This window comes from Afipia sp. OHSU_II-C1, from assembly GCF_000497575.1.
Taxonomy (GTDB): domain Bacteria; phylum Pseudomonadota; class Alphaproteobacteria; order Rhizobiales; family Xanthobacteraceae; genus Afipia.
In genome coordinates, this window is record NZ_APJI01000006.1 from 1 (window position 1) to 113,628 (window position 113,628).

A 113,628-nucleotide genomic window follows, 5' to 3' on the forward strand; every position below is an offset into this window, starting at 1 on the left:
TGGAGCGCCGCAAGGCGATGCGCTTTCGGAATCCCATCGCCTCGCAAGCGATGCCGGAAGCGAAACGAACACAAGGTGCGCCTCGCGGCGCTCCATGCCCCTCAAAGTTTGGGGCGCGAACGAGGCAGGCCTCGCGCGCGCTGTGAGGGGCAAAACTAAAAGCTCACCTCGCGCGATGCGCGAGAACGAATTCGCGTGGCTGTTTGAAAATTGAATCGGAATACAATGTGACAAACGCTGTCACATCACACTCAATCGCCGTCCACCCTCACTCAAAATCCTTGCGCGGATTCATCGGATGCTGGTCGCGCCATTTCTCCATCAGCGCTTCGAGTTCCGCATCGTTGGCGTCAGGCAACACGATGCGGGTTGTGACGTACAGATCGCCGAACCCGTCGGCACCCGATGCACCCTTGATCGGCATCCCCTTGCCCTTGAGGCGAAACGTCCGGCCCGATGAGGTATTCTTCGGAATCGAAAGCTGCACCGCGCCGTCGAGCGTCGGCACGCGCACCTTCGCGCCGAGGACGGCTTCGTACAGCGTGACCGGCAGATCGAGACGCAGATCGTTGCCGTCAATCTTGAAGTAAGGATGCGGCGCGATGTTCACCGTGATCAGCACATCGCCGGGACGATGACCGGGCGCGGTTTCGCCCTGCCCCTTAAGGCGGATCTGCTGACCGGCGGCGACACCTGCCGGAATCTTGACATTGAGTTCCTTGCCGGTCGGCAGACGGACACGCCGCGTCGCGCCGTTGATGGCCTCTTCAAGAGCGACCGTCATCGTAACGGCGACATCGAGATCGGTGGCGAACGGCGTGTCGTACTCGAACGTGCTCGCGCCGCCGCGCGGTCCGCCGCCCATTCCGGCAGCGCCGGCCTGGCCGCCGAACATGCTCTTGAGGATGTCCTCAAACGCGCCGCCGCTGGCGAAACCGCCTGCGCCGGGTCCACCCGGATGTCCGCCAGTGCGGAAGGAATATTCGAAGCCGCCCGGCCCCGCGCGGCGTCCGCCGCCGCCCCCGGGGAAGCCGCCCTCGAAACCCTGAAACTTCGGTTTGCCCTCGGCATCGATCTCGCCGCGATCGAACTGCTTGCGTTTGTCCTCGTCGCCGAGGATTTCGTTCGCCATGTTGAGTTCGGAAAAGCGTTCAGCCGCTTTGGGGTCGCCCTTGTTGGCATCGGGGTGGTGCTTCTTGGCGAGCTTGCGATAGGCGCTCTTGATCGCCGCAGCAGTGGCACCCCGCTGCACCCCCAGGACCTCATAGGGGTCGCGCATTCGTTCGGTCTCCTTACAGGAATTCAGGTTCGGGCCGACCGGCCCTTTGCCCTGATGTGGTGTTTTCGTGACAATCCCGCAACGGGTTTCATCCGGAACGGTGTCGAAACTACAAACGTTGCGGCGGTTCTGGCCGGACGTTCAGGCGGCCTAGCTGCGCTTCCAGGGCTTCATGTTGCGGATTTCCCAGGGGCCCTTGCCCTGCTGGCAGGCCTCGCCTTGCAGCCAGCCTTCATTGGCACCGCGCACATAGCTGGCAAGGAAGTCCCGGCAAGTGCGCCCCTCGGACGTATATGTCGAGGCCAGCGGCGTGACCGACCCCCGCGCGCCGGTTTCGGGATTTTCCCAGGGCTGGCTGACGTCCTTCTGGCCGCGGGTCAGCACATCGGACGCGGCGTTGCGCGCCAGCGCGAGGTCGGCATCGGTGAGGTTGGTGTCGTCGTGAGAGCGGATCATCGGGCCGATCGAGCCGGTGACGTCCGAAACATCGTCCTTTTTGGCGTCCTTGCCGAAGGGGCCCATGCTGCATCCCCCGGCCGAGCAGCCGAGAGCCACCAGCACAGCAGCGGTGACAAGCCCGATCGGCGATAGGCCGCGGCTCTCGCGTACCCTATATAGGGAACGCTCGATAACACGCTTGGCACGAAGAGGCGCCAGGGTACGCAACCGGATACTCCAGACATGAACGGTCCGAACACCATCAAAACCCCAGGTGAGTTAATTTCCGGTGATTTCACCGCGGCCGACGAGCCTTTTGGGCTGTTTGCGGTGTGGTTTGCCGAGGCGGTGAAGTCCGAACCGAACGATCCCAATGCCATGGCGCTGGCCACCGTGGACGGCGACGGGCTCCCGGACGTCCGGATGGTCCTGCTGAAGGGCTTTGATACCGCCGGTTTCGTGTTTTACAGCCATATCGACAGCGCCAAGGGCCGGGAGCTTGCCACTACCCCCAAGGCCGCGCTGCTGTTCCACTGGAAATCGCTGCGGCGGCAGGTCCGCATCCGCGGCGCCGTCAGCCGGGTCACCGACGCCGAGGCCGATGCCTATTTCGCGACCCGGCCGAAGCAGGCGCAGATCGGCGCCTGGGCCAGCAAACAGTCGCAGCCGCTGGAAAGCCGGATGGCGTTCGAGAAAGCCATCGCGATCAATACCGCGAAGTACGCCATTGGCGAGGTCCCCCGCCCCCCCGGCTGGAGCGGATGGCGCATCACGCCGCAAGCGATCGAATTCTGGCACGACCGCCCCTTCCGCCTGCACGACCGCATCGAATTCCGCCGCGCGGCACCCGATGCCGAATGGAGCAAGACGCGGCTCTATCCGTAACTGATGTCCTGAACGCTAACGCCCGAAGGCGAGACCCTCATTCATGCCGACTTCAACTCCCGCCGACTCCAACGCGCCCAAGCGCACCTTGCTGCTGACCGGCGCCAGCCGCGGCATCGGCCACGCCACCGTGATCCGCTTTTCCAGCGCAGGCTGGCGCGTCATCACCTGTTCGCGTCATCCGTTTCCCGAGCAATGCCCCTGGGACGCCGGCCCCGAAGATCATATCCAGGTCGACCTTTCCGATCACAAGGACACGGCACGCGCCATCGATGAAATCCGCGAGCGGCTCGAGGGCGGCGTACTGCATGCGCTGGTCAACAACGCAGCAATCTCGCCCAAGGGTGACGGCGGCGCGCGCATGGGATCGATCGACACCGATGTCGATGTCTGGAGCCATGTGTTCCGCGTCAACTTCTTCGCGCCGGTGATGCTGGCACGCGGTCTGATTGAAGAGCTGAAAGCCGCGAAAGGATCGGTGGTCAACGTGACATCGATCGCGGGCTCGCGCGTACATCCGTTCGCGGGCGCAGCCTATGCGACATCGAAAGCGGCGCTCGCTGCGCTGACGCGGGAGATGGCGTCGGACTTCGGCCGCGTCGGGGTGCGCGTCAACGCGATCGCACCGGGCGAGATCGACACGTCGATCCTGTCACCGGGCACCGACAAGATCGTTCACGAACAGATCCCGATGCACCGGCTCGGCACACCGGATGAAGTCGCGAAGATCATCTACGTGCTGTGCACCGAAACCAGTTCGTACGTGAACGGCGCCGAGATTCACATCAACGGCGGACAGCACGTGTAGGCATCGACAAAAAGAAAGAGCGGAGCCGACGCCCCGCTCTTTTGTTTGTCTCGCCGCAAAATCAGACGACGTTGATCTTCACGTCGAGATTGTTGCGGGTTGCGTTGGAGTACGGGCAGACCTGATGCGCGGTGGCAACCAGCTTCTCCGCGTCGGCACGAGCAACGCCCGGCAGCGCCACGGTCAGCGCGACATCGAGGCCGAAGCCGCCTTCCGAACGCGGGCCGATGCCCACATCAGCCGTAACCGTCGTATCCGCCGGCACTTTGACGCCGACCGTTCCCGAAACCGCCTTCATCGCGCCGATGAAACAGGCCGAATAGCCGGCCGCGAAAAGCTGCTCGGGATTGTTGCCCGGTCCGCCGCCGCCACCGAGTTCCTTCGGGGTCGCAAGATTGACCTGAAACGTGCCGTCCGTGGTCGAGGCTTTGCCATCGCGGCCGCCGGTTGCTGTGGCCTGGGTGCGATAAAGAACTTTGGTAGGCATTGGATTTTCTCCTGGGATTTCACTCGAAAAGCGGACCAACAACTCTGCGCTGCCTCCCGCCGGGGAACTGAACAAGGTCATTTATATCGTGCACGATATAATCGCGCAACCTATATTTTGAATGGCAGCCTTGCAAAAATGCGTTGCGCGATTCAATCGCGCGCGCCTTAAATAGATGTGATCCCTTGCTGAAACACTTTTGAGGACAGGCCATGGCCGCCCGACCAACTGCGGACGATCTGCTGAAGATCGATAATTTCGTCTGCTTCGCCCTTTACTCGGCGGGGCACGCTTTCACACGGCTATACAAGGCCCTGCTCGACCCGCTGGGGCTGACCTATCCGCAGTATCTGGTGATGGCTGTGCTCTGGGAGAAAGACGGCAGAACGGTCGGCGAGATCGGCGAGAAGCTCTTGCTGGAATCGAGCACGCTCACTCCCCTGCTCAAACGGCTTGAAACCGCGGGCATGGTCCGCCGGACACGCGATCAGGACGACGAACGGGTTGTAAGAATTCAACTCACGCCTAAGGGCGCAGAGCTGAAGCAGAAGGCAATCGAGATTCCGCAAGCGATCGGCTGCTCTACCAACCTCACGATTCCCGAAGTGATGAAGCTGACCGCCGATATCAAGGCGCTGCGCGAAAAGCTGCTCGCCGCGCAGGCGGCGTAGCTTAACCGGCCTTCCTCTGTCGCGCAGTCGAGCGGCCTGCCTTCTTCGCGGCGGGACGTGGCTCGGCTCGCGACGCGCGTACCGGACGCTGCGCGGGCGTCTTGCCCTTCAGACTCTGCTTCAGGGCATCCATCAGGCTGATCACGTTGTCGGCCTTCGCCGGCTTCTCGACAGACTTGATGGTCTTGCCGGCTGCCTTCTGCTTGACCAGTGCTTTCAGCGCGTTTTCGTACTCGTCCTCGAATTTTGAGGCGTCGAAGTTCGCGGCCTTGCTGTCGAGAATATGCGCGGCGAGCTCGACCATGTCCTTCGAGATTTTCGGCGTCTTGATATCGGCGAAGTAGTCTTCCTCGCTGCGAACTTCATAGGCATAACGCAGCGTCGTTGCGAGCAAGCCCTTGCCGAGCGGCTCGATCGCCACGATACGTTCGCGATTTGATAAAACGACGCGGGCGAGCGCCACGCGATCCTGATCCTTCATCGCATCGCGGATCACCGCAAAGGCATCGAGGCCGGCATTGCCGTCCGGAACCATGTAATAGGGACTGTCCAGATATCTGCGGTCGATCTCGTCGCGCGGGACGAAGTTGTCGATGTCGATGGTGTGGTTGCTCTCGAGCTGAACAGCTTCCAACTCTTCCTTCTCGATCTGGACGTACTCGCCCTTGCTGACTTCGTAGCCGCGGCCCTTCTGTTCTTTCTCGACCACTTCGCCGGTCTCGGAATCCACCATCTGCTGCTTCAGCCGGTTTCCTGTCTCGGTGTTGATCATGTGAAAGCGGGTTCGTTCGACCGTGGTCGAGGCGGGATAGAGCGCCACCGGGCAAGTGACCAGCGACAGCTTCAGCGAACCCTTCCAGTACGCACGCGGCAACATCGGCGACCTCCAACTCAAACGCATACCCGGGACGGAACCCCAACAGGAGCCGCAGGTTTTGGTTCCTGAACTCCCGCCTGGTGGCGCATGATACAATTGTTCCGCGTTTATTGCATCGTTGGGAATGCCTCGCCGTGGCCCAAAAAAAACTTAAGGTTTACCGAACAAAACGTGATTTCACCAAGACGGCCGAGCCGAGCGGCCGTACCCCTGTGGCGCCGGCCAAGGCGCGACGTTTTGTCATTCAGAAGCACGATGCGACGCGGCTGCACTACGACCTGCGGCTGGAGTTCGGCGGCGTGTTCAAGTCATGGGCGGTCACGCGTGGCCCGTCCCTCGACCCGAAAGACAAGCGCCTGGCCGTCGAAGTGGAAGATCATCCGCTCGACTACGGCGATTTTGAAGGCACCATTCCCAAGGGCCAGTATGGCGGCGGCACCGTGATGATCTGGGATCGCGGCTACTGGCTGTCGGACGATCCCGACCGCGGCTTCAAGAAAGGCGATCTCAAATTTGCGCTGGAAGGCGGCAAGCTCCACGGCGAATGGGTGCTGGTGCGGATGAAGCACGACCGCAACGGCGGCAAGCGGACCAACTGGCTGCTGATCAAGCACCGCGACGAATACGCCCGCGAAGGCAAGGCAAACAACATTCTCGACGACGACACGTCCGTCGCATCAAGCCGCACCATGGCCGAGATCGCGGCCGGCAAGGGCCGAGGTCCTACACCGTTCATGACACGGAAATCCAGGCGAGCGGATGCTGTGTGGGATTCGAACAAAGGTCTCGCGGCTGGCGAACGCAGCAAGAAGAACCCAACCAGGACGCCCGCTACAAAGGAGAAGCCTGCAGCCAAGAACGCAAAGGCAAATGCCGTTGCAAAGCTCCCTGATTTTATTGAACCGCAATTGTGCGCTTCGGTCGACAATCCTCCCTCCGGCGGCAACTGGGTGCACGAGATCAAGTTTGACGGCTACCGGGTCCAGATGCGGATCGAGAACGGCGAAGTGACGCTGAGGACGCGCAAAGGTCTCGACTGGACCGGAAAATTCTCGGCGATCGCCAAACAGGCAGCGAAGCTTCCCGACGCCATCATCGACGGCGAGATCGTTGCGCTGGATCACGAAGGCCGTCCGAGTTTTGCCTCGTTACAGGCGGCGCTGTCCGACGAGAAGACGGATAATCTGATTTTCTTTGCGTTCGACCTCCTGTTCGCGGAAGGTGAAGATTTGCGGCCGCTTTCACTGTCGGAGCGCAAGAAACAACTGCGGCTCCTGCTCGATGGCAAGCGCAAGCGCGATGAAGGAACCATCCGCTACGTGGAGCATTTCGAATCCAACGGCAACGCCATCATGGAATCCGCGCGCGCGCTGTCGCTCGAGGGCATCGTGTCGAAGAAAGTCACAGCACCCTATCGCTCAGGACGCTCCGATAGCTGGACCAAGGCGAAGGTCCGCGCCGGACATGAGGTTGTGATCGGCGGGTGGAAAAGCAACGGCGGTAAATTCCGCTCGCTGATGGTTGGCGTGCCGCGCAACGGTCACCTCGCCTATGTCGGCGTCGTCGGCACAGGCTACGGACAGGCCACGGTCAAGCGGATCATGCCCGACCTGAAGGCCAACGCAGCGGCAAAAAGCCCCTTCGGCGGCGAAGGCGCGCCTAAAAAGACATCTGACATGCACTGGCTGAAACCGGAGCTCGTGGCCGAGATCGAGTTCGCCGGCTGGACCGGGGACAACATGGTCCGGCAGGCTGCGTTCAAGGGATTACGCAAGGACAAATCGGCAAGCGAGGTAACCGCAGACAAGCCCGCCAGGACGCATGTCGCGACGTTGTCCGCGAAGACGAACGGCAAGACTCCTGCCGCACGCGGCGCCGCCTCGCGCGGTGGCGACAACACCGTCATGGGCGTCACGATCTCCAATCCCGACAAGGCGATGTGGCCTGATGGCGGCGACGGCGAGCCTGTCACCAAGCTCGACCTCGCTCGCTACATGGAAGAGGTCGGCGACAAGCTGATCGCGCATATCAAGGGCCGGCCCTGCTCGATCATTCGCGCGCCCGATGGAATCGGCGGCGAGACCTTCTTTCAACGCCATGCCATGGCCGGCATGTCGAAATTGCTCGATCTGGTGAAGGTCTCCGGCGATAAAAAGCCGTATGTGCAGATCGATCGCGTCGAGGGTCTTGTCGCGGTGGCACAGATCGGCGGACTCGAACTGCATCCCTGGAACTGTGCACCGGATGAGCCCGATGTGCCTGGACGGTTGGTGTTCGATCTCGATCCATCGCCCGATGTCGCATTCTCCGCTGTGGTCGACGCGGCACGCGAGATGCGCGAACGATTGACGGATCTCGGGCTGGAAAGCTTCTGCAAGACCACCGGCGGCAAAGGGCTGCATGTCGTCACCCCGCTGAAGGACGCGAAGAAGGACAGGATCGACTGGAAGACTGCCAAGGCGTTCGCCCAGGCGGTGTGTCAGCAGATGGCCGCGGATAGCCCCGAGCACTATCTGCTGAACATGTCGAAGAAGCAGCGCGAGGGCAAAATCTTCCTCGATTATCTGCGCAACGACCGCACGTCGACGGCAGTGGCGCCGCTGTCGCCGCGCGCACGCATCGGGGCGCCGGTGTCGATGCCAATGACATGGGCGCAGGTGCGCAGCGATCTCGATCCGATGAAATACACGCTGCGCACGGTGCCAGCACTGCTCGCGAAGACCAAGGCATGGGCCGACTACGACAGCGCCTCGCGGCCGATCAAGGCGGCGATTGCGAAGCTTGCGAAATAGCTACGTGGCCAGAATTACAGCCACCGCTTCCACTTGAAGAACAGATACGGCCCGATCGCCGCGACAAGCATTGCGATGAGCGCGGATGGATAACCCCAAGGCTGCTCCAGTTCCGGCATCATCTTGAAGTTCATGCCGTAGATCGACGCGATCAGCGTCGGCGGCATCAGCACCACCGCCATCACCGAGAACAGCTTGATGATGTTGTTCTGCTCGAGATTGACAACGCCGAGCATGGCATCGAGCACAAAGGTGATCTTGTTCGACAGGTAAGAGGCGTGGTCCGTCAGCGATGACACGTCGCGCTGGAGCGTCTTAAACTGCGCCTTCTGTTCCTTGCTCCAGCGCCCGGCATCGGTCTCGACCGTGACGAAGGAAATCAGCCGCCCGATCGAAACAAGGCTTTCACGGACCTTCGAGGTGAGATCGCCCTTCTTGCCGATGGTCAGCAGAATTTGAGAATAGGTGCGCGCATGGCCGCGCTCGGCGGAAGGCTCGAAAATCTGCGACGAAACCGCATCTACATCAGCGCCGGCGCGCTCGAGAATATCAGCACAGCGATCAATCACGCCGTCGAGCAGTTCAAGCAGGACACCGTCGCCAGTAATGTTCGGCGAGCAGCTTCGCGCGAGTTTCGCCGCGATCAGCGAGAAGGGTTTCGGCTCGTCATACCGCACGGTGACAAGGCGATGATCGGTCAGGATGAACGTCACCGGCGTGGTGCGCGGGTTGCCTGAATCGGTTGCGCACATCAGGGTCGCCGTCATGTAGCGCGCGTTGTTTTCGATGTAGAGGCGGCTGGAAATCTCGATTTCCTGCATGTCTTCACGGGTTGGAATTTCGATTCCGACCAGCTTCTCGACCGCCTTGTCCTCGCCGGGCGAAGGCGTCTTGAGATCGATCCAGATCGCATCCGGCGGCAGCGCTTCGGCCTCGACCTTGTCGAACTTCTTCAGGGAAGTTGAGGTAGGAACGAAGACCGACAACATAGGCGACTCCCGGAATCTCTTTCGCAACCACGTGTCGTCTATCTGCTCTCAAAGCGCAATCTCTCCGATTCCTGTGCGTCCGGCGACAAGACATACAACTGTCATACGGGACCAGAGCAACTTGCCCCGGCAATTCTCCCGGTGGCATGGCGCGAACGGCCGTGGCTGTTTATCGATCTCACAGACCGCATAACGAGGATGTGATCGATTTCCTAACGGGCAACCGCCTCATGGAAGCATCGATTCGCCGGACACCTAGGAAATGCCATTCCCCAAAAGGCCATTCGGGACGGGTCGGGAGGCCGGGAATCCACACCTTGCCAAGCCTTTGGGCAGCTCGCGGCCTAATCGCCCCTTCGCCTGAGGCGCAAATGCCACAGGTAGCGTGCTGCATGGCAAAACCGGCATGGAACGGCTGGAAAAACGACACGTTTCAGCGCAAATAAGGGGTAACGAAATCGGAAGCATCTTCCGGCTAGATTTGGTGTGAAGACACACCCCCGCGCCCATTTTGGAACTTCGGAATGTCCTCGCTCGGCTCAAAAATTATCGTTCTCCTCGCGGGTCTTTCGCTCGCCGGTTGCATGCAGGCGACATCGGCCACTTACGAGAAGTCTCCGGAGGCGAGCCTGAAGCCTCGCGACAAGGAGCTTCTGGCCAAGGCGCGATATGAGAAGGTGCCGGTTGCGGAGCCGTTCCGGCGTGCGATCGTCAACTATCATCGCAAGGAATCGCCGGGCTCCATCGTCGTGGATTCCGACAATCATTACCTCTATTACGTCCTCGATGGCGGCAAGGCGATCCGCTACGGCATCACCGTTGGCGAAGAAGCGCTCGCGTTCTCCGGCATCGCCCGCGTCGGCAACATGCAGGAGTGGCCGAAGTGGACCCCGACCGCGGACATCCACAAGCGCATCGAGGGCTTGCCGCAGTCGGTGCCCGGCGGCCCGGACAATCCGCTCGGCGCCCGTGCGCTCTATCTCTATCAGGGTAACCGCGACACGCTGTTCCGCATTCACGGCACCAACCAGCCGGAATATATCGGCGCATCGATTTCGTCGGGCTGCATCCGCATGACCAACGAGGACGTGATCGACCTCTATAGCCGCGCCAAGCAGGGCACGGTGGTGGTGGTGCTCGATCCGAAGCAGGGTGACTCGCCCTACAATTCAAAGATGGCGCTGCAAGGCGCCGGCGGCGGAGCGGGTTCGTTCTAAGCTTCGCTGAATTAACCAGATCAAAAGCGCCGGTCAGTCCGGCGCTTTTTTATTGAGCGCCGCTCCGCCGGGACAACTTGCCACGCGGCTTCGCAGGCGCCGCCGGCTTGCCGTCATCGTCCTCTGAAGCGGCCTCCGGTGCGGCCTCGGATGGCTTTCCGGATGCTGCCTTCTCTTCCGCAGTCGGACGCGGCGGAGCTTCCTCGGGCCGCTCAGCCGGCATCAATGGCGCGATGGCCGGCAGCGGATCATAGACGCCCCACTGGCACAGTTTGTAGTTGCCGCGCCGTTGGGCCAGATCGAGATGGATGTGGTCCTCGTGATACCAGTCCGAACCCGGCCCAAGCACTGTGGTAAAACGTGTGCAGACCGAGGCCAGCACCTTCTCGCGAATGTCGCGTGACTCGGTGCGATCGGTCAGCGACAGCTTCCCGCCGTTTGCGAATGTCACGCCTCTGATGTCCAGCGCGTTGGCGAGTCCATGCTCCGAGAGCTTCGCGCCCCGGACACGGTTGCGGCCACGGCATTCGAAGGAATCGAAGTTGTCCAGCTCGCTGATGGTCGTACCCAGCTTCGCCGCCAACGGCACCATGTCGGTGCGAATCCAGTCCGCAACCGCGGCAGCCATCGTACAGCGCAGGATTGCCGCAGGCTTCAGCGCCACCCGCTGGGTCGGAGACACCACAATCGCCTCAAGGCGCACAAGATCTTCACCGCCGCATCCGCCGGGGCCTTTGATGGCCGGAATCGAAGGCGCAATCGCGATATCTTCGGTCAGCGCCTTCCTGCAAGCCGACGGTTCAGGCGCCTTGGCCCCCGCGGGCTCTTGCGATGGCATCGCCTGACCGGCCGCGCCTCCCTCCGGCTCAACCGCGGAGGGCGCATCGGCAGGCCGCGGCCGCGGCAACGGCACATTGGCTCTTGCCTCCAGCGAAGCTGCGCAGGTAAGGACCACCGCCGACGCCAAAATAACGAGCACCGGCAGTAACCCGCCGGTGGCATGCCAGTCAGAAGGCCATTTGCGGGCCGCATGGTCCGCGCTAATGTTCATTCCAATCCCTTCGGGGAGCACAGATCACCGACAAAAAGAACGTCTTGAGGAGGGAATACCGAATGCTTGGATTGATGCAAAATTGGCCCCTGTTGTGTCATCGGATTATCGACCACGCAGCGGCGATTCACGGCAAGCAGGAAGTCGTGACGCGATCGGTCGAAGGGCCCATTCATCGCACCAATTATGCTGAAATTCGCGCGCGCGCCCTGAAAGTCGGCCAGCAGCTCGACAAGCACGGCATCAAGATCGGCGACCGCGTCGCCACCATCGCATGGAACACCTGGCGTCATCTCGAAGCATGGTACGGCATCATGGGCATCGGCGCCATTTGCCATACCGTCAATCCGCGGCTGTTCCCGGATCAGATCGTCTGGATCGTCAATCATGCGCAGGACCGCATCATGATGACCGATCTCACGTTCGTGCCGCTGCTGGAAAAAATCGCCGACCAGATGCCGTCCGTTGAACGCTACATCGTGTTCACCGACAAGGCTCACATGCCGCAGACCACGCTGAAGAACGTGATCTCCTATGAAGAGTGGATCGCCGAGGTCGATGGCAATTTCCAGTGGAAGGAGTTCGACGAGAACACCGCCGCCGCGATGTGCTACACCTCCGGCACCACCGGCGATCCGAAGGGCGTGCTGTACTCGCATCGCTCGAATGTCCTCCACGCGCTGATGGCCAACAACACCGACGCACTCGGCACCCGCGCCAGCGACACCATGCTGCCGGTGGTGCCGCTGTTCCACGCCAACAGCTGGGGCATCGCGTTCTCCGCACCCACCATGGGCACCAAGCTGGTGATGCCGGGCGCCAAGCTCGACGGCGCGTCGGTCTATGAGCTGTTGTCCACCGAGAAGGTCACCTATACCGCCGGCGTGCCGACGGTGTGGCTGATGTTGCTGCAATACATGGCGGCCGAGAAGAAGACCCTGCCCGACCTCAAGGTCGTGATCTGCGGCGGATCGGCGATGCCGCGCTCCATGATCAAGGCATTCGTCGACATGGGATGCGAAGTCCGGCACGCCTGGGGTATGACCGAAATGAGCCCGATCGGTACGGTTGGCGCACTCAAGCCGCCGTTCGCGAATCTCACCGGCGAAGCAAGGCTCGATATCCTGCAGACACAGGGCTATCCGCCGTTCGCCGTGCAGATGAAGATCACCGACGATGCCGGCAAGGAACTGCCGTGGGACGGCAAGACTTTCGGCCGTCTCAAGGTGAGCGGACCGGCCGTCTCGAAGGCGTACTACCGCGTTGAGACGAATATTCTCGACGACAAGGGCTTCTTCGACACCGGCGACGTCGCGACCATCGACGCCGATGGCTATATGCGGATCACCGACCGCTCCAAGGATGTCATCAAGTCCGGCGGTGAGTGGATCTCATCGATCGACCTCGAAAACCTCGCGGTCGGCCATCCGAAGGTGCTGGAGGCCGCGGTGATCGGCGTCCATCATCCGAAGTGGGACGAGCGTCCGCTCTTGATCGTGCAGCTCAAGCCGGATCAGAAGGCGAACCGCGAAGAGATCCTGCAATACATGGACGGCAAGATCGCCAAGTGGTGGATGCCGGATGACGTGCAGTTCGTGGACGCCATTCCGCATACCGCCACCGGCAAGATCCTGAAAACCGCGCTGCGCGACCAGTTCAAGGACTACTCGTTCCCGACCGCAGCGGCTTAAGGTCGTCGGTCCGGCCCAACAGAATGCCCGGCCTTGTGCCGGGCATTTTCGTGACCGGTTCCCAAACGCGCTTCCCACTACCCCTGAAAATGCGTTAGTTGACCGGCGCGCCCGTTCAGTCCGGCGCCAGAATGGACAATCAAGGCATGGCCCGCCGAATTGCTGCCGCATACCAGATGGAGCCAATCTCCGCCCTTGCGTCGTGGTCGCGACGCCTCGCGGTGTTTTCGCTGATCGCCTCCATCGTTGCGGTCGTCATCGTCAGGTTCGGCGTGCTCGACTTCAAGCCGGCGCTGACAACGCTCTTCGGTGCGCTCGCCTTCGCCGGTCTTTCGATTCTGGTTGGCCTCGCCGCCTTCGCAGCCATCTGGCAGAACGGTTCACGCGGCATGAGCCGCATCCTGCTGGCCTTCCTGATCGATGCGGCAATCCTCGCCTACCCCGCCTATCTCGCTTTCCAGTATCGCGCGCTGCCGGCAATTCACGACATCACCACCGACCCGATCGACCCGCCCCGGTTCGAGGCATTGGCCCGGCTGCGCGCAGGCGACGGGGCGAACCCCGCCGTCTACGCGGGTCTCTATTCAGCCGAACAGCAGCGCACCGCATATCCCGACGTCGAGCCGATCAACATCGATGTGCCGGCGCAGAAGGCCTATGAGATGGCCCTGCGTCTGGTGAACCGGCACAAGTGGCTCGTGATCGACGAACGTCCACCCTTGCCGCCCCAGCGGATCGGCCGCATCGAGGCGGTCGCGCGCACGCCGGTCATGGGTTTCCGCGAGGATGTTGCGATCCGCATCACGCCGGACGGCGACAGCGCCCGCGTCGATATGCGCTCATCGTCGCGCTATTTCGAGCACGACCTCGGCTCCAACGCGGCCCGCATCACCAAGTTCGCAGAGGAACTCAATGATGCGGTGGATAATGCTCAGCCGGTCAAGAAGCTGATCACTCCGGCCAAGCCTCAGGCCAAGGGCGCGACCAAGCGATAGGTGCCATCGATGGTGGGATCGCCGTCGGTCGCCACCACATTGCGCGCGACCAGATCTTCAAGGTGCGCCAGCACTGAATAGCCCGCCGCACCCATCAGCCGTGGATCGATACCTATATAGCTCGCGCGCACGATGGTCGGAATATCCGCCTCACCCTTGGCCAGCCGATACAAAATCGACTCTTCGCGCGCCTTGCGGTGGCGGATGAGGAATTTCACAAACCGCACGGCGTCGGGAATTTCCGGACCGTGCCCGGAAAAGTAAAGCTGCTCGTCGCGACGGGTCAGTCGTTCGAGCGAGGCCATATAATCAACCATCGATCCGTCCGGCGGCGCGACGATGGACGTCGACCAGCCCATGACATGATCACCCACGAACATCAGCTTGCGCTCGGTCCATGCGAAAGCCATGTGGTTGGCGGTGTGTCCCGGCGTCGCAACGGCCTCAAGCTGCCAGCCCTCCCCGGTGACGATCTCACCGTCCTTCAGGATCACGTCCGGACGGAAGCCGTAGTCCGCGCCGGATTCCGTCGGCGCAAGCTCGCTGCCGTGACGCGGACGCGAGGCGCGATGCGGCCCCTCGGCATAAACCGTCGCACCAGTCGCGGCCTTGAGACGCGGCGTGCCCGGCGAATGGTCCTTGTGGGTGTGGGTGAGAAAAATATGGGTCACGGTCTCGCCGCGCACCGCATCAAGCAGCGCCTGTATGTGGGCTTCGTCAGCGGGACCCGGATCGATGATGGCGACGTTGCCCCTGCCGACGATGTAGCTCACCGTTCCAGTGAACGTGAACGGGCTGGGATTGTTGCACAACACCCGCCGCACACCGGGAACGACTTCGTCCACGACGCCGGGCGCGAGAGGAAAATCCCGGTTGAACGGAATATCTTCGTTATCGCTCAAGTTCAGCCCTCATCCGGCACGGCGTTACGAGAACGCCTGAATGCCGGTGATGGCGCGTCCGAGGATGAGGGCGTGAATGTCGTGGGTGCCCTCGTAGGTGTTGACGGTCTCCAGGTTCTGCGCGTGGCGCATCACGTGATATTCGCTCGAAATGCCGTTGCCGCCGTGCATGTCGCGGGCCACGCGGGCGATGTCGAGCGCCTTGCCGCAGTTGTTGCGCTTCATGATCGAAATCATCTCGGGCGCCATCTTGCCCTCGTCCATCAGGCGGCCGACCCGCAGCGAACCCTGAAGGCCAAGCGCGATCTCGGTTTCCATGTCGGCGAGCTTCTTCTGCACGAGCTGCGTCGCCGCCAGCGGCCGGCCGAACTGCTTGCGGTCGAGCGTGTACTGCCGCGCGCGCTGGAAGCAGTCTTCGGCGGCGCCCATCGCGCCCCACGAAATGCCGTAACGGGCGCGGTTGAGACAGCCGAACGGGCCTGCGAGGCCTGAGACATTCGGCAGCAGCGCGCTTTCCGGAACCACGACGCCGTCCATCACGATCTCACCGGTGATCGAGGCGCGCAGCGACAGCTTGCCGCCGACCTTCGGCGCGGACAGGCCCTTCATGCCCTTCTCGAGGATGAAGCCGCGGACCTTGTTGTCATGGGCGGCGGACTTCGCCCAGACCACGAATACGTCGGCGATCGGCGCGTTCGAAATCCACATCTTGGAGCCGGTGAGGCGATAGCCGTCCGCGACCTTCTCGGCCCGGGTCTTCATGCCGTCGGGATCGGAACCGGCATCGGGTTCGGTCAAACCGAAGCAGCCGACCCACTCGCCGGTGGCAAGCTTGGGCAGGTATTTCTTGCGCTGGGTTTCGTCGCCGTAAGCGTAGATCGGATACATCACCAGCGACGATTGCACGCTGTTCATCGACCGATAGCCGGAATCGACGCGCTCGATCTCGCGCGCGACCAGGCCGTAAGCCACGTAGCTGGCGTTGGCGCAGCCATACTCTTCCGGCAGCGTCACGCCGATCAGGCCGAGTTCACCCATCTCGTTGAAGATCGCGCGATCGGTTTTCTCTTCGACATACGCCTGCGTCACACGCGGCAGCAGCTTGTCCTGAGCGTAGGCGCGCGCCGTGTCGCGGATCATCCGCTCGTCCTCGGTCAGCTGCTCGTCCAGAAGGAACGGATCGTCCCACTGGAATGTCGCCTTGGCTGGCTTGTCCTTGGTCTGCGGGCGGGCACTCATGACAAAATCCTTTCAGCTTCAGTCTGCTGCTGTGAAATCACGATAAATCGTCGGCGTCAGGTTGCAAGCTCAAAACCTGTTCCCAGGCAGACGCGCATCTAGCCTTCAAACGGCTCATTGGCGATAATTTCGATGCCGAAGCCGGAGAGGCCTTTGTAATCGTGAGCCGATGACGTGAGATGCCGGATCGATGTCACGCCGAGATCGCGCAAAATCTGCGCGCCGACACCGACCTCACGCCATTGCCGATGACGGTCTGCTTCCGCCGAACTGTCTTCGGCAATCGGAGCAACGGGCACACCCGCAGCGCCATCGCGCAGATAGACCAGCACGCCGCTGCCGTTCTTCTTGAAGTGCTCGAGCGCGGCGTGAATCCGGCCCGATCCAAAGAATATATCCTTGGTGATGTTCGGCTTGTGAAAGCGCGTCAGCACATTCTGACCGTTGCCAACGCCCTTGTAGACGAAGGCGACATGATGGATCGGATCGAACGGCGAACGATAGGCATAGCCGTCCAACTGCCCGATCGGGCTGTCGACGGTGAAGGTCGAGACCCGCTCGATCAGCTTCTCACGCGCCTGCCGGTACGAGATCATGTCAGCGATGGTGACATGCTTGAGGTTGTGCTTTGCCGCGAACTGCACGACCTGCTCGCCCTTCATCACCGTGCCGTCGTCGTTCATCAGCTCGCTGATGACACCGACCGGCGGCAGATCGCACAGCTTGCAAAGATCGACCGCCGCTTCGGTATGACCGGAGCGCAGCAGGACACCGCCATCGCGCGCGATCAGCGGGAAGATGTGGCCGGGGCGCGCGAAGTCGCTGGCGCCCGCATTGGGATTGGCGAGGGCCCGGCAGCACACCGTGCGTTCTTCGGCCGAAATACCGGTGGTCATGCCGGGCTTGTAGTCGATCGAGACCGTGAAGGCGGTCGTGTGATTGGAGTCGTTATGCGCGACCATCGGATCGAGGCGAAGGCGACGCGCATTGTCAGCGGTGATCGGGGCGCAGACGATGCCCGAGGTGTGGCGGATGATGAAGGCCATCTTCTCCGCCGTGCAAAGCGTGGCGGCGACGATCAGGTCGCCCTCGCCTTCACGGTCATCGTCGTCGGTCACCACGACGATTTCACCGGCGGAGAACGCCTTCAAAACTTCCGGAATAGGATGGGCCATAACGCGCTCTTGCTCTCGAAAAAGGGTGCAGATCGTATGGCGCAGGGCGCGGGCCCGCGCAACAGTCCCGTCCACATAGCCGTCATCCACCGGCCCTTGGCTGCCTGAAACGACAGATATGTCCCTGCCAACTCCGGGCAAGGGCCCCATTTCTCACACAGGGAGCGAATTTCGCAGTTTTAAACGAGGAAAGCTTCCGCATGGCGGAATGCGTCCGTCGAACGGCGCCTCAGGGCAGAACTTCGCGCCGCTCGCTTAAAAGGCCGTCCATCTCGGCGCGCTTCTCTTCGAGGAGGCCCTGATCGGCGGCGTCGATCACCTTGTAGAGTTCCGCGGCATCGGTGATACGGGTCACGGTCACATAGTCCGCACCGGCGGCATAAATATCCGGCACATCGGCCAGCAGGTCGGCGGTCGAGATGATCTTTGCGTCCGGATTCATCGACCGCACATGGCGGACCAGCTTCTCGTTGTTGGCGCCCTTCAGCAGGGAATCCGGTACGCTAAGAATAATGATCTCGGCCTTGCCGACCCCGGCATGCAGCAGGGTGTCGATGTTGCTGATGTCGCCATAAATGACGTGAATGCCGCGTGCGGTCAGCGTGCGAAACACATTCGGATTGAAGTCCACCACACTGATCTGGTCGAGCAGAGACTTGTTCTGGCGCTCGATCTCGCTGACCAGCGCGCTCGCCGCACGAAAGAAGCCAAGAATGACAATGCGCCGCGCCGCGCCATGGCCTCCTGCGTGTTCGCCGTCGGCGTTCTGGGTCTGATCGAGATCGCGAAATCCGATGCGCTTGAGCGCACCGATGGCCCATCGGGTGATCGGGTCGCTGCGCATGATCACAAAGGTTGAGAGAACCGCAAGGATCACGAATGCGAACGACGCCGCGCTGGATGTCTCTGCTGTGATATGCCCCGCCACGATTCCGGTCTGAATCACCACGAGCGAGAATTCGCTGATCTGCGCAAGGTTGAGCGCGGGCAGCAAGCTGGCGCGCAGTCCCTGCTTCATGAAGTAAAGCGGCAGGAACGTCGTGACGATACGACTCACCACCGTGAATACCGCGATGATCAGCGCCAGCGAGATGGTCGATGAATTCGGAATGGGAATCGTCATCCCGAGCGCCACAAAGAACAGCGTGATGAAGAAGTCCCGCAGCGTGGTAACTTTCGCCGTGACGTCGAGCGCATAGGGAAATGTCGAGAGCGACACGCCCGCCACGAGCGATCCCATTTCGCGCGACAGATGCAGGCGTTCGGCGACTTCGCCGATCAGAAAGCACCATGCCAGCGCACCGAGCATGACCAGTTCGGGACTGCGCGCAATCTGGTGAAATATCTTCGGCAGGACAAACCGGCTGAGGATCATCGCGGTCGCAACCAGCAGCCCAACGCGGCCGATCGACAACAAAACGATACTGATCTGCAAATCGGCGAGGCTGGGCTGCACTGCGAGAAACAGAATCGCAAAAATGTCCTGGAGGACCAGGACGCCGAGCGTGATCCGCCCCGGCAGCGTATCGAGTTCGCGTTTTTCGTAGAGCACCTTGACGATGATGACGGTGCTCGACAGCGCACAGGCCACCGTCAGATAAAGCGCGTCGAACTTGCCGCCCCCCAACGACATGCCGATGGCGACGAAGAATGCCGCCCCAAGCAGACAGGCGCCGATCAGCTGTCCGCCGGCAGCGAACAGGATGACGCGGCCGGCCCGGATGATCTTCTTCAGGTCGATTTCCAGCCCGATCATGAACAGCATGAAGATCAGGCCGAGTTCGGAGATCGTGCTGATCGATTCCTGCGATTTGACCCAGCCCACGCCGTAGGGACCGATCACGAAACCGGCGACCAGATAGGCAAGAATCAGGGGCTGGCGGAAAAAATGCGCGCCAAGCCCCAGCACCCAGGCAAACAGGATCGAAAAGGTAATATCGCGAATAAGTTCGTGCATGCCCTCGGCCGGCTGGCAGCAATCAATAAAGGCTGAATCACCTTGTGTATAAGGGCCTGAATAACGTCATGAAAGCAATATCCGAGGCGCGATTTACGCAGCCCCGGACGCATCAATGACGACAGTTCGCCGCAGCCGTCTCATGCCATGCCGCCGCGGAGCGATCACGCGCAAGCAGAAACATAGCGTCGCCTCTGTCGGAATCACACGGATGGTGTCCGTGATGTGACAATCGCTAAAAACACGCAGACCAGACCGGTCCCTCGGCTTGAATAACGGATCGGCCTGTATAGGTTCGTTCGGGCGCCGGGGGCTTCGGAGCAGTACAGGTTGGTCATGAATTCGAAATTGAATTTGATTTTGGCGCTGGTCTTTTTATTGAGCGGCTGGAACGCAGCGCAGGCAAACGACGAAGGATCGCCCACCGGCACCTGGCTGACCGAGAAGGGTGACGCCCGAATTCAGGTCTCCCAATGTGGAAGCTCCCTCTGTGGAAAGGTCGTCTGGCTGCGCGAGGCAATTGATCCCGCCACAGGCCGGCCGCAGACCGACTCGAAAAACCCGAACGCCTCCCTCGCCACCCGGCCGATGATCGGTGTCCAGTTGTTTATCGGAATGAATCCTTCCGGCCCCGGCCGCTGGGCTGGCCGCATCTACAACGCCGACGACGGCGGGGTGTATGACAGCAAGATCGCCTGGATGGGCCCCAACACGCTCCGTGTCGAAGGCTGCCTCGGCGCGATTTGCGGCGGCGAAAATTGGACCAAGGTCGGCGGACGCTGATAGCAGCGTCAGTCGCCGCCCGAGAATTTGGCGACCCAAAAACGGAAAATATGTTTTATTTTCAGGGAGTTATGGTCGGAGTGGCAGGATTTGAACCTGCGACCCCTGCGTCCCGAACGCAGTGCTCTACCGGGCTGAGCCACACTCCGACATGGGCGCCGGTATAGCGTCGGCTCTCGCGAACCGCAAGAAGCTGTATAAGGATCAAATCCCTCAAAAAACGCCACGATGGCGCGGCTCTTGTGATGAAACTTGGTTTGAACACGGCAATTGTCCCCGCCGCCCGTGCAGCGGATACCGCTGCACGCTGCCTCGAAGGCGGCGGACTTGTCGCGTTTCCGACCGAGACGGTCTATGGGCTAGGCGTGGACGCCACCAATGCCCGCGCTGTGGCCCGGCTTTACGAGGCGAAGGGACGCCCGTCGTTCAATCCGCTCATCGCCCATGTCAACGATCTGCAAGCCGCAAAGCGGATCGCGCGTTTCGATGACAGGAGTCTACGCCTTGCAGAGGCGTTCTGGCCGGGACCGCTGACGCTGGTGCTGCCGAAAGCTCCGGGATGCCCGGTGTCAGATCTTGCCACCGCCGGACTCGAGACGGTTGCCGTTCGCGTTCCCGCACATCCGGTGGCGCATGAAATTTTACAGGCTTTCGGCAAGCCTATTGTCGCGCCGTCAGCCAATATCTCGGGACATGTCTCGCCGACTACGGCAGAACACGTCTTCGGCGATCTTTCCGGCCGTATCGATCTCATTATCGACGGTGGACCGGTGTTGGTCGGCGTCGAATCCACCATTGTCGGCTGTTTTGAGACGCCGCTGCTGCTTCGGCCGGGCGGGCTTCCCCGCGAGGACATCGAGCGCGTGCTGGGCGGGAAACTTGCCCGGATGCCGGAGGACAACGGAGTTGCCGAAGCCCTTCCGCTGGCGCCGGGCATGCTGGCCTCGCACTATGCCCCTCGGACCCCGGTCCGGCTCAATGCGCACCGGTTGGAAGCCGGCGAAGCGTTACTTGCGTTCGGGCCCAGCGCAATCCCCGGCTCTGAGCGGGCCAGCGTCATGAATTTGTCGGAAGCCGGCGATCTGGTGGAAGCTGCCGCGAATCTTTTCAGTTATCTTCGCGAACTCGACGCGCGCGGCTCCCGCGCCATCGCGGTGATGGCGATTCCGAATGAGGGTCTCGGCGAAGCCATCAACGATCGCCTGCAGCGCGCGGCCGTTCCGCGAAGCTGATTGGGAAGAACAACAAAGAAGAACAAAGATGAATATCGTGCAGCCACCGCCCACCGTTCTGTCGCCCGAATTGCTGGCGCGCTTTGCCGCGATCGTTGGCGAGAAGTATGCGGTGACCGATCCGCACGACGCCGCCCCCTACCTCACCGAAGAGCGTGGGCTGTTTCAAGGCCACTCACCGCTGGTCCTTCGTCCGGGCTCGACCGCGGAAGTCTCCGCGATCTGCAAGCTCGCCACCGAGACGAGAACCGCGCTGGTGCCGCAGGGCGGTAACACGGGCCTCGTCGGCGGCCAGACGCCGCACAATGGCGAAGTGGTGATCTCGACACGGCGTCTCGACAATATCCGCGCCGTCGATACGCAGTCCAACGCGATGACCGTCGAGGCTGGCGTGATCCTCGCGAATGCACAGCAGCGCGCGACCGATGCCGACCGGCTGTTTCCGCTCTCGCTCGGCGCGGAAGGAAGCTGCACCATCGGCGGCAACCTTTCCACCAACGCCGGTGGCATCGCCGCGCTGGCTTACGGCGTCGCCCGCGATCTCGTGCTCGGGCTCGAAGTCGTTCTCGCGGACGGGCGCATCATGCATGGCCTGTCGAGCCTGAAGAAAGACAACACGGGCTACGACCTGCGTGATCTCTTCATTGGCGCAGAGGGCACGCTCGGCATTATCACCGCTGCGACGCTGAAGATGTTTCCGAAGCCGCGTTCCGTCGAGACCGCGTTCGCTGCCATTGTCTCGCCGGAAGATGCGCTCACGCTGCTCGACATATCCCGCAGCATCGCCGCCGGAAGCCTGACCAGCTTCGAACTGATCCCGCAGATCGCCATCGACTTCGTGGTCAAGCACGGCCCTTCGATCCGCGCGCCGCTGGAGGGCCGGCATCCGTGGTACGTGCTGATGGAAATTTCATCACCGCGCGACGATGCCCGCGACACCATCGAAGCGATCCTCGGCAAGGGCATGGAGGACGGTATCGTGAACGACGCAGTGATCGCCGCGAACTTGGATCAGCGCAACGCGTTCTGGAAACTGCGCGAGGTCATTTCGCCGGCGCAGAAGCCCGAAGGCGGCTCGATCAAGCACGACATCTCCGTCCCCGTCGCCGCCGTTCCGGAATTTCTGCGCGAAGCCGACGCCGCTGTGACCCAACTCATCCCCGGCGCCCGCCCGTTTGCGTTCGGTCATCTTGGCGACGGCAATATCCATTACAATGTGAGCCAGCCGATCGGAGCCGACATGGCGGAATATCTCGCGCGCTGGCACGACATGAACGATGCGGTGCATGCGGTCGTTGCAAAGCACGGCGGATCGATTTCCGCCGAGCATGGCATCGGTGTGCTGAAGCGCGATGAGCTGCCGCATGTCAAAGATCCCGTTGCGCTCGACATCATGCGGTCGATCAAACATCTACTCGATCCATTGAATATCATGAACCCCGGCAAGGTGCTGTGACGGAATCATCGGCCGCGCCAAAGAGCAGCTTCGCGGTCACCACCGCCGAGGACGCAGATATCCCTGCGATTGTCGCGTTGTGGGAGCGGTGCGAACTGACGCGGCCGTGGAACGAACCCCAAGCCGATCTCGACCGCGCGCGCAAGAAACCCAATTCGGACGTTCTTGTCGCCCGCGACGGAAACACTATCGCCGCCACTGTGATGGTCGGGCACGACGGGCATCGCGGCTGGGTTTATTATGTCGCTGTGGACCCTGATCAACGCGAAAAAGGATACGGCCGCGCGATCATGACGGCAGCCGAGGACTGGCTCCGCGATCGCGGCGTCGAGAAACTCCAGTTGCTGGTCCGTGCAGACAACACACGCGTCCAGGCGTTCTACGAAACGCTCGACTATGAAGAGCAGGAGCGTGTCATCTACGCAAAGTGGCTTGATGGCCGCCCGATGACGCCGTGATCACGACTTTCGACAAGAATTAAGGGCAACTGTATGAGCGTGAGCGACCGCATTCGCATCAAGGACATCCGCCTGCTCTCCGACAACAAGTACAAGCTGCGATCAACGACCTTCGACTGGCGGCGCTCCAGCGGCGAATGGCAGACACAGCACCGGGAAACCTTCGATCGCGGCGATGGAGTGACGATCCTTCCCTACAATCTGGCGCAGCAAACCGTGATCCTGATCCGTCAGTTCCGCTATCCCACCTATGCCAATGGATATGACGGCCTGCTGGTCGAAGCACCGGCCGGTTCGCTCGACAATGCCGAGCCTGAAGCGCGCATCCGGTCCGAAGCGGAGGAGGAAATCGGCTATCGTCTTGGCCCGATCCGGAAGATCTTCGAGGCCTTCACAAGTCCGGGCGCGGTCACCGAAAAACTTCACTTCTTCATCGCCGAGTATCGGTCCGACATGAAGGTCGGAAACGGCGGCGGCCTTGCCCACGAAGGCGAAGACATCGAGACGCTGGAATTGCCGATCGCCGAGGCACTCGCCATGATCGCGGATGGCCGCATCGTCGACGCCAAGACGATCATGCTGCTGCAATACGCGGCGCTGAACATTTTTCGCGACGTGACCGGCGCGAAGCACCTCTAGAACAGCGAGCCTCTAAAACAAAGAGCCCTGCCCGTTGTCCTCTTCGGGTGCGGAGATCTTGAGCTTTCTTTGCGATTCCTTGGGTTGCTTGCGGGCCGCGGCCTCGGCGATGGCAATGTCCTCGTCGCTGCACGGCAGGATCAGGTCCGGGCTGTCATTGGCGACGCGGTTCACCGCGGTTGAGACCTCGTGCCAGACGAACGTCCCGGCCCGCGGCGCGACCAGCAACTCCAGCGCGGGCTCGAGATCGAGTTCATCGCCTCCAAGCCAGCGATCGAAATCCCGCGGATCAATCGACACCGGGACGCGATCGTGCAGCACCGCCATCTCCGGGGCCGCCGCCGCCGTGACGATGGCCACGGTGTCGACTTCCTCGCCGTTCGGTCCCATCCAGGTTTCCGCAACTCCGGCAAAACCGATCGGTTCGCCGTCGCGCCGGCGGATAAGATGCGGCTGCTTGCGCGTAGGCGACGTTTTCCACTCGTAGTATCCATCCGCCGGAAGTATGCACCGCCGCCGCCGGATGGCGTTGCGAAACGAGGGCTTCTCGAGAACGGTTTCGGCGCGCGCATTGATGACGAGGGCGAACGTGCGCGGGTCCTTGGCCCATGACGGCAGAAAGCCCCACCGCATCAGGCGGAACTGGCGGACGCCGTTTTCGAGGATCACCACCGGCACCGGCTGGGTCGGAGCAACGTTATACCGGGGTGGAAAATTCGGCTGTTCGCGGTAGCCGAACAGCCTGCGCAGCGCCTCGGGAGATGATGTAATCAGGTATCGCCCGCACATAAAAAGACTCGGAAATGAAGCCGTGGCGGTGGAAAATGACATATAAGCGAAACTTGTTCAGCCACCTTTAACCTGCGGTGCCCAAACATCCAGCACGATGTCGCATTCCGCCCTCCACGCCATGTCCCCCGCTGACGACGAGTGCGGCCCTTCAGACGCCCAGTTGGCCGATGACATGGCCGCCCGCGCCCAGCTGCTGAGCGACGCCAACATCAATCCCCGCACAGGCCTTGCCACCGATTACCTGAATCATTTCAACGAAGCGATCATGCTGCTGGAAATGATCCCCGACATTCCCGAGTGCTTCGAGGACTTCCTCGGCTGGCAGCCGATGAGCTATCGCGAGCATTTCGCGGCCTCCAACTTCAAGGGCCGCGACCTTGCTATCAGTGCCTACGATTCGAGCGATCCCGCGGTCCGTGCCGAATTCGACAACATCACCTCCACCATGACCTCGATCCTGACCACGGTTGGAGACGCCATGCGCCAGGTGCGACATACCGAAACCCGCACCATCCTGGCCGAACAGGCCGCGGGCTGGGTCAAGCCGCTCGTCACCCTGGCAGGCTCCATGATCAACGGCAGCAGCAGCGATGCCGGTGACATCGACCAGATCATGAACCGCTGACCATGACCGGCTTTTCCCATACCGGCCCCCGGCTCGCGGTCAGCGCCGGCATTTTCCGCGACGGCAAGATCCTGCTGGTCCGCCGCGCCCGCGAACCGGCCAAGGGCGTCTACACCTTTCCCGGCGGCCGGGTCGAATTCGGTGAAAGCCTGCATGAGGCGCTGGCCCGGGAGGTCCGGGAGGAAACCGGCCTCGAGATCGAGATCGTGGGCCTTGTCGGCTACCGCGAGGCGCTGCCGCCCCGCACCGGCGGCCATGGCCATTTCGTCATCCTGCCGTTCGCCGCCCGCTGGGTCGCCAATGACGTCGCGCTCAACGACGAACTGGACGACGCCCGCTGGCTCTCGCCCCAGACTGCCGTGGACGGCCTGCCGGTCACCCATGGGCTGAACGACACGATCCGGGCGGCGGCGGCCATGATGGGGCTTTAGCTCCGCCTTGCTTCCGGCCCGTTGAACGGGCATATGCGGCCCTCATGCTTAAGCGGATTTTCGCAGTTTTCCTGATGGCGGCACTGGCCGGGCCGGTTCCGGTCCGGGCCCAGGACGCGGCTGCGCCGTTCGACGGCGATCTCCAGCGGCTGGCCGAAATCCTCGGCACCCTGCATTACCTGCGGGGAATCTGCGGCACCAATGAAGGCCAGAAATGGCGCGCCGAAATGCAGGCGCTGGTCGATGCCGAGACACCTTCAGGCGACCGCCGCAGCCGGATGATCGCAAGCTTCAACCGCGGCTATAACGGGTTCCAGCAGACCTACCGTTCCTGCACCCCCGCCGCGAATGTCGCCATCCGCCGCTACCTCGAAGAAGGCTCGAAAATCTCGCGGGACCTGACGGCGCGTTACGCCAACTAAATTTCCGGTGGACAGTCTGCCGCAGCCCGACGGGGAATGCCTGAAATAACGCGATAACTTGAATTCGCGCCGTTAACCTTTCCTAAAGAACCGGCTCGCGGGCTCCGTCCTGCATGCTAATGCTCTGTGCAGTTTCAACGTGCAGTCCGCCCGGACGCGTTCCACAGGCAAATTGATTTCATGTCGCATCCTTACCCATGGACGCCCGCTCACGGATTTTCGCCGGATCAGGATCAGAAGCGGGCGGCACTGAATTACCTCAACGAGGCATGGGCGGAAGCGCGTCACGACGGTGTCGACGGCGATTGCCTGGCGCAGGCCAGCCTGTTCGCCGCATTCGCCGAACTGGTCAGCACCTATGGCGAGGACGCCGTGGCGAAGTTCGTCGAAGGTCTCGCTGGCCGCATCCGCAGCGGCGAATTCTCGGTGGTCGAGTTCAAGCAGTAAGACGCGGCTTTCGCCATCGTCGCTCCTGATTCAATTTTCAAACAACCCGCATAAACCACGCGCGCCATCGCCCCTGTTGTTATGACGGCGCGGGGGCGCCCGAAGCTCTTTTTCGTTCCTCCCTCAAAATGAGGGCGCGCGGAACGCCGGATGCGCGAGCGCATCCGCAGCCCCGTGTGCAAAAGTGAAAAGCACACGAGCGTAGTCGCCACGGTCACGCCGTTTGCATCCGGCGTTCCGCACGCGGTGGTGCTCCGGCTTGTTTCGTGCTCTCCCCGGCAACGCCCTCGGGCTGACGCCGTCGTCTCCGCGGTACTTTTCTCCTCCGGTCGGAGGTGAAAAGAGCAGACCGGATTTCGCAGGACCACACGACTTGGGCCGGCGCGGACGCGCGGACGTATAACGTGTCGCCACGTTAAACTCCCGCGCACAGCGTGGTTCGTCAGCGCTGGCTCGGATGACTCACACGCCCTCTGTACGAGGAACGCGCCCTGTCACCATTGCTCGCGCCTGACGCTGCCGCGCCACCGCATCCCGCCCCGCGTATCGTGACGATCGCGAAACGCCCCTCATCAACGGGGCGGGACACGCCGAACATAAGAGAGGTCTGGAGGGCGGGGACACGTATCCCCATCACGAAATGTTTCGAGAGTCCGCCGTCATTTGGGGGCGCGCGTCTTCGTGCGAGCCCGGAATCCACGGCCACTCAGGTGATTTTCGCGGTCATGGATTCCGGGCCTGCGCCAAGGGGCGCATCCCGGCATGACGGTGGGAAATTGCCATGCTCCATCCGGGCTACGCTGGCTTTGTGGTTCGCCTCCACAGCCAGCCGCTCACTACGACGGCGGCAAGCATGCCGACAAGCTGAGCGGCGATGAAGGCCAGCACGCCTGCCGGTGCGATTCCGGCGAATGTATCCGACAGCGAACGCGCAACTGTCACCGCTGGATTGGCAAACGACGTCGAAGCCGTGAACCAGTAGGCCGAGGTGATGTAGAGCCCGACTGCGTAAGGCACCGCCGACGGCGCACGCGCCACGCATCCCAGAATCGTCAGCAGCAGTCCGAACGTGGCGATACCCTCGGCGAACAATTGCCCGCCGCCCGAACGCACCGTGGCCGAAAACTGCCAGAGCGGCAGTTCAAACATCAGATGCGCCGCCCACACGCCTGCGATCCCGCCAATCACCTGCATCGCGATGTAAAGCGCGGCGGTCTTCCACGGCAGTTCGCCGCGCATGGCGAAGGCGATCGACACGGCGGGATTGAAATGTGCGCCCGAAATCGGGCCGAAGATCAGGATCAGAACGACGAGAATCGCACCGGTGGGCAAGGTGTTGCACAGGAGCGCGACGGCGGCGTTTCCACCCGCGAGCTTCTCCGCCATGATTCCAGAGCCCACGACCGCCGCCAGCAGAAACGCCGTGCCGAGCCATTCCACAAAGGCACGTTGTGCGAGTGAAGGCATCAGGACCGTTCGGGCGCTTTCGTGGCGCCGTCCATCTCGCCGATGTCCTTCAGTTTGTTGCGGAGAGCGAGTTCGTCGAGAGAGCGAATTGGAAGAGCAACGAAAATTGCGATGCGCTGATTGAGCAGCCGGTAGGCCTCCTTGAAGGCCATCGCGATCTCGGCGGGCGTGCCCGTCGCTTCCGCCGGATCGGGAATGCCCCAATGCGCCGTCATCGGCTGCCCCGGCCAGATCGGGCACGACTCCGCCGCTGCGCTATCGCAGACGGTGAATACGAAATCGAACAAGGGCGCGCTGGGACGGGCAAACTCAGCCCATGACTTCGACCGAAAGCCGGACGTATCGTAACCGAGATTTTCCAGCAGCTTGATGGTCTCCGGATGAACCTGACCCTTGGGCTGGCTTCCGGCGCTGTAGGCGCGGAACTTGCCCGCGCCGATCCTGTTGAGGATCGCCTCGCCGATCACCGAGCGCGCGGAATTGCCGGTGCAAAGGAATAGGACGTTGTAGATATGGTCAGACATGGCCGCCTCTAGCAACAGGCCGAAGCCGCAGCAGGCTTCATCTCCGGCGCACAACACGCCGATTTCTTCTCATGCGCGATACGCGCCTCGTTCTCGCCAGTTCCGTCGCCGTAATTGGTGCTTTCACCCTTGGTGAGGAAAGTTTCCCAGGAGATTCCGGCCGGATCACCGATCCACGATTTTTCCGACTTCGCGTAACAGCAGGCAGTGTCGCCCTGCTCGATAATCTCGCCACCGGCAACGCGAAGCCGTGCGTAAACCTCCTGCAGCTCCTCCGTGTCCTCCACCTGAATGCCGAGATGATCGAGCCCGGCTTCCCTGCCCCGCGCCGAAATCGCGAAGTTGACGCGCGGATCGTCCAGCATCCACTTCGCATAATCGGATTTTACGATCGAAGGCTGCGCGGCGAACAATGCCGAATAGAACCCGATCGATTGATTGAGGTCGTTGACGGCGACGTGAACATGCAGACGTTTCATGGGATCGCTCCTTCTTTTAAGCAGATACCCTGGTGCGCTTGCGCACGGGCTTGCAGGCGACAGCGGGAGCGCATTCGACCGCCCCGCCGCAGCAGTTTTCGGTGAGATATCCGATCAGACCGTTCATGGTGTCGAACTGGGCCGCGTAGATCATCGAACGGCCGTCGCGGCGAACCGTGACAAGGCCTGCTTCGCGCAACCGGTCGAGATGAAACGTGAGGGCATTGGGAGACAGGCCGAGATCCGCGGCAATCTCGCCCGCGGGCATCCCGTCGGGCCCCGCCTGCACCAGCAGGCGATAGGCATCCAGCCTGTTCTCTTGCGAAAGGGCGGCCAGCGCCGCGAGGATATCGGGCTTGTTCATATTTCAACGATTATTGAAATATTTTCGCCGGCGCAAGAGATATTTCAATGATTGTTGAAATAAGATGAAAAAGGCAATCAGACGGACCTTCGACGTCGATAAACTTCGTTGACTCAGCGTGACGATCAATCCGCCGGTGACAACGTCACTTCTGCCTTATTCACGCGAACTGGCGCGATTTGCGGGCAATAAATCGATAGCTATCCGCGCTGGAAAGGCGCACAGTCAACTCATGCCAAACCATCAGGTTGCCGCAGAGCGCTTCTCATGATCACGAGAACGCGGCGGGAGACGGTCACCTTCAAACATCCGGCGCGCATCAAGGGCATTGAACGCCTGCTTCCGGCTGGCGCTTATGAAATCGTGACCGACGAAGAAATGATCGAAGGCCTGTCCTTTCCGAGCTTTCGGCGCGTCGCCACCATGATCATGGTGCCGGGCGCACCGCCGCATCATCACTCGATGGAAATGATCGCCATCGGTTCGGTCGATCTTGCCGACGCGCAGCATCGGGACGCGGTGGCGCCAAATGTCTGACGATCCCGTTGATCTCGATTCCCGGCGCGGTATGGCAGCGCAGAAAGCGACGGGACTGCGGCGCATTCTCGCCGACGCCGAGAGCCACGCAGCCGTCCTGCGCGAGCGGCAGCTTCAGATCGAGACGGAGTTGCTCGACACGGATGCAACATCGTGGCCCGAAGCGGCGGCGAAGGCGCGTTACATTCTGAATCTCTATTACGCAACGCTGGGTGTCCACGATACGCACCACCGCGATCTGGTCGCCTCGGTCCTCAAGGATTTCGCGCGGCTCGACAGCGAAAGCTGACTACTCTTTCCACCTCGATTGTTTTCCGCGAACGATTGATCCTGAAACTTCATTGAGACGTTCGGCGGGAACGGGAGGACTATGCATGCTTGATATGACAACGAAAGAGCTCTCGTCGCGGCACGTCAAACCGGAAGAGGCGCTTCGGCTTGGCGTCGTTTCGGGATGGTACACCACCAAGATGAGCGGGACGTTCGTCACCGGTCCCCATGCCACCCATGCCGACGCCCTGCTCAAGATCGCGGAACTGAATCCGCCCCCGCCGCTTGTCGCAAAGCGCAAATCGTAAGGCGCGGCCGAAACACCGGATAATTCATGAGCACTGAGCGGCATCTCGCCCCGCTGCGCGACGTCGAGGACGAAAACGACCAGCTTCGGCAACTGCTCATTCAGGCAGGTGTCGAAGCTCATGCCCATGTTGTCGCCGCGAAACTTCAGACCGTCCTGATCGGCGAGCTTCATCACCGGGTGAAGAACATGCTGGCGATTGCCTCGGCGATCGCCTCGCAAAGCCTGCGCGAAGCCACCGGCGTCGAGGCGGCGGCAAAGACCATCGCCAGCCGTCTGGCCGCGCTCGGCGTGTCCCACGATCTTCTCATTCGCGAGAGCTGGACCGGCGCGGGCTGCCGCTCGCTGATCGAAAACGCAATCCTCGCGTTCCAGACCGAGGGGCTGGCGCAGTTCACGATCACCGGCGAGAACGTGGCCGTGTCATCGGGACCTGCGGTCGGATTGTCGATGGTCATCCACGAGCTCTGCACCAACGCGCTAAAATACGGCGCGCTGTCGGTGCCGGGCGGCCGCGTCTCGATCAGATGGTCGGTCGATGCCGAGGCGGAACGCTTCACCCTCGAATGGAAGGAAAGCGGCGGGCCGGCGGTGACCGAACCGAAGCAGAAGAATTTCGGCAGCCGGTTCATCGAGCAGGCGCTGCCCGGCCAGCTTCAGGGCGAGGCGCGGCTGATTTTCGATCCGGCCGGTCTCGTTTGCCACGTCAATATTCCGGTGACGTCGTTGCAGGAGCCGGTGATCGCACTGGTTTAACACGTCAAACAACAGGCCCGGCATCGATGCCGGGATGACCTTCACACACATGATTGGAAACACGTGACTGGAATCAAGATTCGCGTCGGCTACGAGATGATCTACGATTTTCCGCAGGCCACGCCGATGATTATGGTGCTGGGCACGCACTTCACGCGCGCGTCGGATGTCATCACCCCCGATTTTCTCACCACGACCCCGCCGGTGCCGATCACGCCCTATCGCGACATTTTCGGCAACTGGTGCAGCCGCATGGTCGCGCCGCCGGGACGGATTCGCCTTTTCGCCGATGGACTGGTCCGCGACAGCGGCGTGCCGGATGTCGCCGTCACATCGGCGATCCAGCACGCGGTGGAGGATCTGCCGCCGGACACGCTGGTCTATCTGCTGGGCAGCCGGTACTGCGAAACGGATCGCCTGTCGGACATCGCGTGGAAGCAGTTTGAAAACACCGCGCCGGGCTGGGCGCGCGTTCAGGCGATCTGCGATTTCGTTCATCGCCGCATCAAATTCGGCTACGAGCATGCGCGCGCGACCATGACGGCGTTCGAGGTTTACAACGAAGGCAAGGGCGTCTGCCGCGACTACGCGCATCTCGCCATCGCGCTCTGCCGCTGCATGAATATTCCGGCGCGCTACTGCACCGGCTACCTCAGCGACATCGGCACGCCGAAACCGTGGGTGGGAGATTTCGCCGGCTGGTTCGAAGCCTATATCGGCGGCCACTGGCACATGTTCGATCCCCGCAACAATGTGCCGCGGATCGGCCGCGTGCTGATCGCGCAGGGCCGCGACGCGTCCGACGTTCCGATCACACAGACATTCGGACCGAATGAGCTGATCAGCTTCAAGGTCTGGACCGATGAAGTTGAGTGAGGCGGCTTGCGATCCTGATTGATGGATTTCGCGAAAACAAAAACCCCGGCATCGCTGCCGGGGCGTTGTTCGGTAGCTCTTCAGATCACGCCTTCAGCGTCTCCAGAAACCGCACCGTCTCGCCGGTCGACGGGGTTGCGACCTCGCCCTGCCACATCACGCGCTTGCCGCGCACGAAGGTGCCGACCGGCCAGCCCTTCACCTTCACACCGTCATACGGCGTCCAGCCCGCGCGCGAGGCGATCCACTTGTCGGTGATGGTTTCCTCGCGCTTCATGTCCACGACGGTGAAGTCGGCGTCGTAACCGGCGGCGATGCGGCCCTTGCACGCGATGTTGAACAGCCGCGCCGGGCCGGCGCTGGTGAGATCGACAAAGCGCGCAAGCGACAGCCGTCCGGCGTTGACGTGATCGAGCATGATCGGCACCAGCGTCTGCACGCCGGTCATGCCGGACGGCGAAGCCGGATAGACCTTGTCCTTTTCTTCCAGCGTATGCGGCGCGTGATCGGAGCCGAGCACATCGACAATGCCCTGCTCGATGCCGCGCCAGATGCCGTCGCGGTGACTTGCATCGCGCACCGGCGGATTCATCTGCGCCTTGGTGCCGAGCCGTTCATACGCTTCGGGCCCTGCGAGGGTGAGATGATGTGGCGTCGCCTCGCAGGTAGCGACATCCTTGTGGTCGCGCAGGTATTCGATTTCCTGCTTGGTCGAGATGTGCAGCACATGGATGCGCTTGCCGGTCTCGCGCGCGAGATTGACGAGGCGTTGCGTCGCGATCAGCGCGGCATCCTCGTCGCGCCACACCGGATGCGAGCGCGGATCGCCCTCGATGCGCAGATGCTTGCGATCGTTGAGGCGGTACTCGTCCTCGGCGTGAAATGCGGCGCGGCGGCGGATCACCTTGAAGATGCGGCGCAGGCTGTCGTCGTCCTCCACCAGCAGCGAGCCGGTCGATGAGCCGATAAACACTTTCACGCCCGCGCAGCCCGGCGCGCGCTCGAGATCCGGCAGGTGATTGACGTTCTCGCGGGTGCCGCCGATGAAGAATGCGAAGTCGCAGTGCATCCGGTGATGCCCGGCCTTCACCTTCGCGGTGAAGGCTTCCTCGGTCACGGTCAGCGGATTGGTGTTCGGCATCTCGAACACGGCGGTGACGCCGCCGAGCACCGCGCTGCGCGAGCCGGTTTCGAGGTCTTCCTTGTGGGTGAGGCCCGGCTCGCGGAAATGCACCTGGGTGTCCATCACGCCGGGCAGGATGTGCAGGCCCTTGCAGTCGATCACCTCGCCCGCGCTCGCCCCAGCGAGCGACCCGATCGCCGCGATCCGCCCGTCGGAGATGCCGATATCCCGCACCCCCTCGCCGTCCTGATTGACCACGCTGCCGGATTTTAGAATCACATCAAATGTCTGGGCCAATGCTCGAAACTCGTCTGGTGGCGGGGCTGGATGGAGGCCATGCAGGCCTTGTTGTCGGCAGTTTAGCGCCTTAGGTTGCGGTGTAACAACCAAGCGGGGCGCATATCCCCACAGAACGCCGGGAATATCCGAGAAAACCTTATGAAAGCAGCGTTTCTGCCCGACCGCGGCGTCGTCAAAGTGAGCGGCGAAGATGCGAGGGCATTCCTCGACGGACTGATCACCACCAATGTGGAACTGGTGCGGCCCGGTGTGGCCCGGTTCGGCGCGCTTCTGACGCCGCAGGGCAAGATCATCGTGGATTTTCTTGTCACCGAAGCGCCGGAATCCCATGGCGGCGGCTTCGTGTTCGATTGCCCGCTGGCGCTCGCGCAAACCTTCGCCACCAAACTCGGATTCTACAAGCTGCGGAAGAAAGTCACCGTCGACAACCTGTCGTCGCAGCTCGGCGTGATGGCGGTGTGGGACGGCGCCCCGGCGACGAAGCCCGACCTTGCGTTTGAAGACCCGCGCGACCCGCAGCTTGGCTGGCGCGTTTTCGTGCCCGACGATCTCGTCGACGAAACAGCGGCCGCCATCGGCGCGGACGTGACCGAGAGCGACGCCTTTGAGGCGCACCGCATCGCCTGCGGCATTCCGCGCGGCGGAGTCGACTTCATCTACAGCGACGCCTTCCCGCACGAGACCAACATGGACCGCCTGCACGGCGTCGATTTCGACAAGGGCTGCTATATCGGCCAGGAGGTCGTCTCCCGCATGCAGCATCGCGGCACCGCCCGGACGCGGACGGTCCGCGTCCGGCTCGGCAGTTCGGTGCCGGAAATCGGTCTGCCGGTGACGGCGGGCGACAAGGCCGTCGGCACCATGGGTTCGTCGGCGAACGGCGTGGGCCTCGCGCTGCTGCGCACCGACCGCGTTGCCGATGCACTCGAGGCCGGATTGCCGCTGACCGCAGGCGGGCTCCCGATCAGCCTCGTCTCGGCTGATGACGTGAAGGCCGCGCCGAAGCAGGCCTCCGCATGAAAAGCGCGCGCCTGCATGACGATGGGCTGGTGCGCTGCCCATGGCCGGGCGAAGACCCGCTCTACATGGCCTATCACGACACCGAATGGGGCGTGCCGGACTACGACGACCGCGCGCTGTTCGAGAAACTGATCCTCGACGGATTTCAGGCCGGGCTGTCGTGGATCACCATCCTGCGCAAGCGCGACAACTTCCGAAAGGCGTTCGACGATTTCGAGCCGTCGAAGATCGTGCGCTACAGCGACAAGAAGATCGCCGCGCTGATGAATGACGCCGGGATCGTGCGCAACCGCGCCAAGATCGAAGGCACCGTCAACAGCGCCAAGGCCTATCTGAAGATCATGGAGGAAGGTCCGGGTTTTTCCGCCTTCCTGTGGGACTTCGTCGACGGCAAGCCGAAGATCAACAATTTCAAGACCACGGCCTCGGTGCCTGCATCGACGCCTGTTTCCATCAAGATGTCGAAAGAGCTGGTCGCGCGCGGGTTCAAGTTCGTCGGACCGACCATCGTTTACGCCTTCATGCAGGCCACCGGCATGGTCAACGACCATCTCGTCGCGTGCCATTGCCACGAGACGTGCAGCAAGCTGAAGAAGCCGGTGCGCGTAAAGTCCAAATGACCACGAAGAAACCATCCCCGTCCAAGGCGGGACGCGCCTGGCAGCGGATGCTGTCGGGCCGCCGTCTCGATCTGCTCGATCCCTCGCCGCTGGACATCGAGATCGAGGACATCGCGCACGGCCTTGCACGGGTTGCGCGCTGGAACGGACAGACCCACGGTGCGCACATCTTCTCGGTGGCGCAGCACACGCTGCTGGTCGAGGCCGTGTTGCGTCAGCATACCCCGCGCGTCGATCATCGTGTGCGGCTGGCGGCGATGCTGCACGACGCGCCGGAATACGTGATCGGCGACATGATCTCACCGTTCAAGGCGGTGATCGGAGGATCATACAAGGTCGTCGAGAAGCGGCTGCTGTCGGCGATCCACATCCGCTTCGGCCTGCCCGCGACCCTGCCGGCCGAGATCGAGCAGCAGATCAAGGCCGCCGACATGGGCGCGGCCTATCTCGAAGCGACGCATCTTGCCGGCTTCGCGCAGGCCGAAGCCAAACGCCTGTTCGGCCGCGATCCCAAGCTGCCTGCGGCGACCGAAAAAGACTATGTGACGCCATGGTCGGCCGGGCGCGCCGAAAAGCAGTTTCTCGCGCGATTCAAGGCGCTGCTAGGCTGACCGCTTGCATTCATGTTCACCGTCATGGCCGGGTTTATCCCCGGCCATCCACGTCTTGATCGCAGTGCAACGAAAGACGTGGATGCCCGGAACAAGGCCGGGCATGACGAACGAGAGATCAGCGGTTTCAATTCCAATCCTGTAATGGCGGTTTGGCGACAGCAGGCATATACTCGTGCGGAACATAAGGACCGCCATGATTCACGTCTGCTCGCTTGCCGCCCTGCCCGCCACCGTCGAAGCCACCGGCGCGCAACACATCCTCACCGTGATGGCCAATGTCGCCCAGGTGGTGCGCCCGCCGTCGGTGCTGGAAGCCAATCATCTGCGCATCCAGATGGACGACATCAACGAGCCTGCACAGGGTTTCGTCGCGCCGTCGCATGAACATGTCGAACAGGCGCTGACTTTCATCCGCAGGTGGGATCGCGCCGCGCCGATGGTCATTCACTGCTATGCCGGAATCAGCCGCTCCACCGCGAGCGCATTCATGGCGGCCTGCGCGCTCAATCCGCACCGGGATGAAACCTCCATCGCGCGGCAGATCCGCTCGGCATCGCCGAGCGCCTATCCGAACCGGCTGATCGTCACGCTGGCGGACGAGGTGCTCGGGCGCGACGGACGCATGGTCCGCGCGCTCGATGCCATGGGTCCGGGCAACATGACCATCGAGGGCCGGCCGTTCCGTGTGGACCTCGAATGAGATCCCTCATTGCGAGCGAAGCGAAGCAATCCATAGCAACGGAAAGACTGGATTGCTTCGTCGCTGCGCTCCTCGCAATGACGGGGCTTTTGCATCATGAACGATAAAGTCCTCACACCGATCGAGATCGGCCTGACGGCGGCCATCGTGTCGATCGACGGCAACGAACCGTCGATTCTGACCGCCTCCGGCGGCGACGGCGACGAGCTCGAAGGCTTGCCGTTCGGCCCGTTCGACGCGGTCGCTCATCGCACGCTGGAAATCGGCCTGCGCTCATGGGTGGAGGAGCAGACCGGCCTGCGCCTTGGCTATGTCGAACAGCTTTACACATTCGGCGACCGCGGCCGCCATGCCCAGCGCAGCGACACCGACGCCCATGTCGCCTCGGTCGGCTATCTCGCGCTGACCCGCGCCGCAGACAGCACCTCGAAGCCGCAGGTGGCGGGCGCGACCTTCAAGCCATGGTACCGCTACTTTCCGTGGGAAGACTGGCGCGACGAGCGCCCGGCGATGATCGAGAAGGAGATCCTTCCCGCGCTTGAGGACTGGGCGGCGCAGTCCGAAAAGCCGGATACCGCCCGCGCGCTGGCACGCGGCGACCGCGTCCGGCTTTACTTCGGCACCCATGATTTTCATAGCGTTGGGGCGCAGTGGGATGAAGAGCGTGTGCTCGACCGCTATGAACTGCTCTACGAGGCCGGGCTGATCGAGGAATCCCGCCGCGACGGGCGTCCCGCCGCACTGGCGCGCAAGACACTGCCGGCGCTCGGCTCGCCGATGCGGTTCGACCACCGCCGGATTCTCGCCACCGCCATCGCGCGGCTGCGCGCCAAGCTGAAATATCGCCCGGTGGTGTTTGAACTTCTGCCGCCGGAGTTCACACTAACCGAATTGCAGCGGACCGTGGAGGCCATCTCGGGGCGTCACTTGCACAAGCAGAATTTCCGCCGTCTGGTGGAGGCCGGTGCGCTGGTCGAACCGACCGGCGAAATGTCGACCCAGACCGGCGGACGCCCGGCGGCGCTGTTTCGTTTTCGTCGCGAAGTATTGCAGGAACGGCCCGCGCCCGGATTGCGGGTAAGGGGACGACGCTAGAATGAGGTGAGAATGGGGAGCCAGAGCGCGGCATCGGTACAGCCTCACCTCTCCCGTGGGGAGAGGTCGACGCGCGAAGCGCGGCGGGTGAGGGCGTACGCTCTCACGACAGATTCTACGCCCTCACCCCAACCCTCTCCCCACGGGAGAGGGAGCCCCGCCACACCAGTATCGACACAGGCATTCCAATTCAAACGGATCAGTCCCCAGAAGTTGATAGGCCACTAAGCGGCAAAGAATTTTTCGCGCGATCCGAAAGCCCTCGCTGAGGCGGATCGCGCAAGGAGGATCGATGGAATTTATTGCGCTCGTTCTTGCCATCATCGCGATCGGCATTGCCCGCAACGTGACCATGCGCTCGAAAGAAATGGAGGCGCGGCTGTCCCTGCTCGAAGCCTCGCTCGCGGGCGGCGCGCGTCCATCGACAATCAGAACGGATGCGCCGATCGCTCCGCCGATCGTGCCCGAAACGGCAACGCCTGAATCAGCCGAACGGGCCGCGTCGACTCCGCCGCCGCTGCCGCCAGCCGGATCGCGCTATCGGGAGACGGTGGACGGCGACATTCCTGAAACACCCGCTGAACCTGCCGCACAGGCTGGCCCCGGCTTCGAGGAGCGCATCGGCACCCGCTGGGTGGTCTGGGTCGGCGGACTGACGCTCGCGCTCGGCGGCGTCTTCCTGGTCAAGTATTCCATCGAAGCCGGACTGCTCGGCCCCGAGGTGCGTGTGCTGCTCGGCGGCCTGTTCGCGCTCGGCCTGCTCGCCGTCGGTGAGTTCGCACGGCGCAAGGAGAGCCTGTCGTCGATCGCACCGCTGCCGATTGCCAACATCCCGGCGATCCTGACCGCAGCCGGAACGGCGGTCGCATTCGCCACCGTTTATGCATCCTACGCGCTCTACGGTTTTCTCGCACCTCCTGTCGCCTTCGTCCTGCTCGGCGCGGTCGCGCTCGGCACCCTCGCCGCCGCGCTCTTGCACGGCCCGGCGCTTGCTGGCCTCGGCGTTGTCGGCGCGTTCGTGACGCCGGTGCTGGTGGCGTCGGACAAGACGGACTACTGGGCGCTCTATATCTATATCTCCATCGTCACTGCAGCCGCCTTCGGCCTTGCACGCATTCGCCTGTGGCGCTGGCTGGCCGTCACCACGATTGTTTTCGGCGCGCTCTGGATGCTGTTCGACATCGCACGTGCCAATACGCTTGGCCCGCATGCGTTCGATATGATTGTGAGCTTCGCACTGGCCGCGGTGCTGGTGGTCGCAGGATTCATGTTCGGCCCGTCGGCGGATCAAGGCCAGGTCGAGCCTGTATCGTCGATATCGCTCGCGGTGTTCCTGTTCGGCGCCACGGCGCTGGTGCTCGGCCACAATCACGCCGATGCGGCGATGATCGTGTTCGCGCTGCTGGTCGCGGCGACTTTCGCGATTGCATGGCGGGCGGAGAGCGCGACCGGCACGATCGGCGCCGCCGCGCTGTTCGTCTTCGCGGTGTTTGCCGAATGGGCGATCCGCGCCAATCCAGAACTCACCGTAATGCCCGGCGGCGCAATGCCCGGCATCGGCACGCGCGCCGACGAAGGCTCGATCAGCATGCATCTCATCGCGGCGGCGGGTTTCGGCGCAGCGTTTGGCGCAGCGGGTTTCCTGGCGCAGGGCCGCTCCGTCAGCGCGATCATTCCGGTGATCTGGGCGGCGGCCGGCGTGTTCACACCGCTGGCACTGCTGGTCGCTCTTTACGCGCGCATCGCGCATCTGGATCGGTCGATCCCGTTCGCGATCATCGCCATTGCAGTCGCCGGCGCATTCGCCGCGGCGACCGAACTCCTGACCAAGCGCGATACGCGTCCCGGCCAGATGATTGCAACCGCCCTGTTCGCCACCGGCACGCTGGCAGCGCTGGCGCTGGCGTTTACGTTCGCGCTGGAAAAAGGCTGGCTCACCATCGCGCTCGCGCTGATGTCGCTCGGCACCGCATGGATCTCCATGAAGCGGCCGATTCCGTTCCTGCGCTCGCTTGCCGCGATCCTCGCCGGCATCGTGGTGCTGCGGACCGGCCACGATCCACGCATCGTGGGCAATGACCTCGGCACCACGCCGATCTTCAACTGGCTGCTGCTTGGCTATGGCATTCCGGCGGCCTCATTCTGGCTCGGCTCTTACTTCCTGCGCCGCCGCGGCGACGATGGCCCGCTGCGCAGCCTAGAAGCCGCCGCGATCCTGTTCACGGTGCTGCTCGCCTTCACCGAAATCCGCCACTATATCAACAACGGCAACATCTACAGCCGGTCGTCGGATCTGATCGAGATCGGCCTGCAGGTCTGCGTCGCACTGGCGATGGCGATCGGACTGGAGCGGCTGCGCATCCGCACTGGCAGCGTCATCCACAACGCGGGCGCGCTGCTGCTGACATGGTTCGCGGGCCTCGCAATTCTGTTCGGATTGTTCTTCATCGCGAACCCGGCGATCTGGAAGATCGAGATCGCAGGCACGTTCATCAATCCGCTGATCCTCGGCTACGCGCTTCCGGCGATCCTCGCGCTGCTGCTGTCCTATGCCGTGGCCGGACGCCGCGCGGCGGCCTATACCAACACCATCGCGGCCGGTTCGCTCGTTCTTGCCCTGGCCTGGATCACGCTGGAGATCCGCCGCCTCTATCACGGGCCGTTCCTGGACAGCTTCCGCACCTTCGACGCCGAGCAGTACACCTATTCGGTGGCGTGGCTGGTGTTCGGCGTGGTGCTGCTGGGCATTGGCCTGCTGCTGCCGTCGCAGCGCGCGCGCCTTGCGTCGGCTGTCATGATCGGCGTCACCGTGCTCAAGGTGTTCCTGATCGACATGTCGAACCTGACCGGCGCCTACCGCGCGTTCTCGTTCATCGGTCTCGGCCTTGTTCTGGTCGCGATCGGGTGGCTGTACCAGCGTATCCTGTTCAGGCAGACGCGGCCGCCTGCGCAGGAGCCGGCTGCCGGTGCCTGACCATGCTCTTTGCGGTTTAGAGAGCCAAGGCTTAGATAGAAGGTATGGCAAGACCCCGTACCTTCGATCCCGATGACGTTCTGGATATCGCGCGCGACATTTTCTGGCGCAAAGGTTTCCGCGGCACATCGCTTGAAGACATCACCGCCGAGAGCGGACTGACCAAGCCCAGTCTCTACGCGGCTTTCGGGGACAAGAACGGACTGTTCCTGAAAGTGCTCGACCGCTATCACGACAGGCTGATCGTGCGGGCCGAAAAGGCGCTGGCGCAGGGACCATCCGCGCGCGAGGCGATCTCGAAATGGCTGGACAGCTTCGTGCCATCCTGTTCGGGCAGCAAGGGCACGCGGGGCTGCCTTTCGATCAATACAGCGTCGGAAGGTCTGACCGATCACACCGACGTGGTTGCGAGCATCGGCCGTTTCAACGGGCGGCTCGAACACCTGATCCAGCAGCGCCTCGAGGCCGGCCGCGCTGAATTTTCCAGAGATTTCAATCCGAAGACCGCGACATACTTCGTGATGACCGTTTATCACGGGCTGATGGCGATGGCCCGTCAGGCGCCGAGCGCGGCCAATGTCAGAGCAGCCATCCAGACTGCGATGTCGTCGCTCGCTTGACTCGCCGACTTCATTATATACTTTGAAGTACATAATGAAGTTGACAGATCGAGGAGACCATCCGTGAAAGCCATTCAGCTCCAGGCATTCGGCAACCCCGCCGAAGCCGTGAAACTCGCCGACATTCCCGATGTGGGAGATCCCGCTTCAAATGAAGTGATCGCGGCCGTCGAAGCCTCCCCGATCAACGCCACCGATCTTTTGATCATGGCGGGACGCTACGGATATCTGCCGCCGCTGCCGGCCGTCATGGGCGTCGAAGGTGTCGCGCGCGTGATTGCCGTCGGCTCGAACGTCAAGCACCTCAAGGAAGGCGACCGGACTCTCATTCCGTGGCTGCAGCCGACATGGACCGAGCGGGTCAAGCTGTCGGCGTCATGGCTGCGTCCGTTGCCGAAGGCCGATATCCAGCAGTTGTCGATGCTCGGCATCAATCCTGCGACGGCCTATTTGCTGCTGACCGATATCGTCAAGGTACCGCGCGGCGGCTGGGTGATTCAGAACGGCGCGAATTCGTCCACGGCGCGCGCGCTGATTCCGATCGCGAAATCTCTCGGCATCAAGACGGTGAACGTGGTCCGGCGGCCTGAGGTCGTCGACGAGATCAAGGCGCTCGGCGGCGACGTCGTGCTGGTCGATGGGCCGGATCTGGCAAAGCGTGTGGCAGCCGAGACCGGCAAGGCGCCGATTCCGCTGGCCATCGACATGGTCGCCGATACCTCGACCGCCAATCTCATGAACTGCCTTGCGCCGGACGGCGTGCTGGTTTTCTACAGCGCGATGAGTGGCAAGCCGTTTGTCGGCCCCGCCCAGCCGATGATCTTCAAGAACATTTCGCTGCGCGGATTCTGGCTCGGCCACTGGTTCAAGACCGCAACCGACGACAAGCTGGTGCCCATGTACGAGCATCTGGCGGGCATGATCGCTTCTGGCGCCATCACGGCACCCGTCGCCGCCACCTACAGCTTCGACAAGTTTCCGGAAGCCATCGCGAAAGCCGCGAAGTTCAGCGGCAAGATCATCCTCACACCGAACTGAAGACCATGATGCCGCGCTCAGCGCGGCATCGCTTACTCGCTGGCGGAGCGGCGCAGCTCAAGCGCCGGTTCGCTGCGAACCGAAGCCGGACGCACCTCGGCACGCGGGGTTGCATCCGCCGACTGGGTCACACCGGGCGCACGCAGCGAGCGCGGACGCGAGATCGAGCGCGCGAGGAACACGCGCGCATTGCCGTGCTTGCGGAAATCGCAATAGGCGAAGCCCATGCCCGACACGGAGCCGCGGAAGCTGACATTGTCGGTCTTGTTCAGGTTGAAGCACGGCTCGAAGGGAATGCCCTTGATCGATGCGCAGATCTGCTGGCCGCGCACCTGAAGCGTGTTGGACGGCAGCCGCATGTGACGGGTCTCGCCGGCACCGCTGAACTGCACCGCGCCTGCCGCCGCGCCGTCATTGGTGATCTTGCCGACGCCCTTGGTGCCGTCGAAGCAGGTGAAGGCGAACATCTTGTTCGCCACGAACTTGCGCGCTTCGTCCGCGTTCAGGGTTTCAGCGAACACCGGCGCTGCAACCGAACCGGCAAGCAGGGCTCCAAGAACGATGCGCACGAGCATGCGGACTACTCCAACTGACTGAACTGCGGATCATGAAAACCCACCGGGCCGAGCGCCCGGCGGTTTACCCCTTAACCCGCTGATTACCATACCAACCATGGCAACATTGGAGCACCATGGTTTGTAAAGTCTGAACATCCTCAGGAAATTCTCACCACCGTTCGGCCGCGAAGCTGGCCGGCGAGAATTTTCGGGCCAGCGTCGAAGACATCGGCAAGACCGATTTCCTTAGTCATTTCAGCAAGTTTGGCATGATCGAGGTCCTTCGCCAGGCGCTCCCAGGCAGCCTTGCGCGGGCCAATCGGACACATCACGGAATCGATGCCCAAAAGGCACACCCCGCGCAAAATGAATGGAGCGACCGACGACGGCAGATCCATACCGCCGGCAAGACCGCATGCGGCGATGGCGCCGCCGTACTTCGTCATCGAGAGCAGATTCGCCAGCGTGGTCGATCCGACGCTGTCGATGCCGCCGGCCCAGCGCTCCTTGCCGAGCGGCTTGCCCGGTGCCGACAACTCGTTGCGGTCGATGATCTCGGTTGCGCCAAGGCCGCGCAGGTAGTCATGCTCGGCAGCGCGTCCGGTCGATGCGATGACCTGGAAGCCGAGCTTGGAGAGCAGCGCCACCGCGACCGATCCGACGCCACCGGCTGCGCCGGTGACGATCACCGGGCCGTCCTTCGGTGTGAGGCCGTGCTTCTCCAGCGCCAGCACCGACAGCATCGCGGTGAAGCCCGCGGTGCCGATCGCCATCGCTTCGCGCGTGGTCATGCCGTCCGGCAAACGCACCAGCCAGTCACCCTTGACCCGCGCCTTCTCGGCGTAGGCGCCGAGATGAGTTTCACCGAGACCCCAGCCCGTCGAGACGACCTTGTCGCCGGCCTTCCAGCCCGCATGCGATGACGCCAGAACCGTGCCCGCGAAATCGACACCGGCGATCATCGGAAAGCGGCGCACCACCGGCGACTTGCCGGTGATCGCGAGTCCGTCCTTGTAGTTCACGGTGGACCATTCGACCGCGACGGTGACGTCGCCGTCCATCAGTTCCGCCTCGTCGAACTGCGTCAGCGCCGCCGTGGTGCCCTTTTCAGCCTTGTCGATTCTGACTGCCTTGAACGTTGCCAACTTTTCTCTCCGTCTTTTCTTGTGCGGTTGAAATCCGGCCCCCTGATTGGCGGCTCCGGTCCGCTTTGCCAAGCCCCTTCCGGCGTGATCCGCGAGAAGCGGGAAGCGGTTTTCGGCGAAGATCGTGCCCGCAGCGAAAATAAGTCCGCAGCCACCGTCACATCGCTGAGCGGCCCGCGGACGCATTCCCGCCATGCGGGAATTTTTCGGCATGCCTCTGGCGAGGCTCCGGATGACCTGCTATATTAGTTTTGCTCGATATGAGAATAAGTAACGATCTCGCGAGCGAAGGAACGCCGGCAGATTCAGTCCGTCGTCCTTCAAAGGAGCCCGAGTTTGGAACGCCGGCCCAAAAGGCCGGATTTCTCAAGGCCCTAATATGCTCAAAATGAGTATATTAGGCGATACAAGGAGGCTGCAATGCCGATCTCAGGAATTTACGGTCCCGACGATTTCGGGAATCCGGTCCACCACCAGCCGGTCGGTGTCACCCGTCCGCTCCTCACCGACGCGGACCGCGCGCGCGCATTGCCGATGCCGTCGCTGGAATGGACGCCCGAGGTCGAGCGCGCCACCGCGCATCTCTACGCCAAGGTGAAGAACGTCATTCCCGAGATCGAGTGGCCGTTCATGGCGCCTTACGTCAAGGCGATCAACGATCTGAAGAAGCAGCGCAACGCGGTGATCCTGGCGCACAACTACCAGACCGCGGAAATCTTCCACTGCGTGGCCGACATCGGCGGCGACTCGCTGCAGCTCGCGCGCGAGGCGACGAAGGTGAAGGAGAAAGTCATCGTCCAGTGCGGCGTGCACTTCATGGCCGAGACCTCCAAGATCCTGAACCCCGACAAGACCGTGCTAATTCCGGATTCGCGCGCCGGCTGCTCGCTGGCCTCAAGCATCACGAGCGCGGACGTGCGCCTGTTGCGTGAGCGCTTCCCCGGCGTGCCGGTGGTGGCCTATGTCAACACGTCCGCCGACGTGAAGGCGGAGGTCGACATCTGCTGCACGTCGTCCAACGCCGTGCAGGTGGTGGAGAGCCTCAACGCCGACACCGTGATCTTCCTGCCGGACCAGTATCTGGCGAAGTACGTCGCCTCGAAGACAACGGTGAAGATCATCGCGTGGAAGGGCGCGTGCGAAGTGCACGAGCGCTTCACCGGCGACGAACTGCGCACCTATCGCGAGGCCGACCCGTCCGTGCAGATCATCGCACACCCCGAATGCCCGCCCGATGTGATCGCCGAAGCGGACTTCACCGGTTCGACCGCGCACATGATCGACTGGGTGCGCAAGCATCAGCCGAAGCGCATCGTCATGGTCACCGAATGCTCGATGGCGGACAACGTGCAGGCCGAACTGCCGAACGTCGAGTTCGTCAAGCCGTGCAACCTGTGCCCGCACATGAAGCGCATCACGCTGCCGAAGATTCTCGACAGCCTTGTCTACATGCGTGAGGAAGTGACCATCGATCCCGCGATCATCGGCAAGGCCCGGCGCTCGGTGGAGCGCATGATCAATCTGAAGAACTGAGAGGCGTGGCTTTTGCAAACTGTTCTGCGTTCACCTCTTCCCGTTGGGGAGAGGTCGGCGCGTAGCGCCGGGTGAGGGGGTTCGGTGCTCATGACTATTTATCGAGCCCCCTCACCCCAACCCTCTCCCCCAAGGGGAGAGGGAGCACATAGTGCCGGTAGGTAGGGCAAACATGACAACATCCCCTTCTCACAATCTCTCGCAGTCTTCCGACATCATCATCGTCGGCGGCGGACTCGCGGGCCTGTTCTGCGCGCTGAAACTCGCGCCCCGCCCCGTCACCGTAATTTCCGCCGCGCCGCTCGGCGAAGGCGCGTCCAGCGCATGGGCACAGGGCGGCATCGCGGCGGCCGTTGCCGAAGGCGACAGCGCCGAAGCTCATGCCGCAGATACGATTGCGGTGGGCGGCGGCATCGTCGACGAAGACGTCGCGCTCGGACTCGCCCGCGAAGCCGGTGCGCGCATCCACGATCTTCTGCAATACGGGGTGCCATTCGACCGCGACCTCGAGGGCAGGCTCGCGGTCGGCCGCGAAGCCGCGCACTCGGCACGCCGCATCGTTCACGTCCAGGGCGATCGCGCCGGCAAGGCCATCATCGCGGCGCTGATCGACGCCGTGCGCAAGACGCCGTCGATCCGCGTGATCGAGGGTTACACTGCCGAAGCGCTGCTGACCGGGGGCGATGCGGTCACCGGATTGCAGATGCGCAAGGCGGGCGATACGGCAGCCGCGCCGGTGATGGTGCCCTTACGCGCCATCGTGCTGGCCACCGGCGGCATCGGACATCTGTATGCGGTGACAACGAATCCGGCCGAAGCCTGCGGATCGGGTCTGGCAATTGCCGCGCGCGCCGGCGCAATCATTGCCGATCCGGAATTCGTGCAGTTTCATCCCACGGCGCTCAATGTCGGCCGCGATCCCGCGCCGCTGGCGACCGAAGCGCTGCGCGGCGAAGGCGCTACACTGGTCAACGGCAAGGGCGAGCGCTTCATGCTGGCGCGCGATCCGCTGGCAGAACTTGCACCGCGCGACATTGTCGCGCGCGGGGTGTTCGCGGAAATCGCGGCCGGACGCGGCGCATTTCTGGATGCAACAAAAGCGCTCGGCGCGAGCTTCGCGACAAAATTCCCGACGGTGTATGCAAGCTGCATCGCGGCAGGCATCGATCCGGCGAAGCAACCCATCCCGATTGCGCCCGCTGCGCACTATCACATGGGCGGCATCGCGGTCGATCATCACGGCCGCACCTCGCTGAAAGGGCTCTGGGCCGGCGGCGAAGTCTCATCCACCGGCGCGCATGGCGCCAACCGCCTCGCCTCCAATTCGCTGCTGGAAGCCGTGGTCTATGCTGCGCGCATTGCCGACGACATCAACGGCAATCCCCTCGCCGCGGCAGGGAGTCCGCGCGACGGGATGATCTCGCGCAACAGTGCGATGCCGCCGCTCCGCGAGGCCAATCTGCGGGAAATGATGAGCTCGCATGTCGGCGTGGTCCGCGACGGCGACCGGATGATGGACGCAATCCAGACATTCGCAGTGATCGAGCAGACCACCGGCAACATCGCGCTGCGCAACATGGCGACCACCGCGCTGATCGTGGCGGCCTCCGCCTGGTCACGGCGAGAAAGCCGCGGCGCGCATTTCCGGTCCGATTGTCCGGCGGAAGATCCGGCGCAGCGGCATCGCACGATGACGACACTCGATGAGGCGCGTAATATCGCGGCATCGATGACCGAGGCCGCGCCTCGCAAACGCACTTCGACTGGAGCCTGACCCTTGAGTATCAGCGACGTCCTCAATCCCGCCGCCCTGATGCATCCGGACGCATTCCTGTCGCCGCTGACCATCGACGATGCGATCGCGCGCGCGCTTGCCGAGGATCTCGGCCGCGCCGGCGATGTCACATCGGTTGCGACCATCCCGCCCGCGGTTCATGCCCATGCGGTTCTTGTCGCGCGGCAGGCTGGTGTGATCGCGGGGCTGCCGCTGGCCGTGGCGGTGTTTCAGCGCCTGTCGCCCAACATCAACATTCAGGCTCATGTGCGGGACGGCAACGCCGTCGCCAAGGGCGTCAACGTGCTGACGATCTCGGGCCCGGCGCGCGCCGTGCTCGCAGGAGAGCGCACCGCGCTGAATTTTGTCGGGCGCCTGTCCGGTGTCGCGACACTTACATCGGATTACATCCGCCATGCCGGCGTGACCAAAATGCGGGTCTGCGACACCCGCAAGACCACGCCGGGACTGCGTGCGCTGGAAAAATATGCCGTGCGCTGCGGCGGCGGTTTCAACCACCGCTTCGGTCTCGACGACGCCGTTCTGATCAAGGACAACCACATCGCGGTGGCGGGCGGCGTCAAAGCCGTGCTGGAGCGCGCACGCGCGCATGTCGGTCATCTGGTCAAGATCGAGATTGAGGTCGATACGCTCGATCAGTTGCGCGAGGTGCTGGCGACCGGCCTTGCAGACGTGGTGATGCTCGACAACATGGACATCCCGACCCTGCGCGAGGCGGTCGCGATCACCGATAGACGCGTGGTGCTGGAAGTGTCCGGCGGCGTGACGCTGGCGTCGATCGGCGAGATCGCCAAGACCGGCGTGGATTATGTGTCAGCCGGCGCGCTGACGCATTCGGCGCCGAACTTCGATGTCGCGCTGGATATTGATGCGTAGGATTCTTCTTATCCCTCCCCCTTGTGGGGAGGGTGGCGCGTTGGGAGCGAAGCGAACAATGCGTCGGGTGGGGAAAGCTCCCACCGCGTGCGATGACCCCCCACCCCGGCCTCCGCTTCGCTCGGCCGACCCTCCCCGCAAGGGGGAGGGAAAAATGCAGACGTCGATGTGTTGACTACTACTTCCCGCTCGACATCTCAGCCGAACTCTTGGCCGCTTCGGCCAGCTTGGCGGAGATCGCCGCGGTCTCCGCAGCGGTGCCCCAGGTCGGCGCATCCTTGCCGTCGCCCCAGGCGCGCGGACGATAGAAGGTATGTACGCCGTACTTGTACATCTTCTTCATCTCGTTGACCCATGACGGGCGCACCCAGTAGGCGTGATAGTGCGTGGACTTGCCGACTTCCGGCAGCCACAGCCGCCCGTCGAGGCTTTCGCGAGCGATTTTCTTCGCGCGCTCCCACATATCCGGCTCCTTCACCACATCGCGGATGCCGTCGCAGGCGAAGGTGAACTGGCAGGACAGATGGCGGTGCGAATTCTGGTACACGACGCCGCACACCGTGCTCGGATAGTAGCCGGAGAACGCGCGGTTCAGCACCACCTGCGCCACCGCGATCTGCCCGCGCACCGCTTCGCCGCGCGCTTCGAAGTAGATCGCATCGGTCAGGCACTTTTCGGACTTCGCGCGCGACTTGGCGTCGAGGCCGAGGCGTTCCGCCGGTGTCCGCGGCCGCTGGTTCTCGCCGGTGACTTCGCCCTTGCTGGCGACGCTTTCGCCGCCGGTTGACGGAGCTGAAGACTGGTTCGGCGCCGCCGCCGGCATTTTCATGTCCGGATCGATTCCCGGAATCACGATCACCGGTTCTTCGCCGGGCTGCCAGCGTTCAAGCGATCCGCTGGTCACGCCGAGCGAGGAATTGCCGAAGAACAGGGTCGCGGTCTGGAACGAGAAGCCGTCGCGGTTGAGTTCCGGCTCGGCCGCAGCGCTCTCTTCGCTGCCCGATGAAGGAGCACCGGCGTTCAATGGATGATCGGCCGGGATGTTTTGCAGCGAGACGGATGATTCATACTGCGGCAGGCGCGGCGCATTCAGCGCGGCTTCAAGCTCGGCATCGAGCGGCGCCGATGCATTCACCGCCGGAGTATCGGCCTCTGCGGTTTTCGCGCCGCGCACCGACGCATTCGAATTCGGCTGATCCTGCTCGGGCTGCGGCGCGGCAACAGGTGCGGCCACTTCAGGAACGTAAAGCGGAAGCCGGTCGCCCTTCGACGAGCGCACGACTTTCGGGAAATCCGACTTTTGCAGCGGACGCAGCACCGGCCCAAGCGGATCGCGGCTGACGGAGCCGGTGAAATCCACGCCCGTGCTGTCGAGGCTGGCCAGACGATAGGTGGCTGTTTCGCGGGTATTGGTGCCGATCGGGCGGGGCAGATTGAACGAGGCGACCTGCAACATGCGGCGCGACGATGCGAAGATGTATTCCTGCCAGCGCTCGGCGACGCCGGGCTGGCGCGCCAGCAGTGACGCGAGATCCTGATAGCCGATTTCGGTCGGGCTCACTGTCAGGAGACAGAGAACAAAGCCGAAGGGCGCGAACCGCGCGCCCTTCGACCCGTTACGCAACACAGACATCGATACGCTCACGCAACTAACGCTTATACACACGCAACCGAACCGCACGTTCAGTGCAATTCGATCAATTTCGTTGGTATCGAATTAAAGTTGCCGGGGGGTTAATCGCCGCGTCCCGCGCGCCACACGCAAGCGCGTGCCTGAAAACGCGCGATCACATCGAAAGCCTTGGTAAACAGCGTCTCCAGCAAGGTGGTAAAGATCGCGTCAACAAAATGAGTGAACGCAAATTGACGCGGCTCCGCGGGACAGCCAAGACTCGCATCGATGGCGCCGCACCCACAATGTCGTCCCCGCGAAAGCGGGGACCCATAACCACCAAAGGTCGTGGTCATCAAAGAAAGAGCGACACGAACATCACACGTGGGGTCGAAGACTCAGGGAGTATCGGTTCCCGCTTTCGCGGGGACGACACTCGTTATGGAGTCACTCAATCCGTGATCGCCAGCGAACTCACGCCTGGCTGGCGACGGCTTTGCCGAGAGCAGCCTGTGCCGCGGCGAGACGCGCAATCGGCACGCGATACGGCGAACACGACACGTAATCGAGGCCGGTCTCGTGACAGAATGCGACCGATGCGGGATCGCCGCCGTGCTCGCCGCAGATGCCCATCTTGAGTCCGGGCCGCGTCTTGCGGCCGCGCTGCACGCCGATCTTCACCAGTTCGCCGACGCCGTCGCGATCGACCGAGATGAACGGATCGATCTCGAGGATGCCGCGCGCGACATAGGTGCCGAGGAAGCTCGCGGCGTCGTCGCGGCTGATGCCGTAGGTGGTCTGCGTGAGATCGTTGGTGCCGAACGAGAAGAATTCGGCGGTCTTCGCGATCTCGCCCGCGAGCAGGCAAGCGCGCGGCAGTTCGATCATGGTGCCGGTCTGATAGCTGAGCTTCACGCCGGTTTCTTTCGTCACCGCCTGCGCGGTGGCGTCGATGCGCGCCTTGGTGATGTCGAACTCGGCACGGGTCGCGATCAGCGGCACCATCACCTCAAGACCGACCGGCTTGCCGGTGCGCTTGCCGGCCTCAACCGCGGCCTCGAAAATGGCGCGCGCCTGCATCTCGGCGATTTCCGGATAGGCGATCGCCAGACGGCAGCCGCGGAAACCAAGCATCGGGTTGAACTCGGCCAGTTCACGCGCGCGGTCCGCGATCTTGCGGGCGTCGGTGTTCATGGCGCGGGCGACTTCCTCGATCTCGCTCTGCGAATGCGGCAGGAACTCGTGCAGCGGCGGATCGAGCAGGCGGATGGTGACCGGTAGGCCCTTCATGATCTCGAACAGATCGACGAAGTCGGCGCGCTGCATCGGCAGCAGCTTCGCCAGCGCCGCGCGGCGCGAGCCTTCGTCCTCCGCGAGGATCATCTCGCGCACCGTGCGGATGCGCGTCTCCTCGAAGAACATGTGCTCGGTGCGGCAAAGCCCGATGCCTTCGGTACCGAACTTCAGCGCGGTGCGCGCGTCGGCCGGCGTGTCGGCATTGGTGCGGACCTTGAGCTTGCGGACCTGATCCGCCCAGCCCATCAGCGTGGTGAAGTCGCCGGACAGTTCCGGCTCGATCATCGGCATGCGGCCGGCCAGCACCTGGCCCATCGAACCATCGATGGTGATGACATCGCCTGCCTTGAAGGTGCGGTTGCCGACGGTCATCAGCCCGCGGCCGTAATCGACGCGCACGGTGCCGCAGCCCGACACGCAGGGCTTGCCCATGCCGCGCGCGACCACCGCCGCGTGGGAGGTCATGCCGCCGCGCGTGGTGAGGATGCCCTCGGCCGCGTGCATGCCGTGAATGTCTTCCGGCGAGGTTTCGACACGAACCAGAATGACCTTGCGGCCATCGGCCTGAAGCTTGGCGGCCTCATCGGACGAGAACACGATTTCGCCTGCGGCGGCGCCGGGTGACGCCGGCAAACCGGTGGCGATGACGTCGCGCTTGGCGACCGGATCGATGGTCGGATGCAGCAACTGATCCAGCGAGGCCGGATCGATCCGGGTGATCGCGTCCTTCTTGGTGATCAGGCCTTCTGTGGCGAGATCGACCGCGATGCGCAGCGCGGCCTTCGCGGTGCGCTTGCCGTTGCGGGTCTGGAGCATCCACAGCTTGCCCTGCTCCACCGTGAATTCCATGTCCTGCATGTCGCGGTAGTGCTTCTCGAGCAGCGTGTAGATCCGCGTCAGCTCCTTGAACGCGTCCGGCATCGCGACTTCCATCGACGCCTTGTCGGAGCCGGATTCCTTGCGCGCGTATTCGGTGATGTCCTGCGGCGTGCGGATGCCCGCCACCACGTCTTCACCCTGCGCGTTGATGAGGAATTCGCCATACAGCCGCTTCTCGCCGGTGGACGGATTGCGCGTGAACGCCACGCCGGTCGCCGAGGTGTCGCCCATGTTGCCGAACACCATCGATTGGATGTTGACGGCGGTGCCCCATGACTCAGGAATGTCGTGCAGGCGGCGATAGGTCACAGCGCGCGCGTTCATCCATGACGAGAACACCGCGCCGATCGCGCCCCACAACTGCGCGTGCGGGTCCTGCGGGAAGTCCTCGCCGGTTTCACGGGCCACCGCTTCCTTGTAGCGGCCGACCAGATCGACCCAGTCGTCCGCCGTCAGTTCGGTGTCGAGCGAATAGCCCTTGCTGTCCTTGTAGGTGTCGAGAATGTCTTCGAAGTGATGATGCTCGAAGCCCAGCACAACATCCGAATACATCGTGATGAAGCGGCGATAGCTGTCGTAGGCGAAACGGCGATCGCCCGAGAGGTCAGCCAGCGCTTCGACGGTAATGTCGTTCATGCCGAGATTGAGCACGGTGTCCATCATGCCCGGCATCGAGGCGCGGCCGCCGGAGCGCACCGAGACCAGCAGCGGGTTCTTCGAGTCGCCGAACGTCTTGCCGGCAATCTTGCCGACCGTGACCAGCGCCTTCTCGACCTGCGACTTCAGATCCTTCGGGTAGGTTTTGCCGTTGGCATAGAAATACGTGCAGACCGAAGTCGGGATCGTGAAGCCGGGAGGCACCGGCAATCCGAGATTGGCCATCTCCGCGAGATTGGCGCCCTTGCCGCCGAGCAGATCGCGCATTCCGGCCTTGCCCTCGGCGCGACCGTCACCGAACGTATAGACCCACTTGCCGGCCTGAACGGTTTGCTTCGCTGCAGGCTTTGCAATCTTCTTCGCTGCGGGCGCGGGCGTCTTCGCGGCGGCTTTCACCGCGACCTTGCTCGCGGGTTTCGCGGCAGCCGGCTTCGCTTTCGCGGCCGGCTTCGACTTGGACACTGATTTCGGAGAGGACTTCGCGGCAGATTTCTTCGATGAGGCTTTGGCCATGGCTTCCAGACGCTGCATGAGTGAAACGGCAGCGGCGTTACACCACGGTTGCCCGGCGGGGCGCAAGCGGCTCCCGGCGGATATCCGCGTTTTCGATCACGGACGGTTACAGATTGTTACAGGAACGGGCAAATGGTTAGGTTTTGCGTCCACCCTGTAACAATCTGAAATATTCCGTTACTTAATGATACCCAATCCGATGATCCCGACCAGGATCAGATAGATCGCAACGATGAAATTCAGCAGCCGCGGCATGACGAGAATCAGCACACCCGCGATGAGAGCGACGATGGGCTGAATGTTGGCGACGCTGATGGACATATGAATCTCCCGGCATGGATGGAAAGGACAAACGGCAGGACGAACACGAATCGAAAAAGGAATTTATCCTTGTCTCGCGCATCGCAACAGCCAACGGCTGCGACAAGCGGTGAGTTCCATAACGATTCAAACTTCCATTGCGCACAGCCGCGTCACCTCCACGAAAATGCCTTGGTGAAATCACAGTCCCGCGGGAACGATGATCGGCAAAGGCGATTGTCACCGCTGGTTGATCGGCCTGTGCCGGTTTCCGAGCGTGATTGACGTGAGCGAGCCGCTCTGCGCGATCAGGCTCCTTGTCAATTGAGGAGAAAGCCATGCGTAATCCCCTTCTGGCAGCAGCGCTGCTGGCCACCGCCACGGCGATGCCGCTCGCGGCCGAGGCCCAGCAGCGCATCATTGTCGAGGAAGGCGTGACAACCGGCCTCGCACCCGGCGTCGGCATCATCACCGAGGATGAACGTCCGCGTTTCCGTCAGTATATCGTTGAGGAGCGTGTGCCGTCATATGCGATCGAGTCGCCGGTGCGCGTCGGCACTATTCTGCCGGAAAGCGGCGTGACCTACTACGACGTGCCGCAGCAATACGGCGCGACCAGCTATCGCTACACGGTGGTGAACGATCGCCCGATCCTGGTCGAGCCGCGGACGCGGCGCGTGATGCAGGTGATCGATTAAAACCGGCTTCAGCCTCGTTTGAGCCGGAAGGGTCGTCCCCGCCGCTCCCGCTCAAACAAAACAGCCCCGCTTCGGCTTTTCGCCGGGCGGGGCTTCTTTCGTGACGCCGTTACGATCCCTGCAGGATCGACAGAATGCTGTTGGTGGATTTGTAACTCTGCAGGACGTTGTCGCGGAATGACGGGCTCCAGCCCGATGCCTGCCGCTCTTCATCGCTCATTGCGGAATAACTCTGCAGAATGCCGAGGCTCAATTGCGTGGGATCGCCGGTCTGCTGGCTCTGCTTGAGTGAGGCGAGGATGTTCGCACGGGTGCGCGAATCCAGTTCCTTCTTCGCCGCGTAGATTTCCTGGTTCGAGAACTTCTGGTCCTGATTGAGCGTGATCGCCGACAGGGATCGATTGTCGAACGACGAGAAATCCACGAGCTGACCAAACTTGCGTTTCGGGTCGTAGATCAGTTCCGTCTTGTTTTCGGCAGCCAGTTTGGCCTGCGCATCGAGCGCCGCGCGGGCATCGGTCGCGACCGTGGTGAATGTCTTGGTCGTTCCCGCCGGGGCGCCGTCAGGATATTTCGCCAGATAAGCGCCGACCGGATCGCCCGACACGCTCGGCGCGATATCCGGCTTCTGCTTCGCGGCCTCATAACCTTTCAGCACGGCGGCGCGCTGCGTCGCCCAGGTGGTTGTCGCCTTTTCCTCGGCGCTTGCCCCGTCGAGATAATCCAGCGCGGCCTTGTAGACCACGGTGTAATTTCTGGTCATCGACGTCGCCGCGGCGGCGGGCGCAAGCGCGGCATTAAAGCGGCCGGTCAGCTCCTGCGACGCGACGCTCTGCTCGTCGGCCGTGAACTTGCCGGCGCTGTTGGTGGCGATGGCGAACAGCGAGCGGCGATCCAGCGACGACAGATCGATCGTGGTTTTTCCGTCCGTGGTCAGCGGACCACTGACCTTCGCCGCCGCATAGAGCCTGTCGAGCGCCGTGCGGGCGTCGTTCGTGACCGTCGTAAAATCAGGCGTCGCCGCTTCGCTGGCCAGCTTGGCCTTGGCGGCGTCGGACAGCGTCAGATTGGTGGCCGCGTTGGGATCAAGCGGGGTGCTGTTGCCTGCATCCGCTGCATTGAGCGCATCGGCAAGCGACGGCTGCGTGGCGGCGGCGCGCGCATAGGCGGAGCCGTACTGGGCGTAAGGGTTGTAGCCGTTGATCGATGTCATGCGGGTCCCGGCCTTCGCTAACGGCTGTTAACGGAAGTTACCGGAACCTTACAGAACATGGTTAACGGGGGGTAAACGGCGAAGGCGAGAGGGGCAGCGTTTACCCACCGGGTCGTCCCCGCGAAAGCGGGGACCCATAACCACTGACCGCTCAGTTGGGCAGGTCGGTTGGACGTACTCGTTTAATGTCGCTTCGACAGGGAATATGGGTCCCGGCCTTCGCCGGGACGACCAGATCGGCGTCATTGCGAGCGAAGCGAAGACGCGCGTAAACGCGCTAATGGCTCCTCGCAATGACGATCAGAATCCCGCTCAGTCCTGGATCTTCGAGAAATCCGCCACCGCGCGCGTCGCTTCGCGAATCTCGTTCAGCAGCTTCAGACGATTCTCGCGCACCTTCGCGTCGTCGTCGTTCACCTTCACCTTGTCGAAGAAGGCATCGACCGCCGGACGCAGCTTGGCCATCGCCGTCATCGCGGACGCGAAGTCTTCCTTGGCGACGGCAGCGCCTGCCTCGGTCTTCACCTGCGCGATGGCGGCGGCGAGCGCCTTCTCCTCATCGAGCTTGTAGAGCGACGCATCCGGCGCACCGTCAAACTTGCGCTTGTCCTTCTTCTCCTCGATGGCAAGGATATTGGACGCGCGCTTGGTGCCGGCGAGCAGGTTCTTGCCGTCGTCACTGTCGAGGAATTTGCCCAGCGCCTCAACACGGCGCACGACCATCAGAAGATCATCCTGACCTTCAAGCGCGAACACCGCGTCCACCAGATCATGCCGCGCGCCCTGATCGCGAAGCTGAACTTTCAGGCGGTCGGCGAAGAAGGCGAGGAGATCAGGCACCAACTTAGGCTCGATGGCCTTCGGACGAGGATTCACCAAGTCAATATTTCCGTCCGCATCCTTCACAGAATCAAAAACAGTCGTCATTTCATAAATCTGCTCATGAATGACTTGCTGATGAGAGCTTGCAACAACGGCCAGCGGCAGCCGTATTCCATTTTCCAATAGTAAACGGATGACGCCCAAAGCCGCACGGCGCAATGCAAACGGGTCTTTCGATCCCGTCGGCTTTTCATCGATCGACCAGAAGCCCGTCAGAATGTCGAGCTTGTCCGCCAGCGCAACGGCGATGGCGACCGGATCGGTCGGCACGCGGTCGGCAGGTCCCTGCGGCTTGTAGTGATCCTCAATTGCCGCCGCGACGGACGCATCTTCGCCCTGCGCCAGCGCGTAGTATTTGCCCATCAGGCCCTGCACTTCGGGGAATTCGCCGACGACTTCAGTCAGCAAATCCGCCTTCGCAAGCTGCGCGGCGCGCTTGGTCTTCGACACATCAGCGCCGACCAATGGCGCGATCTCGGCGGCGAGCCGCTCGATGCGCGCGATGCGCTCCGCCTGCGTGCCGAGCTTTTCATGGAACACGATCTGCGAAAACTTCGGCAGCCGGTCTTCGAGTTTGGTCTTCAGGTCCGTCTCGTAGAAGAACTTCGCGTCCGACAGGCGCGCGCGGATGACGCGCTCGTTGCCCGCGACGATGGCCTTGCCGCCGTCGGAGGCCTCGATGTTCGAGACGAGGATGAATTTCGGCGCAAGTCTGCTCCCCTCCCCCTTCCGGGGAGGGGTCAGGGGTGGGGGTCCGTCGCGCACCGGATCTTGTTGCTCACCCCCCTCCCCAACCCTCCCCCGCAGGGGGGGAGGGAGTGAGGGATCGCGAACAACGAAGCACTTCTGGTTATTGCGAATGGTGGCGCGGATCACTTCGCCGGGGATCGACAAAAATTCTTCGTCAAACGAGCCCATCAGCACCACCGGCCATTCGACCAGACCCGCGACTTCATCGAGCAGCACCTGATCCTCGACCAGTTCAAAGCCCTGCGCGAACGCCAGTTCCTTGGCGTCCTCGAGGATGATGTTCTTGCGGCGCTCGGGATCGAGCACGACCTTCGCGGCTTCCAGCTTCGACACATAGTCGTCGAAGCGGCGCACGGTGATTTCACCGGGCGCCATGAAACGATGTCCGCGCGTGGTTTGCCCGGCCTCGATGCCGGCGACGTCGAACTTCACGACGTCCGGCTCTTCGGTTTCCGGACCGAAGGTCGCGATGATCGAATGCAGCGGGCGCACCCAGGTCAGCGCGCCGTTTCGCGCGGAGCGTTCGCCCCAGCGCATCTGCTTGGGCCACGGGAAAGTGCGGATGATCAGCGGAATGATTTCCGCGATCACGTCGATGGCGGGACGGCCCTCTTTTTCCAGAAGCGCGATATAGAAATCGCCCTTTGGATCTCGCTGGATCTTCGCTTCATCGAGCGACTTGAGACCGGCGGCTTTCAGGAAGCCCTGCACGGCAGCGTCAGGCGCGCCAACCTTCGGGCCCTTGCGCTCCTGCTTGAGGTCCGGCTGGCGCTGCGGAATGCCGTGCACGGTGAGCGCGAGACGTCGCGGCGTCACGAATGCCTTTGCGCCTTCATAGACGAGGCCTTCGGCGACCAGCTTGTCGGTCACCATCTTGCGCAGGTCATCCGCCGCCTTCGCCTGCATGCGCGCGGGAATTTCTTCGGAGAACAGTTCGAGGAGAAGATCGGGCATCGGCTTTCTGTTCTCTACGCCCCTCCCCCCGCTTGCGGCGGGGAGGGCTCGGGGTTTGCCAATAACTCCCCTCCCCCTTGCGGGGAGGGGTCGGGGGTGGGGGTCAGCGCATTCTGAATAACAGCAAGCACGCCTTCGATGTTGCTCAACACGTCATGGTTCCAGAAACGCAAGACTCGATATCCTCTCTCTTCGATCTGCCGCGTCCGGTGCATATCAGCCGCGTTCTCCGCGTGCTGACCGCCATCCAGTTCGATGACAATCTTTGCGCGCCGGCTGGCAAAATCCGCGATGAACGGACCAATCAAAGCCTGACGCCGGAAATGCGAGCCGCTCAGCGCAATGTCATGCCGAAGCCGATGCCATAGCACCCGCTCGGCTTCGGTCGGCTGTGCGCGCATGCGATGCGCGAACTGTCGCTGACGATCATCCATAGTCCGCGATTGAAGCACATAGGCCAATGCCTGTGGACCCCCACCCCCGACCCCTCCCCGCAAGGGGGAGGGGAGCATAGGCATCGCGCCTCTCACGCCGCCCTTCCCGCTTCGGTGTGCACCCAAGCTTCGCCGCATGCCTTGGCGAGTTCGCGCACGCGCAGGATGTAGCTCTGCCGCTCGGTAACCGAGATCACGCCGCGCGCATCGAGAAGATTGAACACATGGCTGGCCTTGATGCACTGGTCGTAAGCCGGCAGCGCCATCAGATGCGCCTCGCGCTTGCCATCCTTCCATCCTGCATCGAGATATTTCCTGCAGGCGCTTTCCGCCATCTTGAACTGCTCGAACAGCATCGCAGTGTCGGAGTGCTCGAAATTGTGCCGCGAATATTCCTGCTCGGCCTGCAGGAACACATCGCCGTACGTGACCTTCTCGTCACCCTCGCGACCGTTGAAATTGAGGTCGTAAACGCGGTCGACGCCCTGCACATACATCGCAAGACGCTCAAGGCCGTAGGTGAGTTCGCCAGCGACCGGCGCGCATTCGACGCCCGCAACCTGCTGGAAGTAGGTGAACTGCGAGACTTCCATGCCGTCGCACCAGCATTCCCAGCCGAGGCCCCATGCGCCGAGTGTCGGGCTTTCCCAGTCGTCCTCAACGAAGCGCACATCGTGCAGATGCAGATCGACGCCGATGGCCTCGAGCGACTTGAGATACAGATCCTGAAGGTCCGGCGGCGACGGCTTCAGGATCACCTGAAACTGGTAGTAGTGCTGCAAGCGGTTCGGGTTCTCGCCGTAGCGGCCATCCTTCGGACGGCGCGACGGCTGCACATAGGCGGCGTTCCAGCGCTTCGGGCCGAGCGCGCGCAATGTCGTCGCCGGATGGAACGTGCCCGCGCCGACTTCCATGTCGTAGGGCTGCAGGATGACGCAGCCATGGTCGGCCCAATAGCGCTGCAATGTCAGGATCAGGCCCTGAAACGAGCGCTCGGGCCGCATGTGCGGAGGCAGGGAATCCATCGGAAATCTTCAAGCGTTGGAAAGGGGTGATTTGCGCGCGGACCGTATCGGCGCAGGCTAACGGAATCAAGGCGATAGCCCACCCTGATGCGGATTCCTACCTGAATTGGTGCGATTTTAGCGATCCTCCGAACGCCGGTTTAACCGCCCCGGCAAGCCGCCTTCCCGCGTCCGCACTTCGTTAGCAACTGCCCCCTAGCAATGGCTCCATTGCAACCAACGGCCGGGGAAAACCGGCGGTGCTGTTCGACAGGGACGACAATGATTGCCTTTCAGGTTCTGGCCGCCGCGGCCATCATGGCCGCACTTTGCATCATGACCATCAACGACGTGCGCAGGCACGGCTGATTTCAGGACAGACTAACCCGGCCTGTAGGTCCCGGTGTCGGGATCGCGGCGCAGCTTGGGCATGCTTTCCTGCTCGGCAGGCTTCGCCTTGCGCGCGTCATCGAGCTCACGGTTGATGCGCTTGCCTTCGCGCACCGCAAGGCGCACCAACGCTGCGCCACCCAGAATTCCGGCAGCGATCAAAATCAGCGGCGGCATGATCGGTCTCCCGTCCTACAATCCGTAACGCGCCCAGATCGCGCGCTCTTCCAGCGCCGAGATCAGGTCCTCTGAAAATCCCGGAAAACCCGGCAGCGCCGCTCCTGCACCGGGCTTGCGGCCCGCGAGCCCGGAGAGAAGCCCCGCCGCCGGCGCAATCACCGGCGTCTGCACCTTCTCGCCATAGCGCGCGCGCAGCACCGTGCGCAGGTCGCCGAGCGCATCCGCAAGACCGAGTTTCACCGCGCGCTCGCCGGCCCAGTATTCGCCGGTGAACAGATAGTCGCCCTCGCCTTTCAAGCGCGCGCCGCGGCTGTCCTTCACCAGCGTGATGAAGGTGTCGTGAATCTCGCGCTGGATCGCCTTCAGCCGCGCGACGTCGTCGGGATTTTCAGGAAGAAACGGATCGAGCTGCGACTTGTTCTCGCCGGACGTATAGACCCTGCGTTCGATGCCGACCTTCTTGATAAGATCGACGAAGCCGAACGTGCCGCCGACCACGCCGATCGAACCGACGATGGAGGATGGATCGCAGAAAATCTCGTCGCCCGCGCAGGCGATCATGTAACCACCCGATGCCGCGACATCCTCGACGAACACCAGCACCCGCAGCTTCTTCTCGGCGGCGAGCTGGCGGATGCGCTGATAGATCTGCCGCGACTGCACCGGCGAGCCGCCCGGCGAATTGATCACCAGCGCGACGGCTTTCGCGCCCTTGGTCGAGAACGCCCGCTCCAGCGTCCGGGATACACCCGCCAGCGACATGCCCGGCCGCAGCGGCGTCACCGCGCCGATCACGCCGGACAGGCGCACAACCGGCACCACCGCTTCGCCGCGCCAGCGCGCCGGCAGCAAGTTTTTCAACCTCTCGGCAAAGTGACCGCCGCCGTCATTCTCAGCCATGAAACGTCCTTCATCTTCACGGTTTATTATTCGGTAACTGGCATCAGGAGCCAACAGCACATTGAGCAAACGTTAAGCACGTCTTTTGTGCCGAAAATGCGTGCTAAGGGTCTGATCTGACGCGCTTTCCTTGAGCTTTCGCCATTGTCGGCGGAGCGCGCCCAAGAAACTGGAACGCACTTTGCTTTGCAACAGATACGCAGGCTGCAACGCCGCAGCCACTAAGGTGCAGAAATGAAGATTTACCTCCTGATCCTTTTGATTGGCGCCCTTTTCGCCGCCATCCACTTCACCCAGACACCCGAAACCGAGCCAAAGCGGGTAACCCAATAAGCAGGCAGCCTGCCTGCTGAGCGTTCAGCGGGTTACCTTCGCCAGCGGCAGAGCGGCTTTCCCGCCGAGGACAGCCTGAGCCTCGCGACCCGCCTTCCCATCCATATCGAGCAAGACCAGGCCGGGATGCAGCGCCATCGGCGCCCGCCCGCCCTTGATCGCGTTTACCAGCACGCGGATGGCCGGTGTCCCCGGACCCGGATGGACCGGCAGGATTTCGATGCTGCCGAACCCCCGCCCCAGCGCCGCCAGCACCTCGGCCAGTCCATCCGCCCGCCAGATCAGCGTCAGCACGCCGCCGGATTTGAGCATCCGCCGCGCCGCATGAGTCCAGGTCGCGAGCGTATCGGCCGCGGCCACATGCGCGGATTGCCGCGCCGGGTCCGGCGACGCCCGATGTCGGGCGGCATCGTTGAACGGCGGATTCATCAGGACACCATCGGCCGTATCGGGACCGAGGCCGGACACGGCGAAGACATCCGCGCTCGCGGTCACGTCGAATGTCAGCACCTGCGCGGCGATCTTGTTCGCCTCGGCATTGATCCGCGCCAGCGCCGCAAGCGTTTCGTCGATCTCCGTGAGCACCAGATCGAGCCCGGCGACGCGATGGGCCACGCAAAGTCCCGCCGTCCCGACACCCGCGCCGAACTCCACCACGCGATCGCCCGGTTGCGCCGGTGTCGCCGCGGCGAGCAGGACCGCATCATGACCCGCGCGGTGTCCGCGCCTTGGCTGGCGCAGCCGCAACTGGCCATCGAGAAACATGTCCTCGGTCACATCCGGAATGTCAGTCGGGGCGGGGTCAGTCATCGTCCCGCAGTTCATGAGCCAGACCCGCGTCGGTGAGCAGGCGGCGCGCGGCAACAGCATCGTCCTCATGGACCAGGATGCGCCGCGGCAGCACGCCCAGTGATCCGTCCATGATGCTCATGTTAGTGTCGAGCACGAGGTGGTGGATATTGGCGCCATCCAGCAACGCGCCTACCGCGGACACCAGCACCGCATCGTTGGTCCGCACCAATTCCTTCAAAACAGCCGCCTCCAGCGGTTGGAACGGGTTAGGTGGTCCGTTCGTTGCTCTTGCCGCATCGCACGGCAGTTTCTATTGTGGCCTTACATTCATCCGGAGACCGGACGTGGCGGTTATTGTACCCTTTGAGAGCCACTCGACGCCATCGATAGATCGGTTGGTTGAGCTTGTTGCGCCCGATATGGAGCGCGTCAACAGCACGATTCTGTCGCGCACCGGCTCGGAAGTGACGATGATCCCCGAGGTCGCCAACCACCTGATTTCGTCGGGCGGCAAGCGGCTGCGCCCGATGCTGACGCTCGCGATGGCCAACCTCACCGGCTACACCGGCGAGGGCCATATCAAGCTCGCCGCCGCCGTGGAATTCATGCACACCGCGACGCTGCTCCATGACGACGTGGTGGACGAAAGCGAATTGCGGCGAGGCAAGCTGTCGGCGCGAATGCTGTGGGGTAACGAGGCCAGCGTGCTGGTCGGCGACTTCCTGCTCGGCCAGGCCTTCCGCATGATGGTCGAGGTCGGCTCGCTGCGCGCGCTCGACATTCTCTCCTCCGCCGCCGCCACCATCGCCGAAGGCGAAGTGATGCAGCTCGCGGCGGCAAAGAACACCGCGACCACCGAAGACGAATACCTCGCCGTCATTCGCGGCAAGACCGCCGAACTGTTCGCTGCCGCCTCCGAGGTTGGCCCGGTGATCGCGAACCGCCCCAAGGCGGAACAGACGGCGTCCCGTTCCTTCGGCATGAATCTCGGCATCGCTTTCCAGCTGATCGACGACGTGCTGGACTACGGCGGCAAGGCCGCCAAGCTCGGCAAGAACGTCGGCGACGATTTCCGCGAAGGCAAGATCACGCTTCCGGTTGTGCTTGCCTTCCGGCGCGGCAACGACGCCGAGCGCGAATTCTGGATCAGAACGCTTGAAAAGGGCGAGATTGGCGACGGCGATCTCGATCACGCCATCGGTCTGATGACCAAGCATCGCACTCTGGAAGACACGATGAGCCGCGCGCAGCATTACGGCGCGATGGCGGTCGATGCGCTGGCGCTGTTCCCGCCGTCACCGATGAAGACTGCGCTCGAGCAGGTCGTCGCGTTCTGTCTGGCAAGATCGCACTGAAGCCACTCTTTCGTCATTGCACGCGAAGCAATCCAGCAGGAATGCGCCGCATCCAAGAAGCTGGATTGCTTCGTCGCTAACGCTCCTCGCAATGACAGAAAATTATGTCAGCTCAGCACGCCGGCGTGAACCCACCATGCCGGATATGCGCGCGCGATCAGTTGCGCAGCGGCACGCGCATCGGCTTCACTTGCAAATATCGCAAAGCATGTCGCGCCCGATCCTGACATGCGGGCAAGCCGAACGCCGTCCGTTTCGCGCAGCGCCTGGAGCACATCGCCGATAATCGGCTCGACCTTCAATGCAGGCTTTTCGAGATCGTTGGTGCCATGTCCAATCGCCTCGATCCACGCATCGAATGACGCGCCGTCCTCCGGCCAGCCCCGCGACAGCATCACATCACCGATACCGGCAAGAAGTTCGCCCTTGCCGAGACCGAGCGCTGTGAACACATCCTTGGTGGCAACGCCGACGCGCGGATTGACCATCACGCACGGCATCGCGGGAATATCCAGCATCGACAGATTCTCGCCGACACCGGTCATGGTGCAGGCACGCGAGGCGAGACAAACGGGAATGTCCGCGCCGGTTTCGCGCGCGACGCTGACAATGCGGGGGTCGTCGATCGCAAGGTTGTTCGCCCGCGCCAGCAGCCGCAACGCCGCCGCCGCATCCGCGGAGCCGCCGCCGATCCCGGCCGCGACCGGCAGATGCTTGTCCAGCGTGAAACGGCCCAGCGTCAGCCCCGGAATGCGTTCGCCCAGCAGCAACGCGACACGCACCACCAGATTGTCAGACATCTCACCGCAGTCCTTCGCACCGGGACCGCCGGTCGCAAGAAGAAGGTCGGGGCCCGGCGTCAGCGTCAGCGTGTCCGCACAGTCGGCGAACACCACGAGACTCTCGATGTCATGATAGCCGTCGGCGCGGCGGCCAAGAACACGCAAGGTGAGATTGACCTTGGCGCGCGCGGTTTCAGTCAGCAGTGTCATCGGGATCAGCCATTCCGGGCGAAAACAGATCGCGCGGGCTCGCCTGCGCCTCAGCGGTTATTGAGGACAATGGATTGCCGGGTCAAGCCCGGCAATGGCATCGCGAGGCGCAGCCGACGGCGGAAACGGCGATCAGCCGCCCCGGCCGTCTTCCTTCTTCTTCTCGGCGGCCGCCGCGTTGGACGTGTCCTCCGGCAGGCCGTCGCGCAGCTTGGCCTCGATCTTCGGAAGTTCCTCCGCCTCAGGCTTGAGGTCGCGGGCATGGGCCCACTGGAATTTGGCTTCCAGCGTCCGTCCGACGCGCCAGTAGGCATCGCCCAGGTGATCGTTGATGGTGGGGTCTTCCGGCTTGAGGTCGATCGCGCGTTCGAGATGCTTCACGGCATTGTCGTAATCGGCGATGCGATAGTAGGCCCAGCCCAGCGAGTCCACGATGTAACCGTCGTCCGGGCGCTGATCGACAGCGCGGCGGATCATCTTCATGGCGTCGTCGAGATTGATGCCCTGATCGATCCAGGAGTAGCCGAGATAGTTCAGCACGTGCGGCTGCTCGGGCTGCATCTCGAGCGCCTTCTTCAGATCGACCTCCGCCTTCGCCCACTGCTTCGAGCGCTCGAAGCAGATGCCGCGGAAGTAGTAGAGCACCCAGTTCTGCTTCTCGGCGCCGGCCTGCGCCTCGATGCCCTTGCCGTAGGTCTCGCCGCAATCGGCGAACTTCTTGCGGGCGCGCTGGATATTGCCCAGCGCCATGATCGCCTCAAGGTCCTTCGAATCCTCGGCGATCACGGTGTTGAGAATCTTGATGCCCTCGTCGGTGCGATCCACCGCGTCCAGATCGGTGGCGAGCTGGATCTGCGCATTGCGCTTGAGCGGCGAATTCGCGGGCACGCGCTCATAGACCTTGATCGCCATCTGCGGCTTCTTCACCGACTCATAGAGATCGGCGAGCGACAGCAGTGCGAGCGAATGGTTCGGGTTGAGATAGAGCGCGAGCTGGAGATAGACCAGCGCGAGATCCTCGCCGCCCCGGCGCGTCAGCGATGCGCCGATGCCGTACAGCGCCTCGGCCGCACCCTGCTGTGGATTTTCAGCCAGCGGGGCGAGCTTCTTGCCCGCCTTGGTCTCGCGAATGCCTTCCACCACCAGCGGATGACGCGCGAGCTTCTTGTCGAAGCCTTCATAGATGGCGGCGGCCGCAGCCGGGTCCTTGTTGCGCGACAGCCAGCGCGCATAGGCGTCCGACACGCGCAGCGCCGAGTCGTCGAGCTTGTAGGCACGCTCGAAGCGGACGCCGGCTTCCTTCTGCTTGTTGGCCAGTTCCAGGATCATGCCGGAATGCAGGTCCTTGAAGATCGGGTACCACTCCGGCCCCGCGAGCTTGTCGATGGCGCTGATCGCGGTCTGGGTGTTGCCCGCGCCGTAGCTCGCCCAGCCCGACAGCAGCGTCGCGACCAGATCGGTGATCGGCCCGCGGACCGACTGATTGATGTTCTGCTGCGCGGCGCCGTATTGCTTCTGCTTCAGCGAGCGCACGCCCGCCACCAGCCGCGCGACGCGATTGTTCTTGTCGATGGTGAGAATGCGGTCGGCTAGCTTCACGGCTTCGTCGATATCGCCATCGGCAAGCGAGGCGATAAACGCGCGGTCGAGCAGTTCATTGTTCTTCGGGTCCGAGCGCAGCGCGGCGCGATAGAACGCCGCGGCAGCAGTCGCATCGCGATCGACGCTGGCATGGCGCGCGGCGAGGTAGCTGCCGGAGACCGTGAGACCGATCAGATCGCGCGCACTTGGATACGGCGCCTGCTTGGCGTCTTCGCTGGCGCTTGTGCGGGTCTGGGCCGCAAGCGGACCGGCGGACGCAAGAACCGATGCGAACGCGAGAGTGGCGACGGCCACGCGGCTGAAACGACGTTGGAGGATCACGCTCGCCGGCTCCATGGATTGAAAGGGGTGCGACCGGTCAGGCCAGCAGCACCGGGACAATGGCTTGTTTAGCCCGCATCCGCAAGGATTCGAGCGGCCGGTCGAGGAGCCCAGCTACTGTGGCGCAATCGTGGCCGGTCCGCGAATCTCGCGCAATCGTGCTCACATTGACTGATAATTAGGCCCGCCGCCGCCTTCCGGCGGAACCCAGGTGATGTTGCCGTTGGGGTCCTTCACATCGCAGGTTTTGCAGTGGACGCAGTTCTGCGCATTGATCTGGAACCGCAAATCCGCGCCCTCGCCAACCCACTCATAAACGCCCGCCGGGCAATAGCGGTTCGAGGGACCCGCGAACACATCGTGCTCGGAGGTCTTCTGCAGGTTCATGTCCGCGACCTTGAGATGGATCGGCTGATCCTCCTCGTGGTTGGTGTTGGACAGGAATACCGACGACAGCCGGTCGAAGGTCAGCTTGCCGTCAGGCTTCGGTCCGGGAATCGGCTTGTGCTGTTTGGCGGGATCAAGCGTCTTGCGATCGGGCTTGGCATGCGACTGGGTGCCGAAGAATGAGAAACCGAACAGCGTGTTGGTCCACATGTCGAGACCGCCGAGCGCGACGCCGATCACGGTGCCGAACTTCGACCACAGCGGCTTGACGTTGCGGACCTTGAACAGGTCCTTGCCGACGGCGGACTCGCGCCAGCTGTTTTCGTACGCGACCAGTTCGTCATTGGCGCGGCCCGCGGCGAGCGCCGCAGCGACGTGCTCGGCGGCCTGCATGCCGGTGCCCATCGCGTTGTGCACGCCCTTGATGCGCGGCACGTTGACGAAGCCCGCGGCGCAGCCGATCAGCGCTCCGCCCTTGAAGGTCAGGCGCGGCACCGACTGATAGCCGCCCTCGGTGATCGCGCGCGCGCCGTAGGCGATGCGCTTGGCGCCTTCAAAGACCGGGCTGATCTTGGGATGGGTCTTGAAGCGCTGGAATTCCTCGAACGGCGACAGATACGGATCGTCGTAGTTCAGATGCACCACGAAACCGACGGCGACGAGATTTTCGTTGTAGTGATAGAGGAACGATCCGCCGCCGGTGGACATGTTCAGCGGCCAGCCGAAGGAATGCTGGATCAGCCCTTTCTTGTGCTTGGCCGGATCGATCTGCCAGACCTCCTTGAGGCCGATGCCGAACTTCGAGGGCTCTCGGCCCTTGTCGAGTTCAAACTTCGCAATCAGCTGCTTGGTGAGCGAGCCGCGCGCGCCTTCGGCGAACAGTGTGTACTTGCCGAGCAGCTCCATGCCGCGCGTAAAGCTGTCCTTCGGCTTGCCGTCGCGGCCGACGCCCATGTCGCCGGTGGCGATGCCGCGCACCTCGCCGTTCTCGCCGTACAGCACCTCAACGGCAGCGAAGCCTGGATAGATTTCAACGCCGAGCGCTTCGGCGCGCGGGCCAAGCCAGCGGCAGACGTCGCCGAGCGAGCCGATGTAGCAGTGATGGTTGTCCATCAGCGGCGGCATCATGAAGTTCGGCAGCTTGATGGCCGCGCTTCCCGTCATCCAGAAGAACTGATCGTCCTTCACCTGGGTCTTGAGCGGGCAGTCGGCGTCCTCGCGCCAGTCCGGGACCAGCTTGTCGAGCGACACCGGATCGATCACCGCGCCGGACAAAATGTGCGCGCCGACCTCGGAGCCCTTTTCAACCACGACCACGCTGAGATCCGGATTGATCTGCTTCAGACGGATGGCTGCGCTGAGGCCCGAGGGGCCTGCTCCGACGATCACAACGTCGAATTCCATGGAATCGCGTGGCGGCAGCTCTTCGGTGCTCATGATCTCATCTCAAAATGGGGTGGTTCAGAATGCTTCTAATCATCGTTCTTCCCGATTTTTGACGCAAGAACAACCCCGTTTCGCTGCAACGCAATCCGATCTACATTGGGTCTCGTGACCGCCCCCGAACAAATGCCCACCGCGCGCCAACTTCTCGCTTTCTATCTGGAAGCAGGGGTGGATTGTGCGTTGTCGGAGACCCCGGTCAATCGTTTGTCCGAAGACGCGGCAACCGAGGAACGGCCGGCGGCCAAACCCGCGTTGTTCCGCACTGCGAACCCTGCGCCCGCGCCGGTGCGTGCGGAGCCCGTGCCCGCACCCGACGCCGCAATCACATCAGCGCGCGAGATCGCGCCGAGGGCCGCGTCATTGCAGGAACTGCGCGACCTGCTCGAACGATTCGACGGCTGCGCGCTGAAGTCGACCGCGACGCGGCTGGTGTTCGCCGACGGCAATCCACAAGCGAAGATCATGTTCGTCGGCGAAGCGCCGGGACGCGACGAGGATCTCGAAGGACTGCCGTTCGTCGGACGCTCCGGCAAGCTGCTCGATTTGATGATGGCGTCGATCGGCCTCGACCGCACCACGGCCTACATCGCCAATATCATTCCGTGGCGGCCGCCCGGCAATCGCGATCCGTCGCCGCAGGAAACGCAGATCTGCCTCCCCTTCATCCGGCGGCAGATCGAACTGGTCGATCCCGACGTGCTGGTCTGCCTCGGCAAGCCGTCGTCACAGGCAGTGCTCGACCTCAAGGACGGCATCATGAAGACGCGCGGCAAGTGGTTCGACTACGACACCGGCACACGCAAGATCAAAGCGATGGCGACCTTCCATCCGGCCTATCTGCTGCGGCAGCCGATCTACAAGCGGATGACCTGGCAGGACCTGCGCGCGATCCAGAAGGTTCTGCAGGCCGGCAAGACAAACTGAGCCAGCCTCTTTCCACCTGCATCGCAAGCCTCGCATGGCGGCCATATCAGGATTGGCCGTAGAATAATCTCCTATTTACATCCATAAACGCGGAAAGAAATAACCGCGAAGCATTGACGATGAATATGACGGTCAACACGGCAGAAGCCATTGACGACACGCGCGCGCGGGCGAATGTCCGCCGTCTTGCGGTCGCACAGGCCCTGACCGGCGCGAATGCCGCCGTGGTGTTTGCGACCGGCTCGATCGTCGGCGCGACGCTCGCGCCCAGCATGTCGCTCGCGACCCTGCCGCTGTCGATCTACATGCTCGGCCTCGCGGCCGGCACGCTGCCCACCGGCATGATCTCGCAGGCTTACGGCCGCCCCGCGGCCTTCATCGCAGGCACCGCGTGCGGAGCGCTGTGCGGCCTCCTCGCCGCGATCGCCATCCTGCAAAGCTCGTTCGCCCTGTTTTGCTTCGCGACGTTCCTCGGCGGCGTCTACGGCGCGGTCTCGCAATCCTATCGCTTCGCCGCGACCGACAGCGCCAGCGCCGCGTACCGGCCGAAGGCGATCTCGTGGGTGATGGCGGGCGGCGTGTTCGCAGGCGTGCTCGGCCCACAGCTCGTGCAGTGGACCATGGATCTGTGGCCGCCTTATCTGTTTGCGGTGAGCTTTCTGGTTCAGGCCGTCGTTGCGCTGATCGCGATGGCGGTGCTTGCCGGCGTCAATGCGCCCAAGCCTGTCGCCGCGCAAATAACCGGAGGACGGCCGCTCACCGAGATCATCAAACAACCACGGTTCATCGCCGCCGTGATCTGCGGCGCGGTCTCGTACACCGGCATGAACTTCCTGATGACGTCCGCCCCGCTGGCGATGAAGTTCTGTGGACTGTCGCTGAGCGATTCCAACTTCGGCATCCAGTGGCACATCGTCGCGATGTTCGGGCCGAGCTTCTTCACCGGACATCTGATCGCGCGCTTCGGCGCGGCGAAGGTCGCCGCGGTCGGCCTGATCCTGGAAGCCATCGCCGCCGTGATCGGACTCTCGGGCATCACCGCGATGCATTTCTGGGCGGGACTGTTCGTGGTCGGCGTCGGCTGGAATTTCTCGTTCGTCGGCGCTTCCGCACTGATCGTGGAGACGCATGGCCCGCAGGAAGGCAAGAAGGTTCAGGCCTTCAACGATTTCATCGTGTTCGGCCTCGTAGCGATCGGTTCGTTCTCTTCGGGCCAGCTGCTCGCCAGCCATGGCTGGTCGATGGTCAACATCGTCGTGTTCCCGGCGGTGGCACTCGCGCTGACAAGCCTCGTGCTCGCCGCGCTGACGCAGCGGCGCGTGGCGGCCTGATCAGCCGATTGCAAATTTCACCACGAAGACAATTGCGAGCAGCATCACGGCGGGCTTTGCATCCGAGAAGCGGCCCGCGAGAATTTTGATCACCGCATAGGTGATGAAGCCAAGCCCGATGCCGGTCGCGATCGAATAGGTCAGCGGCATCGCAATGGCGGTGACAACCGCCGGCGCGTACTCGGTCACGTCGTCCCACGCCATGTCCGCAAGACCGCGTGTCATCACGCAGGCAACGTAGAGCAGCGCGGCAGCGGACGCATAGGCCGGCACCATCCCGGCCAGCGGCGCGAAGAACAGCGCCAGCAGAAAGAACAGCGCGACAAACACCGCGGTCAGTCCGGTGCGCCCGCCGGCGGCGACGCCGGAGGCGCTTTCGATGTAACTCGTGGTGGTCGAGGTGCCGATCAGCGCGCCGAACATCGCGGCGAAGCTGTCCGCCATCAGCGCCTGCTTCATGCGCGGCAGATTGCCGTCCTTGTCGAGAAAACCTGCCCGGTGCGTGACGCCGATCAGCGTTCCGGCATTGTCGAATACGTCAATGAACAGAAAACTGAACACCACGACCAGGAATGTCAGTTCGGTGGCGCGCGAGAAATCGAGCTGGAACAGGGTCGGCGACAGCGACGGCGGCAGCGACACAACGCCGGTGAAGCTGGTAAGCCCCATCGGCAGCCCGAGCAGCGAGACCGCGAGAATGCCGATCAATGTGCCGCTGGCAATGTTGCGCGCATTCATGGCCACGATCAGCGCGAACCCCAGCAGACACAGCACGGGGGCCGGATTCGCGACACCGATCGGCCCCGCAGTGACCAGTGTCGCGGGGCTGGCGACAATGATCCTGGCCTGCTCGAGCGCGATGATCGCGAGAAACAGCCCGACACCCGCGGAGATCGCGAACTTCAGGTTTCGCGGAATGGCGTCGATGACATATTCCCGCAGCCGGAAAAACGTCAGCGCGAAGAAGATCACGCCTGAACAGAACACCGCGGCCAGCGCCTGCTGCCATGTGTACTTGTAGCCGAGCACCACGGTGAACGCGAAGAACGCGTTGAGCCCCATGCCGGGCGCAAGCGCGATCGGGTAATTCGCCAGAAACGCCATCGCCAGCGACGAGACCGCCGCCGCAAGGCATGTGGCGACGAACACCGCGCCCTTGTCCATGCCCGCATTGGCAAGGATCGTGGGATTAACGAACACGATGTAGACCATGGTCAGGAACGTCGTGAACCCCGCGACGAATTCGGTGCGGACGTTCGTGCCGTTTTGGGTGAGGCCGAACCGGCGATCGACGATGGATTCCAGGGACGTCTGCGACGGTTCGCTCATCTCGCCTCGCTGCTATCTCGGCCTCGGCCGCACAATGGCCCAGCCGATCCGCAACAGCGGCTGGCGGCCCCTGACCGTGCGCTCGAACGCGCGCGGCACTTCCGGCACAAGACCGGGAAAGCGTTTCTGAATATCTTCGGGAGGGGTGCCTGCGGTATCCGCAGCGCGCCACACCACCACGCCGCCACTCTCGTTGAAGCGCGCCGACGTCATCCACGGCGTCTGCTGCGGTGTCGCATCGAACATCACATGCGGGCGCGACGCCGCGGCGAAGCCGATCAGCGTCGCGATCTGCGGATCGCCCGCGACCGCCGCGAGCGGACGGCCGGTGCGCCGCTCAAAGCTCTCGCCGAAGAAGCGCCCGATCTCGCTCGCCGGAAGCGATGTCTTCACCTCGGCGCTTCCGATCCACGGCTGGATGAAGGTGATGCCGAGAATGACGGCCACCGGCGCCGCCATGATCACAAGCCACACCGAGCGCAAAAGCTGTTGCCGCCGCAGTGCGATGAGATCGCCCGCGGCGACGATGATGGCGAGCCCGGACAGCAGCAGCGCAACGCCGTCGCCGCCGATGATCTGATCCCTGTCAAACAGCGCCGCAATGAAACTCAGAACAACGGGCGGGACCAGCGCGAACACGTAAACATAGAGGCGCGCATACGGATCGAGCGGCGGACGGAAGATCAGCGGCGGATCGTCCGCCTTGCGGTCGAGGTAACGCGAGTTGACGATCAGCAGCAGCACCACGCCCGAGAGCGCGAACAGCAGCCCGGCCAGAAGTTCGCCCCATCCGAGCAGCCGGTCCTGCAACTGCGTCACCGCCGGCAATGACGGCAGCATCGCCGCATCCGCCCGCAGCAGCCACACCAGATAGGGCAGCACCACCACGAACACCACGACGGCCGCATAAAGCGGATCGGTCGAGAGCAGCGCGCGCCTGCCCTTATGGGTCGCCAGCACAAAGAACGCGAGCATGACCAGCAGCGGCAGCGCCGCCGACGTAGTCAGGATCAGGAGACCGATCTCGACCGGCAGCATGAACCACGCGCTGCGCCGCCCCTGCCCGATGATCTGCCAGGTATGAAGCAGCGTCAGCGCCCAGAGTGGCCGCGCGAGCATCAGCGGACCGAACTCGGCGCCGGGAAAGGCGAAGGCGGTGATGGTCGCGGTCAGTCCCACCGCAAGAACCGCCTGCTGCCCGCCGACGATGGCGCGGCCGAGCGCGAACAGCGCCCAGAACGTCACGATGAAGCAGAGCTGCGACAGCAGGTAGACGCCGAAGATGTGATTGCCGGACAGGCGGAAAGCGACATCGGCGAGCCAGAACGCCGCGGGCGGACCGAGATGGGTGCCGACCTGATATTCCCGGCCGAACGCCAGCACCGTGGCGACTTCGCCCGGCGGGCTTCCATACAGCAGCCAGGGCAGGAACAGCCACAGCGCCGCCTGCGCCAGCACCACGAGCCAGAAGATCAGGCGGGGCCGGGCGCGGACCAGTTCAACGATCAGGGAGGTGAAACGCATGAAACGCCTGAGCCGAGAGGTTCGTCACTGATAAAGTGCACAAGGCGATCAGGCAACCGAACCGCTCAGATCGCCGCGACGGCCTCTTCGGGCGACATGACCATCTCGATCTGGGCAGCCTTCGGAGTGTCGTCGTCCCCAAAATGCTTGCGGCGCGACGCCGCGACAGGCGCGAAAAAGCGGCGGTGATGGACCGTCGGGCCGAGCCGGTCGAGCGCTTCGAGATGCGCCGGAACACCGTACCCCATGTGCTGCTCGAAGCCGTAGCCGGGGTAATCCTGTGCCAACCGGCACATCAGCCGGTCGCGCGAGACCTTGGCGACGATCGAGGCAGCCGCGATCGACACAACAATACCGTCGCCGCCAATCACCGCCTCGCAGTCGCAGGACACGGCCAGCCGGTCGCGGCCGTCGACAAACACATGCTTCGGCGTCTCGGGCAGCGCACGCACCGCGCGCGCCAGCGCCCACAGCGATGCACGCAGGATATTGTCGCGATCGATCCGCGACGGCGGCGCCGTGACGACAGACACCAGTGCGGTGGCGCAGATTTCCTCGAACAGTTCCTCGCGGCGCTCCCGCGTCAGGCGCTTGGAGTCATCGAGTCCCTTGGGAATTCGTTTCGGATCGAGAATGACAGCGGCGGCCACCACCGGACCGGCGAGCGGTCCCCGTCCCGCCTCGTCGCAACCCGCGACCGGCCAGACACCGCGCTTGATCAGCGCGCGCTCGCGGCGAAAGCTCGGCGGCGTAACGGCAATGACACCGGTTGGCTTTGCTTTCTTTGCAGCAACGGGAACTGCGGAGGGCTTTGTTCGACTCATGCGGCTATGCTTGCGTTCTTAAAGTAGAACGCGCAACCGCTAATCCCCACTATTATTCCGGCAGATGAACACGCCTGTCATCCCCGACCTCAATGCCGGGGGCAATGACAACTTCCCAGGGATGGCCGTCGGGATCGGTGAAATATCCCGAATACCCGCCATAATCGGTGCGATGCGCGCCCTTTTGCAGCCGCGCGCCTTGAGCGACGGCGAACGCCAGCACGTCATCGACTTCGCTCTCGCTTCGGCAGTTCCACGCCATGGTGATTCCCCGAAAGCCTGCGGGCTGCGGCTGCACCGGAATAGCGGCATCCAGCGCCAGCTTGTCCCATGAATACAGCGCCAGAACCGTCGCACCGGTGTCGAAAAACGCGACTTCCTCGCCTGTCACTTGGAGCTTTCGCTCAAAGCCCAGAGACTCGTAAAACGCGATGCTCCGGCGCATGTCGCTGACACCGAGGGTCACGACGGTGAATCGCGCAACCGGTTTGGGGAGACTCATCACACAGCGCCCTTTGCAGTCAGAACAGATCCAGTTGCTCGTTTGCGGGCTTGGGCCGCGCAAAGTGCGCGGTCGTCAGCCTGGAACGCCGCTTGTTGAGGCCGAGCTTCTCGCACGCGATCTCGAACCGCCGCCCGATCATCCATGCCATCGGCCCGGTGCCCTTCATGCGGGTGCCCCACTGCGAGTCGTAGTCGCGGCCGTCGCGCATGTCGCGGATCAGCGTGAAGACGTGGCGATAGCGGTCCGGATAATTCGCCATCAGCCACTCGCGGAACAGATCGCGCACTTCAAGCGGCAGCCGCAGCAACACATAGCTCGCTTCCTTGACCCCGGCATGCGCGGCGGCATCCAGAATGCGCTCGATCTCGGAATCGTTCAGCGCCGGGATCACGGGTGCGACCATCACCGTGGTCGGAATTCCGGCCTCCGCCAGCAGTCGCAGCGCCTCCAGCCGCTTCGGCGGGGTCGCGGCGCGCGGCTCCATGGTGCGGGCGAGTTTGGGGTCCAGCGTTGTCACCGAGATCGCGACCTTGGCGAGATTGCGTTTCGCCATCCGCGCCAGAATGTCGATGTCACGCGTCACCAGCGCGGATTTCGTGACAATGCCGACGGGATGCCCGGTGCGCTCCAACACTTCGAGAATGCCGCGCATGATTTTGTGCTCGCGCTCGATGGGCTGATACGGATCGGTATTGGTTCCGATCGCGATCATGCGCGGCTCGTAGCCCGGCGCAGACAGTTCCTTTTGGAGCAGTTCCGGCGCGTCGGGTTTGGCGAACAGTTTGGACTCGAAATCGAGCCCCGGCGACAATCCGAGATAGGCGTGGGTCGGACGCGCGAAGCAATAGACGCAGCCGTGCTCGCATCCCCGGTACGGATTGATCGAACGGTCGAAGCCGATATCGGGCGAGTCGTTGCGGGTGATAACCTTGCGGGCGGTATCGACGGCGACAGTGGTCTTGAAGGGAGGCAGGTCTTCGAGACTCTGCCAGCCGTCGTCGAAAGTGACGCGCGCCTCGGCCTCATAACGTCCGCTGACATTGGACTGCGCGCCGCGGCCCCTGCGCCGCTGGCGGTCGATCGCCACTTCAATCTCGGCAAAGGGAGAAGGACCACCCGCCGGATCAGAGGGCGGCGTCACCGGCGGGTGTTTGAGGGCATGGGATGCATGACTCATGGAAAGAACATAACATCGCATGAGAACAAAACAAGAACTTCAGCAACCCCTCCCACAGATTCTTTTGAAGCCCGTTCGCCCCGGCGGGGTTGTTCCGAGGGTGACCGGCCCCGGATCACGGCCGTTAATGAATGCCGCAAAAAGCTGCACCTGACGGGCTGTCCTGAGTGTGACAAGATGATAACGATGCCGCATCTGTCGTCCGGCTATCACATATTTCACCAAGTCATGATCAGCGTTGTCATTCCCACCGAAGGCGTCGAGCAACCCGTTGTTGCCACCCTCGCGGCCCTCGTGCCGGGTGCCGCCGCCGGCATCATCCGGGACGTGGTGCTGGTCGATCGCTCGCAGACCGACACCATCGAGCGGGTGGCGGATGTCGCCGGATGCAATTTTCTGAAGTTCGACGGCTCGCGCGCTGCGGCGCTCGCGGCGGGCGCCGAGCAAAGCCGGTCTCCCTGGCTGCTGTTCCTGCTTCCGGGCGCGGTGCTGGATTCGGGCTGGATCGACGAAACCTCACAATTCATCCAGAACGTCTCCCTGAGCGGCCGCCAGCGGGCCGGCATCTTCCGCTATGCGCGCGCTCCTTATGAAGACGCCACGGTGCGCGACGGGGTGAAATCGCTCGCGCGCTTCATCTCCGGCCCCTCTCCCGACCAGGGCTTGCTGATTTCCCGCGATCATTATGAGCGGGTCGGCGGCTATGCCCCCGCTGCGCGACGGGCGGAGGCCAAACTGATCTCGAAGATCGGCCGCGCCGGCCGTGCGGTGCTGCGAACCCGGATTTTCGTGGCCGCCTGATAATACTTGACCGCGTCAACTTATTAGTTGACCCCGTCAACAATCATGCCAAAATGCCCGTCACATCAGGACGAGGCATTGCTGGCCGATGGACACCCTTCATGACAGCGGAAACGGCGGCCGGATCGCCGCGATCCGGCGGTTCAACCGCTTCTACACCCGCAAGATCGGCGTGCTCGAACAGCATCTGCTGGAAAGTCCGTTTACGCTGACAGAAGCCCGCGTGTTGTTCGAACTGGCGCATCGCGATGGCGCCCTCGCCAAGGAGATCGGCGCCGGGCTTGGCCTCGATCCGGGGTACCTCAGCCGCATCGTCCAGGCTTTTACCGATCAGGGACTGATCACGCGCAAGCCGGTCCCCGCCGACCGCAGGCAATTCGAACTGGCGCTCACCGCCAAGGGCAAGCAGGCCTTCACCCGTCTCGAGCGCGCATCCCATGATGAAGTCGGCAAGATGATCGCGGCATTGCCGGCGGGCGGCGAAGAACGCCTTGTCGCCGCGATGACGACCATCGAACGGCTGCTTGGCGACGAAGCCCCGCGTCCCGAAGTGACCTTGCGTACCCACAAGCCCGGTGACATGGGCTGGGTCGTGCAGCAGCATGGCATGCTCTATGCGCGCGAGTACAGCTGGGACATCTCGTTCGAAGCCCTGTGCGCGGAGATCGCGGCGCAGTTCCTGAACAATTTCGATCCCGTACGCGAACGATGCTGGATTGCCGAGATGGACGGCCAGCGCGTCGGCTCGGTGTTTCTGGTGAAGCACACCGATGACGTGGCGAAGATTCGTTTGCTGCTGATCGATCCGGCGGGACGCGGTTTCGGGATCGGCAAGCGGCTGGTCGACGAGTGCATCGCTTTCGCGCGCGATTGCGGCTACCGCAAGATCACGCTGTGGACCCAGAGTATGCTGCTTGCCGCGCGCGGCATTTACCAGAAAGCAGGGTTCGTGCATGTCGCGACCGAACCGCACCACAGTTTCGGTCACGACCTGATCGGCGAGACGTGGGAGCTTGACCTGTGATGTCCTCGCGTCGCGAACCAGCGCGGCGCATCACGCCGGACCTCATCGCGTTTCACAAGATCGACGCGAAGCGCCTTCGTCTTGAAGCACGTCGCCACGCCTTGCGGAGGGTCTTTGCGTGGCTGGTAAAAACTCTCAGCCAACGATAGTTGCCGGTCCTACTTCGCCTTGCCGCGCTTCAGATGCTCGTCCAGCCGCGGCATGATCTCGACGAAGTTGCACGGCTTGGTGCGGTAATCGAGTTGAGCCGCCAGAATGCCGTCCCATCCGTCACGGCATGCCCCCGGCGAACCCGGCAGGCAGAAAATATAGGTCGCACCGGCAACGCCGGCCGTGGCGCGGCTCTGAATGGTCGATGTGCCGATCTTGGCGTGGCTCATCATGTGAAACGCGATCGAGAAACCGTCCATCCGCTTCTCGAACAGCGGCTCGACGGCTTCAGGCGTCACATCGCGGCCGGTGAAGCCGGTGCCGCCGGTGGTGATGACCACATCGACGCCGGGATCGGCGATCCACGCTCTCAGTTTCGCGCGAATCGCCTCGACATCGTCGGTGACGATGTCGCGGGCGGCGAGACGATGGCCTGCCGCCGTCAACCGGTCCACTAGCGTCGTGCCGGATTTATCGTCGGCGAGCGCGCGCGTATCGGACACGGTCAGCACCGCGATGTTGAGCGGGATAAAAGGACGGGCATCGCTGGCTACAGACATGACGGCTAAAGCTGCACGCCGGGCGCGAACGTGTTGCAGGCCTGCACGCTGCCCTGCTGATAGCCGGTCATGAACCAGCGCTTGCGCTGCGCGGCCGATCCGTGCGTGAACGAGTCGGGCACGACGCGGCCCTGGGCCTGCCGTTGCAGCGTATCGTCGCCGATCGCGGACGCGGTCTGCAACGCCGCATCGATGTCGCCTGCTTCGAGGAAGCCGGGCCGCTTCTTCTCCTCGCGATTGACCCACACGCCGGAGAGGCAGTCCGCCTGCAGTTCGACGCGGACCTGGATCGCATTCGCCTCGGCCTTGCTGCCGGCCCGTTCCTGCATCTGGCGCGCCTTGTCCAGGATGCCGAGCAGGTTCTGGATGTGGTGACCTGCCTCATGCGCGATGATGTAGGCCGCGGTGAACTTGCACGCATTGCCGGAGCAGCCGCGGAACCGGGTCTCGACCTCTCGGAAGAATCCGGTGTCGAGGAAAATCTGTTTGTCCGGCGGACAATAGAATGGGCCCATGGCCGACTGCGCCATACCGCAGCGGCCGCCGTTGGTGGCATTGCGGAACAGCACGATACGCGGGCCGCGGTAGGTCTGACCGCTGGCCGAGAAGATTTCGCTCCAGCGGTCGTCGATTTCGCCGAGCACGCCGGCGATCATGCTGCCCATTTCGTCCGTCGGTGCGCCGGCCTTCGGCGGGCTGCTGGTCCTGCGGTCGGTTTGATAGGTGGGCGCCTGCTGGCCGCCGGTGAGAATTTCCGCGCCGCCGATCAGAATGCGCGGGTCGATTCCGACCGCCCAGCCGATCAGGCCGAGCACAATGACGGTGCCGATGCCGAGACCGCCGCCTCCGCCCATCGGAAATCCGAAACCGCCGCCTCCGCCGCCGAAACCTCCGCTGTCGTCGCGGCGGTCGTCGATGTTGTCGCTGCGGCGAAAGTCATCGTAACGCATCGGAAATCTCCTCAACCGGCAAGCGCGTCATGGCGACACGCAACGGAGCCGCAAAGTAACTGTTAACGATTCATACCGCGCCCGGCAAAAATTGCCTAGTGCGGCATTTCGATGTGTTTCCACTCCGTGACATGAATGCGGGCTGAATTCCGCAGTGAAACACGCGCTGCACCGGCAATTCCAGCCGTTGACTGCATGGCAGCGGCGCATGTGCGTCTTGCAATTCGCGATGCGCACGACGTTTCGGAATCAATTTCGAATTCGTCACAAACCTTTTTGCGATTAAGCCGATTTTTACCTTGGGCATTCATGGTGATGACAGTCGGATTTGTTGGTCCCGCGTCGCCGACTGCGTCGCCTGAGTCAGGTTTTGAGTCATGGTAGTGTCGCGTCGCGGGGCGTCTGCAAAGGCGCCCCGCACTCAATTTGAAATGCCCAGTTCGCATATCGTCGTCGGCGATTGCGTCGCCGAGATGTCAAAGATGCAGGCCGGCTCGGTCGACCTGGTCTTCGCAGATCCTCCGTACAATCTGCAATTGAAGGGCGATCTCAAGCGTCCCGACGAATCGCATGTCGATGCGGTCAACAACGACTGGGACAAGTTCTCCTCCTTCGCCGCCTACGACGACTTCACGCGTGCTTGGCTGCTTGCCGCCCGCCGCATCATGAAACCGTCGGCGACGATCTGGGTGATCGGCTCCTATCACAACATTTTCCGCGTCGGCGCGATCATGCAGGACCTCGGCTTCTGGGTTCTCAATGACATCGTGTGGCGCAAGACCAACCCGATGCCGAATTTCCGCGGCCGCCGCTTCACCAACGCCCATGAGACGATGATCTGGGCGGCGCGCGACGAGAACGCCAAGGGCTATACCTTCAATTACGAAGCGCTGAAGGCGGCCAACGAGGACGTGCAGGCGCGTTCCGACTGGTTGATCCCGCTTTGCACCGGCGACGAACGCCTCAAGGGCGGCGACGGCAAGAAAGTTCATCCGACGCAGAAGCCGGAAGGTTTGCTGGCGCGCGTGCTGCTCTCGTCATCGAAGCCCGGCGACCTCGTGGTCGACCCTTTCAACGGCACCGGCACCACAGGCGCTGTCGCCAAGCGCCTCGGCCGCCGCTATGTCGGCTTCGAGCGCGATCAGACCTATGCAACGGCCGCCGAAGCGCGCATCGCCGCCATCGAGCCGCTGCCGGAAGCAACACTCGCTCCGTTCATGACCGCCCGCGGTGCACCGCGTGTCGCGTTCTCCGAACTGGTCGAGCGCGGGATGATCGTGCCCGGCACCAAGCTGGTCGATTCGAAGAAGAAGCACGCCGCCCTGGTGCGCGCCGACGGCGCCATCATGCTCGGCGACAAGGTCGGCTCGATCCATCGCATGGGCGCGCTCGCCCAGGGCGCCGAAGCCTGCAACGGCTGGTCGTTCTGGCACGTCGAGACCATGAAGGGTCTCAAGCTGATCGACGAACTGCGCGCCGAAATCCGCAGCGAGATGGCGGCGGGCTGACCCGCCGTCCATCGTTACGCCTGCCAAAACGGCTTTTCGATCTCGAACGCGATCTCCGCCCAGCTCATTCCCATATCATTGAGCTGGCGCTCGCTCATCGCCGCGAGTTCGCGGCGATCGCGGATACGCTTGCGCCATGTCCTGACGATGCTCAGAACATCGCGAACGCCGTCGCGTATGGTGGCCGGCAGCACACGACCGAGCCGCGGCCTCGCATCCGGACAAACGCGATCCAACGTTTCAGCTCACCGCCCGTAGTTGCGATTTCGGAAACGGACCGAGCACTCGCTCCACCAGCGCCGTGTCACAGTATTCCTTGATATGCGTGATCCTGCCGTTCTCGACGCGCCAGACCATGCAGTACTCATTGTCGTAACGCTCGCCGGACTTGGTGACGTTGTCACCCTTCGCCTCGACCACGACGGTGTCGCCCTCGGCGATGAAGTTGAACGCCAGCGTACGCGGGCGATCCGCCAGCAAGGCTCGCAAATGCACGAACAGGCCGTTCGTGATGGCATCCTTGCCCTTGAAGCTGCCCGACCATGAGCACTGGCCGGTCTGCACCCACACCGCATCGTCCGCGAGATGATCGATGAAGGTCGCCCCGCTGCGGCTCGCGCTATCGGTGAAAATCTGCTGGATCAGTTTCTTGTTGGCTTCGGCACTCATCGGTTCCATCCTGTGCTTGAGTTGATGGAGGGATGATGGGCCTGGCATCGGTATTCTTCCAATCGATGCTTCGTATAATATATATTCTCCGGATGAATTTAGCCTCGCTCGATCTCAACCTGCTGGTCGCTCTCGACGCGCTGCTGCTCGAGGCCAATGTCGGCCGCGCGGCGATGCGGATCGGCCTGTCGCAGCCTGCGGCCAGTCACGCGCTGCGGCGGCTGCGCGATGTGCTCGGCGATCCGCTGCTGGTGCGCACCGGTGCACGGATGGAACTGACGCCGCGCGCGCAGGCGCTGCGTGCGCCGCTGGCGCAGGCGCTGGATCAGGTGCGCGGCCTGTTCATGCCGGACGAGTTCGATGCCGCGCGCAGCGAACGGCGCTTTCGGCTGATGATGCCGGACCTCGCCGTCGAACTGTTGATGCCGCCGCTGATGAAGAAGCTGGATGCTGTAGCGCCCGGTGTGCGGATCGACGTGGCGCCGTGGCGCGGGCCCGCGATCTTCACCGCCGAGTTCGCGCGCACCATCGACATGGTGATCAGCATCGGCGATGCCTTCAAGGGATTTCACCGGCAACTGCTTTACACCGACTCCGATGCGCTGGCCGTGCGGCGCGGACATCCTGCGGGCGCGCGATTGAAGAACAAGGAGACGTTCTTCAAGGCGCGGCATGTCGCAGTCATCATTCGCGGGCAGAGCGAGGACCTGATCGACACCTGGCTGCGCAGCAAAGGCCAGGAGCGGCGGATCGCGCTTGTGGTCCCGAGCTATATCGAAGCGCTGCATGTCGCCGCGCGCACCGACCTCGTCGCCTTCGTGCCGCGGCGTCTGATCGCCGCGCTGTCGAAGCAACTGTCGCTGACGACGGTCGCGCCGCCGCTCGATCCGGGGATCGACGAACAATTCATGTTCTATCCGACCCGCGCGCAGATGGACCCCGGCTCGATCTGGCTGCGAACCGTCGTGCTCGGAATAGGAAAAAGTTTGGGGCGGATTGATGGAAAGGCCCCGCGTTAGTCCCATACTTTTTTTCGCAGTTGCACCCTCATCGTTTCCCATGTCATGACGCAGGTCAGTCACAGGAGCTTATCATGACGGTTCTTATCGCGGGGGGCGGGATCGGCGGGCTGACGCTCGCACTGAGCCTTCACCAGATCGGTATTCCGTGCCGCGTGTTTGAAAGCGTGCCGGAACTGAAGCCGCTTGGCGTCGGCATCAATGTGCTGCCGCATGCAGTGCGCGAACTGATCGAACTCGGCCTGCTCGACAAGCTCGATGCCGCCGGCGTCAGGACGAAGGAACTGTCGTACTTCTCCAAGCATGGAAAGCCGATCTGGAGCGAACCGCGCGGGATAGAGGCCGGATACAAGTGGCCGCAGTTCTCGATCCATCGCGGCACACTGCACCAGATCCTGCTCGACACCGTGGTTGAGCGTCTCGGCGCGGACAATCTGTTCAACAGTCATCATGTCACGAGCTTCACCGACTCGCCCGAAGGCGTATCGGCGAATTTCATCGACAAGGCCACCGGCAAGGATGTCGGCACCTACGATGGTTCGCTGCTGATCGCCACCGACGGCATTCACTCTGCCATTCGCGCCAGGCTCTATCCCGACGAAGGCCCGCCGATCTGGAACGGCCGCATTCTCTGGCGCGGCATCACCGAGAGCGACGCGTTTCTCTCCGGCCGCACCATGATCATGGCCGGCCACGAGGTTCTGAAGTTCGTCTGCTATCCGATCTCGAATGCGCCGCTGCCGAACGGCAAATTCCGCATCAACTGGATCGCCGAACGGCTGCTGCCGCCGACTTACTCGTGGCGTCGCGAGGACTACAACCGCGCAGCCAAGCTCGACGAATTCCTGCCCTGGTTCGAGGACTGGGCGTTCGACTGGCTCGACGTGCCCGGCCTGATCCGCAATTGCGCGCACGCTTACGAATATCCGCTGGTGGACCGCGACCCGATCGACCGCTGGACTTTCGGCAATGTCACGCTGATGGGCGACGCCGCGCATCCGATGTATCCGATCGGCTCCAACGGCGCGTCGCAGGCCATTCTCGACGCCCGCGTGCTGACACGGGAAATCCTCAAGCACGGCGAAACCGCAACCGCGCTTCAGGCCTATGAAGCCGAGCGCCGTCCCGCGACCACCGAACTCGTCAAGCTCAACCGCCGCAACGGCCCTGAGCAGGTAATGCAACTGGTCGAGGAGCGCGCGCCCAACGGCTTCAATGTCGTGACCGAGGTCATGTCGCAACAGGAACTGGAAGACGTTGCCAACACCTACAAGCGCGTCGCCGGCTTTCAGGTCGACGCGCTTAACGCCAAGCCGCCGATCGTGCCGAAACCCGAGACATCGTTCCTGTCGAGCGCCGGATGAATCAGGAGGCGCGGCATGTTCCCGGGATCAGCCGCGCTTTCATCCACTGGCGGCGGCTGGTTGCGATCAACGCCGCGATCATCATCGGTTACGCGATCTAGACGACAAGCGCGCGCTTGCCTGCGCCATCGTCCTGACCGCGATTCCGCGCGTCGGCATCATCCGGCCTTTCTGACGCGGGACGGCTTGTCCGGCGGATCGAGGGCGAGCCCGTGCGCGATCACCTTGCGCATCACGTTCGGCAGCGCCTCGTCCTTCAGCGTCGCGACCGGCACCCAGCGCATGCCCTGTGGTGCGCGGGTGCGCGCGGCAACGCTCGCGGTGTAGACCACAAGCTCAAGCGGGAAATGCGTGAACACATGTGTCACCACACCCGCCTTGCGATGCCAGCGCGGCACATCAAGTGCGGGGGCCTGCCCGCGCGCGACCTTGTCGTCGTGACCGGCGAGCCATTCAGACGTCGGCACTTCCGTCATGCCGCCGAGCAATCCCTTTTCCGGTCGCGTGCGAACCAGCAGTTCATCGCCGCGGGTGACAACAAAGGCCGCGCCGCGCCGCAGCGTTCCGGTTTTCTTCGGCGCCTTGCGCGGAAACGTCTCCTGATCGCCCCGCAGGCGCGCGGCGCAGTTGTCGTTGAGGGGACAGAGCGCGCAGGCGGGCTTCTTCGGCGTGCAGATCGTGGCGCCGAGATCCATCAGTGCCTGCGCGCTGTCGCCCGCGCGTGAATCCCAGAGCAGCGTCGCAGCCAGTTCCTGAATTCGCGGCTTGGATTTCGGCAGTGGCTCCTCCACCGCGAACAGCCGCGACACCACGCGCTCGATATTGCCGTCCACCGGCATGGTCTGACGGTCGAACGCGATCGCGGCAATCGCAGCCGCCGTGTAGGGCCCGACGCCCGGCAGCGTCCGCAGACCCTCTTCGGTATCGGGAAATGCGCCGCCATGCTCGCGCAGCACCGTGACGGCGCAGGCGTGGAGATTGCGCGCGCGGGAGTAGTAGCCAAGCCCCGCCCACATCCGCAGCACATCATCCTGCGAGGCCGCGCCGAGCGCCGCCACCGTCGGCCAGCGCGCGGTGAATTTTTCGAAATACGGACCGACCGCTTTCACAGTCGTCTGCTGCAGCATGATTTCCGACAGCCACACCCGGTAGGGATCGCTGGCGCGGCCCGGCAGCGCGCGCCACGGCAATTGCCGCCGATGGCGGTCGTACCAGGCGAGCAACAGCACCGGGCGATCGGCTTCGGCGTTGTCCTGAGATTTCTTCCGCCGCGCGGCTGCGCCTGATAAGGTCATGGGATAATATGTACCGACGATAGCCGCTCATGAACAAGCCCGGTCCCCTTACTGCGAAGCCGTTATCCGCATTGCTCGGCAGTGCGATCAACGACGTGTTCGCCAAGCAGGGTTTTGCTTCGCGTGAACTGGTGACGCGATGGGCGGAGATCGCCGGTGCCAACGTGGCGGCCCATTCGGAACCGCTGAAAATCCAGTGGCCGCGGCCGGTCGAGAACCAGCCGCCCGAACCGGCCACTCTGGTGCTGCGGGTCGAAGGCCCGATGGCACTGGAAATCCAGCACACCTCGGACGTCATTCTGGAGCGGGTCAACCGCTTCTTCGGCTGGAACGCGGTGGGCCGGATCGCGCTGCGTCAGGCGCCGCTGTCGCAACGGCCGAAGCCCCGGGTCCGGAAGGCGCCCGACCCGAGCGCCGTCGCCGAGGTCGAGGCCTCGCTGGGCACCGTGGAGGACGGCGATCTGCGCGCAGCGCTGGCGCGGCTGGGCGCATCGATCAAGCGAAATTGAGCCCTATGTGACGGCGCCTGGCTTCGGCCCGGCATTGCCACAATCATGGTTTCAAGCTAGCGAAACGTTCCCCATCAGGCGTGACAACGCCGTTCGCACGACTTTCCGGAGCAGACCGTTGAACATCACGCGCCGCACCTTCACCGCCGCCTTGTCCCTCGCTGGCGCCGCTGCCGCACTCGGCCTTTCGCCGTGGCAGTTTTTCAGCCCGGCCAGCGCCCAGACCGCCGCCGAGATCAACCAGGCCGGCGAACTCGGCGACATGGCGCTCGGCTCGAAGGACGCCCCCGTCACCATCATTGAATACGCTTCCATGACCTGCCCGCATTGCGCGGCGTTCACCAAGGACGTGTTCCCGCAAATCAAGACCAACTACATCGATACCGGCAAGGTGCGCTTCATCTTCCGCGAATTCCCGCTCGATCAGGTCGCGCTCGCGGCCTCCGCGCTGGCGCGCTGCGTCGCCAAGGACGATGCGCCGAAATACTTCGCGATCGTCGACATCCTGTTCAAGCAGCAGAACGATCTGGCCTCGGACGCGCTCGGCACCATCAACCGCGTCGGCAAGCAGGCCGGTTTCAGCGAGCAGATGATCAAGGACTGCGTGCAGAGCGATCCGAAAATCCAGAAGGGCATTCTGGATGTGCGCGAGCACGCCTACACCAAGCTCAAGGTCAACTCGACGCCGTTCTTCTTCGTCAACGGAACCGTGGTGAAGGGCGAGACCTCGTTCGAAGCCTTCGAAAAGATGATCAAGCCGCTGCTGAAGAGCTAAGCGTGACGGGCGGAACCGGTCCGGTTCCACGGACCATTCGCCCGAAACACACTGAAATCCCTCGGAAATCCCTTTAAATCCCTTGGGAAAAGCCTTGCGGGCCGGTTGCCCTGCAGGGCCGGCCTCGCCATTGTGCGGACAGTTCGAGGCGCATTCCGCGACTCAGCTATACTGGCACAGGCCTGCTATGACCTTGCCCCGGCTGCATAATTTGCCCCGGCCAACAGAGCACCGATTGCATGAAACTCACCCGCCTTCGCCTTCACGGTTTCAAGTCCTTCGTTGAGCCGACCGACTTCCTGATCGAGCCGGGCCTCACCGGCGTTGTCGGCCCCAACGGTTGCGGCAAGTCGAACCTCGTCGAAGCGCTGCGCTGGGCGATGGGCGAAACCTCGCACAAGTCGCTGCGCGCTGCCGACATGGACGCCGTGATTTTCGCGGGCTCCGGCAACCGCCCCGCGCGCAATCACGCCGAAGTGGCGATGACCATCGACAATTCCGATCGCTCGGCGCCGTCCGCCGTGAACGATCAGGACATGCTGGAAATTTCCCGCCGCATCGAGCGCGAAGCCGGTTCGGTCTATCGCATCAACGGCAAGGACGTGCGCGCCCGCGACGTCCAGATCCTGTTTGCGGATGCCGCCACCGGCGCGCGTTCGCCTGCCCTCGTCCACCAGGGCAAGATCGGTGAAATCATTCAGGCGCGTCCCGACCAGCGCCGCCGCGTGCTGGAAGATGCCGCCGGCGTTGCCGGTTTGCATGCGCGCCGTCACGAAGCCGAACTGCGCCTCAAGGCCGCCGAAACCAACCTCACCCGCGTCGAGGATGTGATCGGCCAGTTGGCGAGCCAGATCGAAGGCCTCAAGAAGCAGGCACGGCAGGCGATCCGCTACCGCGAAGTTGCCGCCAAGGTCCGCAAGGCCGAGGCCATGCTGTTTCACCTGCGCTGGATTCAATCTCACGCCGATGTGGCCGAGGCCGGCCAGACCCATGACCTGAACGTCCGCGAGCAGGCCGAACGCACCCTCCAGCAGGCCGAAGCCGCACGCATCCAGGCGATCCGCGCCGCCGAACTGCCGGGCCTGCGCGACAGCGAAGCGCGCGCCGCTGCCGGTTTGCAGCGCCTGACCAATGCCCGCGAAATGCTCGACCGCGAGGAAGCACGCGCCAGGGAGCGCGTTACCGAACTCGACCGGCGGCTGACGCAGTTCGCCGCCGATATCGAGCGCGAACAGCGGCAGCTGTCCGATGCCGACGTCGCGCTGGCGCGGCTCGAATCCGAAGACGGCGTGCTCAAGGACGAGATCAGGTCGCGCGTCGACAAGCGCAGCGGCGCCGACGAGCGCGTGTCCGAGGCGGAAGCGACGCTCGCCGCCGCCGAACGCACCTTCTCCGAACTGACCACCGCGCTCGCCGACCTCACCGCCAAGCGCAACCAGATCGAAGCCAACGTCCGCACCCATCGCGATCGGCTGGCGCGGCTCGATCAGGACATCGTCAACGTCGAAAGCGAGGTCCAGAAGCTCGCCGCCGAAACCGGCGGACTTGGCGATCTCAGTGAGCTTGCGGCCGTGATGGAAGCCGCAGCCGAAACCGTTCTGATGTCCGAAGCGACCACCCAGGCCAGCGAAGCCGCGCATGTCAGCGCACGCGCCGCGCTCGAAGCATCGCGCGCACCGCTTGCCGATGCCGAGAAGCGCGTGCAGCGGCTGGAGACCGAAGCCAAGACGATCTCCAAGATCGTCAACGGCGAAACCAAGAACCTGTGGCCGCCGATCATCGACGGCGTCAATGTCGCCAAGGGCTTCGAAAAAGCTCTGGGCGCAGCGCTGGGCGACGATCTCGACGCACCGGTCGATCCGACCGCGCCGATGCGCTGGTCGAGCCTCGGCGTGATCGAAGGCGATCCGTCGCTGCCCGACGGCATCGAGGCGCTTGCGGCGCATGTCACCGCGCCGCCGGAACTGGCGCGGCGTCTGGCGCAGATCGGCATCGTCAGCCGCGAACGCGGCGCGCAGCTTGCGGCGCAGTTGAAGACCGGCCAGCGGCTGGTCTCGCGCGAGGGAGACCTGTGGCGCTGGGACGGGTTTGTCGCCGCAGCCCATGCGCCGACCGGCGCCGCACGCCGGCTTGCCGAACGCGCCCGTCTTGTCGACATCGAAGCTGAAATCGAACAGGCGCGCGCTGACGCCGTCGCCAAGCGTCAGGCGCTCGAGAACGCCGAGACCGAACTCAAGGCTGCGGCGATGGCAGAGAGCGCGGCCCGCGAGGCCGCCCGCGCTGCCCAGCGCGAAGCCAACACCGCGCGCGAGAAGCATGCGGCCGCCGAGCGCGAAATCAACCGCCACGCCTCGCACCGCTCCGCGCTCGACGAGCGCCGCACCCGCCTCACTGCGGACCGCGCCGAGGCCCATGCCGCGTACGAGACCGCCACCGGCGCATTGAGCGAACTGCCATCCAGCGCCGAAAACGAGGAAAAGCTCGCTGTCGTCCGTGCCGACATGGACGGCCACCGCCGCCTCGCCGCGCAGGTTCGCGCCGAAGCACAGGCGCTCGCCCGCGAAGCCGAATTGGCCGACCGCCGCGTGCAGGCGATTCTCGCCGAGCGTAACGAATGGCAGAGCCGCAAGGAAAACGCCGCGTCGCAGATCGCGACGATTGAGACCCGCATTGTCGAGGTCAAGACCGAGCGCACCGAGCTTGAAAACGCACCGGAAGTGTTCGCCGAGAAGCGCAGCGCGCTGATCAGCGAAATCGAGCACGCCGAATCCGACCGCCGCATGGCGGCCGACGCGCTGGCAACCGCCGAGACGGCGATGGCGGAAACCGACCGCGTCGCCCGCGCCTCGCTTGATGCACTGTCCGCATCGCGCGAAGCCTGCGCCCGCTCCGAAGAGCGCATGGAAGGTACCCGCCGCCGTCTCGAAGACATCGAGCGCGAAATCCGCGACATGCTGGAGGTCGAGCCGCATGGCGTCGCCGCCCTTGCCGAGATCACGCCCGAGACCGAACTTCCGGCGGTGACCGACGTCGAAGCCGATCTGGAAAAGCTGCGCCGCGACCGCGAGCGCCTTGGCGCCGTCAACCTGCGCGCCGAGGAAGAACTGCGCGAGGTCGAGGCCCAGCATCTCAACCTCACCACCGAGCGCGACGATCTGGTCGAAGCCATCAAGAAGCTGCGCACCGGCATCCAGAGCCTCAACAAGGAAGCGCGCGAGCGCCTCCTGACCTCGTTCGAGACGGTGAATAACCACTTCAAGCGGCTGTTCACCGAACTGTTCGGCGGCGGCCAGGCCGAGCTGACCCTGATCGAAAGCGACGATCCGCTCGAAGCGGGTCTCGAAATCATCGCCAAGCCACCCGGCAAGAAGCCGCAGACACTGTCGCTGCTCTCCGGCGGCGAGCAGGCGCTGACCGCACTTGCGCTGATCTTCGCGGTGTTCCTCACCAACCCGTCGCCGATCTGCGTACTGGACGAAGTCGACGCGCCGCTCGACGACCACAATGTCGAGCGGTTCTGCAACCTGCTGCATGAGATGACCTCGTCCACGGAGACGCGCTTCATCATCATCACCCACAACCCGATCACCATGGCGCGCATGAACCGGCTGTTCGGCGTTACCATGGCGGAGCGCGGCGTATCGCAGCTGGTGTCGGTCGATCTCGACGGCGCGATGAAGGTTCTCGACCAGAACGTGGCATAATATACCTCGGGCCGGACCGGCCTGAGGACTTTCATGACGCCAGATCTCCCCGCCGAACTGAAAGCGGCTCTCGCCCGCAAGGCCGAGGGCCTTTCGCGCAACGACGCCGCACAGCGCGCGGATGCGATCTCGCGCACCTATCGCGATGGCGGCGGCTCGGACCGCATCAGGACCGGCGGGGACGCACTTGCCTACGCGCTGGCGCGGATGCCGGGGACTTATGCCGCGATCGCCGCGAGCCTGAATGCGCTGACGGAAGTCACTCCTGAGTTCACACCGCGCAGCCTGCTCGATGTCGGCGCGGGACCGGGCACGGCGACATGGGCCGCGAGCGAGGCCTTCGCCTCGCTCGATACATTCACATTGCTCGATGCCAATACGGCCCTGCGCGATCTCGCGACCGAACTTGCACAGTCGCATCCGCGCCTCGCCGCGATGCGCTACCACGCCGGTCACGCCCGGAAGGTGGTTGCCGAAGCATCCGAAGCTGATCTTGTGATCGCCAGTTATGTCATCAACGAACTGGGCGAGAACGAACGCGCCGCGCTCGCCGACGCCATGTGGGCGAAGACAAGCGACACGTTGCTGGTGGTCGAACCCGGCACCCCGGCGGGCTATGCGCGCATCATCGATCTGCGCGCGCGGCTGATCGCCAGGGGCGCTCATGTGATCGCTCCCTGTCCGCATGAGGCAGCCTGTCCGCTGACCAGACCCGACTGGTGTCACTTCACGCAGCGCCTGCAACGCTCGCGCGCGCATAAACACCTCAAGGGCGCGGAGCTTCCCTATGAGGATGAGAAATTCAGCTACGTCGTTCTGTCCCGCACCGCTCCGGTACAAAGACCCGCGCGGGTATTGGCGCAGCCGCACATCACCAAGATCGCCGTGACCGCAAAAATCTGCGCCGCAGATGGAATAAAGACCGAGAGCGTCCCGCATCGGGACAAGGCCGCTTACAAGCGCGCGAAGAAACGGGATTGGGGCGACGCAGTTTTCCCCCAGAACGGCCTCGGCGTGGAATAATCCTCTCAAGCCGGAGTTTGTCCTGATGACGCGTTCGCGTCTGACGCAAAATCATCAGGAGTACCAGCGATGTCCAAAACATTCGCCGCGATGGCGGCTGTGACTGTCATGCTTGCCTCGACCGCAGCGTTCGCGCAGGCGGCCAAGGTCGCCGATACGCCGAAGGGCAAGGCCTATGTCGATGCCAAGGGCATGACGCTCTACACGTTCGACAAGGACAGCGACGGCAAGTCCGCCTGCAATGGCCCCTGCGCCACCAACTGGCCGCCGCTGATGGCCGCTGCCGACGCCAAGGCGTCCGGCGACTGGACCATCGTCACCCGCGACGACGGCAGCAAGATGTGGGCGCTCAAGGGCAAGCCGCTCTACACCTTCGCGAAGGACACCAAGCCCGGCGACACCAGCGGCGATGGCTTCCTGAACGGCGCCTGGCATATCGCCAAGCCGTAAGCCTTTCACAAACAGACATCACGGCATCGGAAGATGAACTCCCTCTCCCCGTTGGGGAGAGGGTTGGGGTGAGGGGGCGCTAAATGTCAAAGCTGACATACGATCCCCCTCACCCGGCACGCTATCGCGCGCCGACCTCTCCCCGACGGGGTGAAAGAAACATCCTGACCGTTTCATTGAACCACCTCTCCCCTGATGACGACCAAAGTGCGCGGCCCCCTTGCCGCAGGCCCTGACGGCCGCCTGCCTTTCAGGTAGGCTCACGCCATTCGTCGTCCTCAAGGAGTTTTCCCTCATGTCGTCCGGCTGGATTTTACTCGGTGTCATCGTCGTCATCGCCCTGTTCGTGTTCGGCGCCTACAACCGCCTGGTCGCGCTGGCGCAGCGGGTGTCTCAGGCGTTCGCCGACATCGACGTGCAGCTCAAGCAGCGCCACGACCTGATCCCCAATCTCGTTGAAACGGTCAAAGGCTACGCCACCCATGAGCGCGGCACGCTGGAAGACGTGGTCAAGGCCCGCAACGCGGCGATGTCCGCGCAGGGACCGGCGCAGGTGTCCGCAACCGAAGGCCAGCTCACCGCCGCGCTCGGACGGCTGATCGCGCTGTCGGAGGCCTATCCGGACCTCAAGGCCAATGCCAACTTCCAGCAGTTGCAGACCGAGCTGTCCGACATCGAAAACAAGATCGCCGCCAGCCGCCGCTTCTTCAACAACGCGGTACAGGAATACAATACCGGCATCCAGCAGTTGCCGGCTGCACTCTTTGCCGGCGCGCTCGGATTCACGAAGAAGGACTTCTTCGATCTCGGCGAGCAGCGCGGACAGCTCGAACAGGCGCCATCGGTCAAGTTCTAAGCGTCTCAATCCGGGCTAGCACGGGCAGCGCATCATGGCCGCGTACGGTCTCTACACGCATATCGCATCGAACAAGTTTCGTTCGATGCTGCTGCTCGGCGGCCTGTTCCTGCTCGTGTACGTGATGGTGTTCGCCGGGGCGCTGCTGGCGGAAGTCGCGCTCAACAGCAACCGGCCGTTCGACGACTATCTCACCCTCGCGGCGCACGACCTCGTCAAGGCATTTCCGTTTGCCACCATCGGTGCCGCGGCTTGGATCGTGATCGCCTATTTCTTCCACCAGAACATCATCGATGCGGTGACCGGCGGCCATGACGTGACGCGGCAGGAGCAGCCCCGGCTCTATAACCTTCTTGAGAATCTCTGCATCTCGCGCGGCATTCCGATGCCGAAGCTCAAGATCGTGGACAGCCCCGCGCTCAACGCCTTCGCCACCGGCCTGAACCGCAAGCAATATGCGATCAGCGTCACCACCGGACTGATGAAGGCGCTCAACGACCGGGAAATGGAAGCCGTGCTCGGGCACGAACTGACCCACATCCGCAACGGCGACGTGCAGTTGCTTGTGATCGCTGTGGTCATCGCGGGTGTGATCGGCTTCTTCGCGGAACTGTTCTTCCGCATCTTCTTCAACTCGAACTGGAGCTTCGGCGGCGGCGGACGCTCATCGTCCTCCTCGTCCGACAGCGACAAGAAGGGTGGCGGCGCGTTCGCCATCGTGCTTCTGGCCATCGCCCTGATCGCCGTGGCCTGGGGCCTGTCGCTGGTGGTGCGCTTCGCCCTGTCGCGCTCGCGCGAACTGCTGGCGGACGCAGGCTCGGTGGAGCTGACAAAGGATCCCGACGCAATGATCTCGGCGCTGCGCAAGATTGAGGGCCGCGGAGAGCTGCCCGGCGCGACCTCCGCTGTCATGGAAATGTGCATCGACAATCCGCGCGAAGGCTTCGCCGACCTGTTCGCGACCCATCCGTCGGTCGATTCCCGCGTCAAGGCGCTGGTGAAATATGCCGGTGGCCGCGATCCGAGCCCGCTGCCGCTGCCCGGCGGCGACGGACAGGACGAAACCGGCGCTCCTCAAGCGGGCGACTCATCGCCGGATGCGCGGCCAGAACCTCCACGTACCGGCCCCTGGGGCAGTTCCCCGTCGCCGGCAGGCCCTATTCCCGGCCCGATTACGGGACCATGGGGCCGCCACTAGCCTCCGGCACAATAAAGCCGGTAGTTATTAAGAATAACAGCGCGATCAAGAATTGAATTATCCCTCGTTTCTGCCATGTTCCGGCAGAAAGCAGGCTAAGCTGCGTCGTCAATTCGACGTGCTTGGTGGGTAAAGAGGTCTTATGGCTAAACCGGCAGTGATCGTAGTAGGTGCGGACAAGGGTGGGGTTGGCAAGACCACTGTTTCTCGCACCGTTCTCGACTATTTCAGCGCAAACAACATCCCGACCCGCGCCTTCGATACCGAATCGCCGCGCGGCACGCTGATGCGCTTCCATCCCGACATTACCCAGATCGTCGACGTCACCTCGACGTCCGATCAGATGAAGATCTTCGATACGCTGAATTCGTCGGGCACCAGCGTGACCGTGATCGACGTGCGCGCAGGACTGTTGTCCCCCACCCTCGCGGCGCTGCGCGACATCGGCTTTCTCGATGCGGCCCGCTCCGGCCAGATCACCTTTGCCGTGTTCCACATCCTCGGCCCGTCGATTGCTTCGCTGGATGAAATCGCCGAGACCGCCAACTTCATGGACGGCGCGAAGTACTTCCTGGTGAAGAACTTCATCAACAACACCAGCTTCTTCGAGTGGGATCAGGCGACCTACAACTCGTATTTCCATCGCATCAAGAATGCGACCGAGATCACGATTCCGAAGCTCAATGAGATGGCCTATGAGCAGGTCGAAGTCGCCTCGGTGCCGTTCCTCAAGTTCGTCGCCAACAAGGGTCCCAAGGACGAGGCCGCGAACTACTCGTTCGTGCTGCGCGGCTACGTCCGCCACTGGCTGGGCAACGTGTGGGGCGAATTCGACCGCATCAAGCTGACCGAGATCGTCGGCTCGAAGGACAAGTCAGCCACGTCACGGGCGCCGACAAGCGAGATCTGAGCGAGTGGTCCGGTTTTGACCCGATGCGACGCACGCCTGTCTATATCGTCTGCTCGCCGCGTCCCGCGGTGGGAAAAACCCTGATCGCGCGCGCGCTCACCGAATTCCTGGTGCTTCAACGCGGCAAGGTGATCGCCTTCGACATCAATCTGCGCGAACCCTCGCTGCTCAACTATCTGCCGCGCATCACCGAGACCGCGGCGATCAGCGACACGTTCGGGCAGATGGCGCTGATGGACCGCCTGATCGTCAATGACGGCGTGCCGAAGGTCATCGATCTCGGCTTTCACGCCTTCGACGATTTCTTCAAAATGATCGCGGAAATCGGCTTCATGAAGGAAGCCGACCGCCGCGGCGTCGATCCGATCGTCCTTTTCATTCCCGACCGCGACCGCGCATCCATCCTTGCCTGGACCATGCTGCGCGACACGTTTCCCAACGCCGCGATCGTTCCGGTCGAAAACGAGCATGTGCTGTGGGGCGAGTTGCCGGGGGATTTCGGCCGCGTGCGGGCGTTCAAGATCGCCGCGCTGCCCGCGTTCCTGAAATCGATCATCGGCCGGCTGAACTTCTCGTTCACGCAATACCTGCGCGACAACAAGGACCAGTCGTCGGAACTGCATCAATGGGTGCGCAACAACTATACGCGCTTCCGCGAGCTGGAGCTGAATCTGATCCTGCACAGGCTGGGATGACTTGACGGCAGACGCCGACGGGCGCGTCGCGCGTCTCAGTGCCCGTCGAATGTCATCAGCGTCCGCACCGGGACGTTCATCGCGCGCAGCTTGGCCGCGCCGCCCAGTTCCGGCAGATCGATGATGAAGCAGGCCGCTACCACATCGGCGCCGATCTGGCGAAGCAGCTTCACCGCACCTTCCGCCGTGCCACCGGTCGCAATCAAATCGTCGATCAGGATGACGCGCTCGCCCGGCTTGATGGCGTCGGCATGCATTTCCATTTCATCCAGACCGTATTCCAGCGAGTAAGCAATACGCACCGTGGTATGCGGCAGCTTGCCCTTCTTGCGGATCGGCACGAAGCCCGCCGAGACCTGATGCGCCACCGCGCCGCCGAGAATGAAGCCGCGCGCTTCCATCCCTGCAACCTTGTCGATCTTCGAGCCGGCCCAGGGCTGCACCAGTTCATCGACCGCACGGCGGAACGCCCACGCGTTGCCCAGCAGCGTCGTAATGTCTCGGAAGATGATTCCGGGCTTCGGGTAATCGTGAATGGCGCGGACGGTAGCCTTCAAATCGGTTTCGAGAGTCATTGTCTGCCTAATCCAACTGAATCAAAGAACTCGTCATTGCGAGGAGCGTAGCGACGAAGCAATCCACTCTTAACAGAAGCCAAAGATGGATTGCTTCGCTCGCAATGACGTCACCTCTCAACGCACGGCCTGACCGAGCCTGAATGCGTTTTCCACGATCCGCAGTCCCACATTGCCTTCCAGCGACATCAGCGACTCTGGATGAAACTGCACGCCGCCCACCGGCAGCGTCTTGTGCTCGATCGCCATGGCGATGCCGTCCTCGGTGCTGGCGGTGACCTGCAACTCGTCGGGCATGCCGTCGCGATCGACATACAGCGAGTGATAGCGGCCGATCACAACCTCATTCGGCAGATTGCCCATCAGTGTGCCGCCGCGCACCTGAACGCGCGATGGACGGCCATGCGCGGGCGTCGACAACTGCCCGAGCTTGCCGCCGAAATACTCCCCGATGGCCTGCACGCCGAGACAGACGCCGAACACCGGCAGCTTCTTCTCCAGCGCAGCGCCGATGAATTTCGAGATGCCGAAATCTTCGGGACGGCCGGGGCCTGGCGACAGCACCAGAAGATCGTATTCGTTCTTCTTCAGCACATCGAGCGCGTGGTTATGCCGCGTGACGCTGACCGTCGCACCGACCTGACGGAAGTAATCCGCCAGCATGTGCACGAACGAGTCTTCGTGATCAATCAGCAGAACCTTCTTGCCGGAACCGGTGGCATCCGGCGCAAAGGCCGACAGCGGTTTTGGCGGATCGCCGCGCAGCGCCTGGAACAGCGCCGCAGCCTTGGTCTGGCATTCCTTCTCTTCGGCGACGGGATCGCTATCGAACAGCAAGGTCGCTCCGACACGCACCTCGGCCAAGCCGTCCTTCATGCGGATGGTGCGGATGGTGAGACCCGTGTTGATACTGCCGTCGAAACCGAGGAACCCGAGCGCGCCGGCATACCAGCGGCGGGACGAGCGCTCGTGATCCTCGACGAACTGCATCGCCCACAATTTCGGCGCACCGGTGACCGTGACGGCCCATGCATGGGTGAGAAAGCCATCCAACGCATCAAAGCCCGGACGCAGCATGCCTTCGACATGGTCGACGGTGTGAAACAGCTTGGAATAGGTTTCGATCTGCCGCCGCGCCAACACCTTGATGGTGCCCGGCTCGCACACCCGCGCCTTGTCGTTGCGGTCGACGTCGGTGCACATGTTGAGTTCGAATTCGTCCTTCTGCGAATTGAGCAGTTCCTGAATCTGCTTGGCATCGCTGATGGCGTCGATGCCGCGCGCGATGGTGCCGGAAATCGGACAGGTCTCGATCCGTTTACCGTCCGATCGCACGAACATTTCCGGCGACGCTGCCACAAGGAATTCGCCATCACCAAGATTGATCAACGCGCCATACGGAGAAGGATTGATCTTGCATAGCCGCTGGAACACCTCGGCGGGCGTGCGCTCGCACGGCTCGGCGAACAATTGTCCCGGCACGGCTTCAAACAGATCACCGCGCGCAAATGCCTGACGCGCGACCTCGACGGTCTCCTGATAAACGCCCGGTGCATGGTCGGCAAAACCCTCGCGCTTGGTCTTGGCGTAAACGCTCTCGGAGGTCTCACGATCAAGACCCTTGGTGGACTGACCGCCGAACGCAAACTCGTAACTCAGGATCACGCCGCGCCCGGTGGCGCGGTCATAGGCCAGGATGCGGTCAGGAATGTAGAGAACGATGTCGCGCTGGTCTTTCTCGCGCGCACGCTTCTGCACGAGGTCTTCAAACTGAAAAACCAGATCGTAGGCGAAGGCGCCGAACAGGCCGAGCAAGCCATCATTCGGAGAACTGAACGCCGCGATGATGTCACGCACCAGCGACACCACAGAGGCCCGCCGGGTGCGCTGGTCCTCGTCCACCGGCGCGTCGCCGCGCACGATGTGGCCCGCAATGCGCGTCGCGGTTTTCTCTGTAACGACGGCGGCGGGTTCTTTCAGGGTCTCGGCGAGGAACGCCACCAGCACCTTGCCACGCGCGTTCAGCGCCTCGATGAAGAAATCCGTTCCGGTGGATTCCAGCCGCAGCGGCGGATCGGAAAAGCCGAGGTCGAAGCTCTCGTAGCGGCCCGGCACCGTGGTGCCCGACGAGAGCACCACCCCGCGGCGGGCATCCAACCGGTCGATCAGCCGGTCCAGCGCCGTTCCGCCGGTAAAATGCTCAACGGAACGGGCCACATCGAGGCCGCGGGCCGTCCGGTATTCGCTCTGCGCGGGGAGGGAAAAAAGGGTCCTGTTCATCTGGTCCTCTTACGAGACTTGCTGGAGGAACGCCACACAGGACAAACGAAAAAGGCCGTCGCTCTGCGATGACGGCCTCGACGATTGAAATTCACATAAATCGCACCGGCCACCTTTAGAAGGTGCGCCACCAGAGAAGGGTCGGGCTAGACAGGGTGCTCATGGCGGGCAAAACACCACCCGGCGCGGGCGAAGTCAAGACCCGGCGTTCTTCACAAAAACGGTTAGTTTCCGCTCGCCGACGTCTTCCTCGATCGGCACCCAGCCCTGCCGGGCATAGAACCGCCGCCTCTCCCTTTCCGCGCAAAGATAGACCCGCCGGAAATGAAGGGCGAAAACCGCCTCCACCGCGCGCTCGACCAGCGCCGAGCCGATCTCCTGCATCCGGTACTTCGGATCGACCCAGACCGCTCCCACCCAAGGGGAGTATTGCGGACGTTCCTCGAGGTCGGCGGCAATGACCGAGGCGGTCCCAATGAAGGTCTCGTCCCGGTGCGCCACCAGCGCGAACGGGATCGGCGACGGCGTCATATTCTCCCGCAGACGTCCGGCAATATAGTCCGCCGGAAATCCCCGCTCCTTCCGCCATGCCCGCCAGATACGGTCAGCAACCGCGTCAAAGAACGCCGGCTGCTGCCGCAGGTCGGAGATGGTGAAGCTCATCCCAGATGCTTTTTGAAGAAATCCGTAGCGCGGCCCCAGGCAAGTTCGGCGGCCTGGCGGTCATGAACAGACATCCGCTGCTCGTTGACGAAGGCATGATCGGCGTCATAGCGGAAGAACTCGCAAGTTTTCCCTGCGGCCTTCAGCCCCTTCTCGAACGCATCGACCACCTGCGGCGTGCACCAGTCGTCACGATTGGCGAAATGCCCTTGCAACGGAATCTTCACGTCGGCGGGCTTGGCGGCCTGCTCCGGCGGGATGCCATAGAATGCGACGCCGGCAGCCAGCTCCGGAATAACAGTTGAGCCGATCACCGTCACCGCGCCACCTAGACAAAAGCCGGTGAGACCGACCTTGGCGCCATTGCGTGCGAGATATTGCGCAGCGCCGCGCACGGTCTGCTTCGTGGCATCCATGAAATCAAGCGAGCCCATTTCTTTGTTGGCGGCATCCGTATCGTGATACGGCACGACCACACCATTGTAGAGGTCGGGCGCGAGCGCATCGAATCCGGCCACTGCGAAGCGATCGCACAGCCCTTTGATTTGATCCTGAAGGCCCCACCATTCCTGAATGACGACGACGCCCGGCGCGTTGCCGCGCGCGGCGTTGGCGAGATAGCCGGTTGCGTCCTTACCGTCGGGACGCTTGAAAGTGATGTTGGTGCCCATGATGTCCTCCGAGAAATTTGAGTGTCTTATACCGCGGGCGAAGCAACGCTCAAGCTCGCGATGGCTTTCTGAAGATCACGTTTGTATTGCAGGAAGTCGACGAAAATTCCGTGTTCCCCGCGATCCTTGGCGACCGGCCGTGTGTGATAGGCGGCGATTTTGTCGCGGAAATCCGCGATCGTATCGGGGCTTTCCTTTTGCGCCTTGATATAGGCCGCGATCAGATCGGTTTGCAAAGCACGGCCCGGCCAGCCGACACCGGCGCCTTCCAGCAGCCCGGCGACATAAAGACCGTTCGGACGTGACGGGAAGATATTGAGATAGAGACGCGGCGCGCCTTTCTCCGGCTGCCAGTTCAGTTCGGTGAGGTCTTCGAGGAACGGAAACGTGATCTCATATCCGGTGGCAAGCAGCACCAGATCGACCTGATCTTCCTGTCCGTCGGTAAAGACAACCGTGTCGCCGCGGAATTCCTTGATCGGCTTGCGCAAGGTGACGTCGCCCTGCCCCAGATGCTGGAGCACGAGCGAGTTTACGATCGGGGTCTTGTCATAAAGCCGGTGCTCGGGCTTCGGCAATCCGAACCGCTCGGGCGGGCCAACCAGGAAGCGCAGGATCGGCTCGTGCAGCATCGAACGCAGGCGCTTGGGAATGATGAAACGCTTCGGCTTGTGGTTGCCCTCGTCCGCCGGCTTTCCGGCGAGGAATTTCGGCACGAAGTGATTGCCGCCGCGCACACTCCACAACACCTGTTTGGCGCGGTGAATGGCATCGACAACGATGTCGCAACCGGTATTGCCCATGCCGACGACGAGAACGCGCTTGCCCTCGAAAATATCGGCCGTCTTGTAGTCCTTCGCATGCATCAGCTTGCCGCTGAATTCGCCCGGAATCTTCGGCATCAGGGGATCGCTGAGATGACCGTTGGCGAAGATGACGCTTTCATAATCGTCGGTCGTGCCGTCGCCAAACGTCGCCCGCCAGCTTCCGTCGCGCTGCTCGATCTTGCTGACCTCGGTGTTGAAACGGATCGAGGGATAAAGATCGAAATGCTTCGCGAACGATTTGAAATATTCTGATACGCGCTCGTGGCCCGGATAGGCCGGCCAGTCTTCCGGCATCGGAAAATCCGCATAGGCCGTGGTGCGTTTCGACGAGATCAGATGCGTCGAGGCATAGACCGCGCTCGGCGCCGCGCCATACAGCCACTGCCCGCCGACATCGGCGTTCCTCTCCACGCACTTCACCGGCAGATCGGCCTGCTTGAGACTCCTGACGGCGGCAAGGCCCGCGGGGCCTGCGCCGATGACGAGCGTTGTCATCTCCTCAGCTCCTCGCGGCCGTCGCGATAACGCTCGAACACCTTGCGCGCATCATAGCGCGGCGTAAATCCGAACTCGGACTTCAGCTTGTCGTTGGACAGTACCGGCCGGTACTGGATGAATTTGGCGTGACCGGGCCCGAGCTTGGTGACGCGCAGCAGGTGCAGCAGCCACAGCGCGGACTTCAGAACCGACGGCGGGATCGAAATGTAGGGCCGGTGGTTCAATTCCGCGATCTCGCGCAGGCTGAGCGTGCCGTCGCCGGCGAGATTGTAGGTGCCCGGCTTCGGCTGCCGCACCGCCTGCACCAATGCATCCACCACATCGCTGTCGGCGATCAGCGAGAACGGCGTGGCGGTGCCGCTGACGCCCATCACCACCGGCCGTTCGAAGATCGCGGTGATCTGGTTGTTGGTGGTGGGACCCAGCACCGTGCAGGGGCGGAACACGGTCTGGTGGAGATCGGGATAGAGGTCATGCCATTCGATCAGCATTTCCTCGACCTCGCGCTTGTTGCGCGCGTATGGGAAATCCGCGTTGCCGCGCAGTGGATCGGTTTCATGCAGCGGCACCGGATTATCCGCATGGTAGCCGTAGGCCGAGCCGCTCGATGTCACGATCAGATGCTCGACGTTGGCGTCGAGCGACGCCTGCAGCACATTCTTGGTGCCGAGCACGTCGATTTCCCAATCGCGCTGCGGATCGCCGCCGACTGCGACCACGGATGCGAGATGCACGACCGTCTGCGGGCGATGGGCCTGGACAATCTCCCTGAGCGCGGGATCGCGGATATCACCCGTCAGATACGTGACGTTGGGTAACCGCTCATGGGCAGCGACCTCGCGCACATCAAGCGCGATGATCTCCGAGTTCAGGCTCACGCGTGCGAGTTCGGCGATCAGTGACTTACCGATGAATCCCGCTGCGCCGGTGACCAGCACGCCGCCGTTCATGGCGTATTGTCCTGCGTGGGCGTCGCTCATTCTGCCGTGTCCGTGCGTGCAATCGGGCTTTGGCCTTGCGGATGCGGATCGCGGCGCTTCCACCATGCCGCCAGCGCCCATCCGGAAATCAGATGCCAGACGCCCCACCCAGCGGCCACGAGCGCGGCGCCGCCGATGCCGTCGAACTGATTGAGGATCAGCGCCAGACCCAGCCCCGAATTGTGCATGCTCACTTCGATGGTCATCGCGCGGGTGTCGTAATCGCTGAGCCGCAGCAGTTTCGCGGTGCCCCAGCCGAGCCCGATGGCGATGGCGTTGTGCAAAATCACAAACGGCAGGATCGATTGCACGAAAGTCGTGAGATAGCGAGCGTTTGTGAAGATCGCGCCGCCGATGAAGGCGACCAGAAACAGGAACGACAGGATCTGCAGCGGCCGACGCAGCAGATGGCCGAGGCGCGGCCAGTAATGCACGGTGGCGAGCCCGAGCGCCATCGGAATGCCGAGGATCGCCATGGTGGAGCCAAGGAACGACAGCGGCTCGATACTCACCTGCCGCAGCAATGCGTTGGTATCGGGGTTGAGCCCTGCCCAGAACAGGATGTTAAGCGGCGTCGTGACTATGGCGAGCAGGCTCGACATCGCGGTCATGCTGATCGAGAGCGCGGTATTGCCGCGCGCCATATGGGTGATCAGGTTGGAGATGTTGCCGCCGGGACAGGCCGCCACCACGATCATGCCGAGGGCGATGCTGGGCTGCGGCTTCAGCAGCATGGTGATGGCCCACGTCACCGCCGGCAGCACCGCAAGCTGCGCCAGGAGACCGGAGACCGGCGCAATCGGCCGGCGGAACACCTCGATGAAATCGTCGATGCGCAGATCGAGCGCCACGCCATAGATGATCAGCGCAAGCACGCCGCCGAGGACAAGCTGACCGGTCGGATTGATGTTGAGCAGAATGTCGTCGATCGGTGCGCCCGTCATGTGTCCCCTCAGTCCCTCCATGGTGAGGTTAGTTGAGTGGATCACGCGACGCTAGTGGAGCGGTACCATGCTGCAATGAAGCATTCACGCAGCAAAAAGGCCCCGCATCGGGGGCCTTTCGCAGTCCGGATTTTCAAGAAGACTCAGTGAGCGTCGGCCCAGACTTTCTTCTTGGTGAAGTACAGCAGGCCCGACAGCACGATCAGGAAGATCATGACCTGCAAGCCGAGGCGCTTGCGGGCCTCGAGATGCGGCTCGGCGGTCCACATCAGAAATGCGGAGATGTCCTTGGCATACTGCTGCACGGTCGCAGGCGAACCGTCGTCGAAGGTCACCTGACCGTCGCTGAGCGGCTTGGGCATCTTGATCGAATGGCCGGGGAAGAACTTGTTGTAGTACGACCCCTCCGGCAGCGTGAAGCCGGCCGGCGCCTTCTCCTCATAGCCCTGCAGCAGGGCGTCGATGTAATTCGGGCCCTTCTCCTGGAACTGGGCGAAGGCATCGAAAATGAACTGCGGGAAGCCGCGCTCATAGCCGCGCGCCTTGGCCATCAGCGACAGGTCCGGCGGATAGGCGCCGCCGTTGGCAGCGCGGGCCGCCTGCTCGTTCGGGAACGGCGACGGGAAGTAGTCGGCCGGACGGCCGGGGCGTTCGAACATGTCGCCCTTGTCGTCGGGACCGTCCTTGACCTTGTACTCGGCGGCAAACGCAGCCGCCTGCGCGGGCGAATAGCCCGGTCCGCCCGGATCGGCGAGGTTGCGGAATGCGACAAACGACAGTCCGTGGCACGACGCGCAGACTTCCTTGTAGATCTTGAGGCCGCGCTGCAACTGGCCCTGATCGAACTTGCCGAACGGACCTGCAAACGACCACTTCGCCGACGGCGGCGTCGGGCCGTGGCCGTCTTCAGCCTTGGCGTTGTTCGCGCCGCCCAGCAGCAGCATGCCGCCAACCACGAGCGCGATCGCGGCCGAGACCGGCGTCTTGCCCGTCTTGCGCAGCACGTCTTCGGCGATCGAGTTCGGCAGCGGACGCGCCTTCTCGATGCGGCTCAGGATCGGCAGCACAATCAGGAAGTAGGCGAAGTAAGCGAACGTCAGCACGCGGCCGGCGACGACATAGATGCCTTCCGCAGGCTTGGCGCCGAGCCAGCCGAGACCGAGGCAGATCGCCACGAAGATCCAGAAGAACTGCTTGGCGAGCGGACGGTACTTCGACGAGCGGGTCTTGGCGCTGTCGAGCCACGGCAGGAAGGCCAGCACGATGATCGCCGAGAACATCGCGATGACGCCGGCGAGCTTGTTCGGGATCGAACGCAGGATTGCGTAGAACGGCAGGTAGTACCACTCAGGCACGATGTGCGCAGGTGTCACGGCCGGGTTGGCCGGGATGTAGTTGTCCGGATCGCCGAGATAGTTCGGGATGTAGAACAGGAACCACGAGAAGAACAGCAGGAAGCAAACCATGCCGAACGCGTCCTTGAGGGTCGCGTACGGGGTGAAGGGCACAACGTCCTTCTCGGTCTTCGGCTCGACGCCGGCCGGATTGTTCTGACCCGCGACATGCAGCGCCCAGATGTGCAGCACGACGACGCCTGCGATCACGAACGGCAGCAGGTAGTGCAGCGAGAAGAAGCGGTTCAGCGTCGGGTTGCCGACCGAGTAGCCGCCCCACAGCAGCGTCACGATGCTCTCGCCGAAATACGGAATGGCGGAGAACAGGTTGGTGATGACGGTGGCGCCCCAGAAGCTCATCTGGCCCCACGGCAGCACGTAGCCCATGAAACCGGTTGCCATCATCAGGAGGTAGATGATGACGCCGAGAATCCAGAGCACCTCGCGCGGCTCCTTGTATGACCCGTAGTACAGGCCGCGGAACATGTGGATGTACACGGCAATGAAGAACATCGATGCGCCGTTGGAGTGCAGATAGCGCAGCAGCCAGCCGTAGTTGACGTCGCGGACGATCAGTTCAACCGACTTGAAAGCGAGATCGACATGCGGAGTGTAGTGCATCGCCAGAATAATGCCGGTGATGATCTGCACGCCGAGCATCATCGAAAGGATCGCGCCGAACGTCCACCAGTAGTTGAGGTTACGCGGCGTCGGGTAGGCAACGAAGGACGAGTGGATCAGTCCCCCGATCGGGAGACGCCGTTCAACCCACTTCAAGACGGGGTTTTGCGGGTTGTAGTTCGATGGTCCGCTCATGATGCGATCCTGACAAAGAAGAAGCGACGTGATCGGGTCTGATTAAACAATCAGCCGATTTTGATTTTGGTGTCGGAGACGAAGGAGTACGGCGGCACGGCCAGGTTGGTCGGTGCGGGCCCCTGACGGATGCGGCCCGACGAGTCGTACTGCGAGCCGTGGCACGGGCAGAAGAAGCCGTCGTAGTTGCCTTCATGGGCGATCGGGATACAGCCGAGATGCGTACAGATGCCGATTACGACGAGCCACTGGTCGTGGCCTTCCTTCACGCGGGATTGGTCGGTCTGCGGATCGGGCAGGCTCGACACCGCCACGGCGCGCGCCTCGTCGATCTGCTTCTTGGTGCGGTTCATGATGTAGATCGGCTTGCCGCGCCAGAACACCTTGATGTCCTGTCCTGTCGCGATCGGCGTCAGATCCACCTCGATCGGAGCGCCCGCCGCGATGGTGGAGGCATCCGGGTTCATCTGGGAGATCAGCGGCCAGGCCACTGCCGCAGCGCCGACGGCAGCTACGGATCCCGTCGCTACATAGAGAAAATCACGGCGCGTCGGCTCAGCCGAGGAGGAAGACGTCACGATTGCAAACCCTTTCCGAACTGCAACCGGCGGACCCATCCCCGTTCGACGCATCGGATGCGCCGGGAGAGCAAGCCGGTGCCCGCGGGCCCCGCGGTGGCAGAATGACCACTTGTCCCACTCTACCGGGCAGAACATACGATCTAGAATCGATCTATTGGCACCCTTGCCGGGAGAGCGCAAGCCCGCTATCGGCACATTTAGTGCGACGCACTAAAACCGCCTGTGGCGGAGATTTTTCCTGAAGTTTTCCACCGGGGCCAAGGGCCGCTTTCGATGCGCGTCGTCCTTTTTCAACCTGACATCCCGCAAAACACGGGGACGATTCTGCGACTCTGCGCCTGCCTGGCCGTGGAGGCCCACATCATCGAGCCGGCCGGTTTCCCAACGTCCGACCGGCATTTCCGCCGCTCCGGAATGGACTACCTGGACCAGGTAACCATCGTCCGCCATGATTCCTGGACCGCCTTCGAGGCTTGGCGGGCGAAATCCGGCGGCCGGCTGCTTCTTTTTTCGACAAAAGCTGCAACGCCCTATCTCGATCATATCTATCGGGACAATGACCTCCTGCTGTTCGGCCGAGAATCCGCCGGAGTGCCGGATCACGTGGTAGAGGCTGCCGACGAGCGGCTGGTCATCCCCATCGCGCCCGGAATGCGGTCCCTGAACGTCGCAATGACGGTCGCGATGGCGCTCGGTGAAGCATTGAGGCAGACAAGAGGAACGGCGCGTTGAGTTACGCGGTAAAGGAAATCTTCCTGACATTGCAAGGCGAAGGCGCCCACGCCGGGCGCACCGCCGTGTTCTGCCGCTTCTCGGGCTGCAACCTGTGGACCGGCCGGGAGCAGGACCGCGCCACCGCCGTCTGCCAGTTCTGTGACACCGATTTTGTCGGCACCGACGGTACGCTCGGCGGCCGCTACGCGAACGCCGACGAGCTTGCCGCGGCGATTGCCGCGCAGTGGGAAGGACCGCAGAACCATCGCTATACCGTGCTGACCGGCGGGGAGCCCCTGCTGCAGGTCGATACTGCGCTGATCGATGCGCTGCATGCACGCGGCTTCACCATCGCGATCGAGACCAACGGCACCATCGAACCGCCACCGGGGCTCGACTGGATCTGCGTCAGTCCGAAGGCCGGATCGGAACTGGTGGTCCGCAAAGGGCACGAACTGAAGCTGGTCTACCCGCAGGCGGACAACACGCCCGAGGATTTCGCGGGTCTGGAATTCGAGCGGTTCTCGTTGCAGCCGATGGACGGACCTGACATAGCGCAAAGCACGCAGGCCGCGATCGCGTATTGCTTGCGCCATCCGCAGTGGCGGCTCAGCGTCCAGACGCACAAGACGCTTGGTATCAGATAAGACCGGATACGACCGATGTGGGAATTGACGAAATCGTTCCGTTTCGAGGCCGCGCATTCGCTGCCCGGCACGACGCTTGGCGAGGCCAGTGACGAAATTCACGGCCATTCTTTCCGTGCCGAAGTCTCGATCCGCGGCATACCCGATCCCGCGACCGGGATGGTGACGGATTTGGGCATGCTCGAGCAACGGATGGCCGAGGTGCAGAAAATGCTCGACCACAAGCTGCTCAACAAGGTCGAAGCACTCGGCGCGCCGACGCTGGAAAACCTCACCCGCTTCATCTGGGACCGGGTTCAGCACGCCGGCAAGGTCACACGCGTCAGCGTCCATCGCGACAGTTGCAACGAAAGCTGCACATATTTCGGCCCGCAGGGCTAAGCGCCCAACGGAGATTGCCCCTTGGAAAAGCCCGTCACCACCATCGAAGAGCGCAAGCAAACGGCCCGCACGTGGTTTGAACGACTGCGCGACGACATCTGCCTGTCGCTTGAAAAACTCGAGGCCGACGCTCCGGCTGCGCTCTATCCGGGCGAGGCAGGCCATTTCGTCCGTACGCCGTGGGATCGTACCGACCATACGGGAAAACCCGGCGGCGGCGGCGTGATGTCGGTGCTGCGCGGGCGGCTGTTCGAGAAGGCCGGGGTGCATTGCTCGACGGTGCATGGCGAGTTCGCGCCGGAATTCCGCGCGCAGATTCCGGGCGCCGCGGACGATCCGCGCTTCTGGGCCTCGGGCGTTTCGCTGATCATCCATCCGCGCAATCCGAACGTGCCGGCGGTTCACATGAACACCCGCTTCGTGGTGACGACCAAGGCGTGGTTCGGTGGCGGTGCTGACCTGACCCCGGTCCTTGACCGGCGGCGAACCCAGGACGACGCCGACACAGCCGCCTTCCATGCCGCCATGAAGGCGGCCTGTGACGCCCATGCCGCCGTCGCCCCCTATGAGAAGTTCAAGACTTGGTGCGACGAGTATTTCTACCTGCCCCACCGCAAAGAAGCGCGCGGGATCGGCGGCATCTTTTACGACTGGCTCGATTCGGGGGACTGGGATGCCGACCTGGCCTTCACCAAGGATGTCGGCCGGGCCTTCGCCGCGATCTATCCCGAACTGGTGCGGCGGAATTTCAAGGACGCCTGGACCGACAAGGACCGTCAGGAGCAGCTCATCCGCCGCGGCCGCTATGTGGAGTTCAACCTGCTCTACGACAGGGGGACCATTTTCGGCCTGAAAACAGGCGGAAATGTCGATTCGATCCTGTCGTCGATGCCACCAGAGGTGAAGTGGCCGTAACGGCCTCCTGCCGCAGACGAAATTCACAAAAGCTTAATAAAGAAGCACCTTTTTCGCGATTTCGACCTGTCACCGAGACAGCACACTCGCCAAAGAACGGTGCCGGATACCGCCAACCCGCCCGGAAACCATTTGAGCCCGGAGAGCCCCCAACGTATTTTGATGGCCATAGGTGTGGCGGAATCAGACCGCCATCGATGGTTTTATAGGGGCTCACATGCGCAAGATTGCCGTCCTTCTTCTCGCTGCCGCAGGCGTTGGCCTGGCAGGCGCGGCTTCCGCAGCCGATCTCGGCACCGCGCCGATCTATCGCAAGGCTCCTCCGGTACAGGTCTTCACCTGGACGGGCGGCTATATTGGCGGTTACGTGGGCGGCGCTTTCGCAGCCAACGACACCGTGACCGGCGTGCCGGTTGACGGCGCAGGCCTCCCGATCTTCGCCGGCCCGGCTGCGTCCTATAAGTACAACTCGAGCGTGATTGGCGGCTACACCAGCGGTTACAACTACCAGTTCGCTCCGAATTGGGTGATCGGCTACGAAGGTGAAACCGGCTACATCGGCCTCAAGGGTTCGTCCGCCTATGCTGGATCGGCGACCTCGATTGCGACCACCCGCGCTGAAGGCCTCTACAGCGTCTGGGCTGCCCGCTTCGGTTACGCGTTCGACCGCTCGCTGATCTACGTCAAGGGCGGTGCCGCACTGGTCGACTTCGAAACCGGCGTGTCCAACGGTACGCCCGGCTTCCACATCGACACCATGCACACCAAGTATCGCCTCGGTTACGCAATCGGCGGCGGCTGGGAATACGCTTTCGACAACAAGTGGAGCGTGAAGGCTGAGTACCTCTATCTCGGCTTCGACAACAACATCACCACCACTGGCAACTTCACCGGTCCTCCGACCCAGGTCTGGACCACGACCTCGCTGCCCGGCATCCACACCGCCAAGGTCGGCCTGAACTACAAGTTCGACATGCTCGGCTACGTCCTCGGCATCGTTCGCTAAGCGCCGACAGTTTCTACAAGTCAAAGCCCCGGACATGGTCCGGGGCTTTTTCGTTTTGTCGGCTACTCTTTGTCGGCATGTCATAGCGCGCGGCTAGGCTGAACGCTCCTCACATCAGCAGGGAGTCGGTCATGGCACTGAAAGCAGGCGACGTCGTTGTTCTCAAATCTGGCGGTCAGGCATTGACCGTTGCCGAAGTCACCGATGAGACGGTCGAATGCGTCTGGATCGGCGAAGAAGGCGACCTGTTCCGCGAAAAGCTTCCGGCGGCCGTTCTCGAACTCGCCCACATCGACATGTCCGACGATGAGGACGAGGAGCACGACGAAGACGAAGACAGCGATGATGACGAAGAAGAGAGCGAAGACCATCACGCGACGAAGACCGAGGAAGTCGCCTGAGACTTTTCTTCACTGAACCAGACACACCACCGGGAACCACCCGGTGGCTGACTCTACAGCCGATGATCCCGCGTGAACTTCGCGACGGTGTCATCGGCGATGGTCTTGAGCGCCGCCGCATCGAGTGGAAACTGCATCGCCAGCCATGCATCTTCGGCCAGCGTCAGGACGTGGCCAAGCGCCGGTCCTTCCGCAATACCCCGCGCAATAAAGTCGGCCGCCTTGAGCGGAAACGCCGGCGGCGTCCAGCGTTCCGGCAGTGTTGCAAGCTCACGCCACAATGGAGACGCCGCATCATGGCCCGCCCGCGCCCATGCCAGCATGATCCGGTCGAGGTAGCGCGCCGCGCCCAGCCGGTAGAGCCGCCGCTGCGCCGTCGCCTCGTCCATCCCGGCCAGCCGCCACCAGCGGTGCCCCATCGAATCCAGCCGCTTGGTCTCGGCATTCGACAGCCGCCAGCGCTGTGACAATCGCTTGGCATCTTCGGTCACCGCCACAGTCAGCGCTCCGAGGCGGCGAACCGCATCGGCGTCCAGCCCGAGCGCCTGTTCGGCAGCGAGCATTGCCGCGAACGGCCCGTGAAAGACAACGCCTGCCGTCAGCCGCAGCAACAGGCCGGCGTCATCCATCGCGACCAGCGCCGGCGCCGCTCCCTTCGCGACCATCAGCTTCAGCATTTCCATCCGGATGCGCTCGGCCGACAACTCCGCAAGCCCGTCACGTCCGGCGATACAGGCCTCGTATCCGGCACGGTCCGGCGCGCCCTCCCCGTAAGCGGCGTGAATCCGGAAGAACCGCAGGATGCGGAGATAATCCTCGGCAATGCGTTGTGATGGATCGCCGATAAAACGCACCCTCCGTGCCGCGATGTCCGCGCGCCCCCCGACCTCGTCATGAACGGTGCCGTCCGGCGTCACCGTCAGGCCATTCATGGTGAAATCGCGGCGCATGGCATCGCGCGTCCAGTCGCGCCCGAACGCCACCTTGGCCTTGCGCCCGAAGGTTTCGATATCCTCGCGCAGCGTGGTCACTTCAAACGGCTGGCCTTCGATCACCAGCGTCACCGTGCCGTGCTCGACGCCGGTCGGCACCGCCTTGATATGTGCGAGCTTGGCGCGGCGGATCACTTCCTCGGGCAGCGCCGTGGTCGCAATGTCGATGTCACCGATGGGGAGCCCGAGCAGGGCGTTGCGCACGGCGCCCCCGGCAACCCGCGCCTCCTCGCCGCCGGCATTAAGCAGCGTCAGCACCCGTGCCGTCGCGCCTGACCTCAACCACGGAGCGTCGCGCAGCGAATCCGGGGCATTCATTTCTCGGATCCCCGGATCAGCTTGCCGTCCTCGATATGCGCCGGGGTATAGGTCGATCCCGGAGGCGCTCCGGAAAAATGCGCCAGCAGCACGAGGCTGACGATCACAAGTACAAACGCAGCCACCGCCAGCTTACCGACGATGTGAAGCGGCCATGATGACTTCACCCAGACACCGGAACGGCTCGCGATCAGAAACGCCGCGTAGACCGCGAATGGGATAAGGAAGATTCCGATCTCGGTGAGGACGGGACGGATCATGCAAGATAAATCCGCTCATAAAGCGCGCGCAGCATCCCTGCGGTCGCACCCCAGATGTAGTGCTGCTCGAACGGCATCTCGTAGAACGAGCGCTGCATGCCGCGAAATTCCTTGCTGCCGAGCTTGTGATTGACCGGGTCCATCAGAAACGCCAGCGGCACCTCGAAAGCAGCATCGACTTCATTGGTATTGATCGTCAGTTCAAATCCAGGGCGGACCCGCGCCAGCGTCGGCAGGATCCGGAATCCGAAGCCGGTCGCATAGACATCGAGATAGCCGATCGGCTCGATGAAATCCCGTTTGAGACCGACTTCCTCGTCGGCTTCGCGCAGCGCCGCATCCATCGGCGATACATCGGTCGGATCGATCTTGCCGCCGGGAAACGAAATCTGTCCGGCATGTTCGTTGAGATGCTCGGCGCGTTTGGTCAGCAGCACGGTCGGCACGTCGCGCTCCACGATCGGAACGAGAACCGCCGCCGGCCGCACCGGGCGCTCCTTCGCAATGATCTCCAGCATCGCATCGGTGCCGAAATCGCCCGTTGGCGCCAGCACCGCGGCGTCGGTCAGTCCGGGCGGCACATCGAAGCTCAGCCGCTCGTGCGCCCTGCGAAAGAACTCGCCGGAGCTCATATCGAGCGGAGCCGCAGTATTGGCGGATGCAGCGTCCATCAAAACACTTTTGGTCAACCCGAATCCTCTTGTCTCAAACAGGGTCGCGCGCCTGCGCCGCGTCCGCCATCGAGAAGAACTCGCCGCCGGACATGACCCCGAACATCTCGCGGCCGTCGACGACTCGAATTTCGCCCATCTCGACCAGATCATAATAGAGCGCGCGTGTGACTTTTGCCCACAAATCCGACCGCACATGGAGGTATGGCGTTAACCCGCCATCGGCCGCCGCCTCGAAGCGCAACCGGTGAGCGCCATCGCATGGCACCCATTCGTCGACATTGGTGCGAAAACTCAGTGTCCGCTTCGCGCCCTCGCCGTCCTTCTCCATCTCGACCGCGAGAAACGGCGCGTCATCGACGCGGATGCCGACTTTCTCAACCGGCGTGACCAGAAAATACTTGCCGTCCTCGCGCTTGAGAATTGTGGAAAACAGCTTCACCAGCGCCGCGCGTCCGATCGGTGTCCCAAGATAGAACCACGTGCCGTCGCTCGCGATCCGCATATCGAGATCGCCGCAGAACGGCGGATTCCACAGATGAACCGGCGGCAGACCTTTTGTCGCAGCACCACGCGCCGCCTGGGTCAGCCCATCGAGGCGCTGAGCCGGATTCAGCTCCTGTTTCTGCCCTTGGTTCGCCATTGTTTGCCCTGACCGTTGACGCTTCTGTTTGGCACGATTGGTGCACGTTACAAAACCGAAAGCTGGAAAACCCGGAACGATGACATAACCGACAAATCATACCTGAGTGCGGCGGGATTACTCGCCACATCGTGATGAGTTTCAAGCCCCCCACCCGCTAATGTGGGGACAGCCGAAATCGGCGAATACATAAAAGAATACATGGCCTTTGCGCCGGTTTAGCATGGGCCGGCGATCTGAAGTCACGGCTTTGAGTCCGCGGAACCCCCGAAGGCGGCCCGGCGCGGGCCGATAAGGAGCGATGAATATGGCTGGCGCAGAAGGTGTTGAGAAACTGGAAGACGTGATCGTGCGCTCGGCCGAGCAGATCGCGGGAAACATCCGCGCCGCGCGGGAAGCGGTCTCGACTGTCATCTTCGGTCAGGAACGCGTGGTCGAGAATGCGCTGGTGACGATCCTGTCCGGCGGTCACGCCTTGCTGATCGGCGTTCCCGGTCTGGCAAAGACCAAACTGGTCGAGACGCTGGGCATCACCCTCGGGCTCGACGCCAAGCGCGTGCAGTTCACGCCCGACCTGATGCCGTCCGATATTCTCGGCGCCGAAGTGCTCGACGAGAGCGTCAGCGGCAAGCGCTCGTTCCGGTTCATCTCGGGACCGGTGTTCGCGCAGCTTCTGATGGCGGACGAAATCAATCGCGCCAGCCCGCGCACGCAGTCGGCCCTGTTGCAGGCGATGCAGGAGCAGCACATCACGGTTGCCGGCGCGCGGCACGATCTGCCGAAACCGTTCCATGTGCTCGCCACGCAGAACCCGCTGGAGCAGGAAGGCACCTATCCGCTGCCGGAAGCCCAGCTCGACCGCTTCCTGATGGAGATCGATGTCGAATATCCGGACCGCGACGCCGAACGCCGAATCCTGTTCGAAACCACCGGCGCCGAACAGACCGCCGCGAAGGCAGCGATGACCGCCGAGACGCTCATCACCGCGCAGCGGCTGGTGCGCCGTCTGCCGGTCGGCGATTCCGTGGTCGAGGCCATTCTGTCGCTCGTGCGGTCCGCACGTCCCGGCGAGGACAGCGGCGAGATCGGCAAATCAATCGCATGGGGACCGGGACCCCGCGCCAGCCAGGCGCTGATGCTTGCGGTCCGCGCCCGTGCT

Annotated in this window: 112 protein-coding genes and 1 tRNA gene (1 of these 113 only partly in view); 57 read left to right on the forward strand and 56 right to left on the reverse strand. The window is 63.0% G+C overall.

Annotated features, from left to right (window positions below):
- Positions 1-268 precede the first annotated feature (268 nt).
- Positions 269-1,279 (reverse strand): J domain-containing protein, encoded by a 1,011-nt coding sequence (locus I554_RS0105140; RefSeq protein WP_024576109.1) that lies wholly within the window; start codon positions 1,277-1,279, stop codon positions 269-271.
- 150 nt (positions 1,280-1,429) lie between these two features.
- Positions 1,430-1,945 (reverse strand): RT0821/Lpp0805 family surface protein, encoded by a 516-nt coding sequence (locus tag I554_RS0105145; protein ID WP_024576108.1) that lies wholly within the window; start codon positions 1,943-1,945, stop codon positions 1,430-1,432.
- Positions 1,946-1,960: 15 nt separating this feature from the next.
- Between I554_RS0105145 and pdxH the strand changes: the two genes are divergently transcribed.
- Entirely contained in the window at positions 1,961-2,602 is a 642-nt protein-coding gene (pdxH, locus tag I554_RS0105150; protein ID WP_024576107.1) for a pyridoxamine 5'-phosphate oxidase, read from the forward strand.
- Positions 2,603-2,645: 43 nt separating this feature from the next.
- Complete coding sequence (locus I554_RS0105155; RefSeq protein ID WP_024576106.1) at positions 2,646-3,410, forward strand: SDR family oxidoreductase; 765 nt, start codon at positions 2,646-2,648, stop codon at positions 3,408-3,410.
- Positions 3,411-3,471: 61 nt separating this feature from the next.
- Here the strand turns inward: I554_RS0105155 and I554_RS0105160 are convergent, their stop codons facing one another.
- Positions 3,472-3,897 carry an organic hydroperoxide resistance protein gene (locus I554_RS0105160; RefSeq protein ID WP_024576105.1) on the reverse strand — a complete coding sequence of 142 codons (426 nt, stop codon included), beginning with the start codon at positions 3,895-3,897 and terminating at the stop codon, positions 3,472-3,474.
- Positions 3,898-4,109: 212 nt separating this feature from the next.
- On the opposite strand from I554_RS0105160, the gene I554_RS0105165 reads away from it, so the two are divergent.
- Complete coding sequence (locus tag I554_RS0105165) at positions 4,110-4,568, forward strand: MarR family transcriptional regulator (RefSeq protein ID WP_024576104.1); 459 nt, start codon at positions 4,110-4,112, stop codon at positions 4,566-4,568.
- Position 4,569: 1 nt separating this feature from the next.
- Here I554_RS0105165 and I554_RS0105170 read toward each other — a convergent pair whose 3' ends face one another.
- Positions 4,570-5,445 carry a Ku protein gene (locus tag I554_RS0105170; protein ID WP_024576103.1) on the reverse strand — a complete coding sequence of 292 codons (876 nt, stop codon included), beginning with the start codon at positions 5,443-5,445 and terminating at the stop codon, positions 4,570-4,572.
- 134 nt (positions 5,446-5,579) lie between these two features.
- Between I554_RS0105170 and ligD the strand changes: the two genes are divergently transcribed.
- Positions 5,580-8,237, forward strand: a complete 2,658-nt coding sequence (gene ligD, locus I554_RS0105175; protein WP_024576102.1) for a DNA ligase D — start codon at positions 5,580-5,582, stop codon at positions 8,235-8,237.
- Positions 8,238-8,251: 14 nt separating this feature from the next.
- Here ligD and I554_RS0105180 read toward each other — a convergent pair whose 3' ends face one another.
- Entirely contained in the window at positions 8,252-9,226 is a 975-nt protein-coding gene (locus tag I554_RS0105180) for a magnesium transporter CorA family protein (RefSeq protein WP_024576101.1), read from the reverse strand.
- 524 nt (positions 9,227-9,750) lie between these two features.
- Between I554_RS0105180 and I554_RS0105185 the strand changes: the two genes are divergently transcribed.
- Positions 9,751-10,443 (forward strand): L,D-transpeptidase, encoded by a 693-nt coding sequence (locus tag I554_RS0105185; RefSeq protein ID WP_024576100.1) that lies wholly within the window; start codon positions 9,751-9,753, stop codon positions 10,441-10,443.
- A 49-nt stretch (positions 10,444-10,492) separates the two neighbouring features.
- Here the strand turns inward: I554_RS0105185 and I554_RS0105190 are convergent, their stop codons facing one another.
- Positions 10,493-11,494 carry an extensin family protein gene (locus I554_RS0105190; protein WP_024576099.1) on the reverse strand — a complete coding sequence of 334 codons (1,002 nt, stop codon included), beginning with the start codon at positions 11,492-11,494 and terminating at the stop codon, positions 10,493-10,495.
- Between the two features lie 62 nt (positions 11,495-11,556).
- On the opposite strand from I554_RS0105190, the gene I554_RS0105195 reads away from it, so the two are divergent.
- Both I554_RS0105195 and I554_RS0105200 read left to right on the forward strand, forming a co-directional pair.
- Complete coding sequence (locus tag I554_RS0105195; RefSeq protein WP_024576098.1) at positions 11,557-13,185, forward strand: fatty-acid--CoA ligase; 1,629 nt, start codon at positions 11,557-11,559, stop codon at positions 13,183-13,185.
- Between the two features lie 146 nt (positions 13,186-13,331).
- Positions 13,332-14,180 (forward strand): DUF1499 domain-containing protein, encoded by an 849-nt coding sequence (locus tag I554_RS0105200; protein ID WP_024576097.1) that lies wholly within the window; start codon positions 13,332-13,334, stop codon positions 14,178-14,180.
- Here I554_RS0105200 and I554_RS0105205 read toward each other — a convergent pair.
- The 4 genes from I554_RS0105205 to I554_RS0105220 all read right to left on the reverse strand — a co-directional run bounded on the left by I554_RS0105205 (position 14,153) and on the right by I554_RS0105220 (position 19,453).
- Positions 14,153-15,082 (reverse strand): MBL fold metallo-hydrolase, encoded by a 930-nt coding sequence (locus tag I554_RS0105205; protein WP_024576096.1) that lies wholly within the window; start codon positions 15,080-15,082, stop codon positions 14,153-14,155. The genes I554_RS0105200 and I554_RS0105205 overlap by 28 nt on opposite strands.
- 24 nt (positions 15,083-15,106) lie before the next feature.
- Entirely contained in the window at positions 15,107-16,321 is a 1,215-nt protein-coding gene (locus I554_RS0105210) for an acyl-CoA dehydrogenase (protein ID WP_024576095.1), read from the reverse strand.
- Positions 16,322-16,419: 98 nt separating this feature from the next.
- The gene (ribB, locus tag I554_RS0105215) at positions 16,420-17,496 is read right to left on the reverse strand and encodes a 3,4-dihydroxy-2-butanone-4-phosphate synthase (protein WP_024576094.1); all 1,077 of its coding nucleotides are present in this window, start codon (positions 17,494-17,496) and stop codon (positions 16,420-16,422) included.
- 229 nt (positions 17,497-17,725) lie between these two features.
- The gene (locus tag I554_RS0105220; RefSeq protein WP_024576093.1) at positions 17,726-19,453 is read right to left on the reverse strand and encodes a cation:proton antiporter; all 1,728 of its coding nucleotides are present in this window, start codon (positions 19,451-19,453) and stop codon (positions 17,726-17,728) included.
- Positions 19,454-19,789: 336 nt separating this feature from the next.
- Here I554_RS0105220 and I554_RS0105225 point away from each other — a divergent pair, with 336 nt between their 5' ends.
- Complete coding sequence (locus I554_RS0105225) at positions 19,790-20,236, forward strand: DUF2147 domain-containing protein (RefSeq protein ID WP_024576092.1); 447 nt, start codon at positions 19,790-19,792, stop codon at positions 20,234-20,236.
- Between the two features lie 72 nt (positions 20,237-20,308).
- Here I554_RS0105225 and I554_RS0105230 read toward each other — a convergent pair.
- Positions 20,309-20,385: transfer RNA gene (locus I554_RS0105230), tRNA-Pro, on the reverse strand.
- Positions 20,386-20,481: 96 nt separating this feature from the next.
- Between I554_RS0105230 and I554_RS0105235 the strand changes: the two genes are divergently transcribed.
- Genes I554_RS0105235 through I554_RS0105250 form a run of 4 tightly spaced genes read left to right on the forward strand, consistent with a single transcriptional unit; the run spans position 20,482 to position 24,021 of the window.
- Positions 20,482-21,468, forward strand: a complete 987-nt coding sequence (locus I554_RS0105235) for an L-threonylcarbamoyladenylate synthase (RefSeq protein ID WP_024576091.1) — start codon at positions 20,482-20,484, stop codon at positions 21,466-21,468.
- 28 nt (positions 21,469-21,496) lie between these two features.
- A complete protein-coding gene (locus I554_RS0105240; RefSeq protein WP_024576090.1) occupies positions 21,497-22,924 on the forward strand; it encodes an FAD-binding oxidoreductase in 1,428 nt (475 codons plus the stop codon).
- The gene (locus I554_RS0105245) at positions 22,921-23,382 is read left to right on the forward strand and encodes a GNAT family acetyltransferase (protein WP_024576089.1); all 462 of its coding nucleotides are present in this window, start codon (positions 22,921-22,923) and stop codon (positions 23,380-23,382) included. Before I554_RS0105240 ends, I554_RS0105245 begins: the two co-directional genes overlap by 4 nt.
- Positions 23,383-23,415: 33 nt before the next feature.
- Entirely contained in the window at positions 23,416-24,021 is a 606-nt protein-coding gene (locus I554_RS0105250) for an NUDIX domain-containing protein (protein ID WP_024576088.1), read from the forward strand.
- A 12-nt stretch (positions 24,022-24,033) separates the two neighbouring features.
- Here the strand turns inward: I554_RS0105250 and I554_RS0105255 are convergent, their stop codons facing one another.
- A complete protein-coding gene (locus I554_RS0105255; RefSeq protein WP_024576087.1) occupies positions 24,034-24,810 on the reverse strand; it encodes an SOS response-associated peptidase in 777 nt (258 codons plus the stop codon).
- A 121-nt stretch (positions 24,811-24,931) separates the two neighbouring features.
- Here I554_RS0105255 and I554_RS0105260 point away from each other — a divergent pair, with 121 nt between their 5' ends.
- The 4 genes from I554_RS0105260 to I554_RS0105275 all read left to right on the forward strand — a co-directional run bounded on the left by I554_RS0105260 (position 24,932) and on the right by I554_RS0105275 (position 26,738).
- Positions 24,932-25,438, forward strand: a complete 507-nt coding sequence (locus I554_RS0105260) for a hypothetical protein (protein ID WP_024576086.1) — start codon at positions 24,932-24,934, stop codon at positions 25,436-25,438.
- Between the two features lie 2 nt (positions 25,439-25,440).
- A complete protein-coding gene (locus I554_RS0105265; protein WP_024576085.1) occupies positions 25,441-25,869 on the forward strand; it encodes an NUDIX hydrolase in 429 nt (142 codons plus the stop codon).
- 44 nt (positions 25,870-25,913) lie between these two features.
- Complete coding sequence (locus I554_RS0105270; protein WP_024576084.1) at positions 25,914-26,291, forward strand: TIGR02301 family protein; 378 nt, start codon at positions 25,914-25,916, stop codon at positions 26,289-26,291.
- 180 nt (positions 26,292-26,471) lie between these two features.
- Complete coding sequence (locus I554_RS0105275; RefSeq protein ID WP_024576083.1) at positions 26,472-26,738, forward strand: hypothetical protein; 267 nt, start codon at positions 26,472-26,474, stop codon at positions 26,736-26,738.
- Positions 26,739-27,533: 795 nt separating this feature from the next.
- On the opposite strand, the gene I554_RS0105280 is transcribed toward I554_RS0105275, so the two are convergent.
- Genes I554_RS0105280 through I554_RS0105295 form a run of 4 tightly spaced genes read right to left on the reverse strand, consistent with a single transcriptional unit; the run spans position 27,534 to position 29,572 of the window.
- A complete protein-coding gene (locus I554_RS0105280) occupies positions 27,534-28,205 on the reverse strand; it encodes an MIP/aquaporin family protein (RefSeq protein ID WP_024576082.1) in 672 nt (223 codons plus the stop codon).
- Complete coding sequence (locus tag I554_RS0105285; protein WP_024576081.1) at positions 28,205-28,729, reverse strand: arsenate reductase ArsC; 525 nt, start codon at positions 28,727-28,729, stop codon at positions 28,205-28,207. The genes I554_RS0105280 and I554_RS0105285 overlap by 1 nt, the downstream gene beginning before the upstream one ends.
- A gap of 8 nt (positions 28,730-28,737) precedes the next feature.
- Positions 28,738-29,208, reverse strand: a complete 471-nt coding sequence (locus tag I554_RS0105290; protein ID WP_024576080.1) for an ArsI/CadI family heavy metal resistance metalloenzyme — start codon at positions 29,206-29,208, stop codon at positions 28,738-28,740.
- A gap of 16 nt (positions 29,209-29,224) precedes the next feature.
- Positions 29,225-29,572, reverse strand: coding sequence for a winged helix-turn-helix domain-containing protein (locus tag I554_RS0105295; protein WP_024576079.1), 348 nt, complete (start codon positions 29,570-29,572; stop codon positions 29,225-29,227).
- Between the two features lie 267 nt (positions 29,573-29,839).
- Here I554_RS0105295 and I554_RS0105300 point away from each other — a divergent pair, with 267 nt between their 5' ends.
- From I554_RS0105300 to I554_RS0105320, 5 genes are all read left to right on the forward strand, one after another.
- Positions 29,840-30,109 (forward strand): hypothetical protein, encoded by a 270-nt coding sequence (locus tag I554_RS0105300; RefSeq protein ID WP_024576078.1) that lies wholly within the window; start codon positions 29,840-29,842, stop codon positions 30,107-30,109.
- Positions 30,102-30,398: a hypothetical protein gene (locus I554_RS0105305; protein ID WP_024576077.1), complete on the forward strand. Its 297-nt coding sequence runs from the start codon at positions 30,102-30,104 to the stop codon at positions 30,396-30,398. The genes I554_RS0105300 and I554_RS0105305 overlap by 8 nt, the downstream gene beginning before the upstream one ends.
- Positions 30,399-30,483: 85 nt before the next feature.
- A complete protein-coding gene (locus I554_RS0105310) occupies positions 30,484-30,687 on the forward strand; it encodes a hypothetical protein (RefSeq protein WP_006019060.1) in 204 nt (67 codons plus the stop codon).
- A 26-nt stretch (positions 30,688-30,713) separates the two neighbouring features.
- The gene (locus I554_RS0105315; protein ID WP_024576076.1) at positions 30,714-31,442 is read left to right on the forward strand and encodes a sensor histidine kinase; all 729 of its coding nucleotides are present in this window, start codon (positions 30,714-30,716) and stop codon (positions 31,440-31,442) included.
- Between the two features lie 72 nt (positions 31,443-31,514).
- The gene (locus tag I554_RS0105320) at positions 31,515-32,318 is read left to right on the forward strand and encodes a transglutaminase family protein (protein ID WP_024576075.1); all 804 of its coding nucleotides are present in this window, start codon (positions 31,515-31,517) and stop codon (positions 32,316-32,318) included.
- An 85-nt stretch (positions 32,319-32,403) separates the two neighbouring features.
- Here I554_RS0105320 and I554_RS0105325 read toward each other — a convergent pair whose 3' ends face one another.
- A complete protein-coding gene (locus I554_RS0105325; protein ID WP_024576074.1) occupies positions 32,404-33,738 on the reverse strand; it encodes a dihydroorotase in 1,335 nt (444 codons plus the stop codon).
- Positions 33,739-33,879: 141 nt separating this feature from the next.
- Here I554_RS0105325 and I554_RS0105330 point away from each other — a divergent pair, with 141 nt between their 5' ends.
- The 8 genes from I554_RS0105330 (at position 33,880) to I554_RS0105370 (ending at position 42,422) form a co-directional block, all read left to right on the forward strand.
- A complete protein-coding gene (locus tag I554_RS0105330; protein WP_024576073.1) occupies positions 33,880-34,761 on the forward strand; it encodes a folate-binding protein YgfZ in 882 nt (293 codons plus the stop codon).
- A complete protein-coding gene (locus tag I554_RS0105335) occupies positions 34,758-35,381 on the forward strand; it encodes a DNA-3-methyladenine glycosylase I (protein ID WP_024576072.1) in 624 nt (207 codons plus the stop codon). The genes I554_RS0105330 and I554_RS0105335 overlap by 4 nt, the downstream gene beginning before the upstream one ends.
- The gene (locus tag I554_RS0105340; protein WP_024576071.1) at positions 35,378-35,992 is read left to right on the forward strand and encodes an HD family hydrolase; all 615 of its coding nucleotides are present in this window, start codon (positions 35,378-35,380) and stop codon (positions 35,990-35,992) included. The genes I554_RS0105335 and I554_RS0105340 overlap by 4 nt, the downstream gene beginning before the upstream one ends.
- A 196-nt stretch (positions 35,993-36,188) precedes the next feature.
- On the forward strand, positions 36,189-36,695 hold the full coding sequence (locus tag I554_RS0105350; RefSeq protein ID WP_024576069.1) for a protein-tyrosine phosphatase family protein: 507 nt from the start codon (positions 36,189-36,191) through the stop codon (positions 36,693-36,695).
- Between the two features lie 96 nt (positions 36,696-36,791).
- The gene (locus tag I554_RS0105355) at positions 36,792-37,790 is read left to right on the forward strand and encodes an NAD regulator (protein WP_024576068.1); all 999 of its coding nucleotides are present in this window, start codon (positions 36,792-36,794) and stop codon (positions 37,788-37,790) included.
- Positions 37,791-38,082: 292 nt separating this feature from the next.
- A complete protein-coding gene (locus tag I554_RS0105360; RefSeq protein WP_024576067.1) occupies positions 38,083-40,764 on the forward strand; it encodes a DUF2339 domain-containing protein in 2,682 nt (893 codons plus the stop codon).
- A gap of 44 nt (positions 40,765-40,808) precedes the next feature.
- The gene (locus tag I554_RS0105365) at positions 40,809-41,384 is read left to right on the forward strand and encodes a TetR/AcrR family transcriptional regulator (protein ID WP_024576066.1); all 576 of its coding nucleotides are present in this window, start codon (positions 40,809-40,811) and stop codon (positions 41,382-41,384) included.
- Positions 41,385-41,447: 63 nt separating this feature from the next.
- Positions 41,448-42,422 (forward strand): zinc-dependent alcohol dehydrogenase family protein, encoded by a 975-nt coding sequence (locus I554_RS0105370; protein ID WP_024576065.1) that lies wholly within the window; start codon positions 41,448-41,450, stop codon positions 42,420-42,422.
- A gap of 32 nt (positions 42,423-42,454) precedes the next feature.
- Here the strand turns inward: I554_RS0105370 and I554_RS0105375 are convergent, their stop codons facing one another.
- Both I554_RS0105375 and I554_RS0105380 read right to left on the reverse strand, forming a co-directional pair.
- Positions 42,455-42,997, reverse strand: a complete 543-nt coding sequence (locus tag I554_RS0105375) for a hypothetical protein (protein ID WP_024576064.1) — start codon at positions 42,995-42,997, stop codon at positions 42,455-42,457.
- A 140-nt stretch (positions 42,998-43,137) separates the two neighbouring features.
- On the reverse strand, positions 43,138-44,124 hold the full coding sequence (locus I554_RS0105380; RefSeq protein WP_024576063.1) for an MDR family oxidoreductase: 987 nt from the start codon (positions 44,122-44,124) through the stop codon (positions 43,138-43,140).
- Between the two features lie 420 nt (positions 44,125-44,544).
- On the opposite strand from I554_RS0105380, the gene nadA reads away from it, so the two are divergent.
- The 3 genes from nadA to nadC all read left to right on the forward strand — a co-directional run bounded on the left by nadA (position 44,545) and on the right by nadC (position 48,328).
- Positions 44,545-45,657: a quinolinate synthase NadA gene (nadA, locus tag I554_RS0105385; protein ID WP_024576062.1), complete on the forward strand. Its 1,113-nt coding sequence runs from the start codon at positions 44,545-44,547 to the stop codon at positions 45,655-45,657.
- 172 nt (positions 45,658-45,829) lie between these two features.
- Entirely contained in the window at positions 45,830-47,431 is a 1,602-nt protein-coding gene (locus I554_RS0105390; protein ID WP_024576061.1) for an L-aspartate oxidase, read from the forward strand.
- A 3-nt stretch (positions 47,432-47,434) separates the two neighbouring features.
- Positions 47,435-48,328 (forward strand): carboxylating nicotinate-nucleotide diphosphorylase, encoded by an 894-nt coding sequence (gene nadC, locus I554_RS0105395; protein WP_024576060.1) that lies wholly within the window; start codon positions 47,435-47,437, stop codon positions 48,326-48,328.
- Positions 48,329-48,506: 178 nt separating this feature from the next.
- Here the strand turns inward: nadC and I554_RS0105400 are convergent, their stop codons facing one another.
- The 3 genes from I554_RS0105400 to I554_RS26240 form a co-directional block, all read right to left on the reverse strand.
- Positions 48,507-49,961 carry a cell wall hydrolase gene (locus tag I554_RS0105400; RefSeq protein ID WP_024576059.1) on the reverse strand — a complete coding sequence of 485 codons (1,455 nt, stop codon included), beginning with the start codon at positions 49,959-49,961 and terminating at the stop codon, positions 48,507-48,509.
- A 453-nt stretch (positions 49,962-50,414) separates the two neighbouring features.
- Positions 50,415-53,303 (reverse strand): pyruvate, phosphate dikinase, encoded by a 2,889-nt coding sequence (gene ppdK, locus I554_RS0105410; RefSeq protein ID WP_024576058.1) that lies wholly within the window; start codon positions 53,301-53,303, stop codon positions 50,415-50,417.
- A 159-nt stretch (positions 53,304-53,462) separates the two neighbouring features.
- Positions 53,463-53,606, reverse strand: coding sequence for a DUF3096 domain-containing protein (locus I554_RS26240; protein WP_019198613.1), 144 nt, complete (start codon positions 53,604-53,606; stop codon positions 53,463-53,465).
- 317 nt (positions 53,607-53,923) lie between these two features.
- Here I554_RS26240 and I554_RS0105430 point away from each other — a divergent pair, with 317 nt between their 5' ends.
- Complete coding sequence (locus I554_RS0105430; RefSeq protein WP_024576057.1) at positions 53,924-54,283, forward strand: DUF1236 domain-containing protein; 360 nt, start codon at positions 53,924-53,926, stop codon at positions 54,281-54,283.
- 109 nt (positions 54,284-54,392) lie between these two features.
- Here I554_RS0105430 and I554_RS0105435 read toward each other — a convergent pair whose 3' ends face one another.
- The 8 genes from I554_RS0105435 to I554_RS0105475 form a co-directional block, all read right to left on the reverse strand.
- Positions 54,393-55,496 carry a hypothetical protein gene (locus tag I554_RS0105435; RefSeq protein WP_024576056.1) on the reverse strand — a complete coding sequence of 368 codons (1,104 nt, stop codon included), beginning with the start codon at positions 55,494-55,496 and terminating at the stop codon, positions 54,393-54,395.
- Between the two features lie 312 nt (positions 55,497-55,808).
- Positions 55,809-58,082: a glycine--tRNA ligase subunit beta gene (gene glyS, locus I554_RS0105440; protein WP_024576055.1), complete on the reverse strand. Its 2,274-nt coding sequence runs from the start codon at positions 58,080-58,082 to the stop codon at positions 55,809-55,811.
- A gap of 14 nt (positions 58,083-58,096) precedes the next feature.
- Entirely contained in the window at positions 58,097-58,516 is a 420-nt protein-coding gene (locus I554_RS26245; protein WP_244432718.1) for a DUF559 domain-containing protein, read from the reverse strand.
- 92 nt (positions 58,517-58,608) lie between these two features.
- Complete coding sequence (locus tag I554_RS0105450; protein ID WP_024576053.1) at positions 58,609-59,541, reverse strand: glycine--tRNA ligase subunit alpha; 933 nt, start codon at positions 59,539-59,541, stop codon at positions 58,609-58,611.
- A 360-nt stretch (positions 59,542-59,901) separates the two neighbouring features.
- Complete coding sequence (locus I554_RS0105460) at positions 59,902-60,087, reverse strand: hypothetical protein (RefSeq protein WP_024576052.1); 186 nt, start codon at positions 60,085-60,087, stop codon at positions 59,902-59,904.
- Positions 60,088-60,102: 15 nt separating this feature from the next.
- Positions 60,103-60,990, reverse strand: coding sequence for a S49 family peptidase (locus I554_RS0105465; protein WP_024576051.1), 888 nt, complete (start codon positions 60,988-60,990; stop codon positions 60,103-60,105).
- A 357-nt stretch (positions 60,991-61,347) separates the two neighbouring features.
- The gene (locus tag I554_RS0105470) at positions 61,348-62,133 is read right to left on the reverse strand and encodes a methyltransferase (RefSeq protein ID WP_024576050.1); all 786 of its coding nucleotides are present in this window, start codon (positions 62,131-62,133) and stop codon (positions 61,348-61,350) included.
- A complete protein-coding gene (locus tag I554_RS0105475) occupies positions 62,126-62,353 on the reverse strand; it encodes a DUF2007 domain-containing protein (protein ID WP_024576049.1) in 228 nt (75 codons plus the stop codon). Before I554_RS0105475 ends, I554_RS0105470 begins: the two co-directional genes overlap by 8 nt.
- A 106-nt stretch (positions 62,354-62,459) precedes the next feature.
- On the opposite strand from I554_RS0105475, the gene I554_RS0105480 reads away from it, so the two are divergent.
- The gene (locus I554_RS0105480; protein ID WP_024576048.1) at positions 62,460-63,470 is read left to right on the forward strand and encodes a polyprenyl synthetase family protein; all 1,011 of its coding nucleotides are present in this window, start codon (positions 62,460-62,462) and stop codon (positions 63,468-63,470) included.
- Positions 63,471-63,577: 107 nt separating this feature from the next.
- On the opposite strand, the gene I554_RS0105485 is transcribed toward I554_RS0105480, so the two are convergent.
- The 3 genes from I554_RS0105485 to I554_RS0105495 all read right to left on the reverse strand — a co-directional run bounded on the left by I554_RS0105485 (position 63,578) and on the right by I554_RS0105495 (position 68,209).
- Complete coding sequence (locus I554_RS0105485; protein WP_024576047.1) at positions 63,578-64,462, reverse strand: 4-(cytidine 5'-diphospho)-2-C-methyl-D-erythritol kinase; 885 nt, start codon at positions 64,460-64,462, stop codon at positions 63,578-63,580.
- A 132-nt stretch (positions 64,463-64,594) separates the two neighbouring features.
- Entirely contained in the window at positions 64,595-66,400 is a 1,806-nt protein-coding gene (locus I554_RS0105490) for a tetratricopeptide repeat protein (protein WP_029659750.1), read from the reverse strand.
- A gap of 147 nt (positions 66,401-66,547) precedes the next feature.
- Positions 66,548-68,209, reverse strand: a complete 1,662-nt coding sequence (locus I554_RS0105495; protein ID WP_024576045.1) for an electron transfer flavoprotein-ubiquinone oxidoreductase — start codon at positions 68,207-68,209, stop codon at positions 66,548-66,550.
- 132 nt (positions 68,210-68,341) lie between these two features.
- Between I554_RS0105495 and I554_RS0105500 the strand changes: the two genes are divergently transcribed.
- The gene (locus tag I554_RS0105500; RefSeq protein ID WP_029659749.1) at positions 68,342-69,142 is read left to right on the forward strand and encodes a uracil-DNA glycosylase; all 801 of its coding nucleotides are present in this window, start codon (positions 68,342-68,344) and stop codon (positions 69,140-69,142) included.
- Between the two features lie 125 nt (positions 69,143-69,267).
- Positions 69,268-70,473, forward strand: a complete 1,206-nt coding sequence (locus I554_RS0105505) for an MFS transporter (RefSeq protein ID WP_029659748.1) — start codon at positions 69,268-69,270, stop codon at positions 70,471-70,473.
- Here I554_RS0105505 and I554_RS0105510 read toward each other — a convergent pair whose 3' ends face one another.
- The 5 genes from I554_RS0105510 to I554_RS0105530 all read right to left on the reverse strand — a co-directional run bounded on the left by I554_RS0105510 (position 70,474) and on the right by I554_RS0105530 (position 75,832).
- On the reverse strand, positions 70,474-71,802 hold the full coding sequence (locus I554_RS0105510) for an NCS2 family permease (RefSeq protein WP_034461868.1): 1,329 nt from the start codon (positions 71,800-71,802) through the stop codon (positions 70,474-70,476). It abuts the gene before it with no gap.
- A 12-nt stretch (positions 71,803-71,814) separates the two neighbouring features.
- Positions 71,815-73,326, reverse strand: coding sequence for a glycosyltransferase family 39 protein (locus I554_RS0105515; protein WP_024576041.1), 1,512 nt, complete (start codon positions 73,324-73,326; stop codon positions 71,815-71,817).
- Between the two features lie 65 nt (positions 73,327-73,391).
- The gene (locus tag I554_RS0105520; protein WP_024576040.1) at positions 73,392-74,150 is read right to left on the reverse strand and encodes a ribonuclease HII; all 759 of its coding nucleotides are present in this window, start codon (positions 74,148-74,150) and stop codon (positions 73,392-73,394) included.
- Between the two features lie 52 nt (positions 74,151-74,202).
- Positions 74,203-74,652, reverse strand: coding sequence for a VOC family protein (locus tag I554_RS0105525; RefSeq protein ID WP_024576039.1), 450 nt, complete (start codon positions 74,650-74,652; stop codon positions 74,203-74,205).
- A gap of 19 nt (positions 74,653-74,671) precedes the next feature.
- Positions 74,672-75,832, reverse strand: coding sequence for a PA0069 family radical SAM protein (locus I554_RS0105530; RefSeq protein ID WP_024576038.1), 1,161 nt, complete (start codon positions 75,830-75,832; stop codon positions 74,672-74,674).
- A 228-nt stretch (positions 75,833-76,060) separates the two neighbouring features.
- Between I554_RS0105530 and I554_RS0105535 the strand changes: the two genes are divergently transcribed.
- Together I554_RS0105535 and I554_RS0105540 are read left to right on the forward strand one after the other, a co-directional pair.
- Positions 76,061-76,633: a glycosyl transferase gene (locus I554_RS0105535; protein ID WP_024576037.1), complete on the forward strand. Its 573-nt coding sequence runs from the start codon at positions 76,061-76,063 to the stop codon at positions 76,631-76,633.
- An 88-nt stretch (positions 76,634-76,721) separates the two neighbouring features.
- Complete coding sequence (locus I554_RS0105540; RefSeq protein ID WP_024576036.1) at positions 76,722-77,657, forward strand: helix-turn-helix domain-containing GNAT family N-acetyltransferase; 936 nt, start codon at positions 76,722-76,724, stop codon at positions 77,655-77,657.
- A gap of 158 nt (positions 77,658-77,815) precedes the next feature.
- Here the strand turns inward: I554_RS0105540 and moaB are convergent, their stop codons facing one another.
- Positions 77,816-78,367, reverse strand: a complete 552-nt coding sequence (gene moaB, locus I554_RS0105545) for a molybdenum cofactor biosynthesis protein B (RefSeq protein WP_024576035.1) — start codon at positions 78,365-78,367, stop codon at positions 77,816-77,818.
- A 5-nt stretch (positions 78,368-78,372) separates the two neighbouring features.
- The gene (locus tag I554_RS0105550) at positions 78,373-79,317 is read right to left on the reverse strand and encodes a neutral zinc metallopeptidase (protein WP_024576034.1); all 945 of its coding nucleotides are present in this window, start codon (positions 79,315-79,317) and stop codon (positions 78,373-78,375) included.
- 377 nt (positions 79,318-79,694) lie between these two features.
- Between I554_RS0105550 and I554_RS0105555 the strand changes: the two genes are divergently transcribed.
- Positions 79,695-80,825, forward strand: a complete 1,131-nt coding sequence (locus tag I554_RS0105555; protein ID WP_024576033.1) for a site-specific DNA-methyltransferase — start codon at positions 79,695-79,697, stop codon at positions 80,823-80,825.
- Positions 80,826-80,839: 14 nt separating this feature from the next.
- Here I554_RS0105555 and I554_RS25430 read toward each other — a convergent pair whose 3' ends face one another.
- Positions 80,840-81,061 carry a DUF1127 domain-containing protein gene (locus I554_RS25430; RefSeq protein WP_024576032.1) on the reverse strand — a complete coding sequence of 74 codons (222 nt, stop codon included), beginning with the start codon at positions 81,059-81,061 and terminating at the stop codon, positions 80,840-80,842.
- Between the two features lie 4 nt (positions 81,062-81,065).
- Positions 81,066-81,494, reverse strand: coding sequence for a nuclear transport factor 2 family protein (locus I554_RS0105565; RefSeq protein WP_024576031.1), 429 nt, complete (start codon positions 81,492-81,494; stop codon positions 81,066-81,068).
- A 92-nt stretch (positions 81,495-81,586) separates the two neighbouring features.
- On the opposite strand from I554_RS0105565, the gene I554_RS0105570 reads away from it, so the two are divergent.
- Both I554_RS0105570 and I554_RS0105575 read left to right on the forward strand, forming a co-directional pair.
- Positions 81,587-82,513, forward strand: coding sequence for a LysR family transcriptional regulator (locus I554_RS0105570; RefSeq protein WP_024576030.1), 927 nt, complete (start codon positions 81,587-81,589; stop codon positions 82,511-82,513).
- Between the two features lie 74 nt (positions 82,514-82,587).
- Positions 82,588-83,877, forward strand: a complete 1,290-nt coding sequence (locus I554_RS0105575) for a flavin-dependent oxidoreductase (protein ID WP_024576029.1) — start codon at positions 82,588-82,590, stop codon at positions 83,875-83,877.
- 158 nt (positions 83,878-84,035) lie between these two features.
- Here the strand turns inward: I554_RS0105575 and mutY are convergent, their stop codons facing one another.
- On the reverse strand, positions 84,036-85,172 hold the full coding sequence (gene mutY, locus I554_RS0105585; protein ID WP_024576028.1) for an A/G-specific adenine glycosylase: 1,137 nt from the start codon (positions 85,170-85,172) through the stop codon (positions 84,036-84,038).
- 29 nt (positions 85,173-85,201) lie between these two features.
- Here mutY and I554_RS0105590 point away from each other — a divergent pair, with 29 nt between their 5' ends.
- The 9 genes from I554_RS0105590 (at position 85,202) to I554_RS0105630 (ending at position 95,292) form a co-directional block, all read left to right on the forward strand.
- Positions 85,202-85,681: a DciA family protein gene (locus tag I554_RS0105590; protein ID WP_024576027.1), complete on the forward strand. Its 480-nt coding sequence runs from the start codon at positions 85,202-85,204 to the stop codon at positions 85,679-85,681.
- Positions 85,682-85,799: 118 nt separating this feature from the next.
- Positions 85,800-86,456 carry a DsbA family protein gene (locus tag I554_RS0105595; RefSeq protein WP_024576026.1) on the forward strand — a complete coding sequence of 219 codons (657 nt, stop codon included), beginning with the start codon at positions 85,800-85,802 and terminating at the stop codon, positions 86,454-86,456.
- 239 nt (positions 86,457-86,695) lie between these two features.
- Entirely contained in the window at positions 86,696-90,160 is a 3,465-nt protein-coding gene (smc, locus tag I554_RS0105600; protein WP_024576025.1) for a chromosome segregation protein SMC, read from the forward strand.
- A gap of 33 nt (positions 90,161-90,193) precedes the next feature.
- Positions 90,194-91,183: a small ribosomal subunit Rsm22 family protein gene (locus I554_RS0105605; RefSeq protein WP_024576024.1), complete on the forward strand. Its 990-nt coding sequence runs from the start codon at positions 90,194-90,196 to the stop codon at positions 91,181-91,183.
- Positions 91,184-91,252: 69 nt separating this feature from the next.
- Positions 91,253-91,633, forward strand: coding sequence for a hypothetical protein (locus I554_RS0105610; RefSeq protein WP_024576023.1), 381 nt, complete (start codon positions 91,253-91,255; stop codon positions 91,631-91,633).
- 295 nt (positions 91,634-91,928) lie between these two features.
- Positions 91,929-92,489 carry a LemA family protein gene (locus I554_RS0105615; protein ID WP_024576022.1) on the forward strand — a complete coding sequence of 187 codons (561 nt, stop codon included), beginning with the start codon at positions 91,929-91,931 and terminating at the stop codon, positions 92,487-92,489.
- A 34-nt stretch (positions 92,490-92,523) separates the two neighbouring features.
- Entirely contained in the window at positions 92,524-93,687 is a 1,164-nt protein-coding gene (locus I554_RS0105620) for a M48 family metallopeptidase (protein WP_024576021.1), read from the forward strand.
- 142 nt (positions 93,688-93,829) lie between these two features.
- Positions 93,830-94,597: a hypothetical protein gene (locus I554_RS0105625; protein ID WP_024576020.1), complete on the forward strand. Its 768-nt coding sequence runs from the start codon at positions 93,830-93,832 to the stop codon at positions 94,595-94,597.
- A gap of 23 nt (positions 94,598-94,620) precedes the next feature.
- A complete protein-coding gene (locus tag I554_RS0105630) occupies positions 94,621-95,292 on the forward strand; it encodes a hypothetical protein (RefSeq protein WP_024576019.1) in 672 nt (223 codons plus the stop codon).
- A gap of 35 nt (positions 95,293-95,327) precedes the next feature.
- Here the strand turns inward: I554_RS0105630 and I554_RS0105635 are convergent, their stop codons facing one another.
- The 9 genes from I554_RS0105635 to petA all read right to left on the reverse strand — a co-directional run bounded on the left by I554_RS0105635 (position 95,328) and on the right by petA (position 105,521).
- Positions 95,328-95,867 (reverse strand): adenine phosphoribosyltransferase, encoded by a 540-nt coding sequence (locus I554_RS0105635; RefSeq protein ID WP_024576018.1) that lies wholly within the window; start codon positions 95,865-95,867, stop codon positions 95,328-95,330.
- A gap of 117 nt (positions 95,868-95,984) precedes the next feature.
- A complete protein-coding gene (locus tag I554_RS0105640; protein ID WP_024576017.1) occupies positions 95,985-98,147 on the reverse strand; it encodes an anthranilate synthase component I in 2,163 nt (720 codons plus the stop codon).
- A gap of 195 nt (positions 98,148-98,342) precedes the next feature.
- Positions 98,343-98,810: a GNAT family N-acetyltransferase gene (locus I554_RS0105645; protein WP_024576016.1), complete on the reverse strand. Its 468-nt coding sequence runs from the start codon at positions 98,808-98,810 to the stop codon at positions 98,343-98,345.
- Positions 98,807-99,481: a dienelactone hydrolase family protein gene (locus I554_RS0105650; RefSeq protein ID WP_024576015.1), complete on the reverse strand. Its 675-nt coding sequence runs from the start codon at positions 99,479-99,481 to the stop codon at positions 98,807-98,809. Before I554_RS0105650 ends, I554_RS0105645 begins: the two co-directional genes overlap by 4 nt.
- A 26-nt stretch (positions 99,482-99,507) precedes the next feature.
- A complete protein-coding gene (locus I554_RS0105655) occupies positions 99,508-100,803 on the reverse strand; it encodes an NAD(P)-binding domain-containing protein (protein ID WP_024576014.1) in 1,296 nt (431 codons plus the stop codon).
- On the reverse strand, positions 100,800-101,786 hold the full coding sequence (locus I554_RS0105660; protein WP_029659746.1) for an SDR family oxidoreductase: 987 nt from the start codon (positions 101,784-101,786) through the stop codon (positions 100,800-100,802). Before I554_RS0105660 ends, I554_RS0105655 begins: the two co-directional genes overlap by 4 nt.
- Entirely contained in the window at positions 101,783-102,730 is a 948-nt protein-coding gene (locus tag I554_RS0105665; protein WP_024576012.1) for a bile acid:sodium symporter family protein, read from the reverse strand. Before I554_RS0105665 ends, I554_RS0105660 begins: the two co-directional genes overlap by 4 nt.
- 143 nt (positions 102,731-102,873) lie before the next feature.
- A complete protein-coding gene (locus I554_RS0105670; protein WP_024576011.1) occupies positions 102,874-104,940 on the reverse strand; it encodes a cytochrome c1 in 2,067 nt (688 codons plus the stop codon).
- Positions 104,941-104,990: 50 nt separating this feature from the next.
- Positions 104,991-105,521, reverse strand: coding sequence for a ubiquinol-cytochrome c reductase iron-sulfur subunit (gene petA / locus I554_RS0105675; protein WP_283805231.1), 531 nt, complete (start codon positions 105,519-105,521; stop codon positions 104,991-104,993).
- A gap of 273 nt (positions 105,522-105,794) precedes the next feature.
- Here petA and I554_RS0105680 point away from each other — a divergent pair, with 273 nt between their 5' ends.
- From I554_RS0105680 to I554_RS0105705, 6 genes are all read left to right on the forward strand, one after another.
- The gene (locus I554_RS0105680) at positions 105,795-106,253 is read left to right on the forward strand and encodes a tRNA (cytidine(34)-2'-O)-methyltransferase (RefSeq protein ID WP_024576009.1); all 459 of its coding nucleotides are present in this window, start codon (positions 105,795-105,797) and stop codon (positions 106,251-106,253) included.
- Positions 106,250-106,882: a 7-carboxy-7-deazaguanine synthase gene (gene queE, locus I554_RS0105685; protein ID WP_024576008.1), complete on the forward strand. Its 633-nt coding sequence runs from the start codon at positions 106,250-106,252 to the stop codon at positions 106,880-106,882. The genes I554_RS0105680 and queE overlap by 4 nt, the downstream gene beginning before the upstream one ends.
- 15 nt (positions 106,883-106,897) lie before the next feature.
- Complete coding sequence (locus I554_RS0105690) at positions 106,898-107,263, forward strand: 6-carboxytetrahydropterin synthase (protein ID WP_024576007.1); 366 nt, start codon at positions 106,898-106,900, stop codon at positions 107,261-107,263.
- Positions 107,264-107,284: 21 nt separating this feature from the next.
- Positions 107,285-108,178 carry an oxygen-dependent coproporphyrinogen oxidase gene (gene hemF, locus I554_RS0105695; protein ID WP_024576006.1) on the forward strand — a complete coding sequence of 298 codons (894 nt, stop codon included), beginning with the start codon at positions 107,285-107,287 and terminating at the stop codon, positions 108,176-108,178.
- A gap of 217 nt (positions 108,179-108,395) precedes the next feature.
- On the forward strand, positions 108,396-109,184 hold the full coding sequence (locus I554_RS0105700; protein WP_024576005.1) for an outer membrane beta-barrel protein: 789 nt from the start codon (positions 108,396-108,398) through the stop codon (positions 109,182-109,184).
- 131 nt (positions 109,185-109,315) lie between these two features.
- The gene (locus I554_RS0105705; protein WP_024576004.1) at positions 109,316-109,585 is read left to right on the forward strand and encodes a DUF2158 domain-containing protein; all 270 of its coding nucleotides are present in this window, start codon (positions 109,316-109,318) and stop codon (positions 109,583-109,585) included.
- 53 nt (positions 109,586-109,638) lie between these two features.
- Here the strand turns inward: I554_RS0105705 and I554_RS0105710 are convergent, their stop codons facing one another.
- Genes I554_RS0105710 through I554_RS0105725 form a run of 4 tightly spaced genes read right to left on the reverse strand, consistent with a single transcriptional unit; the run spans position 109,639 to position 112,469 of the window.
- Positions 109,639-110,895 carry a CCA tRNA nucleotidyltransferase gene (locus tag I554_RS0105710; RefSeq protein WP_024576003.1) on the reverse strand — a complete coding sequence of 419 codons (1,257 nt, stop codon included), beginning with the start codon at positions 110,893-110,895 and terminating at the stop codon, positions 109,639-109,641.
- A complete protein-coding gene (locus I554_RS0105715) occupies positions 110,892-111,155 on the reverse strand; it encodes a DUF6111 family protein (RefSeq protein WP_024576002.1) in 264 nt (87 codons plus the stop codon). Before I554_RS0105715 ends, I554_RS0105710 begins: the two co-directional genes overlap by 4 nt.
- Complete coding sequence (locus I554_RS0105720; RefSeq protein ID WP_051358612.1) at positions 111,152-111,826, reverse strand: CoA pyrophosphatase; 675 nt, start codon at positions 111,824-111,826, stop codon at positions 111,152-111,154. The genes I554_RS0105715 and I554_RS0105720 overlap by 4 nt, the downstream gene beginning before the upstream one ends.
- Positions 111,827-111,860: 34 nt before the next feature.
- The gene (locus tag I554_RS0105725) at positions 111,861-112,469 is read right to left on the reverse strand and encodes a DUF1285 domain-containing protein (protein ID WP_024576000.1); all 609 of its coding nucleotides are present in this window, start codon (positions 112,467-112,469) and stop codon (positions 111,861-111,863) included.
- 307 nt (positions 112,470-112,776) lie between these two features.
- Between I554_RS0105725 and I554_RS0105730 the strand changes: the two genes are divergently transcribed.
- A protein-coding gene (locus I554_RS0105730; protein WP_024575999.1) for a MoxR family ATPase crosses the window boundary here: on the forward strand, positions 112,777-113,628 show its 5' portion. The gene runs 153 nt beyond the window's last position; only the first 852 of its 1,005 coding nucleotides appear in the window; it begins with the start codon at positions 112,777-112,779; the stop codon falls past the right edge of the window.

Bases quoted from the DNA above. Each gene is read 5' to 3' on its own strand.
- I554_RS0105140 (WP_024576109.1), bottom strand. From the start codon at position 1,279: ATGCGCGACCCCTATGAGGTCCTGGGGGTGCAGCGGGGTGCCACTGCT.
- pdxH (WP_024576107.1), top strand. From the start codon at position 1,961: ATGAACGGTCCGAACACCATCAAAACCCCAGGTGAGTTAATTTCCGGT.
- I554_RS0105155 (WP_024576106.1), top strand. From the start codon at position 2,646: ATGCCGACTTCAACTCCCGCCGACTCCAACGCGCCCAAGCGCACCTTG.
- I554_RS0105160 (WP_024576105.1), bottom strand. From the start codon at position 3,897: ATGCCTACCAAAGTTCTTTATCGCACCCAGGCCACAGCAACCGGCGGC.
- I554_RS0105165 (WP_024576104.1), top strand. From the start codon at position 4,110: ATGGCCGCCCGACCAACTGCGGACGATCTGCTGAAGATCGATAATTTC.
- I554_RS0105170 (WP_024576103.1), bottom strand. From the start codon at position 5,445: ATGTTGCCGCGTGCGTACTGGAAGGGTTCGCTGAAGCTGTCGCTGGTC.
- I554_RS0105180 (WP_024576101.1), bottom strand. From the start codon at position 9,226: ATGTTGTCGGTCTTCGTTCCTACCTCAACTTCCCTGAAGAAGTTCGAC.
- I554_RS0105185 (WP_024576100.1), top strand. From the start codon at position 9,751: ATGTCCTCGCTCGGCTCAAAAATTATCGTTCTCCTCGCGGGTCTTTCG.
- I554_RS0105190 (WP_024576099.1), bottom strand. From the start codon at position 11,494: ATGAACATTAGCGCGGACCATGCGGCCCGCAAATGGCCTTCTGACTGG.
- I554_RS0105195 (WP_024576098.1), top strand. From the start codon at position 11,557: ATGCTTGGATTGATGCAAAATTGGCCCCTGTTGTGTCATCGGATTATC.
- I554_RS0105200 (WP_024576097.1), top strand. From the start codon at position 13,332: ATGGCCCGCCGAATTGCTGCCGCATACCAGATGGAGCCAATCTCCGCC.
- I554_RS0105210 (WP_024576095.1), bottom strand. From the start codon at position 16,321: ATGAGTGCCCGCCCGCAGACCAAGGACAAGCCAGCCAAGGCGACATTC.
- ribB (WP_024576094.1), bottom strand. From the start codon at position 17,496: ATGGCCCATCCTATTCCGGAAGTTTTGAAGGCGTTCTCCGCCGGTGAA.
- I554_RS0105220 (WP_024576093.1), bottom strand. From the start codon at position 19,453: ATGCACGAACTTATTCGCGATATTACCTTTTCGATCCTGTTTGCCTGG.
- I554_RS0105225 (WP_024576092.1), top strand. From the start codon at position 19,790: ATGAATTCGAAATTGAATTTGATTTTGGCGCTGGTCTTTTTATTGAGC.
- I554_RS0105235 (WP_024576091.1), top strand. From the start codon at position 20,482: ATGAAACTTGGTTTGAACACGGCAATTGTCCCCGCCGCCCGTGCAGCG.
- I554_RS0105240 (WP_024576090.1), top strand. From the start codon at position 21,497: ATGAATATCGTGCAGCCACCGCCCACCGTTCTGTCGCCCGAATTGCTG.
- I554_RS0105250 (WP_024576088.1), top strand. From the start codon at position 23,416: ATGAGCGTGAGCGACCGCATTCGCATCAAGGACATCCGCCTGCTCTCC.
- I554_RS0105255 (WP_024576087.1), bottom strand. From the start codon at position 24,810: ATGTGCGGGCGATACCTGATTACATCATCTCCCGAGGCGCTGCGCAGG.
- I554_RS0105260 (WP_024576086.1), top strand. From the start codon at position 24,932: ATGTCCCCCGCTGACGACGAGTGCGGCCCTTCAGACGCCCAGTTGGCC.
- I554_RS0105265 (WP_024576085.1), top strand. From the start codon at position 25,441: ATGACCGGCTTTTCCCATACCGGCCCCCGGCTCGCGGTCAGCGCCGGC.
- I554_RS0105270 (WP_024576084.1), top strand. From the start codon at position 25,914: ATGCTTAAGCGGATTTTCGCAGTTTTCCTGATGGCGGCACTGGCCGGG.
- I554_RS0105275 (WP_024576083.1), top strand. From the start codon at position 26,472: ATGTCGCATCCTTACCCATGGACGCCCGCTCACGGATTTTCGCCGGAT.
- I554_RS0105280 (WP_024576082.1), bottom strand. From the start codon at position 28,205: ATGCCTTCACTCGCACAACGTGCCTTTGTGGAATGGCTCGGCACGGCG.
- I554_RS0105285 (WP_024576081.1), bottom strand. From the start codon at position 28,729: ATGTCTGACCATATCTACAACGTCCTATTCCTTTGCACCGGCAATTCC.
- I554_RS0105290 (WP_024576080.1), bottom strand. From the start codon at position 29,208: ATGAAACGTCTGCATGTTCACGTCGCCGTCAACGACCTCAATCAATCG.
- I554_RS0105295 (WP_024576079.1), bottom strand. From the start codon at position 29,572: ATGAACAAGCCCGATATCCTCGCGGCGCTGGCCGCCCTTTCGCAAGAG.
- I554_RS0105300 (WP_024576078.1), top strand. From the start codon at position 29,840: ATGATCACGAGAACGCGGCGGGAGACGGTCACCTTCAAACATCCGGCG.
- I554_RS0105305 (WP_024576077.1), top strand. From the start codon at position 30,102: ATGTCTGACGATCCCGTTGATCTCGATTCCCGGCGCGGTATGGCAGCG.
- I554_RS0105310 (WP_006019060.1), top strand. From the start codon at position 30,484: ATGCTTGATATGACAACGAAAGAGCTCTCGTCGCGGCACGTCAAACCG.
- I554_RS0105315 (WP_024576076.1), top strand. From the start codon at position 30,714: ATGAGCACTGAGCGGCATCTCGCCCCGCTGCGCGACGTCGAGGACGAA.
- I554_RS0105330 (WP_024576073.1), top strand. From the start codon at position 33,880: ATGAAAGCAGCGTTTCTGCCCGACCGCGGCGTCGTCAAAGTGAGCGGC.
- I554_RS0105335 (WP_024576072.1), top strand. From the start codon at position 34,758: ATGAAAAGCGCGCGCCTGCATGACGATGGGCTGGTGCGCTGCCCATGG.
- I554_RS0105340 (WP_024576071.1), top strand. From the start codon at position 35,378: ATGACCACGAAGAAACCATCCCCGTCCAAGGCGGGACGCGCCTGGCAG.
- I554_RS0105350 (WP_024576069.1), top strand. From the start codon at position 36,189: ATGATTCACGTCTGCTCGCTTGCCGCCCTGCCCGCCACCGTCGAAGCC.
- I554_RS0105355 (WP_024576068.1), top strand. From the start codon at position 36,792: ATGAACGATAAAGTCCTCACACCGATCGAGATCGGCCTGACGGCGGCC.
- I554_RS0105360 (WP_024576067.1), top strand. From the start codon at position 38,083: ATGGAATTTATTGCGCTCGTTCTTGCCATCATCGCGATCGGCATTGCC.
- I554_RS0105365 (WP_024576066.1), top strand. From the start codon at position 40,809: ATGGCAAGACCCCGTACCTTCGATCCCGATGACGTTCTGGATATCGCG.
- I554_RS0105375 (WP_024576064.1), bottom strand. From the start codon at position 42,997: ATGCTCGTGCGCATCGTTCTTGGAGCCCTGCTTGCCGGTTCGGTTGCA.
- nadA (WP_024576062.1), top strand. From the start codon at position 44,545: ATGCCGATCTCAGGAATTTACGGTCCCGACGATTTCGGGAATCCGGTC.
- I554_RS0105390 (WP_024576061.1), top strand. From the start codon at position 45,830: ATGACAACATCCCCTTCTCACAATCTCTCGCAGTCTTCCGACATCATC.
- I554_RS0105400 (WP_024576059.1), bottom strand. From the start codon at position 49,961: ATGTCTGTGTTGCGTAACGGGTCGAAGGGCGCGCGGTTCGCGCCCTTC.
- ppdK (WP_024576058.1), bottom strand. From the start codon at position 53,303: ATGCAGCGTCTGGAAGCCATGGCCAAAGCCTCATCGAAGAAATCTGCC.
- I554_RS26240 (WP_019198613.1), bottom strand. From the start codon at position 53,606: ATGTCCATCAGCGTCGCCAACATTCAGCCCATCGTCGCTCTCATCGCG.
- I554_RS0105430 (WP_024576057.1), top strand. From the start codon at position 53,924: ATGCGTAATCCCCTTCTGGCAGCAGCGCTGCTGGCCACCGCCACGGCG.
- I554_RS0105435 (WP_024576056.1), bottom strand. From the start codon at position 55,496: ATGACATCGATCAACGGCTACAACCCTTACGCCCAGTACGGCTCCGCC.
- glyS (WP_024576055.1), bottom strand. From the start codon at position 58,082: ATGCCCGATCTTCTCCTCGAACTGTTCTCCGAAGAAATTCCCGCGCGC.
- I554_RS26245 (WP_244432718.1), bottom strand. From the start codon at position 58,516: ATGGATGATCGTCAGCGACAGTTCGCGCATCGCATGCGCGCACAGCCG.
- I554_RS0105450 (WP_024576053.1), bottom strand. From the start codon at position 59,541: ATGGATTCCCTGCCTCCGCACATGCGGCCCGAGCGCTCGTTTCAGGGC.
- I554_RS0105460 (WP_024576052.1), bottom strand. From the start codon at position 60,087: ATGCCGCCGCTGATTTTGATCGCTGCCGGAATTCTGGGTGGCGCAGCG.
- I554_RS0105465 (WP_024576051.1), bottom strand. From the start codon at position 60,990: ATGGCTGAGAATGACGGCGGCGGTCACTTTGCCGAGAGGTTGAAAAAC.
- I554_RS0105470 (WP_024576050.1), bottom strand. From the start codon at position 62,133: ATGACTGACCCCGCCCCGACTGACATTCCGGATGTGACCGAGGACATG.
- I554_RS0105485 (WP_024576047.1), bottom strand. From the start codon at position 64,462: ATGACACTGCTGACTGAAACCGCGCGCGCCAAGGTCAATCTCACCTTG.
- I554_RS0105490 (WP_029659750.1), bottom strand. From the start codon at position 66,400: ATGGAGCCGGCGAGCGTGATCCTCCAACGTCGTTTCAGCCGCGTGGCC.
- I554_RS0105495 (WP_024576045.1), bottom strand. From the start codon at position 68,209: ATGAGCACCGAAGAGCTGCCGCCACGCGATTCCATGGAATTCGACGTT.
- I554_RS0105500 (WP_029659749.1), top strand. From the start codon at position 68,342: ATGCCCACCGCGCGCCAACTTCTCGCTTTCTATCTGGAAGCAGGGGTG.
- I554_RS0105505 (WP_029659748.1), top strand. From the start codon at position 69,268: ATGACGGTCAACACGGCAGAAGCCATTGACGACACGCGCGCGCGGGCG.
- I554_RS0105510 (WP_034461868.1), bottom strand. From the start codon at position 71,802: ATGAGCGAACCGTCGCAGACGTCCCTGGAATCCATCGTCGATCGCCGG.
- I554_RS0105515 (WP_024576041.1), bottom strand. From the start codon at position 73,326: ATGCGTTTCACCTCCCTGATCGTTGAACTGGTCCGCGCCCGGCCCCGC.
- I554_RS0105520 (WP_024576040.1), bottom strand. From the start codon at position 74,150: ATGAGTCGAACAAAGCCCTCCGCAGTTCCCGTTGCTGCAAAGAAAGCA.
- I554_RS0105525 (WP_024576039.1), bottom strand. From the start codon at position 74,652: ATGAGTCTCCCCAAACCGGTTGCGCGATTCACCGTCGTGACCCTCGGT.
- I554_RS0105530 (WP_024576038.1), bottom strand. From the start codon at position 75,832: ATGAGTCATGCATCCCATGCCCTCAAACACCCGCCGGTGACGCCGCCC.
- I554_RS0105535 (WP_024576037.1), top strand. From the start codon at position 76,061: ATGATCAGCGTTGTCATTCCCACCGAAGGCGTCGAGCAACCCGTTGTT.
- I554_RS0105540 (WP_024576036.1), top strand. From the start codon at position 76,722: ATGGACACCCTTCATGACAGCGGAAACGGCGGCCGGATCGCCGCGATC.
- moaB (WP_024576035.1), bottom strand. From the start codon at position 78,367: ATGTCTGTAGCCAGCGATGCCCGTCCTTTTATCCCGCTCAACATCGCG.
- I554_RS0105550 (WP_024576034.1), bottom strand. From the start codon at position 79,317: ATGCGTTACGATGACTTTCGCCGCAGCGACAACATCGACGACCGCCGC.
- I554_RS0105555 (WP_024576033.1), top strand. From the start codon at position 79,695: ATGGTAGTGTCGCGTCGCGGGGCGTCTGCAAAGGCGCCCCGCACTCAA.
- I554_RS0105565 (WP_024576031.1), bottom strand. From the start codon at position 81,494: ATGAGTGCCGAAGCCAACAAGAAACTGATCCAGCAGATTTTCACCGAT.
- I554_RS0105570 (WP_024576030.1), top strand. From the start codon at position 81,587: ATGAATTTAGCCTCGCTCGATCTCAACCTGCTGGTCGCTCTCGACGCG.
- I554_RS0105575 (WP_024576029.1), top strand. From the start codon at position 82,588: ATGACGGTTCTTATCGCGGGGGGCGGGATCGGCGGGCTGACGCTCGCA.
- mutY (WP_024576028.1), bottom strand. From the start codon at position 85,172: ATGACCTTATCAGGCGCAGCCGCGCGGCGGAAGAAATCTCAGGACAAC.
- I554_RS0105590 (WP_024576027.1), top strand. From the start codon at position 85,202: ATGAACAAGCCCGGTCCCCTTACTGCGAAGCCGTTATCCGCATTGCTC.
- smc (WP_024576025.1), top strand. From the start codon at position 86,696: ATGAAACTCACCCGCCTTCGCCTTCACGGTTTCAAGTCCTTCGTTGAG.
- I554_RS0105605 (WP_024576024.1), top strand. From the start codon at position 90,194: ATGACGCCAGATCTCCCCGCCGAACTGAAAGCGGCTCTCGCCCGCAAG.
- I554_RS0105610 (WP_024576023.1), top strand. From the start codon at position 91,253: ATGTCCAAAACATTCGCCGCGATGGCGGCTGTGACTGTCATGCTTGCC.
- I554_RS0105615 (WP_024576022.1), top strand. From the start codon at position 91,929: ATGTCGTCCGGCTGGATTTTACTCGGTGTCATCGTCGTCATCGCCCTG.
- I554_RS0105620 (WP_024576021.1), top strand. From the start codon at position 92,524: ATGGCCGCGTACGGTCTCTACACGCATATCGCATCGAACAAGTTTCGT.
- I554_RS0105625 (WP_024576020.1), top strand. From the start codon at position 93,830: ATGGCTAAACCGGCAGTGATCGTAGTAGGTGCGGACAAGGGTGGGGTT.
- I554_RS0105630 (WP_024576019.1), top strand. From the start codon at position 94,621: ATGCGACGCACGCCTGTCTATATCGTCTGCTCGCCGCGTCCCGCGGTG.
- I554_RS0105635 (WP_024576018.1), bottom strand. From the start codon at position 95,867: ATGACTCTCGAAACCGATTTGAAGGCTACCGTCCGCGCCATTCACGAT.
- I554_RS0105640 (WP_024576017.1), bottom strand. From the start codon at position 98,147: ATGAACAGGACCCTTTTTTCCCTCCCCGCGCAGAGCGAATACCGGACG.
- I554_RS0105645 (WP_024576016.1), bottom strand. From the start codon at position 98,810: ATGAGCTTCACCATCTCCGACCTGCGGCAGCAGCCGGCGTTCTTTGAC.
- I554_RS0105650 (WP_024576015.1), bottom strand. From the start codon at position 99,481: ATGGGCACCAACATCACTTTCAAGCGTCCCGACGGTAAGGACGCAACC.
- I554_RS0105655 (WP_024576014.1), bottom strand. From the start codon at position 100,803: ATGACAACGCTCGTCATCGGCGCAGGCCCCGCGGGCCTTGCCGCCGTC.
- I554_RS0105660 (WP_029659746.1), bottom strand. From the start codon at position 101,786: ATGAGCGACGCCCACGCAGGACAATACGCCATGAACGGCGGCGTGCTG.
- I554_RS0105665 (WP_024576012.1), bottom strand. From the start codon at position 102,730: ATGACGGGCGCACCGATCGACGACATTCTGCTCAACATCAATCCGACC.
- I554_RS0105670 (WP_024576011.1), bottom strand. From the start codon at position 104,940: ATGAGCGGACCATCGAACTACAACCCGCAAAACCCCGTCTTGAAGTGG.
- I554_RS0105680 (WP_024576009.1), top strand. From the start codon at position 105,795: ATGCGCGTCGTCCTTTTTCAACCTGACATCCCGCAAAACACGGGGACG.
- I554_RS0105690 (WP_024576007.1), top strand. From the start codon at position 106,898: ATGTGGGAATTGACGAAATCGTTCCGTTTCGAGGCCGCGCATTCGCTG.
- I554_RS0105700 (WP_024576005.1), top strand. From the start codon at position 108,396: ATGCGCAAGATTGCCGTCCTTCTTCTCGCTGCCGCAGGCGTTGGCCTG.
- I554_RS0105705 (WP_024576004.1), top strand. From the start codon at position 109,316: ATGGCACTGAAAGCAGGCGACGTCGTTGTTCTCAAATCTGGCGGTCAG.
- I554_RS0105710 (WP_024576003.1), bottom strand. From the start codon at position 110,895: ATGAATGCCCCGGATTCGCTGCGCGACGCTCCGTGGTTGAGGTCAGGC.
- I554_RS0105715 (WP_024576002.1), bottom strand. From the start codon at position 111,155: ATGATCCGTCCCGTCCTCACCGAGATCGGAATCTTCCTTATCCCATTC.
- I554_RS0105720 (WP_051358612.1), bottom strand. From the start codon at position 111,826: ATGGACGCTGCATCCGCCAATACTGCGGCTCCGCTCGATATGAGCTCC.
- I554_RS0105725 (WP_024576000.1), bottom strand. From the start codon at position 112,469: ATGGCGAACCAAGGGCAGAAACAGGAGCTGAATCCGGCTCAGCGCCTC.